This is a genomic window from Acinetobacter sp. R933-2, from assembly GCF_030325485.1.
Taxonomy (GTDB): Bacteria; Pseudomonadota; Gammaproteobacteria; order Pseudomonadales; family Moraxellaceae; genus Acinetobacter; species Acinetobacter sichuanensis.
Genome location: NZ_JACAIJ010000005.1, coordinates 173,014 through 268,547, shown reverse-complemented (window position 1 = coordinate 268,547; position 95,534 = coordinate 173,014). Strand labels below are relative to the sequence as shown.

Sequence of the window (95,534 nt, the reverse complement as noted above, 5' to 3'; positions counted from 1 at the left end):
GTGGGGTTACCCATGTGAGAGTAAGTCATCGCCAGCTTTTAAATCTAAAAGCCCCCTCAAAGCGAGGGGGCTTTTTTATGGGGGAAGGAAAGATAGTTTTAGTCTTACTTATATAAAAATAGTAAAGCATCTTCATGATACTTTGATATTTTTTAATATAAAGGTTTTAAGTAATTTCATATTTGATTATAATTAATTTAAATAAAATCTGTTTTTTTAGATTATAGAGATGAGTATGATTGATATAAACCTCAAACAAACAGAACAATTGAAAATGTTAATTAGTGATACATTTCAAGAGTTTTATTATCATTATAAAAGTAGTGGTATATATGCATTCGTTGTAGAGCTTAATAAAAATTTTGATATAGAATCATTTTTAATTTCAACACAATCTAGTATTTTTGATCATACTGAAAATAAGCAACAATATCTTTTGGAAGATGATAAGTGGAATATAAATAAATGGAAATTTAAAAAAGAAATTTATTATGATTTACAGTTTAATTCTTCTATAAATAATATTTATCAAAATAGCTTAATGAGCCAAATTTATGATACGGATTTTTATGAACAAGATTTAGATGAAAAACGAGAATGGATTATTACGACTTTTCAACAAGCTATTGTGTTTTTGATGAATGTTTATAATTTAAAAGATGATTCTATTATTTTTCTACTTAAGTCGACTGTAGATAATCACTTATTAACTGAGCAAGCTGTTCATTTAAATCAAGCTTCTTCTTTATTATTTGAATGTATTGCGAATATTAAAATAGCTGAAAGAAATGAAGTAATTCAGACCGCTAAATTATCACAATTAGATAAAGACTTATTGATTGATTTGGCTCAAGTCGTCAAAAATATAGAACCTTATGATTCTTTATCGGTTGCTTATCAAGCATATTTATTTACTTTAGAAGGTAGTTTTCAGGATTTAAGCTCTCACATTCAAAATTTAGTGAATCATATTGCAGCACTTGAAGGACAAGAATTTGCATTAGATCGCAAAGAAATTTTAGATCGAATTAATCAATTTTATCGTATATAACTTGATTTAATATCAAATTATTTTAATGTTATATTATTCAACTAAATACTTAATTTTATAAATGATTCATGATCAGCATTTTAATCTTTATTTTTGATATAAAGATATTCTAAGGCACTGAATTTTTTATAGAACAAAGATCATAATTTTGTCATTTTAATGTTGTAATGTTCTTTTTATTGGTGTTTTTTTGTTCTATTGCGTTGCGTTTTAATATTTATAGCTGAACAGGCTTTACGCCCTTCATTTTTTTTACGACAATATACGGCAGTTTTGAATTTTTATTCATTCTCTTATTTTTTTATATTTATTGGACTTTGATCTATGACAACCCCGCTGAATGAACGTCGTATTGCCAATGCAATTCGTGTACTCGCAATGGATGCTGTGCAAAAAGCAAACTCTGGACATCCAGGTGCGCCAATGGGGATGGCGGATATCGCAGATGTGGTGTGGCGTGAGTTTTTAAATCACAACCCAACAAATCCACAATGGGCGAACCGTGACCGCTTTGTACTTTCAAATGGTCATGGCTCAATGCTTCAATATGCATTATTACATTTGACAGGTTATGATCTTTCAATCGAAGATTTAAAATCATTCCGTCAATTGCATTCAAAAACACCGGGTCACCCAGAGCTAGGTTATGCGCCTGGAATTGAAACCACGACAGGTCCTTTAGGTCAGGGTATTGCCAATGCGGTTGGCTTTGCGCTTGCTGAAAAAACGCTTGCTGCACAGTTCAACAAAGAAGACATTAAAGTTGTTGATCACTTCACTTACTGTTTCCTTGGTGATGGTTGCTTAATGGAAGGTATTTCCCATGAAGCATGTTCACTTGCAGGAACTTTAGGTTTAGGCAAACTCATTACCTATTATGATGACAATGGCATCTCAATTGATGGTGAAGTAGAAGGCTGGTTCTCTGATGATACAGAGCAACGCTTCCTGGCTTATGGCTGGCAAGTGCTTCGTGTAGATGGTCATGATGCTGATGCAATCCGTGCGGCAACTGTTGAAGCACAAGCAGAAACAGCAAAACCAACATTGATCATTTGTAAAACTGTGATTGGTTTAGGTTCACCAAACAAACAAGGTAAAGAAGATTGCCACGGTGCGCCACTCGGTAATGATGAAATTGCATTAACTCGTGAAGCGTTGGGTTGGACAGAAGGTCCATTTGAAATTCCTGCTGATGTTTATACAGCTTGGGATGCTAAAGCCAAAGGCACTGCATCTGAATCTGCATGGGATGAAGTTTTTGCAGCTTATGCAGCAAAATACCCAACTGAAGCAGCTGAATTAAAACGTCGTTTAAATGGTGATTTACCTGCGGACTTTGTTGCTCAAGCAGATGCATATATCGCTGAAGTAAATGCAAAAGCTGAAACCATTGCTACACGTAAAGCAAGCCAAAATGCGATTCAAGCATTTGCTCCACAACTTCCTGAAATTTTGGGCGGTTCTGCTGACTTAGCAGGTTCTAACCTGACGCTTTGGAAAGGTGCCAAAGGTGTTGAGTCTGATGCTGCAGGTAATTATGTACATTACGGTGTACGTGAGTTTGGTATGACAGCCATTGCCAATGGTGTAGCACTTCATGGCGGTTTCATTCCTTATGTTGCGACATTCCTTATGTTTATGGAATATGCACGTAATGCAGTACGTATGTCTGCATTGATGAAACAACGTGTAATTCATGTTTATACTCATGACTCAATCGGTTTGGGTGAAGATGGTCCTACACATCAGCCAATCGAACAAATTGCATCTTTACGTGGTACACCAAACTTAAACACTTGGCGTCCATGTGACACTGTAGAAGCGTCTATTTCATGGAAATCTGCATTGTTACGTAGCGAAGGTCCTACAGCACTTATTTTCTCTCGTCAAAACTTACCATTCCAAACCCGTACAGCAGAACAAATTGCTGATGTGGCTAAAGGTGGTTATGTGTTGGCGAAAGAAAAAGGTGAATTGAAAGCGATTATCATTGCAACAGGTTCAGAAGTTTCATTGGCAATGGAAGCATATGCACAACTTGAAGGTGTGCGTGTAGTGTCTATGCCATGTGCTGAAGAATTTGTGAAACAAGATGCGGCATACCGTGAAGCTGTTCTTCCTGCAAACATTCGTGCACGTGTAGCAGTTGAAGCTGCGCATGTAGACTACTGGTGGAAATTTGTTGGCTTGGACGGCAAAGTGATCGGTATGACCACTTATGGTGAGTCTGCACCTGCTAAAGAATTATTCCAGCACTTTGGTATTACCACTGAAGCTGTTGTAAATGCAGTTAAAGAATTAACAGCTTAATGTTTTAATTTAACTCTTTAAAGACGCTCCAATTGGAGCGTTTTTTATTTTATGAATTGTTTGTAAATTGATCAAATTTTACTGGTAGTTTTTATTAAAAGGTATATAGTGTCCTGCGTCATTTCGTTTTCATGAGATATGGTGATCTAAATACCATAAGTGAGGAAAATATGAGTCTTTATGAACAAATTAGCGATGAAATTGTGCTAATGGATGCGGGTGAGCAAAAATGGATTGGTCAAGATTTACCGCTTGAATCAATGGTTGCTGTAGAATTGTTATTGCAAGATTTAGCAGATGACAAGCAAATCAAAATCCGTCGCAAAAACCATGAAAAGCAAACAGGTTTAAAGCAAATCGATCGAATTCTGGTTGAAAAGTTGTAAGTTGAAATTGGTAAATATAAAGCTCCGAAATGGGGCTTTAGTTTTTTCCGATATAGATTCGGAATAGTTTAAATTAAAATTTTTAAAATAGTATTTTAGAGAATGAACGACTTAAATTGGTTTCTAAGCGTATTAGAAAGATTAAATTTAGATAAAAATAGCTGTAACTTCAAGGCACTAGAATTTCTATTTCATTTGAAAGATAAAGTTGCATATATCAATCCCTGTATTTTTTAAAATGAATCTCCATTGCACCCAAGCCGAGTGCAATGAAATATTCATCTTTAAGATGAAAAATGTTAATCGTGATTTACAATATGATTTTGCTGAAACATGGCTTGTAGATCGGAGCCTGAAGGGGCTTGATAAATTTTCAAACCAAACTCAGGTAAGATTGCCATCAGATGATCAAAAATATCAGATTGAATCATCTCGTAATCTCCCCAAATTGTGGTATTGGCAAAAGTGTAAATTTCCAATGGTAAACCTTCGCTGGTTGGTTGCATTTGTCTGACCATAACTGTTTGAGTTTGAGAAATACCTGAATGCTGCTTTAAATAAGCGGTAACATAAGCACGAAAAGTTCCTATATTCGTTAAGCGACGTTGGTTGAATGTTGCATCATTTAAAAACTGTTGATTAAACTCTTTTAATTCGCTCTGTTTTTTATCTAAATAGGTATTTAATAATAAAAAAGCATTTAGTTTTTTCTGCTCCTGTGCACTTAGGAAATGCACACTATTTTGATCTATAAAAATAGAGCGTTTAATACGCCTAGCACCTAACTGTTTCATTCCTCGCCAATTTTTAAAAGTATCAGTGACGAGCTTGTTGGTTGGAATAGTGGTAAATGTTTTATCAAAATTTTGTACAGTAATCGTATGTAATGACATATCAATAACATCACCATCTGCATTGAGAGAAGGCATTTCAATCCAATCGCCAATACGTACCATATCATAAGAAGAAATTTGTACCGATGCGACAACTGACAAAATCGTATTTTGAAAAACGAGCATAAGTACAGCCGCCATTGCACCAAAGCCTGCAAGTAAACTAAAGACATCTTTCTTTAAAAATGTACCTAAAATTAATAAACCGCAAACAATATAAATAATTAATTTAACAAGTTGTAAATAACCTTTGATGGGTTTATTACGTGATTTAGGAGTATTTTGATAAAATAAATTAAAAATACTGAGACATTCACTAATTGCTAATGCGATTGTCAGAAAAATAAATGCTTGAGAAAGCATTTGAATAACAGTAATAACTTTAACAGATAAATGAGGAACAGTTAAAATTCCATTAATAATAATAATCGCAGGAACAATATTTGCGATACGGCGAATGACACTATGTTCTGATAGAATTTCACTATGAGCAAATTTTAATTTAGAAATCAGTTGACGAATACCTCGTACAACGATTTGTTTCGCAATAAAATTAGCAAGTAATGCAAACAAGATCAGAATACTCAAGGATGTCAACATTTCTAACCAAGGATATTGATCTGACCAATCTTGGATGTTTTGGATAAAAGTAAACTTTTCCAAAATTAAAACCTCTATTAAATTGCGAGTGAAATATTTTATTGATTTATAATGACAATATGTTTTTGGGTAACGATTTAGCTACATTTAAGATAAAGTTTTTCACCACAAACAAACGATTTATATTGTTGATGATTATTTTTTTATTTTATTTAGCCTAAAAATTTTTAATTTAAATCATGCAATATATAAGCTTGGAAAAATAGAATAAAGATTTATACCTACAGTATCTTATGTTAACTTAAACTGAATTGATTTATGTTTTAATGAAATGAAAAAATGAATAAAAAAGGTTCTTCTATTACCAGAGTGCTTGATATTCTTGAAGCAATTTCGACTGCGAAACATCCACCTACGCCTTTAGACTTAGCGGTTGAATTGGATATTCCTAAACCGAGTATTCATCGTTTATTACAAACCTTAGAAAGCCAAGGTTTTGTGAAATATGATGCTTATGGCGGCTATGTGATTGGTGATCGCACTTATAAATTGCTGATCAGCTCATGGGAGCAAGAACCACGTAAAATGGAACGCATGGCAATTTTACAGAAACTTTCTGATCAAATTGGAGAAACCTGTGGTATTGCAATTTTAAATGATAACCAAATGCTTTATACCGACCGAGTACAAACCAATTGGCCCTTACAAGTTTATTTACCTGTAGGTTCAACTGTGCCGTTATGGTGTACTTCAAGTGGTAAACTCTTTTTAAGTTTTTTAGCTGTTGAGCGACAAAAGAAAATTTTAGAACTTTTGCCGATTTGCTCACTCACAAAAAATACCATTGTTGAGCCTCATTTACTCGCACAAAATTTAAAACAAATTTTTGAGCAGCAATTGGGAACAGATGATGAGGAATTTATTGCAGGAATGGTGGCTTGTTCAGTGCCTATTTTAAAAGATGATGCAATTATTGCCTGTTTGTATACGCATGCGCCGACTATACGTAAATCACTACAGGATTTATTAAACTTCGAACCTTTATTGCGTCAAGCAGCACAGGATTTGGAGCAACTGATCAACATCAAATAAACCATCAGATTTAACAAGAAAAACCGCAATGGTTATTGCGGTTTTTTTCATCGTGAAAGAGATTAAATTTAGTTTAAAGTTGGCATGGCAAATTGTGCACCTTCACGGACATTTGCTGTTGGCCAACGCTGAGTAATGGTTTTACGACGTGTATAAAAACGTGCACCATCTGGACCATACGCAGATAAATCACCAAATAATGAACGTTTCCAACCGCCAAAACTATGGTAAGCCACAGGCACTGGTAGTGGAATGTTAATACCAACCATCCCTACTTTGATATGATCACTAAAATAGCGTGCTGCTTCACCATCACGGGTATAAATACAGGTGCCATTACCATATTCATGCGCATTGATTAAATCCATTGCCTCTTGCATGCTATTTACACGTACCACTTGTAATACAGGACCAAAAATTTCTTCTTTATAGCTGGTCATTTCAGGTTGAACTTGATCAATGAGTGTTGCACCCACATAAAAACCATTTTCATAGCCAGCAGGAGCAGCTTTTCGACCATCAACGACAATCTTGGCACCTTGCTGTTCTGCACTGTCGATGTAACCAACGACTTTGGTTTTATGTTGTGCTGTAATCACAGCACCAAAATCATTATTTTTATCTGAAAAATGCCCATATTTTAGAGATTGCATTGCTTCAGATAATTTTTCAATCATTTCATCAGCGATTTGATCACCGACAGCAACAGCGACAGAGAGCGCCATACAGCGTTCACCTGATGAGCCAAAGGCAGCACCAAGAAGTGAACTCACAACGTTATCTAAATCTGCATCTGGCATGACAATGGCATGATTTTTTGCTCCGCCCAAAGCTTGGCAACGCTTACCTTGTGATGTTGCTGTACTATAAATATATTCGGCAATTGGCGTTGAACCTACAAAACTCACAGCTTCTACACGTGGGTCATGGAGTAAAGTATCAACCGCTTCTTTATCGCCATTCACAACATTTAATACACCATCGGGTAAGCCTGCTTCTTTTAAAAGTTGTGCAATAAATAAGGTTGATGAAGGATCACGTTCTGAAGGTTTTAACACAAAAGTATTGCCACAGACGATTGCCATAGGGAACATCCAGAGTGGCACCATCACAGGGAAATTAAATGGCGTAATTCCTGCAACGACACCGAGTGGTTGGAATTCACTCCAAGAATCAATAGAAGGTCCAACATTTTTACTAAATTCACCTTTTAAAAACTCGGGTGCACCACAAGCATATTCGACATTTTCAATACCTCGTTGTAATTCACCTGCGGCATCATGCACAATTTTACCGTGTTCTTCACCAATGAGCTGGCAAATTTTATCAGCATTTTTTTCAAGTAATTCTTTGAATTTAAACATAACACGTGCACGTTTAATGACAGGTGTATTACGCCATTCAGGAAAAGCAGCTTCTGCGGCAGCAATCGCTTGTTCAACCGTGACTTTACTTGCAATTGCAACTTCTTTGCCCTGTATCCCTTCTGATGGATGATAAACTGCTTGAGTGCGTGTATGGTCGTAATTGATAGCACCATTGATAAAATGTCCGATCATATCCATGATAAATTTCCTCTGAAAAAACTGTTAAATCATTGAGTTGTTATAAAAGTGTGGTGTATTTAATGCATTTAAAAAGTTTAGTTATGACCAAAGTTGTTGGTATAACTGCACCATTTCACTGACGCTTGGAACACGTGGATTGTTGTTTGGAGAACCTGAAGCTAAAGCTTGTTCAGCCATTGTTTGCACAACTTGATCAAAATCAGCTTTTTGTACACCAAACTCAGCCAATGTGGGAACTTGCAAATCGCGATTAATTTCGATTAAAGCTTGAACCAATTTTTCATTGGCACTGTCATCTGGGTCATCAATATGTGCAACACCCATTGCTTTAGCACAATCTGCATAACGTTCAGGTGCTGCTTGAATTGAATAAGCTGTAATGCTCGGTAAAAGCATAGCGTTTGAAAGCCCGTGTGGAACGTGGAAAAACGCACCAATCGGACGACTCATCCCATGTACCAACGCTACAGAAGCATTGGAAAATGCAATGCCTGCAAGGGTAGAGCCAAGCATCATTTTTTCACGAACTTGCTCATTATCAGGTTGGTGATACGCTTTTTGTAAATTTGGAGCGATGAGCTTCATCGCTGCAAGTGCTTGGGCATCACTATATAAGCTGGCTTTTTTGCTCACATAAGCTTCAATTGCATGTGTTAAAGCATCTATACCTGTATCTGCCGTAGTACGTGCAGGCAATGACATGGTCAGCTCATAGTCCACAATGGCTGCGACAGGTAAAAATCCAATTCCTGCACACAGCATTTTTTCACTTGTGGCATCATCAGTAATAATCGTGAAACGAGTGCATTCAGAGCCTGTACCTGCTGTCGTTGGAATGGCAATGATCGGTAAACCTGTTTCATTGACTTGGCGGGGAAATTTATAGTCACGAATATTGCCACCAAACTTTCCTAAGATACTGATCGCTTTTGCACTATCAATCGGACTACCGCCACCAACAGCAATAATGGCATCATATTGATGTGTTTTGACATGTTCAACGCCTGCTTCAATAGAACTCGAAGTCGGTTCTGGAATGGTTTGGTCAAAAAAATCAGAATCAATACCAGCATTATTCAAAATATCTTGAATTTTAGTGATATAACCTAAAGACACCATCACTTTATCAGTAATAATTAAGGGCTTTTTACAACCCAGCGCCCCCAAAATATCAGGCAGTTTGCTGCGTGAATTTTTACCAATTTCCATCATACGAGGGAGTTGAATACTATGCGACATAAAATTTCCTTGTCATTTATCATTTTTAAATTATTGAGTTAAAAAGAACCAAACATTGTGCCAAGCGTAATTACGCCTATTAATGCGATTAATGGAATAATCACAGCAATAATGAACATGTCATAGTAAGATTGTTTATGTGTTAAACCACATAAAGCGATGATCGTAATAACAGCACCATTATGAGGAAGTGAGTCAAGTGCACCTGATGCCATGGAAGCGACCCGATGCATGAGCTCTGGAGAAATGGAAAATTGTTGCGCTAAATTCATATAAGTTTCACCCATTGTATTGAGTGCAATACTTAAACCACCAGAAGCCGAGCCTGTGATACCAGCCAGCACGTTAATGACAATCGCTTCGGAAATAAGCGGGTTATTGGGTGCAAGTCCGACTAAAAAATCACGCAAAATAATAAATCCCGCCAATGAAGCAATGACAGAACCATAACCAACTTCAGAGGCAGTATTGAAAATAGGCAAAAATGATGAAGACACGCCTTGTTGTAAAGAATCTTTTAAATCTGCAATGTATTTCCAATTTAAAACAATGATCGTGAGGCAAGCAAGAATCAGTGCGCAAATGATTGCCCATAAACCAACAACAGAACTGAGAGAAGTATTCCCAAATTTATCCGTTGCTAAATAAGCAGTATCTAGATTTGGTAAAATAAGTTTAGTTAAAACAAGGTTAGTAATGATAACGACAAAAATCGGAGTCATGGCGATCATTAAACTCGGACTTTCGCCTTGCGTTAATTCCTTTGAATAATGATGACTTTCAACATGTTGACCATAACCTTCTTGGTTTAAATGTGCTGAATTAACACGTTTATTGAGCCACCACATACCTGAAAATAAAATAAAAATAGAGGCTAGAATTCCTAAACCTGGTGCTGCATATAAGTCTGTATTAAAAAATGGCATTGGAATCGCATTTTGAATTGCAGGTGTGCCAGGAAGTGCTGTCATGGTAAATGTAAGAGCACCTAATACAATGGCTGCTGGAATCAGACGTTTCGGAATACCTAATTCTTTAAATAATGCAGCTGCGATCGGAAATACTGCAAAACCAACCACAAATAAGGACACACCGCCATAAGTTAAGATTGCACAAGATAATACAATCGATAACATGGCACGTTTATGCCCTAATTTTTCAACAAAAAAATTCGCAATTGTTTTTGCTGAACCTGAGTCATCCATTAATTTACCAAATACTGCTCCCAACAAAAATAAAGGGAAATATTTGATGATGTAACCGCCTAGACCTGTCATAAAAATTTGAGAATAAAAACCTAATACTTCGTGACTGAGTCCACTCCAAAGTACAGCAAAAAGTGCCAATAGTGGTGCAAGTATGATGACACTGTAGCCTCGATACGCTAAATACATCAGCAATATCAAAGACAGGATTATTCCGATAAGCCCGATCATTGTTTTACGTCCTGTTTTTATAATATCCATATAATGATACATTTCGTATCATTATTAATTTATATAGCGTAATTTTACATAAGTCAACAGCAACGATTGACAACACTTCTAGGTATTAAAAAATATCCAAAAATTATGTTAAGAAAGAAAATATAACAGCGCATGAAGTGATTAATTAGAATATATTATATTGAAAAATATGAATTAATTTTTATTTTAAAGATTGGGTATGATGTACTTAATCAGTTGAAGCTTGTTGAATATTTTTCTTAAAATGAACACTTTTGATTGTTTTGAAGCATAAGAGAGGAAAATAATCTCAATTTATATTTTTTGGATAATAAAAAACCGAGTGCTTAGACTCGGTTTTTTTATATTGAAACAATAATTATTTTTCTACAAATGCGCGTTCGATCACGTAGTCACCTAACACACCCATTTTTGGTGATTCTTTAAGACCATGTTGGTCAAGTAAAGCTGCAACATCATCAAGGAAAGCAGGGCTACCACATAACATTGCACGGTCAGTTTCAGGGTTGAAACGTGGTAAACCAATTTTTTCAAATAGTTGACCTGATTCAATTGCAGTGGTTACACGACCTTGCGTATGGAAGTCTTCACGTGTCACAGTTGGGTAATACACTAATTTTTCACGAATACCTAATTCTTGGAAAAACTCGTGATTTGGAAGTTCATCTAAGATTAGATCTTGATAAGCTAGTTCTGAAATAAAACGTGTGCCGTGAACAACAATGATTTTTTCAAAGCGTTCATAAGTTTCAGGGTCACGAATCGTTGACAAAAACGGTGCAAGACCTGTGCCTGAAGAAAGAAGATATAAATTTTTACCCGGATTTAAATCATCAAGAACTAATGTTCCTGTTGGTTTTTTTGAAATAAGGATATCATCACCGACTTTTACTTTTTGTAAAATTGAAGTTAAAGGACCATCTGGTACTTTAATAGAGAAAAACTCTAACTCTTCTTCGTAGTTAGCACTTGCAATAGAATAAGCACGCATTAAAGGCTTACCATTGACTTCAAGTCCAATCATCACAAATTGACCATTTTTAAAACGTAAAGTGGTATCACGTGTCGTTTTAAAACTGAATAATGTGTCATTCCAGTGGTGTACGTGAGTAATCTTTTCGACGTTGAAAGCAGCCATTAAAGGTCTCAATAAATTATCAAATTAGAACAGCTTACTATTCTAATCTAAAATCATTCTCGATAAACTGAATATATTTAATTGAGCTTATCAGAAAAAGTGATTATGACTGAGTTGACTTTGCCTATTATTGGTTATATGCATTCTCCTTACAAGGAAAAATTTGGTATTCCACGCCAACCCAATTTGGTACAAGTTGAATCTTATATCGAGATGCTTGCACCTTATAATGATCTTTTAGCCTTTGAAGGAATTGAAGAATTTAGTCATTTATGGTTGGTTTGGCAATTTCATAAAAATAAAAATATAGAAGAAAATCATAAATTTAGATCACAAGTTCGTCCACCTCGTTTAGGAGGAAACAAAAAAATAGGCGTGTTTGCAACACGCAGTATGTATCGTCCTGCACCTATAGGTTTGTCAGTGGTACAACTTAAAAAAGTGGAAAAAGTAGGAAAATCGGTACGTATTTATTTAACGGGAAGTGACCTATTAGAAGGCACACCAATCATTGATATCAAGCCTTATATTCAATATTCAGATGCTCTGATGAATGCGACGAGTGGTTATGCACAACAAGAGCCGATCAGAAAAAAAGTTGTTTGGTCTGAAAATGTACAATTAACTTTAGAAAATTTATTTAAAACTCAGAAAATTACAACACAAACGCAATATGAACTTGAACAAGTGCTGTCTTTAGACCCACGTCCAGCCTATCAAGAAGATGAATCACGTGTGTATAAAATGAAATTTTCTAATTTAGATGTGAGCTTTAAGGTCAGCCAAATAGACATTGAAATTATTGAGGTGCAAGTCTTAGCCTGATTTTTTTACACAAGATTTCATTAGAAACTTATAGAAATAAAATATTGAGATCTTGTGTAAATGGTTGCATGTCTAAGCGACCAATCGCACCTAGATCTAAACAATATAAAGTCAAATCATTTTCGATATTGGAAATGAAATATCCCTGATCACCTTCTTGTCCAATCATTAAATAATGAGGCTCATGAACTTGGATTTGGTAGGTTTTATTACGTTCAATGAGGTCAAAAGCATTATAAAAACAAATAAAAACATCTTCTTCATTCTCTTTACATTCAACTTCAAAAATAGCTTGGTCTTGAATAATATGAATTAGAATTTTTTGATAATATAAGGGGAGCGTATATTTCCAATAATCTTCAATTTTTTTAATATGACTTAATATAACATGATGCATATTTAACCTTCAGTGTTTGTGTGATTTAACCGATGATCTCATGATTTAAAACATTTATTGGATTATGAACCAAAAACTGCCAATAGATTGAAGCTCTATTTAATTATCAAATATTTTAGGCTTCTTTCTAGATGACTTAATTCAAAGAAGCCTTTTTAGCGTTAAATTATTTTAAAACTTCAAAGTCGGCATATTCATAAATTTTTTCAGCATTTATTTCATAAATTGCATCTAGAAATGCCACATTAAAACTGCCTACAGATTGCGTTTTTTCAAAAGCGAGTTTACCTGCAATAGCAAAATGGATATGTGCTGCTAATGCTGCTAATGTGGGCGTTGTAACAGCACCATAGGCTGCAATTAAGGCACCTAAAGCACAACCTGTTGCAGTCACTTTGGGTTGTAAATAACTGCCACCATTGACTTTAATGGTGATGTCTAATTCTTTTGATAAAATAAAATCAGACACACCTGAGATTGCAACACATTCGGTACATTCTAAAAGTGTTAAGGCGGTTTGATAAACATCATCACTTGCAAGCGTACTATCTACACCTTTGGATTGTACTTGATTTCCTGCTAGCGTACTGATTTCTGAAGCATTACCGCGAATAATCGTGGGTTTTAATAAAACAAGTTGATCGACCATTTCGCTACGCCACTTTAAAAATGCACCATAACCGACAGGGTCAAGTACCCAAGGCATTGCTTTGATTTGAGCAGTTTGGGCAGCAATTTTCATTGCTTGCATTTGTTCTGTTGTTGGCGTACCAAGATTTATACTTAGGGCTGAGGCGATATTTGCAAAACTTTCAGCTTCAAAAGGGTTGTCAATCATGGCAGGAGAAGCTCCTGCGGCAAGTAGAACATTTGCAACATAATTAGCTGCAACACTATTGGTAATACAGTGAACCAAGGGTTGTTGTGTATGTAGTAATGTCCAAGCTTCGATCACTTTTTCAAGTAAAGTTTCTGTTTGAATGGATTGTGCAGAAATATTTTCAAGCTGATTCATATTCAGTCCTTACTGAGTAAAGTAATGGTCTTGGTGTTTACAACGATTACAAAATGTCGAAATTGAGTTATTGGCATCATATTCGATACTTAATTCTGTAGAGCCACAGTGCATACAATTAAATTTTGAAAAAAACTCCATACGCGGTTTGATATTATGCCAAATATGCTGAATCGTTTGAGCAATATAATTTTCATCTAATTTAATAAATTGGAATAAAAATATTTCACTCATACGACTGAATTTTAAATCGAATGGGCGAGGTAAAGTCGAAATTTCAAATTTTCTTTCAATCGATGTTCGACGATATTCTTCAAGGGTTTTACGGAGTTTGTTGGTATTATTAAAATCTGTATTTTGAAGATCAAGCGCATTATTTTGTTGGTGTAAATAATCTAATGCAGTTTGAATCATATAATAAATTTGACCTAAGGATAGGTAGTTTAATAAATAATCGCAATAATCCTTAAATTTTTTATTTCCTGAAAATTTAACACCTAATCTTTTACAATAATATTGAGTAAATTCAACAATTTCATTATAAAAAATAATGAATAGCGTATTTTTTACTTCCTCAGCTTGTTGAAATGGTGCGCCATATTTAAAATCTTCAAAAAACCATTGTCTTAATCTTTGATAAATTGTGTATAGTGATGGTTCTAAAAAGCGGTCAACTCGAACATCAAGATAATAGCTATTGTCATCATCTTTTAAAGTGACCATTCTTCTTTTACTAATCACATGATATTTTTCAAGCCGATAGAGAATCGTATTTTGTAGAGAATAAGTCGAGGCTAATTTTTCCCATTTTAATTTTTCAAAATTAATAAACTCATGCTCAAAATAATCATTATGTATGGTTTTTTCTAAAACAGAGAGCAAAAATAATTTATCAATTAAATATAAACTTGAAAGTGGACGTATATTTAAAACCTTTTTATGGTTTGGACTAGCTTCATCTTTAGGTGAAAGTAAGTTTTGAGAACAGTTTTGACAGGTACACTGCATCGCATCTGATTCAGATATTTTATGTTCACAATGTGTGCACTCAAAATATTCTAAAGGAACATCATTGAGTTCAGCTGAAACGAGAAACATAGAGGCTTTACAAAGAGGACAAAAACTACTTTCATCATGTTCTTTTTGTAGAATTAGGAGCGCCATAATTAATCTAAATGCTAAAGTTGACATGAGTATAAAATTTTATGTCATAGAATGCTAATTTTCACTTTGAGTATGGAGAAACGTTGAATGGTCAAAAAATTCAAAAACTATTTTTTATAATATGGGTTTTAGAAAGCGGGTTAGAAACGTTAAAAAATGCGTGTTATGTTCATTGAAGATAAGTGGTTTTGATGGCTATTTTTTGGTTGAAAAATCACATTTATAAATGAATAAGTATCAACTAAAAGCCTCACGTTGATATAAGGCTTTTAATTGATTTAAACTTATTTTGCAGCTTCTTCAGTTGCTACAACTGCACTAGCAGAAGCTTCTGACACAACGACAGTTTCTTGAGCAACAGCTTCAGTCGCAGCAGGTGTTTCTGCTTGATTTTCAGCAGCAATAGCAATTGCACATTGTGTAGAAATGAGAGCAGCAAGACAAAGCTTGGATACAGTTTTCATGTATAATCCTTAAAAAAATAAGTTTAAAACGAGAGTCCGAACTTTAAAGAAGAAAATATGTTTAATGTGTTGTGATATGTGATTTTTATGTAAGTAAAATACATGAAAATTAACATAATATTTGATGTTTAACGCATTTTTAAAAATTTATGTGATATGTATAAAGTATAAGCAAAGCGTACCAGAGTGAACAGTTATAAATTGACAATGTGTAAATGGCTTAAAATAAACAGCAATCACAGACTGTTGAGCACTTATTGAAAGTTATTAAATAAAAGTGACATAAAGCACAATGGTTTATTCACTTTTTAGTCATGAAAATGAAATATATCTGAAATAAACTGAGTGCTATTAAATCACCCGTTGTGGAAAAATGTGATGAAATTAAATCTTGCACTTGCTGTACTTCTTATTGCTCCTTTAACTTTAGTTGCTTGCTCAAAACAAGAAAAAGCACCTGCTGCTGAGCAAGGTTCAAGTTCTGCCGCGGTTGCACCTGAAGCGACTTCAGAAAAAGTAACGCCAGAACAACAAGCAGCGATTGATGCATTGGATCAACCTGTATTAGATGAAAAAAATACAGATGTTCCTGCTGAGAAAGCCAATGCACCAGCAGATGCGGCAACACCTGAAGTAGCTGAAGAACCTGCAAAAGCTCAATAATTTAAATCGCTTTGTTGTTATTTGTTAAAAGTCCCTGCATTTGCAGGGCTTTTTTTTGAAATAGTCAATATTGTTGCTGAATTGAAACAAATCACAGGGTAGAATATGCCACATTACCTGGGAGGATATTATGGCTCTTATTTCATTGCGCCAGCTCTTGGATCATGCCGGTGAACACAATTACGGCGTTCCAGCGTTTAACGTAAACAACTTAGAACAAATGCGTGCAATCATGTTAGCCGCAGATGAAACAAATTCACCTGTAATCGTGCAAGCTTCGGCAGGTGCGCGTAAATATGCAGGTGCTCCATTCTTACGTCACCTTATTTTGGCAGCGATTGAAGAATGGCCACATATTCCAGTGGTAATGCATCAAGATCATGGTACAGACCCTGATGTATGTCAGCGTTCAATTCAATTAGGCTTTTCATCAGTGATGATGGATGGTTCTTTGGGTGCAGATGGCAAAACACCAACATCTTATGAATATAATGTTGATGTCACTCGTCGTACAGTTCAAATGGCACATGCATGTGGTGTTTCTGTTGAGGGTGAAATTGGTTGTTTGGGTAGCCTTGAAACAGGTATGGCGGGTGAAGAAGATGGCGTAGGCGCAGAAGGCGTACTTGACCATTCACAACTTCTCACTTCTGTTGAAGAAGCGCGTAGTTTTGTTGCCGATACGAATGTTGATGCGCTTGCAATTGCTGTAGGTACTTCACACGGTGCGTACAAATTTACACGTCCACCTACAGGCGACATTTTGGCAATTGACCGTATTAAAGAAATTCATGCGGCACTTCCAAATACACACCTTGTGATGCACGGTTCAAGTTCTGTGCCACAAGAATGGTTGGCTGTGATTAATCAATATGGCGGCGACATCAAAGAAACTTATGGTGTTCCTGTTGAGCAATTGGTTGAAGCGATCAAACACGGTGTACGTAAAATCAACATTGATACAGATTTACGTTTAGCATCTACAGGCGCAATGCGTCGCATGATGGCTGAGCAACCAAGTGAATTTGACCCACGTAAATTCTTTGCAAAAACTGTAGATGCGATGAAACAAATCTGTGTAGATCGTTATACAGCATTTGGTACAGCAGGTAATGCAGATAAAATTCGTCCAATTTCTTTAGAGAAAATGGTTGAACGTTATAAATAATTGTTATTAGATTATTTATAAAATAAAAGCCCACATTTTGTGGGCTTTTTCTTGAACTAAAAAATGGAATAAAAGGATCGTAATGGAGCTTATTTTTTCAGCAGCCTTGTGTAGTGTACTGGTTTCGATCCTGCTTAAAATTGCAAAAAACAAAGGTTATGATACCTTGCAAATGATTGCATGGAATTATGTAATAGCCAGTATTTTAAGTTATTTTTGGTTTAAACCTGATCTTGCTCATATTTCAATTTTGAATACACCATGGTGGCTGATTATTGTTTTAGGCGTGGTTTTACCCAGTATTTTTTTATGTCTAGCAAAATCTTTGCAAACAGCAGGTATTCTCAAAACTGAACTTGCTCAGCGTTTATCCGTAGTTTTGTCTTTATTAGCAGCTTATTTTTTATTTCAAGAACAGTTTAATACCTTGAAAATGGTGGGTACGGTTCTAGGAATAGTTGCAGTACTTTTTATTGTTCTTTCACAAAAACAATCAGTTGAGCATACCGTTGAACAACAAGGCATTTTCTTTTTATTGAGTGTGTGGATTGGTTATGCGCTGGTTGATATTTTATTAAAATATACAACGAGTTTGGGATTACAATTTGCTGTGACATTAAACTTAATGTTTATTGCGGCGTTTATTTTTACGACTGTTTATTTGGTACTTAAAAAAACACAATGGCAAAGTAAAAATGTGGTGGCTGGTCTTGCTTTAGGGCTATTAAATTTTGCCAATATTGCACTGTATGTTAAGGCACATATATTGTTAAAGGATTCTCCAGCTATTGTTTTTGCAGGTATGAATATTTTGGTGGTGTTATTGGGTGTTGCTGCTGGACTGATTATTTTTAAAGAAAAATTGAAATTATTCAATTTAGTAGGATTATTTTTAGGATTAATTGGCGTGATATGTTTGGCTTTGGCGATCTAAGCTTTATGTTTTTCAAAGGTCGATTCAAATATTAATTTGGTTATAAAGTCATTAAAACATCATATTTTGATCATAAAAGTTTAAGAAATAGAGTGGAAAATAGGCGAGAGCTTTCTTTGTAGTGGTGTATGTGCCATGAATCAAGACCTATTTTCTACGCTATATGCTTCACTTTATCAAAACTAAGTACAACTTATTGCCATGCGTGAAGAACATGAACCAGACTTGATGAAAGTCTGTCAAGATGGTCGCTTATGGGAATTACATTATACGTCTGTGCCTCATTATTTAGAAATGGGAATATATATTCGTAAAGCTTTAGCGCAAAAATCTGAAGGTACACGTATTCCTTTTGTGGTCATGGATCAACATACAGGGCAGATTGTAGGTACAACCAGTTTTCGAGATTTTGATTGGGATGTGTGCCGAGTAGAAATAGGTTATACGTGGTATGCACAATCTGTGCAACGTAGCCATATTAATACGCAGTGCAAATTTCTTTTGTTGCAACATGCTTTTGAAGTTTTACAACTCAATTCAGTTATTTTACGTACAGATATTTTGAACCTAAAAAGCCAAAAAGCGATTGAACGAATTGGAGCAAAACGTGATGGGGTTTTACGTCAGGATGCTTTAAGAAAAGATGGTTCAATTCGAGATACGGTGATTTATAGTATTGTGAAAGATGAATGGAAAGAGATTCAACAACATCTTACAAATTTAGTTACTGGTTAATTGCTATCAATTTTACCTATTTCAAGACCTACGTGGACGTAGGTCTTGAGTTTTAAAAGTTATTTATAGTAGGTTTCAATAGCTTTTTGTATAGTGTCAGCAGCAATTTTATTAAACTGATAGCATTGATTATTTTTGCTAAAAATAGTGGTTTCCTCAAAGCTATCATCATTTGCAAAGTGATATCGTCCTTCGCCAGCACCAGTTTTTCCCTTGTAAGAATATTCTATCGCGGCAGGAAGGTAGTTCTCGGATGTATCATTCAAGTACATCCAAGAATGATTTAACCAATTGCCATAAATTTTAGCTTGAGGGTATGTTGTGCTATTGGTGTAAAAATTTGATGTTTTGAAGTCAGATTCCCAATAATTAGGACTAAAGGTTAAAAAGTCTTGATTAGTACTCACATAATCTGAACATATATATTTTGCCCCTTCAGGGAATTTCACATGAGCATTAAAAAGTCGATCCAGTTTTGGATTGGTATCATAGATCCCAAGTATATTTTCTGTGAGTTCAAGTCCTGATAAATCATCTATTGAATATTTGACTTTAAAATCAAGTTTTCTTTGTGTATCAGCAGGAAGGCTATAATGTAAATAATAGATTTCATTCCAGTTGGTTGTTTCTATTTTATTTATAAATGCGACAAACTCTTCTGTTATAAGGCTTGATTTTTCTGAAGGTGGAATATAGATATTCTCTGTGAGAAAACCATTAGTATTAATTTGAGGAGTCCTAATATCACTCGGATTTGTAATGTTTTTTTCACTTACAAATACTTTATCTTTATCAATTCTTCGTGTAACACGTGAAATATCAATATCACCATTATTTTGATAAAAATAAGAAAATGAATCCGTACCTTCAAATACACTAGTCGTTGGAGTCGTTGGAGTCGTTGGAGTCGTTGGAGTCGTTGGAGTCGTTGGAGTCGTTGGAGTCGTTGGAGTCGAAGAGCTATCATTGCTACTTCCACCCCCACAACCTGTCATGAATATAGATAACGTGAGCAATGTAAGTGAGTATTTTTTCATTATATTTTATTCCTAATCTTGGAATTTTTTGGGTTTTAGAACTTAAAAGCTTAAATGTTTTAATAAATAAAGTAAATAATATTGTAAGTTTAAATTAATAATAGGGCGGTTTTGTTACACAAATAAAATTTAAGTTGAACCGACCTAGCTCGCGTTATTTCAGCACACATTAGTTTAATATCGTGTGTGAGGTAAAAAGGCATTAAAATCAATTACTGATCACAACATAAGTAGAAATAAAAAAGATATTCTATTTATTTATATTCTGAGTATTCAACAATAAAATGCTTCTCTAAAACTTTCAATCAACTCAGGCGGTACGCGAGTTGTTTGAGCATTAGTACGCATAAAAAGTTCACCTTTATAATAAAGTGGTCGATCAGCTTTATTACATTTAAACACTAAAATAGTTTTTCCATGAATTTGAATATCTTCAAGTGTAGAATAAATATTGGAAATTTTGTGACTTTCATGCGCGAGTTTGTCAATCAAACTACGTTTCATCAAGTCTAACGAGTTATTAAAAAAATCTTGCATTTCTTGTTCTATTCCCACAATTTTTAAATCATCAGAAACCCCAATAAATACATAACCATTTCGTGTATTCATAAAGGCAAAACAAGCTTTTGCCCATTTATCAGACTTGCGGTTAGTTAATAAGTCTGTAGTACGTTCCTTAAATTCAACGCGTTGATTTTCTCCAAGATGAATTAAGTTGAGATAATAATCAATATGGGGCTTTTGCTGATAATGTTGCAAGGTCGTTTTAATCTTTTCTAAGGATGTATAAGCGACTACGGTTTCAAGATTGTGAATATTTTGCCATTGGTAAATCAGTTTGATTTTATGCTCTATAGAAACATCTGAGTCTGCTAAAAAATCAAAACTCTGATTTAAAATCTTTAAAATTTCACTATAAATTTCATGGCTATGGATCGGGATTGAAATTTTATTAAAAGTTTCTTTTATTCGTATAATTTTTTTTTGAAACTCAAAAGGCTCTTGATAAAAACTTAAATATTTAAACTCATTTAAAATATGTTCATAGGGGCGATGGAAAGAAGCAGGAAAAAGTTGTTTAGGAGGAGTGTCGATATATTTTTCTATTTTTTGAAAATAATGTTTCAGTGTGGAATATTTTAAAGATTGGTAAATATTAATTTCAAATTTTTCAGAAAGCTCTTTGGTAGTATAGGACTGAAAAAATAATAACGTTTGGATTTCTTTATAGCTATTGGGGTAGTCGTGCCAATGGGTTTCTAAAAACTCATTAAAGTTTTTAAATTTATTGGTGATATATGTGTTTAAATCCATCACACACCTTTTCCTTGACTGTATGGTGTTTTGTATTTTCAACAAATATGTCAACAGACTATTTATATCACCTTATGTATAAGTGATTTATATTTAGAAATAAAGATACGGTGTTATTTGATGCACTAAAATTGTTAGAAAATATACCAAATATTTCAGTTTGGTGAAATAAAAATACAAGGGGTTAAAGTCAGGCGATAATCAATCATATAAGCGATACACTCCACTAAAACGCTCACAACCTTTTTGCTCTGTTTTAATCGTTAAAATAGCTTTTTGAAAATCAAGTCGATATTTACAATCATGTTCATTATCTAGAATCTCATTTTTTTTATCAGGCGTGGTATAAGATAATAAAGAAATAATCTGTTTATCTTTGTGATTATTTGGGTTTCGATAAGCCAAGCCTTCAATTTTAATACGATCTTTGGTGAGTTGATGTACTTGAATGTGAACAGGTTGTTTGGATATTTCCCCTTGTTCATATTTGATAAAATGTTGCGTTAAACTTTGATTCATCGAGGTATAAAAATTTAAATCTTCTAAACGAATATCAAATTGTTGTTGAAAGCATTCACTTGATTTACATTGTTGTAAACGATTTAACCAAAGGCGGTTACTATCATAAAGTAAGCGAATAGGCGCATCAGTGATAAGGTATGCTGTTAAATATTTTTCATTTAATTCTGTGCGTAAACTTTCAAATTGACTTGAGCATATTTTCTTTAAGACAGTAGTGTTTTGCTGTTGACAGTCAATAGGCAAAGCGTGCGCCACTGAAGTAAGGGCACAGCTTAAAATAAAACCAGATAAAAGGTTTTGAATAGGATTAAATTCTGTATTCAACAGCATGATCGCTTATACTTTCACAATGTTTGCATCCGTACTATACGAATTCGAAAGTACGAATACAAGATTTTTAAAAATTAAACATCGCATAAAGGAACTGAAAATGATCATACCGATTCGTATTGGGCAAGGAATGGATGTGCATGCCTTTGAAGAAGGTGATTTTGTGACTTTAGCAGGGATTCAAATTCCGCATACACAAGGTTTAAAAGCACATTCTGATGGGGATGTTGTTCTGCATGCGCTCAGTGATGCATTACTTGGTGCTTTAGCCTTAGGAGATATTGGTCAGCATTTTCCAGATACAGATCCAGAGTTTAAAGGTGCCGATAGTCGTAAACTTTTAAAACATGTGTATCAACTTATTTTAGATCGTGGTTATGTACTCAATAATGCTGATATTACTGTGGCATGCGAGCGTCCAAAATTAGCAAAACATAATTTAGCAATGCGTCAAAGTATTGCAGATGTATTGGATGTTGATGTTACTCAGATTAGCATTAAAGCAACGACGACTGAAAAGTTAGGTTTTACAGGTCGTCAGGAAGGAATTTTATCGACTGCGACAGTGTTGATTAGTCATCACAGTAAATAATGTTAAAAATTGCTGAAATAGAGATTGATGCTTTATTTCAGCAAAATGTGCAGATTAATGTTGCCAAAAACCCGCAATGATTTGATGCGTGTGTTTATGTTGAAATAAATATAATGCGCCATAAGCAAAAATATATGAACCTTGTAAGGTTGAATCTAAATAATAATCTTCATCGATTTGCAAATAAAACTGATAATCTTTTTGGAGATGTTCAAAATAACAGGCAGTATCTTGGATTAATTTTGGCTGTTCTGAATAAGTAATAAAGTTAAATTTGGACTGATGGACATGTTGAAAAGGGCTTAAATAGCTTTTACATAGATCAGGAAGGTAGAAAGCAACGGCATTTCCTTCAGGTGAGGCATCATGTTCAAAAACTTCAATCGCAATATCAGGGAAAATTTGCTGATCAATACGAGTATTAAAATCGTTATGTACAAAGATACTTAAATATTTTTCAGGATTTTCTTTTTTCTGAATGGTTAAATAGAAGCGATAATCTTCAAAGGTAGATAATTTGTCGGTCAGAATTGCTGGAGGACAACCACCAATCCAACCGATTGCATCAGTTGGATGGTCATCGTAAATTTTTGAGATGAAATTCATTAAGCAAAATGGTCAGCATTCATCAAAGAATGTTGCAAATCCAAAGTCGATTTACGACCTTGCAATTGTAAGCTGACAGCATGAATTAATCCTGTCCAAGTTTCATTGGGTTCCCAAATTTCATGCATCAACTCTTGAGCTGTAGGCATGTCCATATCCATAAAATATTGACGATATAAATATATTAAGCTGCTGACACGCATATTTTTAGCACAATGTACCCAAACCATTTTTTCTTGTACAAGGTGTGCAAGCATGTCTAAAACAAATAAGCATTGATCATCGGCTGGCGTATCCCAAGAGATCGGGATTTGAATATAATTTAACCCAAGTTCAGCACAAATTTTATCTTCATGTTCGAGATGTGGATTTGCATCTGTAAATGCCAGATTAATAATTGTATCAACACCGTATTCTTTAATCTGTTTCAACTGTTCAGCAGTAGGTTGTCCTGAAGTGAGTAGGCGTTCATGGACAAACTGAAAGTCTGCGATTTGACTGAGTTCTTGTTCAAGTTCGTTCATAGCATTCTTACAGGTATACAAAAAAATATAATGACATCATAAACAAAAAACGCCATCTATGTAGATGACGTTTTTAGATTAATTAACGATTTGGCAATATTTCTTTTAAAGCCGCATCCATTTCAAGTAAGGTTTTTTCTGTTGTTTCCCAGTCAATACAACCATCTGTGACAGATTTACCGTATTCAAGGTCACATAGATTTGCAGGAATATCTTGACGTCCACCTTTAAGATGACTTTCAACCATAATACCTACAATTGACTTATTACCATCTAAAATTTGCTCTGTGATATTTTTCAATACCAAAGGTTGTAAGTATGGGTCTTTATTTGAGTTAGCATGACTGGCATCAATCATGATTTTGTTGCTCACTTTGGCTTTAGCAAGCGCATTTTCAGCTTCCGCAACAGAACCAGCATCATAGTTTGGTTTACCATTACCACCACGTAATACAACGTGTGCATAAGGGTTACCTTTGGTGCGAATAACAGAAACTTGTCCTTCGTTATTTAAACCTAAGAAACTATGACCATGTTTTACAGATTGCATTGCATTGGTTGCAACGGTTAAGCCACCATCTGTACCATTTTTAAAGCCAACTGGTGAAGATAGACCAGATGACATTTCACGGTGGGTTTGGCTTTCAGTAGTACGCGCACCAATTGCAGACCAAGAAATCAGGTCTTGATAATATTGTGGTGAGTTTGGATCAAGTGCTTCAGTTGCACAAGGCAAACCTTTTTCATTGAGCTCAACTAAAAGCTGACGACCTAGGCGTAAACCTTTTTCAATATTGAATGAATCATTCATATCAGGGTCGTTAATTAGACCTTTCCAACCTACAGTTGTACGTGGTTTTTCAAAATAAACTCGCATAATGATATAGAGTGTATCTTTGACTTTTTCACTCAGTACTTTTAAGCGATCAGCATATTCATGAGCTGCTTTTGTATCATGAATTGAACATGGACCAATGACGACAAATAGACGTTTGTCATTGCCATCTAAAATATTGCGAACAGTTTCACGACCATGAAGTACAGTTTGATAAGCAGTTGCTGTTAATGGTAATTCTGCTTTTAATTCTGCTGGAGTAACAAGTGTTTGAATGCTTTGGACATTCACATCATCAATATCTGATTGAGTAATAGGATTAGACTGTTGTGTATTCATTGCCGTCACTGGGGTATTAGATCATACAAAAAGTATTTTTAGTAATTTGAATATAACATGAATTGATTCAAGTTTTGTTCAAATAAATCATTAAAACTTTAGCATCAATACATAATTATTAGTTATGTATAAGTGGATAATATTAAACTTGATATCGTTGGTCAATCTGAATCAACATTGCAGTTTGTGGTTTTTCTACAGGTTTGCTTTTTACAGGATTGATAATAAAGTTGACACCAAGCGCAAATAAGGTGATTCCTAAAATTTTACGAATGAGTTTTTCAGGCATACGAGAACTGATCAGTGTACCCACAATAATCGCTGGAATTGAACCCACTAGTAACCATCCAAGTAAATGGAAATCGACATTACCTGAAGTCATATGTGCAAAGCCTGCAACAGACGTTAATAACACTGCATGTACAACGTCAGAACCAATAATTCGGATCATGGGTAGATTTGGAAACATTAAAATTAATGCCATAATGCCAAATGCGCCTGCACCTACAGATGACAAGGTAACAAAGACACCCAGTACAACTCCCATGATGATCACATAGAGCTTTTTACCTTCAATATTAAAAGCTTGCTCTGATAAATTCCCTTTTTTTTCTACACGTATTTTGTCAAAAAAGCGCTCAATCTGTGCTCTAAACATAATTGAAAGCCCAGTGAGTGTGAGCATAAAGCCCAAAACCATTGTTAACACTGTTTTATAATGTGTAGAGTTACTTAGATAGTTATCTAAAACCCAATGTGTAATAAATGATGCAGGAATACTGCCAAGTGCTAGCCACAAAACAATGGGCCAGACGATATTGAGTTTTTTTGCATGCACCAAAGAACCACAAAATTTTGAAATAGCGGCATAAAGCAGGTCTGTTCCAATGGCAATGTGAGGCTCAATTCTAAATAGACTAATAAGAATAGGGGTCATTAATGAGCCACCACCCACACCAGTAATACCAACACAAAAACCAACGAGTACGCCAGCTAAAATAAACTCAACAGGACCAACCATGACTGAATTGCCAAATATCAAAAAACTGGCATATCTTATGACTTTTTAATATAAGTCGTTGTCTTGATTGTTGATTTACTTATTCTAAAAAATGCTAAAGTAAAAACGAACTATGAGATTAATCAACAATATTAGAATTCTGTTCAATCACACTTGTTAAATTTGCTAATATAAAACGTGATTGGCTTTATATTTTATTTCAATAAGGATTTTATCTTGCAAAATCGAAAACTTAAAATTGGAATCGTGGTGGGTGAGGTATCAGGCGATACGCTTGGGGCTAAGCTTATTCGTAGTTTTCGTGAGCAAGGCATAGATGTTGAGTTTGAGGGGATTGGCGGTCCTCAAATGATTGCAGAAGGCTTTAATAGTTATTATCCAATGGATATTTTGTCTGTGATGGGCATTGTTGAAGTTTTAAAAGATATTAAAAAATTATTTGCTGTACGTGATGGATTAGTAGAAAAGTGGAGTGAAAATCCTGTTGATATTTTTATTGGCGTCGATGCGCCAGACTTTAATTTACGTCTTTCAAAAAGTTTAAAGCAAAAAAATCTACCGATTAAAACGGTTCAGTATGTCAGTCCTTCGGTATGGGCATGGCGACAAAGTCGTGTTTATGGCATTAAAGCCAGCATCGATTTGGTGTTATGCCTATTTCCATTTGAAAAAACATTTTTTAAGAAATTTGATGTCCCTGCGGCTTTTGTTGGTCATCCTTTAGCGAGTGAATTGCCTTTACAAAATCCAATTTTAGACGCAAAGCAAGAGCTTGGTTTAGACCTAAGCGAAAAACATATTGCGTTACTACCTGGTAGTCGTCGTGGTGAAATCGAGCGCTTAGGTCCTTTGGTTTTAGATGCGGCAAAAATCATTCATGCTAAATATCCAGAATATCAATTTGTGATTCCTGCTATCAATGATTTACGTAAGCAACAAATTGAAGAACTGTTAAAAAGCTATCCAAAATCACTTATAGATCAAATTCATTTACTTGAAAATAAAGATAAAGAATCAAAAATAGGTCGACAAGTCATGAATGCCGCCAATATTGTTGCATTGGCTTCAGGTACAGCAACTTTGGAAGCTTTACTTTTACATCGTCCCATGGTGACGTTTTATAAGTTAAATTGGTTGACTTATTTTATTGCTAAATTAATGGTAAAAATTCAGTATTATTCATTGCCAAATATTATTGCAGGAAAAAAAGTGATTCAGGAATTGATCCAATCTGATGCGACACCTGAAAACTTGGCGGCTGAAATTGAAAAATTAATGAATCAGGAAACAGCGCAGATTCAAGCGATGCAGTTGATTACCATGCATAAACAGCTTTTATCTGATAATAGTGAAGATCCTGTACAGGCGGTTTTACGCTTTCTCTAAGATTAATGATAAAATATTATGGTAAATAACTGATTTAGATCATATTTTATTGAGGTTTTTATTTGAATGTTGTTATACTGCTATGTTTGAAAAGCCTAAGCAAATCATGAAGATTCTTAGGTATAGTATTGATTTAAATAGATATAGAGCATGACGAAAAAAGTAGTTTTATCTTTAATGAGTAGTGTGATGATTTTAACAGGGTGCCAAACCTCGTTATTAGGACAGAAAAAACCACAAGCAGATTTTGTATATACAAATCAACAGAAATGTGAAGATCCAGTGCAGTTAAAAGTCGGGCAAACATTCAGGTTTAATGCCGCAGAAAATGTGACTACAGGCTATTATTGGGCACTGACTTCGTTTGATGATACTTTGTTAAAAGTAGAGCAGTCCTATGTATCAGATTATGCTAAACCTAATATGGTTGGAGTCGGTGGTACAAAATCTTTTATATTTACCGCTTTAAAATCAGGTCAGACAGAGATTGAGTTGCATCATGGGCGTGGTGGAAGTCGTTATGACAGTGTATCTTGGCAATGTAAAATTCAGATTTCTGATGCTATTCAATGATTCAATTTGATTAGACATAAAAAAATGGACATTACAGTCCATTTTTTTATGTTGGTAAGAGTTTTTAAACACGAATACTGATTTCATAACCCGTATATTTACGAATATTGATCACGCCTGTATCCATAATCAGATATTGACCTTTAATGCCTTGAAGCTTGCCGCGGATAATCGGAGTTTTATCCAGATTATGTGACTTAATCTTTTCAGGATATAGATCTACAGGATAGACAAATTCACGTGGTAACTCATTGTCCAATAATTCAATGCCTTCATTAAATTCAAGATTTTGTGCAAATTCATCACGAATAGTTTGAATTTTTGGTGCAAATTCTTCAATCAATTCATTTTTAATTTCAACTAGATTAATTGGATCAGCTTCACCTTTGAGTAACTTGCGCCAATCTGTTTTATCTGCAACCTGAGTTCCAAACATCACTTCAAGCTGACCAGAAAGACGACGTGAACCTACTTTCATGATTGGTAAGGCTTGAGTCGCACCTTGATCGAGCCAGCGTGTTGGCATTTGCCCAAGACGAGTAATCCCCACTTTTAAGGCACTCGAATTGGCTAAATAAACAATGTGTGGCTGAAAACAAACTTCATGGGCAAAACTGTCTTCACGGCATGTTCCCAAGTGATAATGACAAGTTTCTGGCTTCATGATACACATATCACAAGATGCTTTAGTCTTCATGCATTTAAAGCAATGCCCTTGAGAATAAGACTTCGGCGTTTTAGATCCACAAGAAACACAGTAAATATTACCTGTTGCTTCGATTTCGATCTCTTGCCCTAAAACAAAAGGGAGATCAATTTCTGTACGATCTAATATAAATTTATATTCAACATTTGCCTTATGTGTTTGCTGATCAGTTACACTAAGGTCTTTAAGACCTGCATGCATTTTATGACAAATGCCTTGTAGTTCCATGTTTCGTTACTCACTTCAATAAAGGTGCAGTTATGGCTCAGCAAAATGTCATTACTTCTATGCTAGACGATTTATCGCATGAACAGCCTATTCAAACTGCAGTGTGTATTGGGCAAAATTTAGCGCAATACAATACAAATCATTCAATTCAATGGACGTATTTTAACGTATCTGATTTTTTAAATCTGCCTTTTACACAGCGATATGATTTAGGTTTTGTATTCTTTGATACAGATCAAATGCTAGATGTATCAGATCAACATAAATCACAATTATTAGTGAAGTTACGTGATTTGTTAGCAAAGCGCATCGTTGTTGCTTGTAAACTTAAAGATGAACAATTATTAAGAGCTTTAGGTTTTACTCAGCTGATTGATAAAACTGCTCATGAAAATGACTTCGCGTTGTGGCAATTTAATATTTTGACTTATAAACATGTACCAGATTGGTTTAATTCTAAGTTTTGGGCAAATCCTGAAAACTGGAATAAATTTCGTTGGTAATTTAAAAAAATTATAAAAGTATGATCAAATATGAAAGCTGAACTTTTGTATTTGGTCATCATTTTCAACTTAGTTTTAATCTTAATATTCTAAATCCAATCATTTTATCTTTAAAACCATCATGATTAAAAAATGAAAATGGCAATCCATGCCATGCAGAAAGTCATTCTAAAAATCTTGCAAAAACATAACAATTGTTTTTTGGCAATTCACCAAAAGCACAGTATTCTAAATTAGACTTCATAATAGTAATTAGGAAAAATGATGACTAATTTAAGCAATATTGTAGAAATTTTAGCGAAACAAGCATTAGGTGGTGGACAGCAGCAATCTCAACAAGGGGGACTTGGTGGGATTTTAGGTTCAGTACTTGGCAGTTTAGGTGGACAGCAACAACAGCAGTCTCAACAAAGCGGCTTAGGAGGCGTTCTAGGTTCAGTTTTAGGTGGGTTAACAGGTGGGCAGCAACAAGCGCCACAAACTCAGCAGAGTGGTTTTAATGCACAATCTTTATTAATTGCAGTTGTACCATTGGTATTGGCATGGATTCAAAAAAATGGTGGTTTACAAGGTGCTTTAGATCAACTTAAAGGACAAGGTTTAACGAGCCAAGTTGACGATTGGGTTTCGACGGGTGAAGGTGCAAATGCAAGTTTAAACCAACAACAAGTACAAAATTTATTTGATCAAAATGATGTAGAACAGGTTGCGCAACAAGCACAAGTACCTACACAAGATGTATATAGTGCAATTTCTTCTGTATTGCCTGAAATTATTGATTCACTGACACCACAAGCAGGTCAAACTGATCATAATGAAGCCAATAATGATATTCAAAATGTTCTAAATCTAGTGTCAGGATTCTTAAAATAATTTATATAAAGTTATATTTTTAAGCTAAATCAAAGTGTTATTTTTTATTTTAACACTTTGATTTTAAATGAAAAGGTGTAATGTGTGGCTTAAAAATGGAATGACACACAATATTTATAAATGAAAAATATAAAAGTTATAGGAGGTACTTATCAATAAAACCTTAAGTTTTTACACGCTTTTCAACGACTCCTAAATCAAAAGTATTTCTTAAAAAATCGGCAATACAGTACTGCATCTCATCGTACACGTTTGACTGTAAACGTGAATTATTTTTAGATCATTGGCGTTATTGAAACTCGATTTATAGCTTAAGAAATATCAAGTCACACAACATCAGAAATAAGACAGTCAAAACTCAAATACAGGGCTACATTTTATCCATACCGTATAGAAGACATCTATATGCAAAATAAGGAAATCCTATGAGTGATACACATGTTTACCATCCCCATGAAAAACGAAATCGTGTTATGTCGATTGTGGGAGCAGCGTCAGGTAATCTCGTTGAATGGTTTGATTTTTATATCTATGCCGCATTTGCTGTTTACTTTACCCATGCTTTAACTGCACCAGACATGAGCGATTCTGCAAAAGCAATCTATGTCTGGGGTGTCTTTGCTGCCAGTTTTTTTATGCGTCCTATAGGAAGTTGGTTGTTTGGTCGCATTGGAGATAAATATGGACGTAAAAAATCCATGGTCATTTCCATCACCTTAATGGCGATTAGTTCATTTTTATTTGCGTGTTTACCAAGTTATGACCAAGTGGGTATGGCAGCGCCATTTTTATTGTTGGCTGTACGTCTGTTGCAAGGTTTATCTGTAGGTGGCGAATATGGCACAGTTGCTACTTATATGAGTGAAGTTGCACTGAAAGGGCAACGTGGTTTTTATTCTTCTTTTCAATATGTCACTTTAGCAGGTGGGCAATTATTGGCAAGTTTATTGGGTGTCATTATGTTGGCATTAATGACCAAAGAAGAACTTATGAACGGTGGTTGGCGTATTCCTTTTGTGATTGGTGGTGTGGTTGCGATTTTATCCTTTTTTGCTCGTCGTCATTTAAAAGAGACATTGTCGAAAGATGACAGTCAAAGAGAGGGTTCTGGTACATTAGCAGAATTGTTGAAAAATAATTTAAGAACCTTCTTATTGGTGGTTGGCTATACTTCGGCAGGCTCTTTAAGTTTTTATGTGATTACAGTTTATTCAAAAACTTATATTACGAGTCTTGGTTTTGAGGATAGAATTGTTGGTTATATGATGACCATTGCATTGTTTGTCTTTATGTGTGCTCAGCCATTTTTTGGCATGTTGGCAGACCGTATAGGACGACGTGCTTCCATGATGATTTTTAGCGTGAGTTGTGCGGTATTTATCTATCCTGTCATGGTGATCTTAATGCCAAGTTTTAGTGGTTCACCTGTTATGGTGACATTATTACTGATTTTTTTAATGTTATTACTGAGTTTTTATACGTCAATCAGTGGCTTAGTCAAAGCTGAAATGTTTCCATCGCATATTCGTGCTTTAGGTGTGGGTTTTGCTTATGCTGTTGGAAATGCTATTTTTGGTGGTTCAGCGCCCGCAGTTGCATTGAAGTTTAAAGATTTGGGGCATGAAAATACATTTTTTGTTTATGTGGTTGTCATGCTTATTATCTGTTTATTTTGTAGTATGCAATTACCAAAACAGCCAAAATATCTACATCATGATGTTTAAGTTTAATGATGTTTAAATTTATTTGAATGAGAAAAAACCGAATTCAGTTGTTCGGTTTTTTTATATTTAAAATGATCAAAATGTTTTTAGCATCCAAATTTCACAAGCATGGCTGTGTCCAGTATTTCCTTTCGGTGTAGGTAAATGTTGAAAACCTAATTTTTCGTAGAGTTGGACTGCTTGATGTAGTTGTTTTGTGGTTTCTAAATAACACGCATAAAAACCTTGTTGTTGTGTAAAAGAAAAAGCGTGTTCTAAGATTTTTTTAGCAAAACCAAAACCACGTACTTCAGGAAGAAAATACATTTTTTGGATTTCTAAGATAGATTCATCACCTTTTAAAGGGGCTAAACCACCACCTCCAAAAATCTGCCCAGATTCATTTTCAATGACCCAGTATTGACTATTTGCAGCAGAATAAACTGTAAAAAGTTGATCTAACACTGGATCTGCAACAGCAAAACCTGATTCGGGAGCTAAACCAAATTCTTTGGAAACTTCACGTATAATTTGAGCGAGTTGGGCATTATCTTGAGGTTGTATTTTGCGTAATGAGTACATAATTTTATGAGATAAATAAAATAAAAAGATGGATTTTTATAATACGATCTCTCGTATAAATCCACCTTTTTACACTATAAAGGTCAGTTCAAAAGAACTATTTCAATTCACTTGATGATTTTCCAAGTTCACGACGAGCAATAATTAATTGTTGAATTTGCTGTGTGCCTTCAAAAATATCTAAAATTTTAGAATCACGTGCCCATTTTTCTAAAAGTTCATCTTCGTTATAACCCACACTTGCAGCAAGTTCGACACATTTTAAGGTGATTTCATTGCCTATACGTCCAGCTTTTGCTTTTGCGATAGAAGCTTCACGTGAATTTGGTTTTTTATTGTCTGCCATCCATGCTGCTTTAAGCATCAGCAAACGAGCTGCTTCCCATTCAGCTTCCATACGATAAATTTGTGCTGCAATATTAGAAGATTGTAAATAAGGTGTCGTATAGTCAGCATCAAGTTGATCTTGAAATATTTCTTTTATACGTTCTAAAGAAGCTTTTGCACAACCAATTGCCATTGCGGCAACGAGAGGGCGCGTATTATCAAAAGTTTCCATCACTCCAGCAAAACCTTTGGCAACATCAATTTCAGCATTACCCAGTAAGTTCGTCGCAGGAACACGACAGTCAATGAAGCTAATGGCTGCTGTGTCAGAGGCTTTGATGCCCAGTTTGTGTTCAAGGCGTTCAACTTTCATACCTACTGTTCCTTTCGGTACAACAAAAGACTTAATTGCAGCACGACCGAGCTTTTTGTCTAAAGTTGCCCAAACAACGACAGAATCTGCACGTTCACCAGAGGTCACAAAAATCTTTTCACCATTTAAAATATAGTCATCACCATCTTTGGTTGCAGTTGTACGAATGGCAGCAGAGTCAGAACCACAGCCTGGTTCTGTGATCGCCATCGCTGCCCAAGTCCCTTTAAAGCGTTCAAGTTGTTCATCGTTAGCAACAGCCGCAATCGCAGAATTGCCTAAACCTTGACGTGGCATAGATAATAATAAACCTGTATCGCCATAGCACATTTCAATAATGCCTAGTGCAGTGGACATATTGGTACCATTTTTATTGCTATTGTCCTGATCACCACGTTTATTAATGGCTGCACCTGCATTTAAACCATCACCGCCATCATTCATGCCATCAAGTAAAGATGCAAGCATATCTAACTCTTTTGGATAGGCATGTTCTGCTTTATCATATTTACGAGAAATAGGGCGTAAGACGTTCAATGCAGTTTCATGTGCTTGATCAATCAACATTTTAAATTTTTTAGGATTTTGTAAATTCATGATGATTTTCCTGAGTTATTGTTGATTAAGCATGTAAGCCAGACTGTAAAATTGCGGTAGCACGTAAGTCGCGATACCAACGCTCAACAGGATGCTCTTTGGTAAAACCATGACCACCTAAAATTTGTACACCATTTGTCCCAATTTGCATGGACTTTTCAGCACATAAAAGACGTGCTAAATAAGCTTCACGGTGAAATGGTTTTCCTGCTTCTGCAAGGCTAGCCGCGTTGAGAACCAGCATACGCATTGCATCAATTTCAATCGCCATATCTGCAATCATAAAAGCGACGCTTTGACGGTGTGAAATTGGCTCACCAAAAGCTGTACGTTCATTGGCATATTGCACACAATAGCTTTTTACTGCCTCACACGTGCCGACAGCTAAAGCGCACCACATTAAATTACCCAAATCTAAAAAGGCAGTGTAATTAAAGTCATCATCACCTAAACGTAAGGCAGGAGTTTTATTAAAGTTTAATGTGACGGTTTCACTGCCTTTCAAACCCATAGCAGGAGTTTTTTTGTAACTTATGCTGGCATCACGTTTAACAATAAAAACATCTGGTTGACCTTTGAAGTCAGCACTCACAATGAAAATTTCAGCAGTTTCGCCCAATAAAACCAGTGTTTTTTCTCCATCAATGGTAAATTGCCCATTTTGAGATAGCGCTTTAGTTTTTAAACGATAAGGATTAAAAGCAGGTGTTGCTTCTTGTACTGCAAAAGTTGCTTGAAGAGATGGATCTTCTGCAAAAGCAGGTAAATAAGTAGATTGAGTTTGTGCTGAACCCCAAAGTGTAATGGCGTTGATTGTACTGAAAGTAGAAAGTAAGCCCGCAGCCAATGAAAAATCACCTTTGGCTAAGCTTTCTGCAATTAACACATTACTTAAAATATTTTGTTCAGTCGCAACACCACCTAAAGCTTCTGGCAAAGCATAATAATTAATCCCCAAGTCAAGGCTATGTTGCCATAATTCTTGTGGAAATTTTTCATTTTGATCAGCTTGGTGAGCAAGGGGATAAAGGACTTCAGATGCAAACTGTGACATTGCATCGACAGTCATTTGCTGTTCTTCAGTTAAATTTAAGTCAAATAAACTTTTATTTTGTGTAGGTAAGCGCTGTTTATTGACTTCAGGGCTTGATTTAAACGCTTTTTGTGAAGCTGAGAGCGTTTTAAATCCAACTTTAGACCCCTGATACAATGATTTTTCAACAAATTTACGAAGTTTTAATTGGTCTAATAATTCGCTTCCCGCAATTTTTGTAATGAGATTTAAGCCCAAGCCTTGAGCTTTATTTACCATGTTGGTCATTTGAATACCTAGTTTTTTGTGGTGGTATACAAACTATCCTGACATGCCATTTTATAAAAAACTATGTCAAAGCTGACGAAGTAGAGTGAAGTAGATAAGTGGAAATAGATAAAAATATTTTAATTTAAGTATTTGTATTTTATTATTATTTTATTTTTATAAAAACCAACAAATGTTGGGTATTGACTAAAATGACATTTTTGAAAAATTTGCCATTTTAGTCGTCTAGCCCGATTTTATATAAAAGGAGTGATCATTTTACGGACATTGGTCTTCGCCTCTATGACTGTCATAAAGGTATAAGCACCAATAAATTTACGGCTAATAAACATAAATTCTTTAGGTGGAACACTGAAATAACGCGATGCCATAGATTTAGAGGCTTGCTGCATTACACGACTATGTAATAAGCTTTTTTTCCAATCATAACGATTATGTTCATCCATAACGCCTTTAGGTAAATCATGATTATTGATAGGCGAACTAAATGCTTCTGTCGCCAATAAAAATACTTTTGCCAGATCAGGTTTAATACTTGCAGGCATGCCATCAAAAAACTCATAACCAGTCATAGCATCAACCATTGCATTTGCATCATGGTTGTAACCTGCTTTGATCAGATTGCGTGCAACTTGCAGAAGTTGAGCATCAAACTGACGAATTGCACCGAAGTCCAGTAAAATAATTTTATCTTTAATATCTTCGCCGTTGCCCAAACGTACTAAATAATTACCAAAATTTGGATCAGTTTGCATTTCACCCCATTCAAAGATTTCACGCACGGCAATTTCTAAAGAAGCTTCACCTAAAGCATTACGACGCTCTTGTGGTAAAGACAACATCACAGGGCTGTTAATCGGTACACCGCGTTCAAAAGTCATACATAAAACGCGGTCTGTGCAGTAGTCATTAATGATTTGAGGTACAGCATAACGTGCATCGTTTTGTAGTCGCTCAGCAAAACGGCGTGTGGTTGCCGCTTCAACATGATAATCAACTTCTCGATGCATCATGTCACGTACTTCATCAAACCATTGATCAAATTCACGAGTTTGCGGCACCATTCGTGTGAGTTTGAGCATGTTTTTAAATAAGCTCATATCTGAATCAATCGCTTCAGCCACACCAGGATATTGGATTTTTAAAACAAGTTCTAAGCCATCAGATTTACGAGTAGCGCGGTGAACTTGTGCTAAAGATGCAGTACCAATCGGTTCATGATCAATAGTTAAGTCATCGAGTTTTGAACCTAGCTGACTCACTAATTGTTCTTTTATTGCAGGCCAAGCCAAAGCAACAGTTTGATTATTTAAGGTATTTAAAGCTTGTGTGATTTCTTCAGGTAGAAAATGTTCACCATATAGCGCCATCATTTGTCCAATTTTGACAATTGAACCTTTAAGCTTGCCTATTTCAGAAACTAAATATTCAGCTTGCTCTTTCATTGCTTTCTTACGTTTCTTTTCTTTTGCTTCTTCACTTGAAAAGATTGAACTTGCACTTGAAGCAGCCCAACGAGATCCTGCTAACAAAGAGGCTTTGGCAATTGATAAGCGTCTGTCCATGGAAGATGTTTTTAACTGTTTAAGCTTATCGTTCTGATCTGACATGAAGATTAAATCCTTAAAGTAAGCGATTGAGCATACAACATAGTGTGCAACATATTACATGCTATCCACGTATTAAAATAGTTTTACCTGACCAATATTGTATGTTTTCAATACAATATATGTGATATTAAACACCGCATGTAAATTCAAACTTTATATTTACATACGATATTGGATTTTGAGTGTTTCATGTTGCATTAAACGTACCTTATTCTCGTGAATATATTGCGTGATCATACTTTGGATGGCACTGTGACTAAAACCTAAAGCATAACCTTTAATGATGATAATACTCGGTAAACTAAAGAAAAAGTATTTTACATCTTCTAGAGTTGGCGCATTAAATACACCATGTTCAGCTAAAATATTCTGTAAAAATAACTTTTCTAATTGGACAGAATCTGTCTCTGTATCGTTCCAGAAATTCTGACGCATTGCCATTAGGTTATTGTGTTTATAACTCATTTAAACTTGCCAAGCCGATGATTTATATTTATAGATGGAGGAAAAATTGCTAAAAATCAAGTTTAAATTTGAGCCTATTGTCATATAAATGCAAATTATTCGTGTTAAAACAAAGAAAAGTTAAAGGTATTTTCTTGATGAGCGAATTAAATTTAAAAACATTAAATGACATGATTGAAGATTTTAAAAAAGCAGGTAAAAACCCAGATAAATTAGAAATTGGTTATAAAACCTATACTCGTTTAATTGGGCAAGATAAATTTTTTGATCAAGTAACGAAATCTGATGATAGTTTAACGCGTTTTTATCGAGGGATAAAAATTAAGCTAGTCGCTGAAAAACATTTTTTAGCTGTAAAATAGTTTTTCATAGGTATGATCTTAGACATTCCTATTTCTGATCTATTCTAATTTTGCTTTGCAATTTTTTCCAAGTATTTTAAGATGTGTTTTTGATTCAATAATAAATATTTTAAAATACAGTTCTTTGGGGGCAATGATGAAATTAGCTGTTTGGGGATGGGGCGTTGGTATATTGCTCGGTGCAATGTCTGTGAGTCATGCAATGGGATATAGCGCAGAATATTTGAATTGTATGAGCCAAACACAAGATTCAACCGCGCAGGCTGCACTGTGTATGAAGGCGGAACTTAAACAACAAACGAAACGTTATGAATATTTTGCCGATATTCATGTTAAAGCTTTGGCTAAAGAAAAACGTAAAGAACAAGAAAAAGTCAATAAAAACTGGCTCACTTTCCGTGATGAACAATGTTTAATAAACAATGTAAAACTTTCTGTTGGACATGCAAGTAAATATTATTTTTGTGCAATGAAAAAAACACAAGCTCAGGCAGATCTGCTAGAAAAACAAGCATACAAATATCGCTGATTTTTATACATCGCTTGATAAAGCATTATAAATGTAAACAAAACAAGGTATCATTAAGCAGTTTTTAATATTTTGACCTTGGAGAGACCTTAAGTGGATCGACCGACTATTAGCGCTGAACACTTACAAGAAGCTGCTGAAAACCTCGTAACAATTCGTGATTTTATTCGTTTTGGGGTGACAGCATTACGTCAATATGATGCACATTTAGGTCAGGGTACAGAAGATTATTTTGCAGAAAGCTCGGCATTGGTTTTACAAACCATGTCGCTAGAGTGGAATGCGGACGCTGAAATTTTAGATGCTAAATTATTACCAAGCGAAAAGGCTGAATTTTTAAGCTTATTAGAACGTCGTATTAATGAAAAAGTACCGACTTCTTACTTGTTGAATTTAGCTTATTTTGATGGCAAACCTTACTATGTCGATGAGCGTGTACTTATTCCACGTTCACCGATTGCTGAATTGATTCAAAATCGTTTTGCACCATATTGTTTGGATGAAAATGGTCAAGCTCGTGAAGGCGTCAACAATTTACCTGAAAATGCTCATCCGAAAACGCCACAACGTATTTTAGATATGTGTACAGGTTCAGGTTGTATTGCTATTGCATTGGCGTATGCATTCCCAGACTCAGAAGTTGATGCGACGGATATTTCTAAAGAAGCTTTAGAAGTAGCTTCAATTAATACTGAACATCATAATAAGCAATACCAAGTTGCACTGCTTGAGTCAGACTTATTTGCTAAAATTCCTGCTGAAAATCAATATGATTTGATCGTGTCTAATCCGCCTTATGTAGATGCGGAAGATATGGCTGATCTTCCTGAAGAGTTTCACCATGAGCCAGAACTTGCGCTTGCAGCAGGTCAAGATGGTTTAGATTTAGTTCGTAAAATGTTGGCTCAGGCGGCTGATTACTTAACGGAAGATGGTTTAATTGTCATTGAAGTAGGTAACTCTGAATGGGCAATGAAACAAAACTTTAATACGATTGATTTTTATTGGTTACAGTTCCAAAAAGGCGGTTCAGGTATTTTTGCTTTAACAGCTGAACAATGTCGTACTTTCCGTGATTTATTTATTCAATCCATTCAAGCTTAAGGAGTCATGAGCGTGGCAGGTAATAGTATTGGACAACTTTTCCGTGTAACGACTTGTGGTGAATCTCACGGCGTAGGTTTGATGGCGATTGTAGATGGTGTGCCACCAGGCTTAGAACTTTCTGCTGAAGACTTACAAAAAGATTTAGACCGCCGCAAACCTGGAACGTCTAAGTTTGCGACCCAACGTAAAGAACCTGATGAAGTAGAAATCATTTCAGGGGTTTTTGAAGGTAAAACGACAGGTACACCAATTGGTTTACTCATTCGTAATACTGACCAAAAATCGAAAGACTACGGCAATATTGCCCAAACTTTCCGTCCTGGTCATGCAGATTATACCTATACCCATAAATACGGTTTCCGTGATTATCGTGGTGGTGGTCGTTCAAGCGCGCGTGAAACTGCTATGCGCGTTGCAGCAGGTGCAATTGCCAAGAAATTCCTTGCTGAGAAATTCGGTATTTTGGTTCGTGGGCATGTGACTCAGATTGGTACTGAAGTTGCTGAAAAACTGGATTGGAATGAAGTCCCAAACAACCCATTTTTCTGTGGTGATGTAGATGCTGTGCCACGTTTCGAAGCGTTAGTGACTTCTTTACGTGAACAAGGCACAAGTTGCGGTGCAAAGCTTGAAATCCTTGCTGAAAATGTTCCTGTGGGTTGGGGCGAGCCTGTATTTGATCGTTTAGATGCAGATATTGCGCATGCTATGATGGGAATCAACGCGGTCAAAGGTGTTGAAATTGGCGATGGTTTTGCTGTAGCTGGTCAGTTTGGTCATGAAAGCCGTGATGAATTAACCACTGATGGCTTCCTTGCAAATCATGCAGGTGGAATTTTAGGTGGGATTTCTTCAGGTCAAACGATACGTGTTGCTATTGCTTTAAAACCAACAGCATCAATTACAACATCGGGTAAAACCATTAATATAGATCGTGAAGATACAGATGTATTGACCAAAGGTCGTCATGATCCTTGTGTGGGTGTACGTGCGACACCAATTGCTGAAGCGATGTTAGCCATTGTTTTGATGGATCACTTCATGCGTCATCGTGCACAAAATGCTGATGTGGTCGCACCATTTAAACCGATTGAACCTAAATAAGCGGAAATAAAGCGTTTAAATCAAAGCCAGATTATGATCTGGCTTTTTTATGGAGAGAAAAATGGATTTATTTGATTTATCAATGGAAATGATTAATGAGCTTTATGGCGAGCTTGAACAATCGTACTTTATGGAAGGTGGTATTCGTCTTGAACTTGTATATCAATGTTGTGATTTATCTATTGAACATGGTATCGCTGTAAAAACATTGTTGATGGAAAATTTAGTTACGTCTGCTATGGCATTATTTAGGATTCAGTTTGAGTCAGTAGTACGTGCATATTGGTTGCTTATGGTGGCATCAAATCAAGATGTTTTGAAATTGAAAATCAGTTCGATTGATGACTTATTTAAAAATCATAAAATACCAATGGTTTCAGCAATGATAGAGGCATTAAGTCAGGTTAAGGAAATTTCACATATTATTGAGCAATTTAGACAATTTAAATTTTACTCAATGAATCATCTCAATAATATTGTACATTCAGGTGCGCATTCAATTATTCGCAGGAAAGCGGGGCTTACTGAGCAACAAACTGAGATTCTAATTAGACAAACAAATAATTTTACGACAATGGCTGCACAGATTTTATTAAGGCATGCAGCAAAAGAAAAATACATTCATCATTTACATGAAAAATATCGACCATGTTTTCATATGGAGGAAGATGTGTCAATAGAAGAAAAAATGCGTATAGATGCACGCTATAAATAAAAAAACCAGACCTTGAGTCTGGTTTTTTATTTCAATCTATAAATAACTTATTGAGGCAGTTGACCTGTATAACCTTTTAAGAACGTTAAATATGCAGAAGATTGCTGACCATCTGCTTTTAATATAGAACGCTCAATATCACCTTGATCTGTAATAAGTTTAAGTGAAATTTCTTTACCATTGCGGAAAGAATTTAAGAAGCTTACAGGAACAATAATCGAGTTTGAAGAAATTTGTTCATTGTATTGAGTCGCATTAATTGTTGAATAAGTATAAGGTTGCCCATCCACTAAAAACTCAAATTGTTTAATATCATATTTTGTTGGGTTATTAATTTCAGCGACAATTTTAAAACCATCACGTTTTTCATCATTCCAACGCATTGCAAGTTCAGGGCAAATCTCGCCAGTCTCACAAATTAATGGTCCTTTAGTCACAACTCGTTCAGGATAAGAACCTGCACAACCTGTGAATAATGCAACTGTAGCCACTAAAGCCAATTGAAGTTTCATAAATTTACCCGTCTTCATATGATTGTTATATCTCTGTAGAGAATATGTTAAATTTAACGCTTTCATGCTGAAAAGTGAACAATTCTCAGCAAATTTGCCGTTTTAAATTGTATTAAAGTTCGCATATTTGTTATTGAATAAGATTAAGAATTTCTTTTGCAACAAATTCAGTTAATTGTTGCAATTTACTTTCAGGACTTCCATTTATCAGATACTGAAAATGATATTTTTGATTAAAAGCATAAATGCAGATAAAAAAAGTACCAACAGGCTTTGCTATAGACTCACTGCCTCCGTGTTTTAATAGTCCAGTACAACCGATGATGAGATCTGCTTGCTCAAATAAAACTTTACCTTGCACCGCCATTGCGGTGGTAACTTCTATAGATTCTGCACTATATTTTTCGATAAGTAGTGGATCTATATGTAATATTTTAACTTTAATGGAAGGGTCATAACTGACCAAGCCACCCAATAAAATATTTGCACCACGATCTTTATAAATGGAAAACTGTGCAGTTAAATGTCCTGAACTTGCACTTTCAATAAAGGCTATTTTTAGATTTTTGGATTGAAGCTCAGCACAACATTTTGTTAAATACATAAGATTTTACTTTTATTTCAATTATTGAAATATAAAAATAGATGAATGAGAGAACGTTATCATGAATTGGGGGCTGTGAGTATCATAATCGAGCTATGAATAAATTGTGAATTTTACAGTGAATGATCATTTTAAAATTTTGAAGCAACTATGTGTAAATGATCATTCGCGGAAATAGTAAACAATTTACGCTATAAAGTCCTTTATTGTTCTTCAAAAGCTGTTATAACTAAAAATAAAGGGCATGAAAATAGGGAGTAGCTTATGAAAACCACCGTTAAATATGTAGTTTTGAAGAGTAAAGATTATCAGCTTGGTACGCCACTATTTGAAGAAAATTTAGAAGCAGGTAGCCAATACTTTGATCAAATTCCGAATATCATTCAATATCAGCATCATGACTTTAAAGTAAAATCTAAAGAATTAACACGGAAGCAAATTTTTGATGATTTTGAAGAAACACAAACGATTCTGGTGAAGGTTATCGCAATCAATTAAGATTTGTATATTTTATATCAGCCAAAAGCCTGCAAAAGCAGGCTTTTATCACGACAAGTTTTTATTCTTTAACAATTAAAACAGGTAATGTTGTTTGTCCTAATACATCTTGAGCAAAACTACCGAGGAAGAATTTTTTAAAGCCTCGACGACCATGTGAACCCATAACAATTAAGTCAATATTCAACTTTTCAGCGGTTTCAATAATTGTTTCTGATGAAACATAACCTTTGACCACTTGGGTTTGAATGCTGATTCCTTCTGCTGTTGCAAGTTGTGTGACGTGATCAAGAGCTTTGAGTGCATTTTTATTGGCTTCTTCTAAATATTCTTTCATCATTGACGCATTATAATAAAAATCTGCGCCTGAAAATGGATCTTCTGCGACTAAACTAATAGCAGTGAGTTGGCAATTAAATGCTTTTGCGATAGAAATTGCTTGTTGTGCAGCAGAATAGGAAATTTGAGAACCATCTACTGGAACTAAAATATGTTGGTAAGCCATTTAAATTTCTCCGTTATCGTTATTTCTTGATTTATTAAATAATTAACACATAAATTAAAGCACGCCAATCCTGTATTTACACTTTTAAAAATTAATTTAAAATTAATGTGAAACAGCATGCAAATTGTAAAGTAAAAGAGAAAATATTCTATTGTTTAACGATCAAAACAGGAACAAAACTTTCACCTAATACTTCTTGGGCTACGCTGCCTAAAACAAATTTCTTTAATCCTTTACGCCCATGAGAACCCATAATAATTAAGTCCGCACCAATTTCATTTAAGGTATTTAAAATCCCTGTAGCAGGTGACACCTCACGTACAATTTTAGTGTTAACCTGTTGTATACCATGAGCTAAAAGTGTTTCTTTTACTTCATTGATACGCGCTTGTGCATTTTGTTCAGCAGCAAGTACATATTCAGTAATTGAAGGTGCAATTTGATAAAAATCCACACCGATCATAGGATCAAGTGCTAATACACTAATCACCGTAATTTTAGAGCCAAATTTGAGGGCAATTTCTTCAGCATGTTGTAATGCTGCATAAGAAATAGGGGATTCATCCATTGGGACAAGAATATGTTCATATGACATGGTGACTCTCCTAAAGTATCAGATAAATTTTTCAAAAAATGAGTGAATAATAAATATACTCATCCTAGTTATAGCTTAAAATGAAAGCATATTCATTATGATTTTTCACAAAAATCAGAATTGATCTTTTTGTTATATTTTGCTTTTTATTGATTTGTTTTTTTTATTCGTATGATGATTTTATTTGTGTGATATATTTGGCATTAATATAAAAAATGTATGTTAAAAATAGTGAGAAGAATATGATTTTTGATCGAATTAATAATAAGGCATTTAGAGTAAAGTTTCGTTTAAGTAATCGTTCTTAAATTTGATTCTAAACAAATTTGATTACGACCTTTTTCTTTTGCTTGATATAAAGCATGATCTGCACGATTAATTAATTGTTGAAATGGTAAGGCATAAGGAAGTTTTTCAAAACTTAGACCAATACTGACACTAATATAAATTTGTTCACCATTATCCAAAGCTGTAGGGGTGGATTGAATAATTTCACGTATTCTTTCTGCGATTATAATACTCTGATTTAAATTGACATTTTTCAATAAAATAGCAAATTCTTCACCACCTAATCGACCGAATAAATCGTCTTCTCTTAAAATATTTTTTATTCTTTGTGTAAAGGTTTTAAGTACGATATCACCATTATAATGACCATGTTGATCATTAATCTTTTTAAAATGATCAAGATCTAATAATAAAACCGTAATGGTTTTTTCGGTTTGTATTTTTGTGGTTGAACCAACAACATCTTCACTTTGCTCATAGAAAAATCGTCGATTCATAACTGTTGTTAAACTATCATGATTTGCAAGATATAAAATCTGCTGATAAAGTTTTTGACGGTTTAAACTAATAATTGCCAATGTAAGTGGTCCAAGAGCTAACATAAATAAACCCATTCGGATTGAAATAGAGGTCGCTAAAAAAGCATTAGACGATTGATGAATGTAAAATTCGCTTAAGGTATTATTAAGCAACATGCAAACGACACAATTAATTAATGCAATAAAAAACAAATTATAAGTTAATGATGCCCAAACCAATGCAGCAATGGGGAACATGAGTGCCCCTGGACCGATAAAAAAATGCGTTAAACTGACCGAAATAATGACAGCAATAAGAGGAAGAAAAATCTGAAATGGCAGTCCTTTGAGTTTGATATTTTGTATCACATCATGGAAGGTTTGTTTGTCAGGTATTGCCAATAAAATAGGTAAAAATGCAATCATATTTAAAATTTCACCTGACCACCACATTCCAAAATCAATCCAGACACGCTCAAGGGTCATAAATGTATTATCGATATAAGGTAATGTGAGTGCAGCAAAAGCAGGGCTTGCTAGACAGCCTCCAATCGAGCATAAAATAAATAAATATAAAAAAGTCAGTCCCTTATTGTATTCTTTATAGTTGAGTCTAAATAAGGTAATTAAGGATAAAGAAACCAAAGGGTTCAATAAATTTGCAATGGTCAGTAACAGGGTAATGAGAAATGTATTGCCAGTGAGTAGATCTGCAAGCATAAAAGCAGTAAATGCGCCTGTCCAACCTCCTAAATTATTCAGCGATTTAAAGCGAAGAAATAAGCCTAAAAGTGCGGCATTTGCAGGCCAGCAAATCGAAAGGAAAAATAAAGGGCGTGCCAAAATACCAAATAAGGCGCAAATGAAGACGATGCTTGCAACAATCAGAAAAGCATTAACTTGTTGTTTGACACTATGTTGAAATGTTTGAGTAAATACAGACAATTCAGGACCCTATAATATCAAAAGTGTATAGCTACACATTTATTTTATGGAATTGTTAAGTTTGAATAAAGTATTTCATAGAAATCTTAATTTTCCTATACATATTCAATATTTTGTTGTAGCAAAACACATTTTTTTTGAGGTTGAACTAAATGAAGAATTTTTTTTAAAAGATTGTTCATATATGGTTATTTTTACATGCATTATTAGCAAAATATGTTAGTTTAAATGTAAATAAATTGTGGTACGCTTTCGGATATGAAGAAAACATTATTATTAATTCCTTTATTGATTTGCACATCAAATTTTACTTTTGCTGAGACGAATTCAACAGCACCTGTTGCCGCAAGTCAAGTGATTACTCCCTTAGCTGCAAATACAATTCGTATTTCAACGCGTCCTGAGATTTTAGGATTATGGGGAATGGAAATTCCAAATAATAAAAAATGTGTAGAGTATTACAATTTTCGTGGTGGCAATGAAGTCGTGGTCAATAGCGGTAAAGAATGGTCAATCGGTTTATTTGATTATCAACCGTCTCAAGATAATACAAAAGAAAAGCTACCTGCTTTAATTATGCAGATTAAATATGAAAATAATCAGGTAGATTGCTCTGGTTATCAAGAAAATCAGGCGGGTGAGGTTTCTCAGTATTTTGTACGTTGGAAAAATGAAAATACCATTAAGTTCTGTGCATCTGAAAAAGAAGATAAATGCTTTGCAACCTTAAATCGTGTTTTACCTTAACAAAGAGCAATAAAAAACCTCTTGAATTCAAGAGGTTTTTTATTTACTTACTCAAAAGTTAAGCATCATTTTCATGACCTTGTACTTGTTTAAGTAAATGTTTTTCAAGGTAATGAATGTCCATTGCTTGTTCACAAAACTTTTTATCTTGTAAGATTAAGTCTTTATGTAAAGGAATATTGGTTTTAATTCCAGTCAGAATAATCTCATCAAGTGCTTGTTTCATGCGTGCAATTGCGGTATCACGATCTTTACCATGAGAAATGAGTTTTGCAATCATTGAATCATAATAAGGTGGAATGTTATATCCTTGATAGATATGAGAATCTAAGCGGATACCTGCACCACCTGGTGCATAGAAGCTTTCAATTTTACCTGGTGATGGTAAAAATGATGAAGGATCTTCTGCATTAATACGACATTCAATAGCATGACCTTGTACATGAATATCTTCTTGTTGAAGATTTAGACCAAGACCTGCTGCAATGCGTAATTGTTGTTCAATAATATCAATGCCTGTCACCATTTCAGAAACTGGATGCTCTACTTGAACACGAGTATTCATTTCAATAAAGAAGAACTCACCATCTTCAAATAAAAACTCGAAAGTACCCGCACCACGATATTGCATAAGTTTACATGCAGTGACACAAGCTTCAAGAATATGGGCACGTGCTTCTTCAGGTAAACCTGGTGCTGGTGCTTCTTCAAGCACTTTTTGATGACGACGTTGTAAAGAACAGTCGCGGTCATACAGATGTACAGCGTGACCATTACCATCAGCTAAAATTTGCACTTCAACATGACGTGGCTTTTGTAAAAAGCGTTCCATGTAAACGGTATCATCACCAAACCACATTTCAGCATCACGCTGAGCAGCTTGAACAGATTCGAGTAGGGTATCTACACGCTCTACAATACGCATACCACGACCACCACCGCCAGATGCTGCTTTTACGATGAGTGGAAAACCAATTTCTTTCGCTTCAGCAAGCGCATTATTTGGTGTCACTGCATGAGCAGAACCTGGTACGGTTGGAACACCTGCTTTACGCATTGCCATAATTGCAGAAACTTTATTCCCCATTAGGCGAATATGTTCGGGACGAGGTCCAATGAAAATGAACCCAGAACTTTCAACGATTTCAGCAAATTCAGCATTTTCAGACAAGAATCCATAACCAGGATGGATTGCATCTGCGCCTGTAATCTCTGCGGCAGTAATAATCGCAGGGATATTTAAGTAGCTTTCACTACTCGCACCAGGACCAATACATACAGCTTCATCTACAAAACGTAAATGCATCAAGTCTTTGTCAGCATCAGAGTAGATACCAACGGTTTTGATTCCTAAAGTTTTACAAGCACGAGTGATGCGAAGCGCAATCTCACCTCGGTTTGCAATTAAAACTTTTTGCAACATATCAACCCCCTAGCGATTACGCGCGGTAGCGGAATAAAGGTTGACCGAATTGGATTACATCACCGTTTTTCACTAAAATTTCTTCAATCACACCACTTTGAGTTGCTTCAATTGGGTTCATGATTTTCATTGCTTCAATGATCCCTAAGGTTTCACCTGCAGAAATCGTTTGACCCACATTAACAAAAGGTGCTTCACCTGGATTTGGTGCAGCATAGAAAACGCCAACCATTGGAGAAGTTTCTACAGCACCACGAGCAGCAGCTTTGACAACTGGTGCATCAATGGTAGGTGCTGCTGCAACAGGCATAACACCACCAGCAACAACAGGATTACGACGCGTCAATGCAATCGATTGATCTCCTTCCTTAACCTCAATCGCTTGAAGGTCAGATTCGATCATCAAATCGATGAGCTTTTTGATTTTGCGAATATCCATGGATTCGTATTCCTAATGTTATGAATGAGTTGAAGATTGAATTTTTTCGATTGCAAAGTCCAAAGCAAAGGAATAGCCTTTTGCTCCAAGACCGCAAATCACGCCAACGGCTTTATCTGATAAATATGAATGATGTCTAAATGCTTCGCGAGCATGAACATTTGATAGGTGGACTTCAATAAAAGGAATTGCGACACCTAATAATGCATCACGTACTGCAACAGAAGTGTGAGTGAGTGCAGCAGGATTAATAATAATAAACTGCACACCATCTTGCTGTGCTTGATGGATACGATCTACAACCGCACCTTCCCAATTACTTTGGAAAGTATCTAGTGTTATATTGAGCTTTTGTGCTTGAGCGATGAGCTGCTGATTAATATCTTCTAAAGTAAGGTGACCATAGACTTCTGGTTCGCGCTTTCCTAGCAAGTTTAAGTTTGGTCCGTGAATGACCAAAATGGTCGAACTCATTGAGCCTGCTCCAATTTAAAAGTTGCAAAAAATCTTTGCAAGATCGCTGCAAAGTTTGCGTATTATGGCATATTTTTCTACATCTATTTTATAAATTGTTTTAATTGGTGCAGAAGTCACATACCGACTATGCGCTATATATTGAGAATTTTGCTGCTAAATAACAATGTTAAAATATGACAAATTTTCTATTTTTTAAAGTTGATCTAGTTTAAACCGAATTGACCAAAACTGTTGATTTGATTTATGTAACTATAACCTAGAGCGACGGTTTTTTTTTAAGTTTTATAGATCAGTTCTGGGTTTTAAAAATTTAATCAAGTTAAACTTTTGATTTATTTTCGAAAAATATAAAAAATTTAATTTCTAGCGAGATGAGAAAGTATAAGTCTAAAAAATGTATTTTGTCATCATTTTTAGGTGTTACAGTTTTGTGTATTTATTGGTACTGATCTATTTTTATTTCTCTAAATATTTAATTTTTATTTATTTTGTTGAAATTCGATTTAAAGTTATCTAATGCATACGGCTCATCAAAGTTGAATGAATTGAAAAATAGTCATGATTTGTGAGGAGCATGAAATTTCAATAATTTTGTTGTTGATCTTATTGATTTGAAGAAAATAATAAAATTTAGAATAGGCTGTTTGAAATCAATGACAAAGTATATGGATACTAGAGCAGGGTTTTTAAAAGTTCATGCTGAAATGCATTGCGTGTAAATTCAGCATGACATTGACCGAATTGCTCAATCTGTGTATGACAAATGAACAGTCAATCAGACCAAGAGAAATTATAGGATTGGCAAAACTTCCATATCATGCAGGATTACATTTCTTTCTATGATAAAAATGTTGAGCAAGATAAAAATTAAGCCTATTTTTTGTACTTTATTTGCTGAATAAAATGTCAATAAAATAAAATGATGTAAAGAAATAATAACGTTTGGCAAGATTGGGTAACCAAAGTAATTATGTCATTTAAAAGTCATCAACATTTGAAGGGCTTATATTTTAAGCTTTACATTGTCTGAAAATGACACATCTATTGGCTTGTTCAAAGAGAAAAAAGTTTTAAAGTAGATTTTGTCGTTGTTCATACGGCATTCCCCAAATTGCAAAGGAAGATGATGAAAATGGCTAATCAACAAAACCAATCGAACCAACAAAATGATCAACAGCAACAACAATCTAATCAACCGAATCAACAAAATGGTCAACAGCAACAACAATCTAATCAGCCAAACCAACAAAATGATCAGAAACAACAGCAGCAGCAATCTGATCAGCAACGTCAGCAAAATGATCAACAGAAACATAATCAACAGCAATAACTGTTCAATATAGTCATTAAATGATGCAAAGCCCCGAATGTTCGGGGTTTTGCTATTTTTATTTCATCAAGTTGCATTGTGCATTTAGAATGAAATGCATAAAATTTGAAATCTAACTGAACGATGTAGAATATTTATGTTGCAAGATTTTATTGAAGAACAAAAATTGGTATGTGAAGAATTTGATTCTCGTTATATCAAAGTAAATGAAACAGATGTGATTGCGATTGCCAAACATACTTTAAACCAAGAACCGATTGTAGGTTTGCGTAAGGCACCTGATGAAAATCAAGTGGCATGGTTTATTTATGGTGGAGAATTAGCTGCTGAGCAAGATGATTTTGAACTGGTTACCGTAAAGGAGCTTGAAGAAATATTTCCAGATGCGATTCCATATTTAGCTTTAGAGCAGGGCTTTCGCTTTATGATCGACGCTGATGACTATGAGGATGTATGGAAAGCCGATGCATTTTAAATCTATAAATAAAATAAAATATTGGGGAATGATTTTTTTGTGCTGTGGATTGAGTCATTCAAATCTAAGTTTTGCACAAGATTATCAGAAACTGACACAAGCAGAATATGACGAGCGCATTGCTTATTATACTCAAGAGGTCAATGCTACAAAAAAAATATTAGATGAGTCTGATCAAGTCGATGCAGCAACACAAAAGAAAGCTTTTTGTAGCAGAATGAATGCATATCAACAGATTGCAGACATTTCAAAAAATAATGCACAGTTAAATACAGCGAGCATTATGTTGATGATCTCTAATCAGTTTTTAGAGCGTCAAAAACAGTCACTCACTGACTCAGGGATGACCGAAAAAGTATTTTGTGCTGCTGTAGTAAATAAAATGTCAGAAAATGACATAAAAATGGCTGAAAATGATAAGTAGATCAAAGTTTTTTTAGGGATAATAACCGCATTAAAACAAAGCGATAAAGATTTTCCCTGGTCTTGTTGTGCCGTGTTTTAATCATCACTGTTCAAGTTGATGACTTTAAACCCGCTCTTAAAGGCGGGTTTTTTCATGCTACTCTAAAATAAGAAAGGAAGCCGAAACTTCCTTTACGTTATATTTTTATTCAGTAACTTCAACCGTTAAGCCATACGTATAAATTTCACTTTGTGGTTTTTTACGATTGTCTTCATCTGCTTCTGGATAAGCTGTTGTAATGAGGTAAATGCCTGCTTTTTCAAACTTAATTTCAAACTCACCTTTAGCATTTGTTTTGACATGTGGTTGTTCACGTTGAGCATTTGTTTCATAGCTGCTTGCACCTTTAAAGATGTCAATTTCTTGATTTGCAACAGCTTTACCATTAAATAAAATTTGCCCTTTTAATGCTTCACCTGAAAATAGTTCATTTGGGTGTGTTAATAATTTAACTTCAAAACCTTTGTTTGTGACTGTAGGAATTGGTGATGGTTTTCCTTTAGTGACATAACTCTCAGCAATAATATTATTTTTTACTTCTAAAATTTGTGCATTTTCAGGAACTTTATCTGCAGAAATAACGCGAGGAATTTGAGCAGTTTTTTGTTCTATTGGTGCTTTAGTTTCCGTAGCTGCTGGTTTTTGTTCATTGTTTGGCATTGGGGCACGTACAGGACGAACACGTAACCATCGTCCATCAACCAGTGCATATTTGCCAATATTTCCTTGAGCATCTTGAGTGCGAATACGATAAGTACCGTCAGCGTTTAAATCAAATTCACCAATATTAAAACGTTTAAGTGAAGCTGCTGCATTGATTTGCGTTTGTTGACCATCTGGTGCAGTTACGACATAGCTGGTTTTAAAGTTATTACTTGGAATAAAAAATTTCTCAACAGTGATTGCACTTTGAAAAGTAATATTTTGCGCAGCTTTGCTATCAAAGAGTTCTGGTAATAAAAATGGGCTAGCAGTGTGAGCGGATACCATGATTGGTAAAGCAGAAAGAAGTGCAATTTTGAACAAATGTTTCATGGTTTAAGTTCCATAAATTAAATAGTTTGTAAATTTGCACTAATGTACTTGATAACAAATATCATTATCAATATTATTTGTGAAAATATTTTTTGGAGTTTCAGTATGTTGAACATTGCTGCAAAAAGAACCATGACTCAATCTTTGGCATTCAAACTTTCACCATTAGTGATGGCTTTAACGCTGATTTCTCCAATAACAGCACAAGCAAATTCTGATGTTCATTTAGAAAGTCAGTCAGACCAAGTAAATCAGCAACGCTATCAATTTCATCGTGATCATGTTTTAGGTACATCTTTAGATGTTATTGTGATGGGAAGTTCTAAACAAGATGCACAAAAAGCATTTACAGCAATCGAGAATGAAGTTGCCCGTTTAGATAAAATTTTATCGACATGGCGTGATGATAGTGAGATTAGCCAATTAAATAAAAATAAGAGTATTCAAGCTTCATCTGAATTATTTGAAGTCATTGCAGCCTGTGAGCAAATCCGTCATCAAAGCTGTGGTGCTTTTGATGCTCGTTTAGGACAGCTTATTGCCTTATGGGAAAAAAGTCATGGTGTTGTGGAGCTAGATGCAGCAACCAGAAAACAAGTATTGGCGCAGTTAACTGAACACAGTGTAAAGCTTGATGAAAAAAGTCAGCATATTGAAATTGATGAAAATGTAAAATTTGCTCCTGATGCTTATGCAAAAGGTTATATTATTGACCGTGCTTTAGTGGCTGCACAGCAAGCTGTACCTTCAATACAAGGAATTTTAGTTGATATTGGTGGAGATTTAAGAGTTTGGGGTGAAGCACCACAAAAAGATGCTTGGAATATTGGTGTACAAACAGCTTGTAATCATTTTGATAATACTGCACCTGATCAGTTTCTAAAATTAAATGATCAAGCAGTGGCTTTTAGTGGAAAAGGTTACCGTAATTTAGCAGGACAGTCTCATTTATTAGACCCAAAAACAGGTCTAGCTTTGCAACATGTAGAACAATGTGTTGTGGTTGGAACATGTGCGGCAGACAGTGATGCATTGGCAACAGCTTTGGCAGCAATGTCACCACAACAAGGCTTAGAACTCATTGAAGCATTGGTCGGCTATGAAGCCCAAGTGGTTGCAGCAAGTGGTCAAATATATCAAAGTAGTGGTTGGTCAAACTTAACTCAAAGTGCTAATCATCAACTTGATTTTGTCAATGTTGCGACAGGTGCAAGCGCAAAATGGCCTGCGGGCTATCAAGCTGTGATTGATTTGGTGATTCCTAAACTTGAAGTGGAAAAATATAGAGCACCTTATGTTTCTGTCTGGGTAACGGATGAGAATAAAAAAATTGTGCGTACACTTGCTGTTTGGGGCAAAGATGACAAATGGATTAACTCAAATTATGTATGGTGGCGTCGTTATGGACGTCAAATGACCAATTTAGATGCCGTTGCTAAACCATCACGTCAACCAGGACAGTATAAATTAGCTTGGGATGGTAAAGATGATACTGGACGTGCTGTAGCTGCTGGACAATATCAGATCCATATTGAAACTTCACGTGAACATGGTGAGCATTCATATCAAACTTTTGATTTAGATGTAAAAGCAAAATCAAGTCAACAGACTTTAGCTGCACAAAAAGAAATTGGAGCACTCAAACTCAATTTTCAAAAAGTGAACTAAGCGATATAAGTTATTGATAAAGAGATATTCAACGTGTATCAAAAACGTGATTTTTACCGCCATGCACGCTATGTGCATGGGTGGTTATCAGCATTTGCCTTTTTAGTCTTAATTTTCTTTTCAATTACAGGCATTTTTTTGAATCATCCTGAATGGTTTGAGCCAGCCAAAAAAGAAAATACCAGTACGATTTCATTACCTGATGAGTTATTAGCTGAGATTAAAGCCAAAGAAAACCCAAGTGATTTAATTTTAAACTATATTCGCCAGCAACAAGCGGATGCTTTGATTGGACGTTATCAGAGCAGTGAAGTCTTAGATGGTGAAATTATGATTCATCTGGAAAGCCCCGCAGGTTCATCTGATGTTTGGGTGACTTTGGATACTGCCGAAATGGAAATCAGTAGTAAACCTGCTTCCACCATTTCATTGATCAATGATTTACATCGAGGAAAAAACTCGGGTACTGCATGGCGTTGGCTCATCGATATTAGTGCTGTTTTGATTACTATTTTATCGTTAGCAGGTTTTATTTTATTTTTGAGTATCAAAACACGTTTAATTACACATTTAGTCTTAATTGCTTCAAGTATTGTGTTGTTCATGTGGTTGATTTGGGCTGCAATTTAAGGTTGATAAAATGACACAAGCTGTAGAAGGCGTATTGCTGTGTTTGGCAATTTTGTTGGTTATTGTATTGTTTATAATCGTTTTATTGATTTGGAAAAACAAAAAACAAAAAAACTTTTCTCATCAATCTGATTATCTAATTGTTTATGCGAGTCAATCAGGACATGCTGAAAATTTAGCAAAACAAACACAACAGCAACTGCAACAAGCAGGTTATTCAACTTATTTATTGAATATTCAAGATATCACAGTTTCGGATTTGCAAAAAAGTTCACAATCTTTATGGATTGTCAGTACCTATGGTGAGGGTGATTTACCTGATACAGCACGTCAGTTTTATCGGAAGGTGATGCAATCGGCTGTAGATTTGTCGCAGCATCATTATGCAATTTTGGCTTTGGGAGATCGACACTATAAACATTTTTGTAGATTTGGCACGGTGTTGCAGGACTGGTTACAACAGCAACAAGCGCATGCTTTATTTGAAATGATTTGTGTTAATCAGTTGCAACAGTCAGATTTACAACAATGGCAAATACAGTTGCAAACTTTGTTAAAAACGCAGTTAGCTGATTTAAATATTGAACGTAAATGGTCAACATTAAAGTTGACTTCTCGTCAGTTGTTAAATCAGGGAAGTCAAGGTAATCCACTGTTTAAGTTGGAATTTTCATATACTGAAAATATGTCGTGGCAAGCTGGCGATCTGGTGGAAATTCAATGTCATAATGCTATAGATGTGCAAGATTATCCTATTCGTGAGTATTCAATTGCGAGTTTAGTCAAGCAGAATAGACTTGAATTGGTGGTGCGACAGGAAGTTCATGAGCAAGGTTTGGGCTTAGGTTCAGGCTTATTGACACACAGTTTGCAAATAGGGGAGTCTATTTCTGCTTGTATACGGCAAAACTCTGCGTTTCATTTAAACTTAGACTTTCCAGCCGCAATTTTTATTGGAAATGGCTCTGGTATTGCTGGTTTATTAGCTCATATTCGACAACAAGCATTGTTAAATAGACAACATAACTGGTTGATTTATGGTGAGCGTCAAGCACAGTTTGATACGGTTTATGATGAGCAGATTCAGGCGTGGCAGCAGCAAGGTGTCTTAACTGAAGTGGATCGGGTTTTTTCACGCGATGGTCAAGCACAAAAATATGTGCAAGACTGCCTTTATGCGAAGTCTGAGTTACTCAAGCAATGGCTGAATGATGGAGCTGCAATTTATGTATGCGGTAGTATGCAAGGAATGGCACAGCAAGTTGACCAAGCTTTATTAGAGATTTTAGGCAAAGTTGAATACGAAAAGTTATATGAACAAAAACGTTATTTAAGAGATGTTTATTGAGCATTTAATTTTTTATTTAACATCAAGCAAAAACAAAAAACCGATGAATATTCATCGGTTTTTTTATCTATTATGCGAGTTCGTGTTTGATGGAAAATCTTCAACGAAGAAATTTAAGGATTAAAATTTCTTTTCAACACTAAGCATGACAGATGGAATTGCTTGGTTATTACGTGCTTGATAGATTGCACCTGTATTTTGGTCAGTTAATTTTTCTTTATAATCTGTGCTTAATAGATTTCGTCCTGTGAGCGTGGTTGCCCAACCTTGTTGAAAACGTTTAGTAAGGCTAACATCAACATTAAAGCGTGCATTACTTGTGCGGTCATAGGCTTGGTTTTCTAAAGCACGTGTAAACTCAGGAACATAGTTTAGGTTAATACTGCTTGCTAGTTGCCAAGGTTGGTAGTTGTATGAAATGCCTGTGCTTGCAGTATAAGGTGCGACATCACTCACAAGGCGTTCATGGTGTTGTTCATCTTCCACTTTGGCACGTACCGTTGAAAGTTGACCATTGAGCATAAATGAATGCCCTTGCTCAGTTTGCTTCAGTGCATATCGTCCTGTAATTTCTACACCATAGGTTGTGGCATTATTTTGGTTGTAAGGACGCTCTACATAACGATCACCTTCAAGTTGAATCGATTTTTCGATGTAGTCATCAATATCACGTTGAAATGCAGTAATATTCATACCACCAGCAGCCGTGTTATAGCCTAATGTTGTTTCATAAGCCGTAACTTTTTCAGGTTTTAGATTAGGATTACCGCCACGATCAGGATTATTTAATGAACCTGCATCAGCATCTGTCGAAAGTGTTACAGTTGGAGTCAGTCGGTTACTGTTTGGACTTCTAAATGCTTGGCTAATATTGGTTTGTAATGACCATTCTTTAGTGAAATCAAAGCGATGGGCTAGAACAGGGCTAAAATGTTGGTCAGTATATTCAACTAAACCTGAACGATCTAACCATTCTTGGCGCGCGCCTAAGGTTAAAGTTTGACGATCTGTAAATCGCCAACTGCCTTCTGCATAAAGTGCATAGCGTTTTTCATCTAAAGCATCTGTCATATTGCTTTCGAGTTCACTTGCACGTGTGTCTAAACCAAACTTAATTTGTTTTTTAGCATCAAATTTACGTACACCATCGTAGGCAAAACCATATTCATTGATGGTTTCATCAATATAACTGTTATTTTGTAAAGCGCGCGTTGACTCAGTTTCATCTTGTTTTTCAACAGAAAAACGAACTTTGTCTGAGTCTCCTTGGTCTTTACGCTCATAACGAGTATTGAAACGTATGCTTTCATTTTCATCATTTTGAATCTGGTCGCCACGTGTGCCATCACTTTCATTTTTACGATAGAAAATTTCGCCAACTACTTTCTGTTTACTGTCAATCTCATATTCTACGCGTGGAGCAAACATGGTTGAACGCTGTTCTATGACACGCTTTTGTTCACGTGTTTGATTTGCTGTTTGTGTTTGGGTGATACGTGTTGCATCTGTCCACATTTGATTGGCAGAAAAGCTATATAGCCATGATTGATCACGACCATCCATTTGTAATGAAAGGTTTTTTCTATCTTCATCATTTTGCCCAGCTTTTGCGAGTGAGTAACCTGCACGAACAGTTCCTCCAATAGGCGCATTTTTTAAAGGTTCTTTTAAAATGATATTAATAACTGCGCCTGAAGCGACAGAACCATAAGCCACACTAGGTTGTTTGGTAATTTCTATTTTTTCTATCATGTCGGGTGTAAGTGTATCGACAATCGACATACCACCACGTGGTCCACCTTGTACTGGTTCACCATTGACCAGAAAAATAGGTGCAGCACCACCGCGAAAACGCATACCTGATGCACCGCCGCCGCCACGTGGACCTTGACCAGGTACAGGCATTTGGAAACCTGCGGCACGGCGTAAAGTATCATTGACAGATTGATCCCCATACTTGAGCATTTCTTCACGTGTCACGGTCGTTTTTGCTATTGCGCTAATATCAGGATCTTTAGCTATTGCTTTGGCTTGAAAAGATAAAGTATCTAAAGTTTGAATGGGGTCTGTTGTTGAGGGCTGCTCAGGAGGAGTTGAATCTGCCCAACTTGGAGCACTGATGCATAACAGTGCAAAACTTAAGCCGCTGAGTTTCCATTTTTGTAATGTGCGATATTGTGTGTAAAGCATGAAAACACGTTCCATTTATGTAATTTTGCGTAGCTTAACTTAAAATTATGTAGAAACTTTGTGGGAAAAAGGTTTTTTGAAAATAAATCTATAATAAGCTTTGTGTTTGTTTTTATTATATTTAATTTCATTGCTTTAAAAATACCAGCAAATATGACATTTGCTGGATATCTTGTTATTGAGCGCGTTTTAAAAGCTAAAAAATATTTACCACATTAAGTCATCAGGAATAACATATGCTGCGTATGGATCTTCCTCATCTGTGGTTTGTTCATGATTTTCAGCATTATTCACAAGAATAAAACCTGTCATTTTGTCATTAATACGCTCAGCAAGTGCTTTAGGTAAGAAAGCATAACTGGTATTTTCTTTTGCGATGACTAAACTACCTGCAACTAAGGCATTATAAATTTGTTGGTTGATATAGACTTTTTTAATTTTACTTTCATCAATAAATTGATAAGTCATATCACCGTCAGTATCTTTGATTTTATGCTGAGCAATCATTTGTATAATTGCTGCAACTAAAGCTTTTTCATCTAAAATACGTTGTTTTTCTTGGTTTAATGCTTGGTCTTTTGCAATTTTTTCTTGCTTATCTTGTTCAATTTTTGCTTTGATTTGGGCATCATCATTTTGCCCTGTACGATGCTCATGTTGTGCCTGTTTAGACAATTTTTTTGCCTTTTTGTTATCGACTAAGCCCGCTTTTAATAACTGAGCTGCTAAAGCATTTTTAACCATGTGAACAACCTACTATCACTTGACAAGATAATGAATACGAAAATAAATTAACCAATAAATGCAACTTAAGCTAAAACTTAGCAGTGCAGGAATTAGAAAGGTATCTAATTTTAAATAAGGATATGCAGCTGTGGCAATTACTCCTCCAAAGATAAAGCCAAATAAAATCAATAAATGTAAAATGACGCGTTTTTTTTCGACTTGCAGCCCACGGAATAAATAACCTAAGGCAAGCCCTAAATCTGTTAAGACACCAGACAAATGAGTGGTTCGAATAATCGCACCTTGATAATGACTGACCATCGCATTTTGAATCCCCATTGCTGCACATGCCCAAAGTAAGCCATAACGAGGATAATTGGCAATAAAACACCAACTCAATACAATAAACAAAGTCATCAAACTCAGAGGTAAGCCATAACGACGACCTACTTTAAAATGACTATTTCCTAGAATAAACCCACTATAACTAGAGCCAAGTACATAGCTTAAAATAATTAAAATGAGGAAAATAATACTGGAAATATCACCTTTAAAAAGGCTAATGGCAAGCATACTCGCATTTCCAGTCATATGTGAAACAGACTGATGTAACAGCGTAATTAAGCCTATAACATTGATCATACCTGCATTGAGTGCAAGTAAAAAAGCACCAAGTTGCACCCAAAGCGGAAGTTGTTGAAGTGGCATGTCACAAACTGAATCAAATAAAATTTAATTCAGTCAGTATAGAAGGTGATTATTTTTTAGCAAGGTCTACGGCAGCAGTAAATAGGACGTCAGTAGATGAGTTTAACGCAGTCTCAGTTGAATCTTGAAGTACACTGATGACCATACCAATGGCAACAACTTGCATTGCAACTTCACTTGGAATACCAAACAAGCCACAAGCTACAGGAATTAACAATAAAGAACCACCCGCAACGCCAGAAGCACCACATGCAGTCACCACAGAGACTACAGATAAAATAATCATTGTGGTCATATCCACATGAATATTCAACGTATTTACAGCAGCTAAAGTTAAGACCGTAATCGTCACTGCAGCACCTGCCATATTAATGGTTGCACCCAATGGAATAGCAACGCCTGCGGTCGCTTCATCAACGCCTAAGCGTTTAGCTAAGTCTAAATTTACAGGAATATTCGCAGCAGAACTACGTGTAAAAAATGCAGTAATTCCACTTTCTTTTAGACATTTAAACACTAAAGGATATGGATTACGGCGCATCACCAAAGCGACTAAAATTGGATTAATGACCAAAGCAACAAAAGCCATCGTCGCAACCAATACAATAATTACATGTGCATAGTTCTCTAGTGTTTCTAAACCTGCTTGTGCAAAAGTTGCAACCACTAAACCAAAAATACCAACAGGAGCGAAACTGATCACAATACGAATAATGACATTGATGGCATCTGCAACGTCAGTAATCACACGTTTGGTTGTTTCTGAGCTATGACGTAAAGCAGCACCCAAACCAACAGCCCAAGCCAAAATGCCAATAAAATTTGCTTCATGTAAAGCGGTGACTGGATTACTAATAAAACTTAAAAGTAAATTTTTTAAAACTTCCGTAACACTACCCGGAGGTTGTAAAGCGATATCAGTTGCACTGGTAAACATTAAAGTACTTGGAAAGGCGAGGCTAGCAAAAATTGCACTTAATGCTGCGAAGACCATACCTACCACATACATCATTAAAATAGGTCTAAGTTGATGATTGCTTTGACCAACTTTAAAGTTAGCAATAGATGCCATCACCAAAACAAACACTAAAATCGGCGCAACAGATTTTAATGCTTTAATAAAAACATCCCCAAAAATACTGACATAAGCCGCAGTATTTGGGAAAAGATATGCAACAATAAAACCAAGTATTATGGCAATAAGAATACGTGTGACTAAACTTAAACGTGCTAGGGCAGCGAACATATTGAAACCTGAGTTGCCTTAAACTGGGCTAAAATTGATAAACAAGCGGACTATTTTATACCTAAAAGCTCTAACAAAATGAAACATTTTCACATAAAAAATAAGATATTAAAAAATATACGAATTTTTCTAAAATTAAGAATTCCATTTGTGTTAAACTTATCCTGATAATACAATATCATACAGAACAAAAGGTTTGAGCATCAAGTTCATGCATCGCTTGATAGTGTGTTAAGTAAATATTTCCACTTAATTCCTCTAAAAGTTTAGAGCTTTTAAGACGATCTATGACAGGACCTTTGATTTCTGAAAAGTGTAATTGAATTTTCAATTTAGACAGTTCAGCATTAATGTCTTCTAAAGCCTCTAAAGCACTGAGGTCAATATTACTTACACTTGAGCAGTTCATGACAACATGATGTAAATGTTCATTTTTACTGACCTCAGCAATCACAAATTCTTTTAAAGTATTGGCATTTAAGAAGCTTAAATTTTCATCAATTCGAATAGAAATGATATTGGCACTGGTTAATACATCATGCCGAGAAATATTTCTAAAATGCTGTGTGCCTTCAACTAAACCAATGACAGCAATATGAGGGCGGCTAATACGCCAAAGCAATAACATAAAGGTTGAAATAATACCAATGATTAAACCTGTTGAGATATCAATGCAAAGTACACCGAAGAAGGTCACCCACATCGCAATACCATCTGCTTTAGAATAACGCCAAGCTTCAAGGAAAGGTTTAAAATCTACCAGTTTCCAAATAGATACGATAATGGTTGCCGCTAATACCGCTAAAGGTAATTCTTTAAAAATACCTGTTAGGTACAAACTGACAATCACAATAAAAATAGATGACAACACCCCAGCCATTGGTGTTTTTGCACCTGCATCGGCATTGACGACGGTACGTGATAAGCTACCCGTAACAGGAAAAGATGCGCTAAACCCAGCACTTAAATTGGCTAAACCCAATGCAACAAGTTCTTGATTACTATTTAATTCACTTCTTTTTTGAAATGCAGTTGCCTGTGCAATAGAAATAGATTCTACAAAACTGACCATCGTGATCATGGCTGCACCGGGAAGGAGTTGTATCACTAAATCCCAAGACCAAAATGGCATGGCAAGGGGTGGAAAACCTGATGGAATTTCGCCTACAGTTTTAATACCGAATTGTTCGATATGTAAAAAATGAACAAAAGCAATGGAGAAAAATACCAAAAGTAAAGGAATCGCTTTATTTAAAAAATTGAGTGTATTTTTATTTAGTTTTGAAAAAAGTGCAGTAAGTATTTTAGGTGCATAAATTAACAATAAAATAGAAAGTCCACCAAATGCTAAACTAGGTAGATGAATTAAGCGAATATACTCAATCGTAGAGCTAATAAATTCAAGGATATTTCCAGATTTTAATGGAAGGTTCACTAAAAATTTAAATTGGCTTAAGGCAATTAAGACTGCTGATGCAATAATAAAGCTTTTAATCACAGGATGACTGATTAAACGAATCAAAAAACCAAAACGGAAAATACCAAACAGTGTTGAAAGTATACCGACCAAAACTGCTAATAAGCAGGCAGCTTGAATATAAACAGGTGATCCCACCTCATATAAGGGCTGTAAAGTTGCAAATGTCATCATCGAAATGAGCGCAACAGGACCAATGGATAAGGTCGGACTTCCACCCACTAAAGCATAAATAATCATGGGAAGAATACTGGCATACAATCCCATAATTGGAGGTAACCCCGCGACCATAGCATATGCCATACCTTGAGGTACAAGCATGGCAATCACAATCAGAGCAGCCAGTAAATCTGCTCTAAAAGCTGTAGGGGTATAGTGCTGAAGCCATTGCCATGCAGGGAGAATGTTACTCAATTTAGACTGAGACTTGGTAGGCATAAAACGCTCTATATCACATTTATGTATATATTATGCAGAAAAAATGCTAAGAATTACAGTCTAAATTTTATTGAATAGGGCTAGACGTTTTTCAAAACGTATTGAACATATCATGACCACGATCAAAATAATGTGTATTTAAATAAAAGCTGAGTTGAGTATATTGCCCATCAAAGTCTAAAGATGCGGGCAATACAAATCATACAAAGTATTTAGGACAAGGCTAAGCTTTGGATCTTTAATAGAATAATAAATTTGTTTACCATCACGGCGTGTGGTGACAACATCGCTTTTACGTAACATCATTAATTGTTGTGAGAGCGTAGGTTGTGTAATTTTGGTTTGCTCTTCAATTTGTGAAACATTGAGTTCTTGTTGCACCAAATGACACAAAATCAGTAAACGGTCAGTATTGGCTAACGATTTGAGTAATGAAACCACATCTGTGGCTGATGCGCGCATGGCATCAATTTGAAAACTCTGATTCATAAAGATCAGAAACTCCTAATATTACTGAGTTTGAATATTCTATGCACATATTCATGTTTAAAACGTGAATAGTGTGTTTGTAATCCACTGATGATGCATCCTAACATGAATATTTTAATATTTAATTCTTCTTAATCCTAAGTTTTTTTTATAAGGCTTATTATTTTTATCTAATTCAAATATTTAGATATAAATATAAGAAAATAAGCTAAAATTTTTGCTGTATTATTGTGCAATAAATAAAGCGTTTAAGACCTTAAGTTGATATTTAAAATAAAAAATTATTGTCATATTGATAAGTTCTGCATTGAAATATAGATATGAGACAGATCATTTTAAGTTTAAAATCATGACCGTGGATTTGACAAATTTTTGTCTTATTAAATGCTTTTATTTAAAAATAAGTGAATGATAGAAATTAGAAAAATATGTTGATTAAGTCAAGAATTTTATGTTTTACATTATTTGTAAGCGTGATTTCATTTGATGTCATGCTCATCATACATCCTGAGCCATTGATTGATAAAATTTATTTGCAAGCGATTCGAGGGCAGGCACAAGCACAATTTGAGTTGGCTGATCAAATTGAAACGGCTGATCGAAATGATATCAATCTCAATGATCAACAATCGTCATTTAAAAAAATGTTAAATTGGGTCATACAACCGTTTATATATGCTGAATCCAAAGCAGAAGATGGTTTTGATCAATTTTTCCAACCTATTCAGATCAGTCAAGCAGAAGCTTTACAGTGGTATAAAAAGGCAGCCAATCAAGACCATACTCAGGCACAAATTCGTTTAGCAACCTATTATTATAACAATGGACAAGGTCCTGATTTTCAAAGTGCTTATCATTGGATTTGGCGTTTAGCTCAAAAAAATGATGCCTTTGCACAGGCACAATTAGGTTGGATGTATGTACAAGGTGCAGGTGTTGAAAAGGATTATCAAATAGCACATTACTGGTTTTTAAAGTCAGCTTTACAGGGGAATCATCAGGCAGCACCATTTTTAGCATGGATGTATTTCCACGCCCAAGGTGTCCGAGGAAGTAATACAGAAGCTTTTAAATGGTATAAAAAATCGGCTGAAGCAGGTGATCCTGAAGCACAAATGTTTATGGTGGTGATGTATAAATTTGGTATTGGTACGGCGGTCGATTTAACACAGTCAGCTTATTGGAAGCAAAAAATTATAAATACACAAGATATTGATTTTGAATATTCTTATACAAGAAATGATTATGAGAATAGAATAAAATATTGGGCAAAGAAAAATGATAAACAGCCTAATCCAGATCGGGGTCAGACATTTTATGAAAAATATAATTTAGCTTTAGACTATAAAACGGCAAGTCAGGGCAATGAAAAACGTGCATTTGAAATTTTTAATGAATTATTAAAAAAGAATGAGAGTGCAGGTGTCTTATATCAACTCGCTGAAATGTATGAAAAAGGTTTAGGGACAGCGCAAGATATGAAGAAAGCCATTGAGTTTTATGAAATAGCCGCGACACAAAACGATATTATGGCATTGTTACGTTTAGGTGATCTTTATTTTCAGGGCAATGAATTTGTAGCCCAAAATTATAGCAAGGCTTTATATTGGTATAAAAAAATAGAAGCTTTGGGACAGCCTCATGCTTCTATGAAATTAGGTGAAATGTATATGAATGGCTTGGGCGCTGCACAAGATCCTGAACAGGCTTTTCAATATTATCTTTACTATGCAGACAAAGGTGACCAAAAAGCACTTAAAATCATTGCACATTGTTATGAATATGGTATTGGTACACCTCAAAATTTAAAAAAAGCACAAGAAATCAAAGCTAAGCTTAGAATTTAAGCAATTATGAATATTATTCAGTTTTAAATTTCCTCTCGCTTGACTGTGATATAAGGCAATATTTTTAGTTTTATGGTCTAATATAAGCGCATTCATTTCTGTTAAAATTATTGTGCTTCTTCAACCTTTTTGTACTGTTATTCCAACACTTTCCCATGATTATGCTGAATGGCATCGGGGACGAGAGGATTATGCACTTTGGTATATAGAAATCACTGAACCAAAACTACAGCATTATTTACAAAAATTACGTGAACATTTTTCTCCCTTTTTATTTCAACCAAATATTCGTCAATTTCATATTACGCTTTTTATTTGTGGATTTTTAACAGAATATCAACCTGTTTTAAATGATGATTTTTCACAACAACAATTGAGTCAACAGATAAAAAATTTAACTAAGCAAAAACTCGGTGCATTTAAAATAAAAACAGGCAAAATTCAAAGTTTTGAAAGTGCCTTATTTGTTGAGATTTTAGATGAAAATAATAGCCTAAGTGTTTTTAGGCATCTTTTTGCACAAAATCATGATGAAATTGCCGCATTATACTATGTTCCGCATATTACGCTTGGTCTATATCATTCGGCATTTACTGCCGAACAAATATTTGAGCATATTGAAACACTTGAACAGCAACAATTTGAACTTGATGTTACACATTTAAGCTTTGGTTATTACAAAGCAAAAATTATTCAAGGCAAATTATATGCAGAACAACATATTCATTTAGGTAAATTATGATTCGACTCATTTTAGGTGGTGCGCGTTCAGGAAAAAGTCGTTTGGCTGAAAAAATTGCACAAGAGAGCCAATTTACTGTGAGTTATGTGGCGACAGCCCAAGCTTGGGATGCTGAAATGCAATCACGCATTTTACATCATCAACATCAGCGACCTGCTGATTGGGCTGTTTATGAAGAGCCACTACATTTAGCTGATCTATTAGAAAAAATAGATCAACCTGAGCATGTGATTTTAGTGGATTGTTTAACCTTATGGATGAGCAATTTATTAATGGCGAATGATCAAAGTACGTCATCTGTAGCATCAAATTTACAGGCGATTGAATGTGAAAAGTTGTTTAAGGTTTTACCTCATTTACAAGCCAATATTATTTTAGTGAGTAATGAAACAGGTTTGGGTGTAGTACCCATGGGTGAAATTACTCGAAAATTTGTAGATGAATCAGGTCGTTTACATCAACAACTTGGACAACTCGCAGACACTGTTATTTTTTGTGTGGCAGGTTTTCCAATGTATTTAAAAGGAGAAAAGGAATGAATTGGTGGTTAGATGCATGTCAAAAGCCAAGTGAAGCTGCAAAAACACAGGCAGAACAACGTCAACTGCAACTGACTAAACCAACAGGTTCACTTTCTGAGTTAGAGCATGTTGCGATTCAGCTCGCAAGTTTACAAGGTCAGCAACAGCCACAAATTAACTTTCCTTGGATCACCATTTTTGCGGGCGATCATGGTGTGATGGAAGAAAATATTTCAGCTTATCCGCAGGCAGTGACGCGACAAATGTTGCAAAACTTTGCCACAGGTGGTGCTTGTATCAGTGTTATTGCGAAAGAATATAATGCAAAATTACAAGTCATTGACTGTGGTTCAGTTGGTGAAAATTATGATTATGTAGGTGTTGAGCGTCATTGTATTGCCCAAGGAACAGCAAATTTTGCTAGAACGGTTGCAATGACAGAAGCACAATGTCAAGCAGCCATGCAACTGGGTAAAGAAAGCGTAGAACAAGCTTTATCACAACATGCATCAATTTATGTCGCAGGTGAAATGGGAATAGGTAACACCTGTTCAGCTTCGGCTGTGGCATGTTTTCTTTTAAATGAAACGGCAGAAAAGTTAACAGGTGTAGGTACAGGCATTCGTGCTGAGCAACTTGAACATAAGAAAAATATCATTAATCAGGCTTTGGCTTTACATCAACATGATGTTCATGGCGATGCTTTTAAAGCGTTGTGTGCAGTGGGTGGTTTAGAAATTGCAGCGATGACAGGTGCTTATATTCGCTGTGCGCAAGTGGGCTTGCCGATGGTGGTTGATGGTTTTATTAGTACTGTATCTGCATTGCTTGCAGTTCGCTTAAATCCAAATGTCCGTGAATGGATGTTCTTCGGTCATCAGTCTGCTGAATATGGGCATCAACGTTTACTCGCAGAGTTAAATGCACAGCCTTTATTAAAATTAAATTTACGTTTAGGTGAAGGTAGTGGTGCAGGTGCATCTTTAGGCATCATTAAACTTGCATGTAGTTTGCATAACCACATGGCGACATTTGCTGAAGCGGCTGTTATTGGTGAAAAAGTTTAATTTTTTAATGTGATTTTGATGTAATCAGATTGAAGAAAAGTAGAGAAATTGGATGAAATTGCGGATTGATGTATTAAGGCATGGTGAAAGCACATTGAGTCATACTTTAAGAGGCTCAACAGATGATGTTTTGACAGCACTGGGTCAAATGCAAATGCAAAATACAGTGGATGCCTTTTTAACTCAATCCGCAGCGCCAATAGCTTGGCAGAGTATTTTTAGTTCACCATTGCAACGTTGTCGCTTATTTTCTCAACAATTGAGTGTGCAATATGATAAGCCTTTAATCTTAGAAAAAGATTTACAAGAAATGCATTTTGGCGATTGGGAAGCCAAACCGACCCAATGGATTTATGAAAATTTCCCTGAGCAACTGAGTCAGTTTTGGCAAACTCCGACAGCGTTTACGCCACCCAATGCCGAAAGTATTTGGCAATTTCAAAGTCGAGTTTTAAACGCGATGGATTCTATTCAAATGCAGATGTTAGAAAAGCATTGGCATCAGGTTTTATTGGTGACGCATGGTGGAGTGATTAAACTTTTAAAATGCCTCGCAACACAACAAAGTCTAGACAATATTTTAACGATGTCAGCAGAACTAGGCACTTTACATTCTTTTGAGTTAGACACGACGAAGCAAAAAATCAGTTTATGGTCTACTTGTTCTGAAAATAAGAGCATTTAAAATGACAGCATTTTTGATTGCATTACAGTTTTTAACGACTTTCCCGATTCAGCTCAAAACAATGCCAAGTCAGCAACAAAATGGACAATCTTTGTTGTTTTATCCTGTAATAGGTTTACTCATTGGCGGATTATTATGTGCTGTAGCAATGTTATTACACACTTTACCTCTTATTTTATTGGCATCAATAATCTTATGTCTATGGATTTGGTTGACAGGAGGTTTACATTTAGATGGTTTGGCTGATACCGCCGATGCTTGGGTGGGAGGTTTTGGTGATCAAGCGCGAACTTTAGCCATTATGAAAGATCCAAGCTGTGGACCGATCGGGGTATTAAGCTTAGTCATTATTTGTTTATTAAAATGGTCAGCTATTTATGTATTATTACAAGAAAAACAATTTATAGCTTTAATCATGTTTCCTATTTTAGGTCGTATTGCACCATTAATTTTATTTTTGACTACATCTTATGTACGAAAAAATGGTTTAGGCTCGGCATTAACAGCATTTATTCCGAAAAAAAGTGCAATTTTAATTATTATATTTTTTCTATTATGTACTTTATATTTTAAATGGGTCGGTATTTTGACTGTTCTTAGTTTTTTAACAACATTGTTTTATTTGCGTCAAAAATTTATCCAACGTATTTCAGGAATTACAGGAGATACTGTGGGGGCGAGTATTGAAATCTTAGAAACTGTGACTTTGTTCACTTTTGTGGTTTTGAGTTTTTATCTTTAAATTATTGGCTTAAAATTGATGAAATTTAATGCTAAAAACCAGATTAAATTTTATCTAAGAAAATAAAAAAGAGGTCAATATGCCAATTCAAAATAGTAAAATTTTACAATATAAATTTTTAAATGAGATGTATGGAGATGCTTATTATCCTGCTCATTTAGTTGATGAAATTAAAAATATTTTAGTTGATGTCTGTCAGGAAATTGAAACCAATCAGCCTAAAAACTTAGCTGAATTATATGTTTTAACACATGCTGCAACTGAAAAAATTAATGATTTACAAACAGCATTTGATGAAGCCGAGAGTGAAATTGAAACTGTAGCACGAGAAGCTATAGGGGAAGATTTTTATTTTATTGCAAAAGCCTATGAGTATTATGATGCAGATGGAGAAGAATTAATTTCTCCACGTGATTGGTAGTTAAAAATAAAATAATATTACTGCTATTTATGTTTTTCAGCTTTATTTTAGAATGGGTGTTTGTAGAATATCCATTCTACCTATAATTATTTATAAAAATTTAAAATAAAAAATAAGTATTTGTTTTTGATTTAATTTAAAAAATATTTCATTTTTTTATTAAGTAGGTTTAGTTTTTTTACTAGAATAATTTAGTTTTATTAATGATCAGTATATTAAAATACCTAATTTTAGGGATATATAAGAAGTCTAAAAAATCGTCTAATAATAAATAACTTAAGGCATATTTAAAAGGGCGACATCATGAGGAAGTTTTGTACTCAATGTTTATATGTTGTGCTTTTTATTTCTTGATAGATAGATGCAGTGAAGAAAATGTCTTCAGTGAGTGTCGTGACGTCTATTCTTCAGCCCATAAATTGTTTTAAGTAAGGAGCGCTTATTGCAACAGAAGTTTTTTAATCTTCGTCGTTACAAGAAGGGTGGAGTGGAACTTTTGTAAAAGCGTCAGGTGGAACCAAGTTAAAGACGTTAATTCAAATGAATTTTATAGGAAATGTTTATCAATTAGATGCGGTCAAACAATTCAAGTGCATGACCTCGCTAATGTAGAACAAGAAACAATTCATGTGAAATTAGCAGAACCTGTCCAAAGTACTACGCTTAAAGGGGTTTATTAGGATGTGTTGTACTTGGATGTAACTTTTTAAATATTCGAACTGTGAGACAACAATGAAAATATTACTTAAAAGTGCTGCTGTGACAGCATTGTTATTAGGAAGTGGTCTAACACAGGCTGCAACAACCACCTCAAGTATACCGATGGGCGTAGATGTTCCTAGAAGTTGTACTTTATCCAATGTGAGCGCAGGTATTATTTTACCTGAAGATGGAAGTGAAGCCCAAGGTGCTTTTACACTTACTTGTAATATAGATGGAGGGTTTAATGCCACGTATTCATTTGATTCAAAAAGTAATTCTTCAAAACCAAGAGTTGTAAATGCCAATGGTGTTGGTCTTGAAACGAGTGGGTTTGTAGAGGTGGATGGATGGAATTTATCCTTAGATTCAGGTTCTCAAACACTCTATTTTCTTGCTACTTGGTTAGGTAGACCTGCTACAGCAATAGTGAAAGCAAAATTAAAATCACCTACAACCGCCACAACCCCTGCTGGTGTTTATACCGACACATTCCGTGTCAATGTTATGTATTAATTTAGCTTAATTCCAACTCAATCTAATTGTTTTTTTTAAAGGAATATTTTCATGAAGATTTTATCTAAAATTGCTTTAGCATCAGCAGCATTACTCACAGCGGGTTTTGCACAAGCAGCGACCACATCGGCGTCTATTCCTGTGAGTTTAACGATCACTCCTAAATGTAGCATCAGCGATGTAAGTTCAAATATCGTGATACCTACAGACACCACCAATGGTACAGGTAGTTTTAAAGTGACTTGTAATGCACCTTATAGCATTAAAACAGACACATCCAATACAACCAATGCCCAAACTTTTGTGAAGTCAACGACAAACCCAAACTTTACGCTGAATACTAAAATTACAGTCGACCGTAATGGTGATGTGGTGCCTGTAAACGTAGGTACACCGTTGTCTCAACCGGGTTTAACGGTAGATACATATAATGTGAATGCAGCGTTAGTTGCGGCAGTGACGACCACGACCCCAGCAGGTATTTATAACGATGTATTAAATATTAGTGTCGATTACTAAATTATTCACTGAATGAGGCTCATACTTTAGATTCAGTATTAATGATAGTAATTATAAAATGGTGGTGTTCTTACAGTTATGATTGTTTTAACACCACCTATATAATCCATATTTTATGTGAAAAAGTAGTCAATTAAATATATTGATATGATTTAATTTATTTTTTGTAAAATACAAAGCTCGCTTATAAATGTTGAATATAAATTTAGAAGACTTAACTTCTATATACAGTTAATCATTAAAATTAAAAAATATTTTTTATTTATCGCTGGTTATTTTTATTTTAGAAAATATTTATAAATAATTTATTTTATTTGCGATTGTTTACAGTATTTATGGAAGATTAAAATAAAAAAATAAGTATTTGTTTTTTATTTAATTTAAAGTTTATTTCATTTTTTTGTTAAGTGAGTTTAGTTTTTTTACTAGAATAATTTAGTTTTATTAATGATCAGTATATTAAAATACCTAATTTTAGGGATATATAAGAAGTCTAAAAAAGCGTCTAATAATAAATAACTTAAGGCATATTTAAAGGGCGACATCATGAGGAAGTTTTGTACTCAATGTTTGTATGTTGTGCTTTTTATTTCTTCATGGGCAAGTGCTGCAAACCAAACGTCCTCAGTGAGTGTCGTGGCGTCTATTCCTGTAAGTTGCCAGTTTTCAAATGTTAGCCCACAAATTGTTTTAAGTGAAGAAGCGCTTGTTGCAACAGGAATTTTTAACCTCCAATGTAATCAGAAATTTGAGCTACAACTGAGCACAAAGTCATTACAAGAAGGGGGGAATGGAACTTTTGTAAAAGCGTCAGGTGGAATGAAGTTAAAGACGTTAATTCAAATGAATTTTATAGGAAATGTTTATCAATTAGATGCGGTCAAAAAAATTCAAGTGGATGACCCCACTAGTGTAGAACAAGGAACAATTCATGTGAAATTAGCAGAACCTGTCCAAAGCACTACGCCTAAAGGGGTTTATCAGGATGTGCTGTATTTGGATGTAACTTTTTAAATATTCGAACTGTGAGACAACAATGAAAATATTACTTAAAAGTGCTGCTGTGACAGCATTGTTATTAGGAAGTGGTCTAACACAGGCTGCAACAACCACCTCAAGTATACCGATGGGCGTAGATGTCCCTAAAAGTTGTACATTTTCAAATGTAAGTGCAGGCATTATTTTACCTGAAGATGGAAGTGAAGCGCAGGGTGCTTTTTCTCTCCTTTGTAATACTGGGAGTTTCAGTACAGTTTTTTCAATGGATTCTAAAGCGGCACATGGTCAGTTTCAAGTGACTAATCCGAATGGAGTGGGTCTACCAATCGAAGGTGCTGTGAGTATTTTTAATTATGATTATCGTTTAGATGACAGCATTGTTTACGGCGGATTTATAGGGCAAGTATTAGATTACATTGTAAAAGCAAAATTAAAATCACCTACAACAGCCACAACCCCTGCTGGTGTTTATACCGACACATTCCGTGTCAATGTTACGTATTAATCTAGCTTAATTTCAACTCAATCTAATTGTTTTTTTAAAGGAATATTTTCATGAAGATTTTATCTAAAATTGCTTTAGCATCAGTAGCATTACTCACAGCAAGTTTTGCACAAGCAGCGACCACATCGGCATCTATTCCTGTGAGTTTAACGATCACTCCTAAGTGTAGCATCAGCGATGTAAGTTCAAATATCGTGATACCTACAGACACCACCAATGGTACAGGTAGTTTTAAAGTGACTTGTAATGCACCTTATAGCATTAAAACAGACACATCCAATACAACCAATGCCCAAACTTTTGTGAAGTCAACGACAAACCCAAACTTTACTTTGAATACCAAAATTACAGTCGACCGTAATGGTGATGTGGTTCCTGTAAACGTAGGTACACCGTTGTCTCAACCGGGTTTAACGGTAGATACTTATAATGTGAATGCAGCGTTAGTTGCGGCAGTGACAACCACTACCCCAGCAGGTATTTATAACGATGTATTAAATATTAGTGTTGATTACTAAATTATTCACTGAATGAGGCTCATATCATGAAGAAAATAATATTCGCATTATCGGCATGTGTTCTTTCTACACCAATATTTGCAGCAACGACAACCTCATCTATTCCGATGAGTGTTGAAATTGCAAAACAGTGTAGTTTTTCCAATGTCGCAACCGCAATCATTTTAAAAGAAGATGGTTCAGCAACAACAGCAGGTTATAGCGTCACTTGTAATACGCCATATAGCATTTTTACCGACAATGCGAAATGGAATGGTGGTTGGAACTCATATATTTCCAATGCACAAGGTGAGCAGTTGAAAACGGGTGTCAGTACAACAGCACTGCAAGATGGCGTACTTTTACCATTACATGCTGGTCCAAGACTGAATCGACCGGGATATTCTGTGGATGATTATGTGATTAGTTTTGCTGTAGCAGATCCAATTACGCCAACAACACGTGCAGGTGTTTATACCGATACCTATTTAGTAGATGTTGAATACTAATCAAGTTGTACATTTTAAGTTTGCATAAAAGATAAGCGATTTATCTTTTATGCCTCTATTTTTTAATTGATAAAACTCATTTGAGTTTGGGGGTGTCTAAATATGCACATTTTAAAATATAAAAAAGCATGGTTATTAAGTTTGTTTTTTGTTCAGTCTATGGCACATGCAGATTTAACGATTTCCCCAGTTCAACTCTATATTACAGGTGAACGTCAACAGCGCAGTACGACCGCAAATTTAACCACAATGGGAGAAAAGTCAGATCGTACTTATGAACTGAGTGTTTTTCGTTGGACGCAAGATGAAGAAGGTAATGAAGTTTTAACACCCGATACAGATTTGGTGGTAAATCCTAAAGCATTGATTTTAAAGCCTGATAGTAAAAAAGTCATTCGTTTTGGCTTTAGACAACCTATTGATGCGATGAATTTGAAGCAAGAAGGAACATGGCGCGTTAAGTTTACAGAAATACCATCACCTTTACAAAAAACAGGGATGAATATTGCGCTGAATTTTAGTGTACCCGTATTTGTAGGTTCTGGTTTTAAGTCTGATCTGACATTCCGTTTTGGAAAAGACCAGCACAATAATACAACTTTAATTGCTAAAAATAACGGAACAGCTCATTTTCAAATTACAAAATTTAGTCTGCAAGATGCGACAGGGAAGAAACTTACCGAAGTCGATATGATGAAATATATATTGCCAAATCATCAAGTGACGATTCCTTTAAAAGGTTATACGCATACTTCTGGTCAAGCCGTTAAATTTGTAATGGAAAAAGAAACTGAAAAAGATCCCGTAATTTTTGCTATTGCGGAGTAGATGTTATGGGCAAAAGAAAATATAAACTCGTCTTCCTTGCAGTAATGGTTTTATTACACACTGAGCAAGCTAAGGCAGAAGTATTGCCTTTGCCAATAACGCAGCAAGATCAACAAGATGATGTCATCTTAGGGCTTTGGATTAATGGTGTGGATCAGGGGCAGGACGCTGTATTAATGATCTCTGATCATAAAAAATATATAGAGTGCCCAATATTAAAAAACAGCTTTATGGATTTGAATAAATTTCAACAAATAATGAAATCTGAAATAGCTTATTGTTTATTATCAGAAAATGATATTCAAATTGAACAAGATATCGATGCACAGTTATTAAAAATTAAAATTCCTACACATTATATGCAAAGCCAAAATATTGAAAATTCTGCATTACAAATACCATCATTACCCGGTTTAGGTGGCTTTTTAAACTATAATGTATTTTATCAATCTGGAGATTATTCAGAACAAGCAAATGCAACCACAGATATCGGTATATTTTGGAAAAATACTTTTTTTAATAGTAACCATATTTTTAGAAAAAACTATTTACAAGATGAACAAAACTTTCAAAGCCATACCCGTTTAAATACAAGTCTAACTTTTGAGTTTCCTAAAAAATTTACGACTTTACAATTGGGTGATAATGTCAGTACGCCTACAGGTATTACACAATCTTATTATTTTGGTGGTTTTAGATGGGGAACGAATTATACATCACGTCCAGATTTTGTATATTGGAACACACCTTCTTTTCAGGGGAGTGCTTTAGTACCTTCTACAGTTGATTTAATTATTAATGGAAATAAAGCATATAATACAAAAATAAATCCTGGTGAATTTAATTTAAATAATCATATTAACTTTCGTGGTCTAGGTCAGGCAGAAATGATCGTGGAAGATATTATGGGAAATAAAACAGTACAAAATATTCCGATTTTTGTAAATGAGCGTTTATTGAAAAAAGGGCTGAATGATTATAGTTTATCAGCAGGGAAATTACGTTATAACTTTAGTGAAGACAGTGATGACTATCGCGAATGGTTTGGAAGTGCTTATTTTAGAAGAGGAGTAACAGAAAAAACCACTTTGGGCTCAGTATTAGATGTAAGTAAGGATCTTAAAAGTGTAGGTTTATTATGGAGTCAATATTTATATAAATTAGGATTATTTGAGTTGAATTCTGCTTATAGTGACTCTAAAAAAGGTGAGGGTTATACCGTCAGTACAGAATTTAAAAGAGATACAGAAAAATATAGTGTTGGAATAAAATCACAATATTATAGTGATGATTTTAACATGTTAGGTATGGAAGATAACTTGAATGGGCAAGGGTATTATTTTCCTGAACGTGAAAATTTAGTTTATATCTCTAAATCTAATATTCCAGTTTTAGGGAATTTATCATTAAGCTATGTTGAACAAAAATATAGACCTATTGCAGAACGAGATGATAAAAAAATATTTAGTATTCGCTCAAGCCGAAACTTATTTGAAAACTTAAATATGAGTTTAGGTGTTTCTTATGAAACAGGAAGTGAAAAAGACCATCGAGTTGATTTATCTTTAAGCTATCGTTTTAATGATAAACATTCAGCGTATTATAATCAAACTGATAATGATTCAAGCAATTTAACAATTATAAGAAATACTTCAAATGCAGTAGGTGTAGATTATGCCGTTGGAGCAGGTCGAGTACATGGAGAAAATACAGGCAATATTTCAACACGTATTAAAACTAAAGCAGCAGATTTAGATTTACAATATTTACAAACAGGCGATAGTCAACGCTATAGTGCAAACTTGATGGGTGCTGTTGCTTGGCTTGGAAATAGTTTTGGTCTAAGTAAATTAGTGAATAATGGATTTTCTTTAGTTAAAATTACAGAGAGTCCTAATATTGATGTTTATCGCAATGATTTATTCATTGGTAAAACAAATAAAAATGGTGAAATTTTTATTCATGATTTAATTCCATATACCAATCAGCATTTATCTTTTAATGAAAATCAACTTGAAATTGAAAATAAAGTTGAAACAGCAAGAAAAACGATTATGCCATTGAATAAACGTGGTTATATTGTTGATTTCCCTGTTGTGCATACTCGTGAAGTAAGTTTTAAATTGGTCAATGAAAAAGGAGAGTTATTACCACAAGGCAGTCAAATTATTGTAGATCAAAATCAAGATGATATTTATCCAATTAGCAGTGATTATATTGTGACTTTATATGGTTTAACACATGATATACATATTCTAGATATAAAAGTTTCTGAGAATGAAAGCTGTAAAGCATATTTAGACTTAAAAAATAATGAAAATACGATACAACCACTCACATTAATCTGTAAGTAGGAGATATTGAAATGAGAAATTTTTTTTTAAAAATAGCGCTAACTTGTATATTACTTTTTATATATTCAGATGCTTTTGCAGCATGTACATTTTCAGATACTGGTGCAGGTATGATTCGTATTCAACCTACTACAGGGAGTACTTCAACATTACAGATTAGAGTAAAATGCGATACAGATTTTAATATTCGCTTTAGTAGTCAAAATTTACTTGATTATAGTGGTCAAAGTGTATTAAAAAATGAAACAGCAGGGCGTTATACCAAATTAAAAAATAGTATTTCCGTTCAGTATGATTTATCTGGAAATGCAGGTTCACAATGGCAAGTTGCAAAACAACAGCAAAAAAATAGACAGCATCAATATATTATTATTGCACGTTTGGGAATGGTGAATATTGCTAACTTAGTTGCAGGTGATTATAAAGACCAAATTAATATAGAGGTTGATTATTAATAAGCCAATCAAAAAAAGAATATTAATTGGCTTATTTTGAAAACATTAAACATTAAACATTAAACATTAAACATTAAACATTCAAAATTTAAGCATTTAGCATTAAAATAAAATGTACAAGGCTAGGTCCTAAAACCACCATAAAAACTCCAGAAAGTACCATTGTTAAACTGGCAATAATGCCTTCTTCTTGATGACGCATATAGGCTTTACTTGTGCCAAAACCATGAGCAGCACTTCCTAATGAAGCACCTAAAGCAAAATGTGATTTTAAGCGAATAGCAGCTAAAATAAGATCACCAAATAACATACCAATAACTCCTGTAATCATTGTAAATAAAATTACAAGTTCAATAGAACCACCAATATGATTGACTAGTTCCATAGCAAAAGGAGTTGAAATAGAACGTGCCATTAAACTATAAGTTGTTATTTGGTCAAATTGAAATAACTGTGCTAAATAAAATGCGCTCAGCATGCCCATAAACATACCTATAAAAACTCCCATTGAAATAGAAATGATATGTTGTTTAATCATTTTTCGATATTCATAAATAGGAATTGCAAATGCAACGGTTGCAGGGCTTAATAACCAAACAATCCAATGGTTATCTATCATATAAGTTTCATAAGAAATATGTGTAAAGGCTAAAAATATAATCAATATTACTGGTACTAAAACAGCAGGTGAGAGCAAAAAATAAGGAAATTTACGATATATTTTTTTACTAATAACATATATAGATAATGTCATGATGAGACAAAAAATAGAGATAAAAGACATTAGTTTTTCTCCTGTAAATTTTTATCAGAATGCATTTTGTTTTTTAATATTTTTTTAATGATTTTTTCTAATTTAAAACCTAAATATACACTAAATGCAGTAAACACCATGACACAGGCTGTACCTAAAAATATAACAACAAATAACTTCCAGCCCTGATCTAAAAATAAGGATTGATATTGAGTTAAACCAACTAAACACGGAATAAAAAATAAAACTAATTCACCTAAAATAAAATCTGAACCTACTTTAACCCATTCTAATTTTAGAATACCGCTTATTAAAAAAATCAGTAAAATAAATAAACCCGTGACTGCTGCTGAAATCGGTAGATTCAAAATGTCTTGTACATATTTTCCTAATCCTAAAAAAAGGAAAATTAAACCCAATTGAAAAATAACTTTAAGAAAAAAAGAGCTTTGTGACGAGAATAGGGGTGTACTGGACATGAGGACAGCTTAGTTTCGGATGAGGTTATTATTTTAATGCTTATTTTTATGTTAAATTATGAATAATTAAATATATATTATTCTATTTTCGAATGTTTATGGATCTGAAGAATCTTAAAATTTTTGTTACAGTGGTTGAATCAAAAAGTTTTTCTATCGCAGCCGAGCGTTTATTTTTAACACAGCCCACGATTAGTAAAGCAATTGCAAGTTTAGAAGTTGATTTAGCAACAGCACTTTTTAAAAAAGGCGAAGCAGGTCGTAAGCGTGATGTCCAATTGACTTATACTGGTGAGTTAATTTATCAACATGCACAGACTATTTTAGCTGAACAGCAAAAAATTTATGACACGATTCAACAAGTTCAAAGTCTCAATAAAGGAAAACTAACCATAGGCTTACCTCCTCTCGGGTCTGTTTTACTCAGTTCATTAATTGCGTTATTTCATAAAAAATATCCAGAAATAGAGCTTAAATTTTTAGAGGTTGGAGCGAATGGAGTCGAAGAGGCGATTGCTGCGAAAACGGTAGATGTCGGGATTTTATTGGGTAATTTACGACCAAATTTTTCTGCAATTCCTGTTGCTGATTCAGCGATGTGTTTATTATCTGCAAAAGATTCTGTATGGAAAAATAGAACAAGTGTCGATCTTATTGAATTAAAAGATGAATCCTTTCTGCTATATGCAGATACATTTATGTTAAATAAAGTTATTTTAGATGCAGCAAACACTGTAGGTTTTGAACCTCGTGTTGTTTGTAAAAGTGGTCAATGGGATTTTATTTCAAAAATGGTCGAACTCAATATGGGTTTAGCATTATTACCTAAAATTTATTGTGATCAACTAAATCCAGAACATTTTAATGTTGCATTTTTATGCAATCCAAATTTACACTGGACATTAAGTATGGCTTGGAATACCTCTGTAGCAATGAGTCCTGCAACTCGTGCATGGCTAAATATTGTAGATGAAAATCGTGATAAAATTCACTTTTAATCTACATCAATAAATATGCATAAACAGCATCCGATTCTAAGTCTTTCATAGATTTATACTTGAAGAAAATCTTTAACTAATTTAACCACTTTTTCTGGTTGTTTTAGCCAGACTGAATGTTGATTGCCTTTTAAGCTTGTGGTGAGATCTAATTGCTTAACTTGAGCATCCTTAAAATAACGACTCAAAGCTAAAGTTGAGCGCATAGGTGCAAAATTATCTTGTACAAATTGAATAAATAATGCGGGCTGCTGAGACAAGTTTTCCTCAGAGATAATATGACGATAGTGACCTGTAAAAATTACTTTTGACCAATCACGCATTAAAGTTTTCGCTTCTTTTTTGCCAAAACCAACTTTATCACCTGCTAAATAACCATCTTTTAAAATCATGAGATTGAAAATCGTAGCAGCTTTTAAAATATTAAATTTTCCAGACATATTCCAATATTTTAAACCAATGTTTCCAGTTGCTACACCAATCACATGAATAGTATGGTGTTGAGCAAATAAAGTTGCTAAATGACCACCTAAACTATGCCCAAATAAAACAGGGGTTTTTTTAGATAAATCTTTTGCGATTTTTACCAACTGGGGGATAAAGTAAGCCAATAAATCGGCATAACCAAAATCAAAATCTGAGGACACTTGAGGAGTATTTCGACCACAACCAGGATAATCAGCAGCAATGACATTAAAGCCTTGTTGTATCAAGCTCTGAATAAGTTTTTCATATTTTTGAATGGGAACACCTAAAGCAGGCAGCATGATAATGCTATTTTTATGCTCAGAAATTTGGTAAACATCAACTAAAATAGGATGACTATGAGGAAATTGAATATAATGTTGTAAAAGATTTTGCTGAATCATGGTAAGTCCTCATTGTTATTTATTATTCAAATGAATCATCAACTTTAAACCTAGAGGACTTAGGAAAGCAGTCCTTCCATATGGATGACGTTTAATTTCTTGTTGAATTAACTCTTTAAAACTGACTTTAAAATTATCTTTAGGATAATGATTTAACACATCAAGATAAAATTTTTCAGAAATCAAATTTTGCTGAGTACCTACAACATCATAAGCTGTAGCTTGTTGTAATAATAAAATTTCTTTGGAAATATTATGATCATTTTCATTTAAATACCCATTCATATGCAGACAAATTGCATCAGCTATTCTCTGAGTTTTGTCTTGAGGAAAATCATGTTGCTGACATAATTGTTCGGCACGTAAGGCACTTTCAAAGGTAAAGCATTGGCAATAAGAGAATTCGGCTTGTGATTTTGCTAAACCAACATCATGCATTAAGCTCGAAACAAGAAAAACTTCTTCATCAAATTGCCATTTTTTATATTTTGCAATGGCAACTCCCCAAAAATAACAACGCCAAGAATGTTGGAAAATTATTTTAGACTCGGTTGTTTCTAATTCAAATAAAGCATCTTTGATCAGAGCTGTATCTGGAATTTGAATATTTTTTAGTACTAAGTCTGAATCTTGTGCATAAGTTCCCATTTTTGCATGAATAAAATTTAAACTGGCAGGGAGCATTACTTTTTGAATGAGCTGTAATTTTTCTAAAAAGCTCAATTTACCTTGAGTAAGGTTCATCCACTCTCGATCACCTAGCATAACTCACCAAAAAATCAATTAGAGTAATTACTCTAAAATATAGATGGGATATTTTAAAAATACAAGAGCTTTAATTTTTTAATGAAAATTGCGAGGGTTTTTTGCTGAATTAGAGAAAGGGGGGATCAAAATAAAAGTTTTAATTAGAATGATAAATCAAGTGAATATTATAAAATTTTAATAACATGACCAACGTTTAATCTCCTTCGCCATTTGATTTTAAAATATGAAAATCGTCAATTTAACCCAAACGATGAGCTATTCCATTTAGAGCAGAATCCGTGTATGACTTGTTATATTGACCAAATGGCATGTGAGAAAAGTCGGTTGCATATATTATTTTGACAGAAGATATTCCCAAATAATATAGCCTAAGCCAAATCCTAAGAATGAATAAGCAGTGATGATAAAAAATACAAAACTTGCTTTATTGTTCTTTCTTAAAAAATTCATATCATTGACCTTTTAACAGATTATGTTCATTGTGAATGAAATAAAATAAAAGGAAAGATACAAATTTGATGAAAAAAAATATAACAGAGAAAATTCTCTGTATTAATTTTAAATGAAAAAATCAAAGTAATATCGCTTTTATTTGGTTTAAATTTGGATTTAATCTATTGATTTTTTTGTTAAAAGTTAAATTTTAAAATCTTGTGATAGATTTTGTAATTTTCAATATTTTTGAAAATTAACAGTGATACTCTAAATCTCACAATAATGGTTTGATTAAAAAATAGTTTTAATATTATATAAAATAATATATTATAAAAAAGTATAATGTATTAAGTGACCAATTTTGAGTAATCAATCATGCATGAATATGTAAGCGCGTTTCTTGGTGGAACGCTATTGGGTGTTGCAGTTGTTGGATATCTCTATATCAATGGCAGAATTGCGGGGATCAGTGGTCTGATTGGGCAACTTTTTAATGGAACAGGACTTTTTCAGCGACCTGCAACTTGGTTCTTATTGGGCTTATTTGTTACTCCATTTATTTATGGTCTATTTATTACACCTAAAATTGAAATCTCGGCTTCACCTATCACTATGATTATTGCAGGAATTTTGGTTGGATTTGGTACACGCTTAGGTTCTGGTTGTACCAGTGGGCATGGAATTTGTGGAATGAGCCGTTTGTCTAAGCGTTCTATCGTAGCAACAAGTTTATTTATGTTTTCAGGTTTTGTGACGGTTTATATCATGCGTCATTTACTGGGGAATTAATGATGAAAAATGTCTTTGCTTTTATTTTTGGTGGCTTATTTTCTATTGGTTTGATGTTCTCAGGTATGGCAAACCCTGAAAATGTTCTTAGTTTTCTTGATATTTTTGGAGAATGGAATGCCAGTTTAATGTTTGTAATGTTAGGCGCAATTTTTGTTGCATTTATTCCATTTCAAAAGGCAATTCGTCGTCCTGTGACATTATTTAATGAGAAAATAGAATTACCAACATCAAATAAAATTGATCCACGTTTATGTATAGGTGCTTTAATTTTTGGTATGGGTTGGGGGATTGCAGGGATATGTCCAGCACCTGCTTTTACTTTAATTGGGCTAGGTTACTATCAAGCGATCTACTTTATCGTTGCGATGTTGTTAGGTGTGTGGTTACATCGAAAATTCTTAGGAGCAAAATAATATGTCAAAATTAATAGTGCAAGATTTTTTTGATGAAAAAACCAATACTTTCAGTTATGTAGTTGCAGATCCTCACTCTTTACAATGTGCAATTATTGATAGTGTTCTGAATTATGATGCAGCATCGGCAACGACTCAAACCACACAAGCAGATTTAATGATTGAATATATTCAAAATCATCAATTTACTGTGCAATGGATTTTAGAAACACATGTTCATGCAGACCATTTAACAGCTTCTCAGTATTTAAAACAAAAACTGGGTGGTCAGGTTGCAATGAGTAAGAAAATTAGTGAAGTACAACAAACATTTGCTGAAATTTATCATTTAGATCCACAACAAAAATCTTTTCATCTTGCCTTTGATTATTTATTTGAAGCAGGGGAAAGATTTAAAATTGGTCAAATCGAGGCTTATAGTATTGCGACACCGGGACATACACCAGCATGTCTAAGTTATGTCATACAAGACTGTGTTTTTGTGGGCGATACGCTATTTATGCATGATTATGGTACTGCACGCTGTGACTTTCCGAAAGGTAGTGCATCTCAATTATATGATTCAATTCAAAAAATATTTGAATTACCTGATGATTATCAAATATTTTTATGCCACGATTATTTGCCAAAAACACGTACAACATATCAATATAAAAGTACAGTTAAAGAGCAAAAATTAAAGAATATTCATGTGCATCAAGGTGTTGAAAAAGATCAGTTTGTACAGATGCGTGAACAACGTGATGCAACATTAGGCATGCCACAACTTATTTTACCTGCGATTCAAATTAATATGGTTGCAGGGCATTTTCCTGAGCCAGAAGCGAATGGAATACAGTATTTGAAAATACCCTTTAACTATTTCAAATCTTAGGCTGAGCCAAGATTTGTTTTAAATATTGATCAACAATATTAGGAGATTGAGTCGGCATTGACAGCTAAAATAACGCCAATAATGAATACAGAACAGTAAAGAAAAAACCAAAGCAGCATACGCTTAAAAGCCTTATCTGAAATCGAACTGTCCGCATATTTTGGTGCATTTTTAGCGTCTTGATCTTGGTTCATGATATTGATCTCACTTCAATTTCTTTTAATTAATTATGAGAAAAATGATGAGATATTTATAGATACAATGTGCTTAAAAAAAATTATAACAGCTAAAAGATGAAATCGTTATTCTAGACTGACCCATTTAAAATAGAATTTTGAGTTTACGGATACGTGGTTTAATGTGTTCCCAACTGGTTGAAATCCAACAAATGAATGAACCTAAAGTTACAAAAATGACGCCATGCCAAAATTCTAAAGATAATGTCGTTTTTAAAATAATCATAGAAAATACGGTAGAAAATATAGGGCTAAAATATGAAAGTGTTACTAATATTGTGATATTGCCCTTAATAATTCCAATATTCCAAGCGGCATAACCTAAGGCTGTCGCCAAAGAAACACCTGCTAAATAAGGTGCAACGTCCATATTTAATGGAGGTAATTCTTCGAGTGAATATTTAAATAATAATTTTGCCCATAATACAATTGAAATCATTAAGAAATAAAGTGCGATAGGGTTGTGACCTTGGCTATATTTTTTAGTCACTACACAATAAATTGCCCATAGCAGTGCACCCATAAATGCCAAAATATAACTTATAGGGTTAGACATAAAATGTGCGGAAATTTCTGTCCATGTTAAAGCACCATTGCCTGTTTGAATCAGGACAATACCGCTCATGCTAATGACTAAGCCAAGTACAACAAATATGCTGAATTTTAACTCTTTAAATAAAATTAACATGACCACAGTCAAACTTGGCCATAAATAATTAACCAAGCTAATTTCAATGGCTTGTTGTGCAGTTTTAGCAAGTGCAATTGCATAAGAAAAGCAAAGTTCATAGACTAAAAATAATAAAGATGCGCCAATTAAATATTTTTTAGGAATTTCACTGAGTTTGGGAATCTTGAAAATAGCTAATAAAATCAGTGTGCTAAAGCTATACATTAAGGTCACAGCATAATCTGCACCAAGCAAACTACTGAGATTTTTTAATAAGCCAACGAGAGTTGACCACAGTAAAATAGCGCTAAAACCAATCAGCGTCGCAAGATTTTTTGACATGACAGAGCTTCTGCTTCAACCCATGAAAAATGGGGCGATGGGAGAGAAAATTGACCCAAATATTATAACGCTTTTCTATAAAAATAAGATCAAAATTTAATTATTTTGTGAGCGTATATAATGTGTTTTGCTGTATATGATTTTTGATGACAATAAGGATTTTTTTGACTTCAGCATCAGTTAAATTAATGCCGAAATAAATTTTTTGCTGTTTAGTTTCAATTAATATTTGCCCATCTTCGAGTTTGGGTAAGTTTAAGTTAGCTGTAGGTTGTACCCAAAAATCATATTGGATATTTATAATTTCACTTATATCAATCATTTGCTTTTCCGTATAATTTTTTTGAAAAAATCTTAGCGGGTAAGTTTTTTCTAAAGTCATATGTGTTAAATCTAAACTCACTTTTTCTTTGCCATATAATAACCATAAGCATTCAGTCAGTGTTTTATACGTTAGCACACAAGCAAAACTATTCCATATTAATAGAATGAAAATACTATCTGTATCATTAACTAAAGAGGTAAATAATGAACTTATTCCTATAAATAAAAATACTAGACATGTAATAACAAATGGGATCATTAAATGTTTAAAAACGCTTTTTGTGATTTTTAAGTGAATACAAACTGTAGTCGCATTTTGTTTTATATCAATATCATTATATGTTTGATACATGAAATTCATTGACTAAGCTCTTTCTAAATGCAAATGATGAGATTCAAACCATTGATTAATATTTAAAATAATAGAATTAGCCTCATCTTCAGAGAGATTAATACCAAAGGAGTGTTTTAGGTTATATTTGGCTCTAAAGTGAATATTACCTTTACTTGGGCTTGGCAGATTTACGCCACGCCAAGGATTTTCCCAAGCTTGATAATGTAATTTTTTAAAGTCTATTAAGTTAATTTTATATTCTGAGATTTGATTAAATGGTAGATATTTTTTAAAAACTAAATAATCTGAATTAAAAATGAGTTCTTCATGTGTGTTTTTGAGCCAAGCAATAAAATAAAAGTTGAGTCCAATCATTAATGTTGAAACTAATAACCATAATATGAGTGGAATTTGTTCATTAAAATGATGAGGTTGTAATTGTGTAGAAGCAATCGCAACACTGATAAAAAACCAAAAAATCATAAATAAGCGTATAAATAAAATGGAAGATTTAAAGCGACTACCATTCATATAAATATTAATGCTCAACTGGGTATTCGATTTTTGTATGGAAACTTGGTTACTCATGAAAATTTAAATAGCTTAAGCTTATTAATATTAAAAAATTAATGTAAAAATTGATTGTATAAAACTAACATAATATATAAGTAAGATACAGATTTTATTTTAATAATAAAGTGTTTATAAAAAAACCAGTACTTAAAGTACTGGTTTAAAAAGAAATTTTAAAAATAAGTAATTATCTCAGTTTAGAAAGCCAATCTCCCAAACTTTGTACGAGTTGTACTAAAATTAATAATACAATCACAGTTAAAATAACCACGCTAGTATCAAAACGTTGATAACCATAAGAAATTGCCAAATCGCCAATACCACCTGCACCCACGGCACCTGCCATTGCTGTTGCACCAATTAAACTAATGGTTGCTGTTGTTAAATTTAAAATTAAAGAACTTCGTGCTTCAGGAATAATAAATTTAAAAATAATTTGCCAAGGAGAAGCGCCCATTGCTTGAGCAGATTCAACGATTCCTTCATTGACTTCTAAAAGTGAAGTTTCAATTAAACGACCGATATAAGGACCAACATAAATAGTCAGCGGCACGATTGCTGCCCAAGTACCGATCGATGTGCCGACGATCATTTTGGTCAGAGGAATAACAGCAATTAATAAAATAATAAAAGGCAGGGAGCGCAAAGCATTAACTATTGGATTAAGCACATGATAAATCACTTTATTGGGTAAAATTCCATTAGGACGTGTTAACAATAAAATGATCGCTTGAATGAAGCCCCAAATACCTCCAAATAGCATGGCAAAAAAGACCATATGCATAGTTTCTTGCATTGCTGTAACAAACTGGTCTATAGATAATGAGCTCTGCCAATAGGGAGCAGTGATTTCAGTTAACCATTGAACAATGAAATCTCTCATTCTGCTACTCCTGCTTGAGATACTTTAACACCTTGTAAAGCAAGGAATTGAACAGCTTGTTGAATGACAATTGGGTCACCCAATAACTGTACAAACATTTGCCCAATAACTGATCCATTAATTTCAGTCATATTGGCAAATAAAATATTAAGACTAATATCAAATTGTTGAATTAGTTTTTGAATCACGGTTTCTTGTGCAGAAGTGCCCAAAAATTGCAGATTATAAATACTGTTATGATTTTTATTTTCAAGATTATTCAAAATATTGACAGGTAATTGTTGCTGTAAAACAGTTTGAATAAAATTGCGAGTGGTTGGCTGTTTGGGACGGCTAAAAATATCAATTGTTGAGCCAGTTTCAATAACTTTACCATACTCCATGACGGCGACATAATCACAAATAGACTCGATAACATCCATTTCATGTGTCACCATAACTATGGTAATACCTTGTTCTTTATTAATTTTTTTCAATAAAGATAAAACAGATTTGGTTGTTTGTGGGTCTAAAGCTGAAGTTGCCTCATCACAAAGTAAAATTTTTGGATGATTGGCAAGCGCACGAGCAATACCGACACGCTGTTTTTGCCCACCTGAAAGTTCATCAGGAAAAGCATTACGTTTATGTTTTAAATCAATAAAATCGAGTAATTCATTGAGACGTTTTTCACGTTCATTTTTAGAAAAACCTAAAAGCTTCATAGGCATTTCAATATTGGCAGCAACCGTTTTAGTTTCAAGTAAATTAAAATGCTGGAAAATCATACCAATATTTGCACGTTCTTGACGCAAAGCACGTGCATCTAGGGCTGTATAGTCTTTTTGATTGATAATGACTTGACCTTGCGTTGGGCGCTCCAAAAGGTTAATCATACGAATTAAGGTACTTTTTCCTGCACCACTATAACCAATAATGCCAAAAATACTGCCATTAGGGATTTGTAAATTGATATCATCTAATGCACGTACAGTTTGACCTTTAAGTACATAGTGTTTAGAAATATTTTTAAATTCAATCATGTTGTCAAAAACTATACAAAAAATGAAAAACAGGCAAAATCATTTTGCCTGTTTTATGGAAAGCAGAATAGGGGTTATTTGTTTTCTGTAAGATAAGTTACAGGTTTATTTACATCAATTTTAGTACCACCAAAATGCTCTTGGACATATTTTCCTACTGCAGCAACATGGTAAAGTTCACCTACTTTTTTCAAGAGAGGATCATCTTTACGTGATTCTGCTACAGCAAGAATATTCACGTTCATTTTTGTGCTTTGATCAATCGGTTCATAATAAATTGAATCTTTTAATACATTCAATCCACCTTCCATTGCTAAAGTATTGCCTAAAATAATTGCATCAACTTCGTCTTTAGCACGCACTGCAGTTGCCATTTGGATCGGCTTAATGACAATTTTTTTACTATTTTCAACAATATCAGCAGGTGTACCTTTGACACTGTCAAAACCTGATTTTAATTTAACTAAACCTGCTGATTGTAATAATAATAAGGCACGAGATTCATTAGCCCCATCATTTGGAATTGCAATAGTTGCACCTTGAGCAAAGTCTTCAACTTTTTTTACTTTACTTGAGTAAATGCCCATAGGTTCTAAATATGTAGTTGAAATTGGTGCAATTTTATCTTTATTAGACTCATTAAATGCAACTAAATAAGCATAAGATTGAAAGGCATTGATATCAATTTCTTTATTGGCAACGGCTGTATTCATTGATACATAATCAGTGAAATTTTTAACCTCAAGTTTGATTCCTGCTTGTTTAGTTTCAGGCAATGTTGCGATATAACGCCAAATATCAGCATCTGAACCTGTGGATGCCATAACAACAGTTTGTTCTTTCCCTGAGTCGCTTGGAGCTGCTTCTGTTTTTGGTGCCTCTTGTTTACCACATGCTGCTAGAGAAAGGACAGATGCACTGAGTAAAATGCCAAACAATTTGTTCATGTTCAAATCCTGAGTAATAAAATGTATTTAAATCACTACACTTTTAAATTAAAATTTTCAAGTACCCAATACAGCTTAAAACAAATTTTCGTCTTCTCTAAGGTTTTGATATGACAAACAAAAAATTTTAAATTTGCAATTGGTTCTAGCAATTTACGATGTAAATTTAAGCTTTAATGACCTGAGCATAAAACATAAATTACATAATATTCACTAAATTTTTATTTATCATACCAATAAATTTAACTTATACATAGTCACTCACGATAAACAAAGTTCTTAGGAAAAATCCTTATAAAATAATCAATTGTCTAAAAAAACAAATAAAACAAAAACTTTAGTTGAATAGAGTAGAGGATTAGATTACTTTTTGTCCTTATTCTTTAATATAAGATATTATGAAAATTATATGATAAAAGTTCATAAGTGTTCTAAAAGCTATCTTTTTAAAAAGAGTAATATATGTTTGAAGTTTTTAGTAATAATGAAAAAATATAGAATATTTATATCGTGAATTTAATATGAAGAAATGGCAAGATTATTGCTGAATGAGAAAGTCACAACTCAACTTAAAATATCGCCATTCTTGTTTACATTTTTTTCTAAAGAGTTGGTAAATTTTTTCCATAAAGGATTCATTTTTCATCAGTGCAACGGGTAAATGATAGATATTGTCGAAATCTTGTTGTATGGCGAGTAGAGAAATGCGAGCATCTTCACGTAAAAACAAAGGTAAATCAGGATAAATTTCTAAATATTGCATTTTATACAAGACCCATTCTAAGTTTGCATAACTTGAATCAATCGTAAGCTGTTCTACAACGGATTTTGCGGAGTGATTCAGACAATAATTTTTAATCTCATGGTCTTGTTGCATTTTTTTAGGCAAATACTGCCAAATATCGGGATCCTTTTGAATAGCTTGAAAAATTTTAGCTTGGTTAGTGAGGCATTTTTTTGGCATAAATTCAATTATTCGAGGTAATTGAGTGTAGATATATTCACATATTTCTAAGTTTTTTTGATATTTTAAAGCTAAGTTTTTATAAATATTTGGATTTCCTTTTAAAGCAGCCCAAATGATTTCTTTATTATTCTGAAACTGATCTGGTAGAGCACTAAACATATCAGGACACTGTTTGACCGCAATGAAAGCCAACTTTTTATCCTGTTTATATTGTTCTTCTAAGTCGAGATAGACATTACCATCACTTTTTAAGGCTATTTCAAGCAATGTTCTTGTTTTAAATTGTGTGGAAATTTGAGTGAAAAGAGCACCTTTATTCTGTAAGGCAATTTTTAAATATTTGGGATAATGTTGGAGTTCAGGATGAAGAGTGCTAAGAATAGAAGGGCACTTATAAAGTGCAGTTCGGATAATAAGATCATTACACTGAAATTTTTGATCTAAAAAATAGAAATACTTAGGATTAATTTCAACTAATTTCCTTGCAATTTCATCGTTCATTTTTCCTTGATAGTTGCTTATAGAACTAATGCCTAATTTTGCAGCTTTATATAAGTTTTTAGTCGTATGAAATTTTTGTGGCGCATAGAAAATAAAATCCCCTTTTTCTTGTAACTTTTCAAGAAAGATCATCCTACGATTTGCACCAATATGCTTTGCTGGCATTTCAAGTTTTACATTGAAAGCTAGACGAATATATTTATTTTTACAGCGAAATTTCTTCGGTAAAAATTGAAAAATATCTGAATTTTTGGCTAAAACTTTTTTGATAAATTTGGGAGATTTCTGAAATTTTTGCGGTATCTTTGTAAAATTTTTAGCATTGAATAAAACATAAAGCTGACAAAATATTTCATTATTGAATAATTGTGTTTGCTCACTAAAATCTAAAGGAAATGTACCTAACATTGTTGCAAAAGCTACATAAGGGTTAGCCTGTTGTTTTGGATTAAGATGTTCATAATTATATGAATAATAAGTATTAAAAAAATATGCACTTGTATTGTTAAATGCAAATTGTGGTGAAAAAAAGTCAAGATTATGTCCCGAGTAAGCAATTGCAAGAGCAATGTCATGATCTAAGTATCTAAATTTTCTAGGAATGCTAAAAAAGCTCGTTTTGCCTAATAAACTATGACAAAAAGTATAACCTTTATATGCTTTTAAATATTGAGGCGTGGCATAAAGAGAAGCACAATTAAAAACAAAATTTTCATCTTGTTTAAGTTTTTCATCAACATAGACAAAAAAGTCACCTGTACTTTCTTGTGCGCATTGTTCAATAAAGGCTTTATTGTCTTTTAGATGTTTGGGGGCGTTAAGAAAGTGGTCAGGTTCATTGAGTAAACGAGAAAAATTAAATTGATGATCAAACATATAATGGTTGAAATTTATTATTAGTTCATCATTATGCCTGATTTAAATTTGTATCTAAAAAAACGATCATTAAAATAAAAACAAACTGTTTTACCTATGTTTAAAATTATCTTACTATAAGCTCAATGAATAAATTTACTCCCTTGGAGATTGTTAGCATGTTAGATACAAATACTTCTGCTCAATTAAAAACACTTTTAGAACGCCTTGAAAGCCCGATTGAAATTGTCGCTTCTTTAAATGATTCTGATAAATCTGACAAAATCAAAGAACTTGTGACTGAAGTTGCTGCTCTTTCAGATCAAGTAACTGCTCGTTTTGATGGTCAAAATGACCGTAAACCAAGCTTTGGGATCGCAAAAGTTGGTGAACAACCACGTGTATTCTTCGCTGGCTTACCAATGGGGCATGAATTCACTTCATTGATTCTTGCACTTTTACAAGTGTCTGGTTATGCACCTAAAGTTTCTGATGAAGTTTTGGCACAAATTAAAAGTTTAAATCTGACTGCAAACTTTGATGTATTTGTCTCTTTAAGCTGTCACAACTGTCCAGATGTGGTTCAGGCATTGAACCTGATTGCGATTAATAATCCTGGCACTACAGCCACCATGATTGACGGTGCATTCTTCCAGGATGAAGTTGAAGAGCGAAAAATTTTGGCTGTACCTATGGTATTTCAAAATGGTGAACATATCGGTCAGGGTCGTATGACGCTGGAAGAAATTGTGGCCAAACTGGATACGGGATCGGCAGCTAAAGATGCTGAAAAACTCAATGCCAAAGATGCTTTTGATGTATTGGTGATTGGTGGTGGTCCTGCCGGTGCAACTTCTGCGGTCTATGCTGCACGTAAAGGCATTCGTACTGGGATTGTTTCTGAACGCTTTGGTGGTCAGGTTATGGATACCATGGACATTGAAAACTTTATTTCAGTGCAAAAAACCCAGGGTCCCAAGTTCGGTGCAGATATGGAAGCGCATGTTCGTGAGTATGGCGTGGACATCATGAACTTACAAAAAGTTAAAAACATTGTAGGTGCTGATCAAACAAGCAATGGTTTGGTTGAAATTGAACTTGAAAATGGTGCAAAACTTGAATCGAAAACCGTAATCCTGTCTACAGGTGCACGCTGGAGAGAAATGAATGTACCGGGTGAGAAAGAGTATAAAACACGCGGTGTTGCATACTGCCCGCACTGTGATGGTCCATTGTTCAAAGGTAAACGTGTTGCTGTGATTGGCGGAGGTAACTCAGGAATCGAAGCGGCGATTGATCTTGCAGGTATTGTAGAGCATGTAACCGTGGTTGAGTTTGATACCAAACTGCGTGCTGACCAAGTGTTACAGGACAAATTAAACAGCTTGCCAAATACCACAGTGATCATGAATGCGCTTTCAACTGAAGTGATCGGTGATGGTTCACAAGTCACAGCATTGAAATATAAAGATCGTGCGACGGATGAAGAGCACATTGTTGAACTTGCAGGAATCTTTGTACAAATTGGCTTATTGCCAAATACAGATTTCCTAAAAGAAACAGCAGTGGAACTCTCCAGCCGCAACGAAATTGTAGTCAATGACCGCAACGAAACCAATGTCAAAGGTGTATTTGCTGCGGGTGACTGTACCACTGTGCCATATAAGCAAATCATCATTGCTGCGGGTGAAGGTGCCAAAGCCTCGTTATCTGCCTTTGATTATATTATTCGTTCTGGGCAGTAATTGGAAAAGCAGCCAAAGTTAGTATTTATAGACTTTGGCTGATCAGACTTAGATTTCCTCTTGATAGGAATTGAGTACCTAACAGCTCAATTCCTTTTTTTATGTCGAATAAAATTTAGATTTTAAATAAATTGAAAGCCACATGTTCCCCAAATTTCCCCAATAACATGTGGCTTTCGTTTCCCCTACAATTTTTTTGTTTTTAACTTAATGAAATTGCTATTCACAATTTCTTTATTATTTGTGGTTGTTTTTTATTCTTTTATTTATTCCATAAATTAAGACCATGAAACTTTTCTAAGAGTTGTGCCTGTGTTTCACGATATTCTGGATGTGGTTTTATGCATTCAATGGGGCAAACTGCAATACATGTTTGATGCTCATAGAAACCGACGCATTCTGTACAACGCTCAACATCAATTTCATAAATTTTTTCACCTTCAAAAATCGCTTGATTAGGACATTCTGGTACACACATGTCACAATTGGTACATTCATCAGTAATACATAAAGCCATAACTAACTCGCCTTATAAGCTAAAGAAGCAGCAGAAATATCAGTATTTGAATGAGGTAAATTGCGAATAAGTAAAGCAAAATTCATATCTACCTCCGCAGGTGTTGGAATATTCACAATATGCCCTGAACCTTTAGCAGCAGTAATTGCATTGCCTTTCTGGTCATACATCTCAGTGAGTTCAAAAGTGATATTGCCTGAGGTTGTCATCAACTCTAATGAGTCACCCACAACAAAACGATTTTTCACATCAATTTTCAAGTAATTTTCATGTCGTTCCAGTATTTCACCAACAAATTGTTGATGCTCAAAACATGATGAACCTGTTGCATAATTTTGATATTCAGAATGTATGTGACGACGTAAAAAGCCTTCGGTATAACCACGATTTGCTAAGCCTTCAAGTTGTGTCATCAATGCAGAATCAAAGGTTTTACCTACCATTGCATCATCAATTGCTTGACGATAAATTTGTGCAGTACGTGCGCAATAAAAATAAGACTTGGTACGACCTTCAATTTTTAAAGAATGGATTCCCATTTGAGTTAAATGCTCTACATGCTGTACAGCACGTAGGTCTTTGGAATTCATAAAGTATGTGCCATGTTCATCTTCTTCTGCGGCAAACATATCTTCATGATTTCGTTGTAATAAAACTGGTTCGCCAAATTTATTTTGATTTTGGGCGTGTTGCTCGTCGGCATCTTTATAGGTGCAGCAGCTTGATGTTGTCTCCAATTGTTGAACTGGAATAACATCCCCAAGTACATCTTCTGCTGCTTCGTGAACTTTATAATCCCAGCGACAAGCATTGGTGCAAGCGCCTTGATTGGCATCACGTTTATTCATATAGCCTGAAAGTAAGCAACGACCAGAATAAGCCATGCAAAGTGCACCATGTACGAAAACCTCAAGTTCCATATCAGGGACATTTTGCTTAATTTCTTTAATTTCTTCGAGTGATAATTCACGTGATAAAATCACACGAGTTAAGCCCATTTTTTTCCAAAACTGAACTGTTGCCCAATTTACAGCATTGGCTTGAACTGATAAATGAATAGGCATATCAGGAAAATGCTCACGGACTAGCATAATTAATCCTGCATCTGACATAATCAAAGCATCAGGTTGCATCGTAATAATGGGTGTTAAATCTCGAATAAAATTTTTAAGTTTAGCGTTATGTGGCTGAATATTCACAACAACATAAAATTTTTTAGCTAAAGCATGGGCTTCTTCAATGCCTGTTTTTAAATGCTCATGAGTAAATTCATTATTACGAACACGCAAGCTATAACGCGGTTGACCTGCATAAACTGCATCTGCACCATAAGCGAAGGCATAACGCATATTTTTTAGCGAGCCTGCTGGAGAGAGAAGTTCTGTTACGTAAGAAATGGTCATGAAATAAAAGGCATAAAAAAATTATGGGTTTTATTGTAGACAGATAAAAAAATGATTCAACCTAGTAAATTAGTAGGAATTTCAATAATTTTCAGCCTCAAGCTGTTTTAAAATTTCACAATGATGAATACTTTGTGAATTAGGGCAAGATGCTCTTAGTTGAATCAGTTGTGATTGAAATTTTATTAATTCATCAATTTTATCAGTAACTTGTTGAATATGATCTTCAATCATAACATTGACTTTTTCACAGCTTTGATTTGGATTTTGTTCAAGTTCGATTAAGGTTTGGATTTCTGATAATGAAATATCAAGTGCTCGACAACGTTTAATAAAGATTAATCGTTTGATGCTATTTTCATCATAATAGCGATAATTATTCGCTGCACGAAAGCTGGGTTGAAGCAATTTTCTCTTTTCATAAAAGCGGATGGTATCGGAACTTAAGCCAGTTTTTAGGGCTAAATCTTTAATTAAATAATGTGTCTTCATTGTGCTTGACCTTGGAGTTACTTCATAGTTTTGAATAAGAATAATACATCATGAGGACTTTGAAAATGGCATGTACTTGTAGTCATGAACCTGCACCTAAACAACCCAATAGCAAGTTTCGTACAGCACTTTGGATTGCGTTGGTGATTAATCTTGCTATGTTTTTTGTCGAGTTAATTGGTGGTGCATATGCACATTCTTCTGCGTTATGGGCAGACTCACTCGATTTTTTTGGTGATGCCGTAAATTATGCCATTTCTTTGGCTGTTTTAGGTGCAAGTTTATATTGGCGTGCTACTGTTGCATTGGCTAAAGGTATTGTGATGGCAACTTTTGGTTTAGTGGTAATTGTTAAAGTCATTT

General features: G+C 34.4%; 104 protein-coding genes (1 of these 104 running past the window's edge). 51 read left to right on the top strand and 53 right to left on the bottom strand.

Annotated features, from left to right (window positions below):
• The 4 genes from HX005_RS08245 to HX005_RS08230 form a co-directional block, all read left to right on the top strand.
• The coding region (locus tag HX005_RS08245; protein ID WP_286376983.1) for a hypothetical protein at window positions 1–196 on the top strand (196 nt) is incomplete at its 5' end.
• Between the two features lie 39 nt (window positions 197–235).
• On the top strand, window positions 236–1,051 hold the full coding sequence (locus tag HX005_RS08240; RefSeq protein WP_286376982.1) for a hypothetical protein: 816 nt from the start codon (window positions 236–238) through the stop codon (window positions 1,049–1,051).
• 324 nt (window positions 1,052–1,375) lie between these two features.
• A complete protein-coding gene (tkt, locus tag HX005_RS08235; protein WP_286376981.1) occupies window positions 1,376–3,364 on the top strand; it encodes a transketolase in 1,989 nt (662 codons plus the stop codon).
• 170 nt (window positions 3,365–3,534) lie between these two features.
• Window positions 3,535–3,750: a hypothetical protein gene (locus tag HX005_RS08230; RefSeq protein WP_107009034.1), complete on the top strand. Its 216-nt coding sequence runs from the start codon at window positions 3,535–3,537 to the stop codon at window positions 3,748–3,750.
• Window positions 3,751–4,049: 299 nt separating this feature from the next.
• Here HX005_RS08230 and HX005_RS08225 read toward each other — a convergent pair whose 3' ends face one another.
• Entirely contained in the window at window positions 4,050–5,306 is a 1,257-nt protein-coding gene (locus tag HX005_RS08225; RefSeq protein ID WP_286376980.1) for a mechanosensitive ion channel family protein, read from the bottom strand.
• 276 nt (window positions 5,307–5,582) lie between these two features.
• Here HX005_RS08225 and HX005_RS08220 point away from each other — a divergent pair, with 276 nt between their 5' ends.
• Window positions 5,583–6,335, top strand: a complete 753-nt coding sequence (locus tag HX005_RS08220; protein ID WP_286376979.1) for an IclR family transcriptional regulator — start codon at window positions 5,583–5,585, stop codon at window positions 6,333–6,335.
• 68 nt (window positions 6,336–6,403) lie between these two features.
• Here HX005_RS08220 and HX005_RS08215 read toward each other — a convergent pair whose 3' ends face one another.
• From HX005_RS08215 to HX005_RS08200, 4 genes are all read right to left on the bottom strand, one after another.
• Window positions 6,404–7,900: a CoA-acylating methylmalonate-semialdehyde dehydrogenase gene (locus HX005_RS08215; RefSeq protein ID WP_286376978.1), complete on the bottom strand. Its 1,497-nt coding sequence runs from the start codon at window positions 7,898–7,900 to the stop codon at window positions 6,404–6,406.
• A gap of 81 nt (window positions 7,901–7,981) precedes the next feature.
• Window positions 7,982–9,142 (bottom strand): iron-containing alcohol dehydrogenase, encoded by a 1,161-nt coding sequence (locus HX005_RS08210; RefSeq protein ID WP_286376977.1) that lies wholly within the window; start codon window positions 9,140–9,142, stop codon window positions 7,982–7,984.
• A 38-nt stretch (window positions 9,143–9,180) separates the two neighbouring features.
• A complete protein-coding gene (locus tag HX005_RS08205) occupies window positions 9,181–10,578 on the bottom strand; it encodes a GntP family permease (protein ID WP_286376989.1) in 1,398 nt (465 codons plus the stop codon).
• A 388-nt stretch (window positions 10,579–10,966) separates the two neighbouring features.
• The gene (locus HX005_RS08200; RefSeq protein WP_107009029.1) at window positions 10,967–11,746 is read right to left on the bottom strand and encodes a ferredoxin--NADP reductase; all 780 of its coding nucleotides are present in this window, start codon (window positions 11,744–11,746) and stop codon (window positions 10,967–10,969) included.
• A 105-nt stretch (window positions 11,747–11,851) separates the two neighbouring features.
• Here HX005_RS08200 and tsaA point away from each other — a divergent pair, with 105 nt between their 5' ends.
• Entirely contained in the window at window positions 11,852–12,571 is a 720-nt protein-coding gene (gene tsaA / locus HX005_RS08195; RefSeq protein WP_286376976.1) for a tRNA (N6-threonylcarbamoyladenosine(37)-N6)-methyltransferase TrmO, read from the top strand.
• A gap of 28 nt (window positions 12,572–12,599) precedes the next feature.
• Here tsaA and HX005_RS08190 read toward each other — a convergent pair whose 3' ends face one another.
• The 4 genes from HX005_RS08190 to HX005_RS08175 form a co-directional block, all read right to left on the bottom strand.
• Complete coding sequence (locus HX005_RS08190; RefSeq protein ID WP_286376975.1) at window positions 12,600–12,968, bottom strand: hypothetical protein; 369 nt, start codon at window positions 12,966–12,968, stop codon at window positions 12,600–12,602.
• Window positions 12,969–13,134: 166 nt separating this feature from the next.
• The gene (gene thiM / locus HX005_RS08185; RefSeq protein ID WP_286376974.1) at window positions 13,135–13,983 is read right to left on the bottom strand and encodes a hydroxyethylthiazole kinase; all 849 of its coding nucleotides are present in this window, start codon (window positions 13,981–13,983) and stop codon (window positions 13,135–13,137) included.
• Between the two features lie 9 nt (window positions 13,984–13,992).
• Entirely contained in the window at window positions 13,993–15,147 is a 1,155-nt protein-coding gene (locus tag HX005_RS08180; protein WP_286376973.1) for a hypothetical protein, read from the bottom strand.
• Between the two features lie 284 nt (window positions 15,148–15,431).
• Window positions 15,432–15,611 carry a hypothetical protein gene (locus tag HX005_RS08175; RefSeq protein ID WP_107009025.1) on the bottom strand — a complete coding sequence of 60 codons (180 nt, stop codon included), beginning with the start codon at window positions 15,609–15,611 and terminating at the stop codon, window positions 15,432–15,434.
• 378 nt (window positions 15,612–15,989) lie between these two features.
• Here HX005_RS08175 and HX005_RS08170 point away from each other — a divergent pair, with 378 nt between their 5' ends.
• The 4 genes from HX005_RS08170 (at window position 15,990) to HX005_RS08155 (ending at window position 19,111) form a co-directional block, all read left to right on the top strand.
• Window positions 15,990–16,274 (top strand): hypothetical protein, encoded by a 285-nt coding sequence (locus tag HX005_RS08170; protein WP_286376972.1) that lies wholly within the window; start codon window positions 15,990–15,992, stop codon window positions 16,272–16,274.
• Between the two features lie 130 nt (window positions 16,275–16,404).
• Window positions 16,405–17,442 (top strand): class II fructose-bisphosphate aldolase, encoded by a 1,038-nt coding sequence (gene fba / locus HX005_RS08165; RefSeq protein WP_107009023.1) that lies wholly within the window; start codon window positions 16,405–16,407, stop codon window positions 17,440–17,442.
• Between the two features lie 82 nt (window positions 17,443–17,524).
• Window positions 17,525–18,376, top strand: a complete 852-nt coding sequence (locus HX005_RS08160; protein ID WP_286376971.1) for an EamA family transporter — start codon at window positions 17,525–17,527, stop codon at window positions 18,374–18,376.
• Between the two features lie 201 nt (window positions 18,377–18,577).
• On the top strand, window positions 18,578–19,111 hold the full coding sequence (locus tag HX005_RS08155) for a GNAT family N-acetyltransferase (RefSeq protein WP_286376970.1): 534 nt from the start codon (window positions 18,578–18,580) through the stop codon (window positions 19,109–19,111).
• A 59-nt stretch (window positions 19,112–19,170) separates the two neighbouring features.
• On the opposite strand, the gene HX005_RS08150 is transcribed toward HX005_RS08155, so the two are convergent.
• From HX005_RS08150 to HX005_RS08140, 3 genes are all read right to left on the bottom strand, one after another.
• Window positions 19,171–20,148: a hypothetical protein gene (locus HX005_RS08150; RefSeq protein WP_286376969.1), complete on the bottom strand. Its 978-nt coding sequence runs from the start codon at window positions 20,146–20,148 to the stop codon at window positions 19,171–19,173.
• Between the two features lie 273 nt (window positions 20,149–20,421).
• Entirely contained in the window at window positions 20,422–21,462 is a 1,041-nt protein-coding gene (locus tag HX005_RS08145) for an AlbA family DNA-binding domain-containing protein (protein WP_286376968.1), read from the bottom strand.
• A gap of 201 nt (window positions 21,463–21,663) precedes the next feature.
• Window positions 21,664–22,314, bottom strand: a complete 651-nt coding sequence (locus HX005_RS08140; protein ID WP_286376967.1) for an A1S_1983 family putative colistin resistance protein — start codon at window positions 22,312–22,314, stop codon at window positions 21,664–21,666.
• A 100-nt stretch (window positions 22,315–22,414) separates the two neighbouring features.
• Here HX005_RS08140 and ispF point away from each other — a divergent pair, with 100 nt between their 5' ends.
• The gene (gene ispF / locus HX005_RS08135; protein ID WP_107009017.1) at window positions 22,415–22,906 is read left to right on the top strand and encodes a 2-C-methyl-D-erythritol 2,4-cyclodiphosphate synthase; all 492 of its coding nucleotides are present in this window, start codon (window positions 22,415–22,417) and stop codon (window positions 22,904–22,906) included.
• A gap of 54 nt (window positions 22,907–22,960) precedes the next feature.
• Here the strand turns inward: ispF and HX005_RS08130 are convergent, their stop codons facing one another.
• The 4 genes from HX005_RS08130 to HX005_RS08115 all read right to left on the bottom strand — a co-directional run bounded on the left by HX005_RS08130 (window position 22,961) and on the right by HX005_RS08115 (window position 26,231).
• Window positions 22,961–23,512, bottom strand: a complete 552-nt coding sequence (locus HX005_RS08130) for a hypothetical protein (RefSeq protein WP_286376966.1) — start codon at window positions 23,510–23,512, stop codon at window positions 22,961–22,963.
• A complete protein-coding gene (locus tag HX005_RS08125; protein ID WP_286376965.1) occupies window positions 23,512–24,036 on the bottom strand; it encodes a protein tyrosine phosphatase family protein in 525 nt (174 codons plus the stop codon). The genes HX005_RS08130 and HX005_RS08125 overlap by 1 nt, the downstream gene beginning before the upstream one ends.
• Window positions 24,037–24,118: 82 nt before the next feature.
• The gene (locus HX005_RS08120; protein WP_286376964.1) at window positions 24,119–25,210 is read right to left on the bottom strand and encodes a 3-deoxy-7-phosphoheptulonate synthase; all 1,092 of its coding nucleotides are present in this window, start codon (window positions 25,208–25,210) and stop codon (window positions 24,119–24,121) included.
• Between the two features lie 142 nt (window positions 25,211–25,352).
• On the bottom strand, window positions 25,353–26,231 hold the full coding sequence (locus HX005_RS08115) for a sulfite exporter TauE/SafE family protein (protein ID WP_107009013.1): 879 nt from the start codon (window positions 26,229–26,231) through the stop codon (window positions 25,353–25,355).
• A 216-nt stretch (window positions 26,232–26,447) separates the two neighbouring features.
• Between HX005_RS08115 and lpxB the strand changes: the two genes are divergently transcribed.
• Together lpxB and HX005_RS08105 are read left to right on the top strand one after the other, a co-directional pair.
• Window positions 26,448–27,617: a lipid-A-disaccharide synthase gene (gene lpxB, locus HX005_RS08110; protein ID WP_286376963.1), complete on the top strand. Its 1,170-nt coding sequence runs from the start codon at window positions 26,448–26,450 to the stop codon at window positions 27,615–27,617.
• Between the two features lie 150 nt (window positions 27,618–27,767).
• The gene (locus HX005_RS08105) at window positions 27,768–28,190 is read left to right on the top strand and encodes a protease inhibitor I42 family protein (RefSeq protein ID WP_286376962.1); all 423 of its coding nucleotides are present in this window, start codon (window positions 27,768–27,770) and stop codon (window positions 28,188–28,190) included.
• Window positions 28,191–28,254: 64 nt separating this feature from the next.
• Here the strand turns inward: HX005_RS08105 and HX005_RS08100 are convergent, their stop codons facing one another.
• Entirely contained in the window at window positions 28,255–29,124 is an 870-nt protein-coding gene (locus HX005_RS08100) for a DUF2797 domain-containing protein (RefSeq protein ID WP_286376961.1), read from the bottom strand.
• Between the two features lie 32 nt (window positions 29,125–29,156).
• Here HX005_RS08100 and HX005_RS08095 point away from each other — a divergent pair, with 32 nt between their 5' ends.
• From HX005_RS08095 to HX005_RS08085, 3 genes are all read left to right on the top strand, one after another.
• The gene (locus HX005_RS08095; protein ID WP_107009007.1) at window positions 29,157–29,627 is read left to right on the top strand and encodes a DUF6231 family protein; all 471 of its coding nucleotides are present in this window, start codon (window positions 29,157–29,159) and stop codon (window positions 29,625–29,627) included.
• 264 nt (window positions 29,628–29,891) lie between these two features.
• The gene (locus HX005_RS08090) at window positions 29,892–30,500 is read left to right on the top strand and encodes a YidB family protein (RefSeq protein ID WP_286376960.1); all 609 of its coding nucleotides are present in this window, start codon (window positions 29,892–29,894) and stop codon (window positions 30,498–30,500) included.
• 425 nt (window positions 30,501–30,925) lie between these two features.
• Window positions 30,926–32,224, top strand: a complete 1,299-nt coding sequence (locus HX005_RS08085; RefSeq protein WP_286376959.1) for an MFS transporter — start codon at window positions 30,926–30,928, stop codon at window positions 32,222–32,224.
• Window positions 32,225–32,299: 75 nt separating this feature from the next.
• Here the strand turns inward: HX005_RS08085 and HX005_RS08080 are convergent, their stop codons facing one another.
• From HX005_RS08080 to HX005_RS08060, 5 genes are all read right to left on the bottom strand, one after another.
• Complete coding sequence (locus HX005_RS08080; RefSeq protein ID WP_286376958.1) at window positions 32,300–32,785, bottom strand: GNAT family N-acetyltransferase; 486 nt, start codon at window positions 32,783–32,785, stop codon at window positions 32,300–32,302.
• Window positions 32,786–32,882: 97 nt separating this feature from the next.
• Window positions 32,883–34,082 carry an acyl-CoA dehydrogenase family protein gene (locus tag HX005_RS08075; protein WP_286376957.1) on the bottom strand — a complete coding sequence of 400 codons (1,200 nt, stop codon included), beginning with the start codon at window positions 34,080–34,082 and terminating at the stop codon, window positions 32,883–32,885.
• A 25-nt stretch (window positions 34,083–34,107) separates the two neighbouring features.
• Window positions 34,108–35,394: an acyl-CoA dehydrogenase family protein gene (locus tag HX005_RS08070; RefSeq protein ID WP_286376988.1), complete on the bottom strand. Its 1,287-nt coding sequence runs from the start codon at window positions 35,392–35,394 to the stop codon at window positions 34,108–34,110.
• 245 nt (window positions 35,395–35,639) lie between these two features.
• Complete coding sequence (locus tag HX005_RS08065; RefSeq protein WP_286376956.1) at window positions 35,640–37,013, bottom strand: ABC1 kinase family protein; 1,374 nt, start codon at window positions 37,011–37,013, stop codon at window positions 35,640–35,642.
• 159 nt (window positions 37,014–37,172) lie between these two features.
• A complete protein-coding gene (locus HX005_RS08060; RefSeq protein WP_107009000.1) occupies window positions 37,173–37,478 on the bottom strand; it encodes a hypothetical protein in 306 nt (101 codons plus the stop codon).
• A gap of 101 nt (window positions 37,479–37,579) precedes the next feature.
• On the opposite strand from HX005_RS08060, the gene HX005_RS08055 reads away from it, so the two are divergent.
• The 5 genes from HX005_RS08055 (at window position 37,580) to HX005_RS08035 (ending at window position 41,295) form a co-directional block, all read left to right on the top strand.
• Window positions 37,580–37,840 carry a hypothetical protein gene (locus HX005_RS08055; protein ID WP_286376955.1) on the top strand — a complete coding sequence of 87 codons (261 nt, stop codon included), beginning with the start codon at window positions 37,580–37,582 and terminating at the stop codon, window positions 37,838–37,840.
• Between the two features lie 136 nt (window positions 37,841–37,976).
• Window positions 37,977–38,369, top strand: a complete 393-nt coding sequence (locus HX005_RS08050) for a hypothetical protein (protein WP_107008999.1) — start codon at window positions 37,977–37,979, stop codon at window positions 38,367–38,369.
• A 93-nt stretch (window positions 38,370–38,462) separates the two neighbouring features.
• Window positions 38,463–39,473, top strand: a complete 1,011-nt coding sequence (prmB, locus tag HX005_RS08045) for a 50S ribosomal protein L3 N(5)-glutamine methyltransferase (protein WP_286376954.1) — start codon at window positions 38,463–38,465, stop codon at window positions 39,471–39,473.
• Window positions 39,474–39,485: 12 nt separating this feature from the next.
• Window positions 39,486–40,580, top strand: coding sequence for a chorismate synthase (aroC, locus tag HX005_RS08040; RefSeq protein WP_286376953.1), 1,095 nt, complete (start codon window positions 39,486–39,488; stop codon window positions 40,578–40,580).
• A gap of 61 nt (window positions 40,581–40,641) precedes the next feature.
• Window positions 40,642–41,295, top strand: coding sequence for a DUF6988 family protein (locus HX005_RS08035; RefSeq protein WP_286376952.1), 654 nt, complete (start codon window positions 40,642–40,644; stop codon window positions 41,293–41,295).
• A gap of 47 nt (window positions 41,296–41,342) precedes the next feature.
• Here the strand turns inward: HX005_RS08035 and HX005_RS08030 are convergent, their stop codons facing one another.
• Together HX005_RS08030 and HX005_RS08025 are read right to left on the bottom strand one after the other, a co-directional pair.
• On the bottom strand, window positions 41,343–41,807 hold the full coding sequence (locus HX005_RS08030) for a hypothetical protein (protein ID WP_107008996.1): 465 nt from the start codon (window positions 41,805–41,807) through the stop codon (window positions 41,343–41,345).
• A gap of 130 nt (window positions 41,808–41,937) precedes the next feature.
• Entirely contained in the window at window positions 41,938–42,411 is a 474-nt protein-coding gene (locus tag HX005_RS08025; RefSeq protein ID WP_107008995.1) for a CinA family protein, read from the bottom strand.
• 264 nt (window positions 42,412–42,675) lie between these two features.
• Here HX005_RS08025 and HX005_RS08020 point away from each other — a divergent pair, with 264 nt between their 5' ends.
• A complete protein-coding gene (locus HX005_RS08020) occupies window positions 42,676–42,909 on the top strand; it encodes a hypothetical protein (protein ID WP_286376951.1) in 234 nt (77 codons plus the stop codon).
• Between the two features lie 61 nt (window positions 42,910–42,970).
• Here HX005_RS08020 and HX005_RS08015 read toward each other — a convergent pair whose 3' ends face one another.
• The 3 genes from HX005_RS08015 to HX005_RS08005 all read right to left on the bottom strand — a co-directional run bounded on the left by HX005_RS08015 (window position 42,971) and on the right by HX005_RS08005 (window position 45,760).
• Window positions 42,971–43,414 carry a universal stress protein gene (locus tag HX005_RS08015; protein ID WP_107008993.1) on the bottom strand — a complete coding sequence of 148 codons (444 nt, stop codon included), beginning with the start codon at window positions 43,412–43,414 and terminating at the stop codon, window positions 42,971–42,973.
• A 148-nt stretch (window positions 43,415–43,562) separates the two neighbouring features.
• Entirely contained in the window at window positions 43,563–44,009 is a 447-nt protein-coding gene (locus HX005_RS08010) for a universal stress protein (protein WP_286376950.1), read from the bottom strand.
• Window positions 44,010–44,299: 290 nt separating this feature from the next.
• Complete coding sequence (locus tag HX005_RS08005; protein ID WP_286376949.1) at window positions 44,300–45,760, bottom strand: sensor domain-containing diguanylate cyclase; 1,461 nt, start codon at window positions 45,758–45,760, stop codon at window positions 44,300–44,302.
• 258 nt (window positions 45,761–46,018) lie between these two features.
• Between HX005_RS08005 and HX005_RS08000 the strand changes: the two genes are divergently transcribed.
• Window positions 46,019–46,507: a hypothetical protein gene (locus HX005_RS08000; RefSeq protein WP_286376948.1), complete on the top strand. Its 489-nt coding sequence runs from the start codon at window positions 46,019–46,021 to the stop codon at window positions 46,505–46,507.
• Between the two features lie 58 nt (window positions 46,508–46,565).
• Here HX005_RS08000 and accC read toward each other — a convergent pair whose 3' ends face one another.
• The 3 genes from accC to aroQ are packed head-to-tail and all read right to left on the bottom strand — an operon-like array spanning window position 46,566 to window position 48,843.
• Window positions 46,566–47,930, bottom strand: a complete 1,365-nt coding sequence (gene accC, locus HX005_RS07995) for an acetyl-CoA carboxylase biotin carboxylase subunit (protein ID WP_107008989.1) — start codon at window positions 47,928–47,930, stop codon at window positions 46,566–46,568.
• Window positions 47,931–47,946: 16 nt separating this feature from the next.
• The gene (gene accB / locus HX005_RS07990; RefSeq protein WP_107008988.1) at window positions 47,947–48,369 is read right to left on the bottom strand and encodes an acetyl-CoA carboxylase biotin carboxyl carrier protein; all 423 of its coding nucleotides are present in this window, start codon (window positions 48,367–48,369) and stop codon (window positions 47,947–47,949) included.
• Window positions 48,370–48,387: 18 nt separating this feature from the next.
• Window positions 48,388–48,843: a type II 3-dehydroquinate dehydratase gene (gene aroQ, locus HX005_RS07985; protein WP_286376947.1), complete on the bottom strand. Its 456-nt coding sequence runs from the start codon at window positions 48,841–48,843 to the stop codon at window positions 48,388–48,390.
• A 1,135-nt stretch (window positions 48,844–49,978) separates the two neighbouring features.
• On the opposite strand from aroQ, the gene HX005_RS07980 reads away from it, so the two are divergent.
• The 3 genes from HX005_RS07980 to HX005_RS07970 all read left to right on the top strand — a co-directional run bounded on the left by HX005_RS07980 (window position 49,979) and on the right by HX005_RS07970 (window position 51,075).
• Window positions 49,979–50,176 carry a hypothetical protein gene (locus tag HX005_RS07980; RefSeq protein ID WP_286376946.1) on the top strand — a complete coding sequence of 66 codons (198 nt, stop codon included), beginning with the start codon at window positions 49,979–49,981 and terminating at the stop codon, window positions 50,174–50,176.
• Between the two features lie 136 nt (window positions 50,177–50,312).
• Complete coding sequence (locus tag HX005_RS07975; protein WP_107008986.1) at window positions 50,313–50,651, top strand: immunity protein Imm33 domain-containing protein; 339 nt, start codon at window positions 50,313–50,315, stop codon at window positions 50,649–50,651.
• Between the two features lie 49 nt (window positions 50,652–50,700).
• Window positions 50,701–51,075, top strand: coding sequence for a hypothetical protein (locus HX005_RS07970; RefSeq protein WP_286376945.1), 375 nt, complete (start codon window positions 50,701–50,703; stop codon window positions 51,073–51,075).
• Between the two features lie 186 nt (window positions 51,076–51,261).
• On the opposite strand, the gene HX005_RS07965 is transcribed toward HX005_RS07970, so the two are convergent.
• Complete coding sequence (locus tag HX005_RS07965) at window positions 51,262–52,152, bottom strand: DUF4198 domain-containing protein (RefSeq protein WP_286376944.1); 891 nt, start codon at window positions 52,150–52,152, stop codon at window positions 51,262–51,264.
• 105 nt (window positions 52,153–52,257) lie between these two features.
• Here HX005_RS07965 and HX005_RS07960 point away from each other — a divergent pair, with 105 nt between their 5' ends.
• Genes HX005_RS07960 through HX005_RS07950 form a run of 3 tightly spaced genes read left to right on the top strand, consistent with a single transcriptional unit; the run spans window position 52,258 to window position 55,798 of the window.
• Complete coding sequence (locus tag HX005_RS07960) at window positions 52,258–53,820, top strand: DUF2271 domain-containing protein (protein WP_286376943.1); 1,563 nt, start codon at window positions 52,258–52,260, stop codon at window positions 53,818–53,820.
• Window positions 53,821–53,853: 33 nt separating this feature from the next.
• Complete coding sequence (locus HX005_RS07955) at window positions 53,854–54,450, top strand: PepSY-associated TM helix domain-containing protein (RefSeq protein ID WP_286376942.1); 597 nt, start codon at window positions 53,854–53,856, stop codon at window positions 54,448–54,450.
• Window positions 54,451–54,460: 10 nt separating this feature from the next.
• Entirely contained in the window at window positions 54,461–55,798 is a 1,338-nt protein-coding gene (locus HX005_RS07950; RefSeq protein ID WP_286376941.1) for a sulfite reductase subunit alpha, read from the top strand.
• A 120-nt stretch (window positions 55,799–55,918) separates the two neighbouring features.
• On the opposite strand, the gene HX005_RS07945 is transcribed toward HX005_RS07950, so the two are convergent.
• From HX005_RS07945 to HX005_RS07920, 6 genes are all read right to left on the bottom strand, one after another.
• A complete protein-coding gene (locus HX005_RS07945) occupies window positions 55,919–57,988 on the bottom strand; it encodes a TonB-dependent receptor plug domain-containing protein (protein ID WP_286376940.1) in 2,070 nt (689 codons plus the stop codon).
• A 207-nt stretch (window positions 57,989–58,195) separates the two neighbouring features.
• Window positions 58,196–58,732, bottom strand: coding sequence for a DUF2058 domain-containing protein (locus HX005_RS07940; RefSeq protein ID WP_286376939.1), 537 nt, complete (start codon window positions 58,730–58,732; stop codon window positions 58,196–58,198).
• A 15-nt stretch (window positions 58,733–58,747) separates the two neighbouring features.
• Complete coding sequence (locus tag HX005_RS07935) at window positions 58,748–59,422, bottom strand: YoaK family protein (protein ID WP_107008979.1); 675 nt, start codon at window positions 59,420–59,422, stop codon at window positions 58,748–58,750.
• Between the two features lie 49 nt (window positions 59,423–59,471).
• Window positions 59,472–60,668, bottom strand: a complete 1,197-nt coding sequence (gene sstT / locus HX005_RS07930) for a serine/threonine transporter SstT (protein ID WP_286376938.1) — start codon at window positions 60,666–60,668, stop codon at window positions 59,472–59,474.
• Window positions 60,669–60,846: 178 nt separating this feature from the next.
• Window positions 60,847–62,583, bottom strand: coding sequence for a SulP family inorganic anion transporter (locus tag HX005_RS07925; RefSeq protein WP_286376937.1), 1,737 nt, complete (start codon window positions 62,581–62,583; stop codon window positions 60,847–60,849).
• 177 nt (window positions 62,584–62,760) lie between these two features.
• Complete coding sequence (locus HX005_RS07920) at window positions 62,761–63,072, bottom strand: ArsR/SmtB family transcription factor (RefSeq protein ID WP_107008976.1); 312 nt, start codon at window positions 63,070–63,072, stop codon at window positions 62,761–62,763.
• Between the two features lie 428 nt (window positions 63,073–63,500).
• Here HX005_RS07920 and HX005_RS07915 point away from each other — a divergent pair, with 428 nt between their 5' ends.
• The 16 genes from HX005_RS07915 (at window position 63,501) to HX005_RS07840 (ending at window position 76,978) form a co-directional block, all read left to right on the top strand.
• The gene (locus HX005_RS07915) at window positions 63,501–64,919 is read left to right on the top strand and encodes a tetratricopeptide repeat protein (RefSeq protein ID WP_286376936.1); all 1,419 of its coding nucleotides are present in this window, start codon (window positions 63,501–63,503) and stop codon (window positions 64,917–64,919) included.
• 112 nt (window positions 64,920–65,031) lie between these two features.
• A complete protein-coding gene (locus HX005_RS07910) occupies window positions 65,032–65,661 on the top strand; it encodes a 2'-5' RNA ligase family protein (protein ID WP_286376935.1) in 630 nt (209 codons plus the stop codon).
• Window positions 65,658–66,200 (top strand): bifunctional adenosylcobinamide kinase/adenosylcobinamide-phosphate guanylyltransferase, encoded by a 543-nt coding sequence (cobU, locus tag HX005_RS07905; RefSeq protein ID WP_286376934.1) that lies wholly within the window; start codon window positions 65,658–65,660, stop codon window positions 66,198–66,200. Before HX005_RS07910 ends, cobU begins: the two co-directional genes overlap by 4 nt.
• Complete coding sequence (gene cobT, locus HX005_RS07900) at window positions 66,197–67,249, top strand: nicotinate-nucleotide--dimethylbenzimidazole phosphoribosyltransferase (protein ID WP_286376933.1); 1,053 nt, start codon at window positions 66,197–66,199, stop codon at window positions 67,247–67,249. The genes cobU and cobT overlap by 4 nt, the downstream gene beginning before the upstream one ends.
• Before the next feature lie 52 nt (window positions 67,250–67,301).
• Window positions 67,302–67,934 (top strand): histidine phosphatase family protein, encoded by a 633-nt coding sequence (locus tag HX005_RS07895; protein ID WP_286376932.1) that lies wholly within the window; start codon window positions 67,302–67,304, stop codon window positions 67,932–67,934.
• 1 nt (window position 67,935) lies between these two features.
• Window positions 67,936–68,676: an adenosylcobinamide-GDP ribazoletransferase gene (locus HX005_RS07890; RefSeq protein WP_286376931.1), complete on the top strand. Its 741-nt coding sequence runs from the start codon at window positions 67,936–67,938 to the stop codon at window positions 68,674–68,676.
• A gap of 79 nt (window positions 68,677–68,755) precedes the next feature.
• Window positions 68,756–69,097 carry a DUF5713 family protein gene (locus tag HX005_RS07885; RefSeq protein WP_286376930.1) on the top strand — a complete coding sequence of 114 codons (342 nt, stop codon included), beginning with the start codon at window positions 68,756–68,758 and terminating at the stop codon, window positions 69,095–69,097.
• A gap of 732 nt (window positions 69,098–69,829) precedes the next feature.
• Complete coding sequence (locus tag HX005_RS07880; RefSeq protein WP_286376929.1) at window positions 69,830–70,312, top strand: hypothetical protein; 483 nt, start codon at window positions 69,830–69,832, stop codon at window positions 70,310–70,312.
• A 51-nt stretch (window positions 70,313–70,363) separates the two neighbouring features.
• Window positions 70,364–70,831 (top strand): hypothetical protein, encoded by a 468-nt coding sequence (locus tag HX005_RS07875; protein WP_286376928.1) that lies wholly within the window; start codon window positions 70,364–70,366, stop codon window positions 70,829–70,831.
• Window positions 70,832–71,377: 546 nt separating this feature from the next.
• A complete protein-coding gene (locus HX005_RS07870; protein WP_286376927.1) occupies window positions 71,378–71,845 on the top strand; it encodes a hypothetical protein in 468 nt (155 codons plus the stop codon).
• Window positions 71,846–71,867: 22 nt separating this feature from the next.
• Window positions 71,868–72,335 (top strand): hypothetical protein, encoded by a 468-nt coding sequence (locus tag HX005_RS07865; RefSeq protein ID WP_286376926.1) that lies wholly within the window; start codon window positions 71,868–71,870, stop codon window positions 72,333–72,335.
• Window positions 72,336–72,385: 50 nt separating this feature from the next.
• On the top strand, window positions 72,386–72,853 hold the full coding sequence (locus HX005_RS07860) for a Csu type fimbrial protein (RefSeq protein WP_286376925.1): 468 nt from the start codon (window positions 72,386–72,388) through the stop codon (window positions 72,851–72,853).
• Between the two features lie 26 nt (window positions 72,854–72,879).
• Entirely contained in the window at window positions 72,880–73,341 is a 462-nt protein-coding gene (locus HX005_RS07855) for a hypothetical protein (RefSeq protein ID WP_286376924.1), read from the top strand.
• 102 nt (window positions 73,342–73,443) lie between these two features.
• Complete coding sequence (locus HX005_RS07850; RefSeq protein WP_107010188.1) at window positions 73,444–74,169, top strand: fimbrial biogenesis chaperone; 726 nt, start codon at window positions 73,444–73,446, stop codon at window positions 74,167–74,169.
• Between the two features lie 5 nt (window positions 74,170–74,174).
• On the top strand, window positions 74,175–76,523 hold the full coding sequence (locus HX005_RS07845; RefSeq protein ID WP_286376923.1) for a fimbria/pilus outer membrane usher protein: 2,349 nt from the start codon (window positions 74,175–74,177) through the stop codon (window positions 76,521–76,523).
• Window positions 76,524–76,534: 11 nt separating this feature from the next.
• Window positions 76,535–76,978 (top strand): CYTH domain-containing protein, encoded by a 444-nt coding sequence (locus tag HX005_RS07840; RefSeq protein WP_286376922.1) that lies wholly within the window; start codon window positions 76,535–76,537, stop codon window positions 76,976–76,978.
• Window positions 76,979–77,066: 88 nt separating this feature from the next.
• Here the strand turns inward: HX005_RS07840 and HX005_RS07835 are convergent, their stop codons facing one another.
• Both HX005_RS07835 and HX005_RS07830 read right to left on the bottom strand, forming a co-directional pair.
• Window positions 77,067–77,762 (bottom strand): LrgB family protein, encoded by a 696-nt coding sequence (locus HX005_RS07835; RefSeq protein WP_286376921.1) that lies wholly within the window; start codon window positions 77,760–77,762, stop codon window positions 77,067–77,069.
• Window positions 77,762–78,211 (bottom strand): CidA/LrgA family protein, encoded by a 450-nt coding sequence (locus HX005_RS07830; protein WP_286376920.1) that lies wholly within the window; start codon window positions 78,209–78,211, stop codon window positions 77,762–77,764. Before HX005_RS07830 ends, HX005_RS07835 begins: the two co-directional genes overlap by 1 nt.
• Before the next feature lie 98 nt (window positions 78,212–78,309).
• Here HX005_RS07830 and HX005_RS07825 point away from each other — a divergent pair, with 98 nt between their 5' ends.
• Window positions 78,310–79,209 carry a LysR family transcriptional regulator gene (locus tag HX005_RS07825; RefSeq protein WP_107008638.1) on the top strand — a complete coding sequence of 300 codons (900 nt, stop codon included), beginning with the start codon at window positions 78,310–78,312 and terminating at the stop codon, window positions 79,207–79,209.
• A gap of 53 nt (window positions 79,210–79,262) precedes the next feature.
• Here the strand turns inward: HX005_RS07825 and HX005_RS07820 are convergent, their stop codons facing one another.
• The 3 genes from HX005_RS07820 to HX005_RS07810 all read right to left on the bottom strand — a co-directional run bounded on the left by HX005_RS07820 (window position 79,263) and on the right by HX005_RS07810 (window position 81,296).
• Window positions 79,263–80,078 carry an alpha/beta fold hydrolase gene (locus HX005_RS07820; protein ID WP_286376919.1) on the bottom strand — a complete coding sequence of 272 codons (816 nt, stop codon included), beginning with the start codon at window positions 80,076–80,078 and terminating at the stop codon, window positions 79,263–79,265.
• Window positions 80,079–80,093: 15 nt separating this feature from the next.
• Window positions 80,094–80,843 carry an HD domain-containing protein gene (locus HX005_RS07815; RefSeq protein WP_286376918.1) on the bottom strand — a complete coding sequence of 250 codons (750 nt, stop codon included), beginning with the start codon at window positions 80,841–80,843 and terminating at the stop codon, window positions 80,094–80,096.
• A 336-nt stretch (window positions 80,844–81,179) separates the two neighbouring features.
• The gene (locus HX005_RS07810; RefSeq protein ID WP_107008641.1) at window positions 81,180–81,296 is read right to left on the bottom strand and encodes a hypothetical protein; all 117 of its coding nucleotides are present in this window, start codon (window positions 81,294–81,296) and stop codon (window positions 81,180–81,182) included.
• 360 nt (window positions 81,297–81,656) lie between these two features.
• Between HX005_RS07810 and HX005_RS07805 the strand changes: the two genes are divergently transcribed.
• Genes HX005_RS07805 through HX005_RS07795 form a run of 3 tightly spaced genes read left to right on the top strand, consistent with a single transcriptional unit; the run spans window position 81,657 to window position 83,360 of the window.
• Window positions 81,657–82,070, top strand: a complete 414-nt coding sequence (locus tag HX005_RS07805; RefSeq protein WP_286376917.1) for a YeeE/YedE family protein — start codon at window positions 81,657–81,659, stop codon at window positions 82,068–82,070.
• 2 nt (window positions 82,071–82,072) lie between these two features.
• Complete coding sequence (locus HX005_RS07800; RefSeq protein WP_107008708.1) at window positions 82,073–82,486, top strand: DUF6691 family protein; 414 nt, start codon at window positions 82,073–82,075, stop codon at window positions 82,484–82,486.
• 1 nt (window position 82,487) lies between these two features.
• Window positions 82,488–83,360: an MBL fold metallo-hydrolase gene (locus HX005_RS07795; protein ID WP_286376916.1), complete on the top strand. Its 873-nt coding sequence runs from the start codon at window positions 82,488–82,490 to the stop codon at window positions 83,358–83,360.
• A 38-nt stretch (window positions 83,361–83,398) separates the two neighbouring features.
• On the opposite strand, the gene HX005_RS07790 is transcribed toward HX005_RS07795, so the two are convergent.
• The 8 genes from HX005_RS07790 to HX005_RS07755 form a co-directional block, all read right to left on the bottom strand.
• Window positions 83,399–83,554 (bottom strand): hypothetical protein, encoded by a 156-nt coding sequence (locus HX005_RS07790; protein WP_171405126.1) that lies wholly within the window; start codon window positions 83,552–83,554, stop codon window positions 83,399–83,401.
• 127 nt (window positions 83,555–83,681) lie between these two features.
• Window positions 83,682–84,608, bottom strand: coding sequence for an aromatic amino acid DMT transporter YddG (yddG, locus tag HX005_RS07785; RefSeq protein ID WP_286376915.1), 927 nt, complete (start codon window positions 84,606–84,608; stop codon window positions 83,682–83,684).
• 100 nt (window positions 84,609–84,708) lie between these two features.
• Window positions 84,709–85,284 carry a hypothetical protein gene (locus HX005_RS07780; protein ID WP_286376914.1) on the bottom strand — a complete coding sequence of 192 codons (576 nt, stop codon included), beginning with the start codon at window positions 85,282–85,284 and terminating at the stop codon, window positions 84,709–84,711.
• A 12-nt stretch (window positions 85,285–85,296) separates the two neighbouring features.
• Window positions 85,297–85,854: a hypothetical protein gene (locus HX005_RS07775; RefSeq protein ID WP_286376913.1), complete on the bottom strand. Its 558-nt coding sequence runs from the start codon at window positions 85,852–85,854 to the stop codon at window positions 85,297–85,299.
• A gap of 172 nt (window positions 85,855–86,026) precedes the next feature.
• On the bottom strand, window positions 86,027–86,722 hold the full coding sequence (locus HX005_RS07770) for a methionine ABC transporter permease (RefSeq protein WP_286376912.1): 696 nt from the start codon (window positions 86,720–86,722) through the stop codon (window positions 86,027–86,029).
• Entirely contained in the window at window positions 86,719–87,744 is a 1,026-nt protein-coding gene (locus HX005_RS07765; RefSeq protein ID WP_286376911.1) for a methionine ABC transporter ATP-binding protein, read from the bottom strand. Before HX005_RS07765 ends, HX005_RS07770 begins: the two co-directional genes overlap by 4 nt.
• A 74-nt stretch (window positions 87,745–87,818) precedes the next feature.
• A complete protein-coding gene (locus HX005_RS07760; RefSeq protein WP_286376910.1) occupies window positions 87,819–88,691 on the bottom strand; it encodes a MetQ/NlpA family ABC transporter substrate-binding protein in 873 nt (290 codons plus the stop codon).
• A gap of 538 nt (window positions 88,692–89,229) precedes the next feature.
• Complete coding sequence (locus HX005_RS07755; protein WP_286376909.1) at window positions 89,230–91,035, bottom strand: DUF4116 domain-containing protein; 1,806 nt, start codon at window positions 91,033–91,035, stop codon at window positions 89,230–89,232.
• Window positions 91,036–91,193: 158 nt separating this feature from the next.
• Between HX005_RS07755 and ahpF the strand changes: the two genes are divergently transcribed.
• Window positions 91,194–92,759 (top strand): alkyl hydroperoxide reductase subunit F, encoded by a 1,566-nt coding sequence (ahpF, locus tag HX005_RS07750; RefSeq protein ID WP_286376908.1) that lies wholly within the window; start codon window positions 91,194–91,196, stop codon window positions 92,757–92,759.
• 262 nt (window positions 92,760–93,021) lie between these two features.
• On the opposite strand, the gene HX005_RS07745 is transcribed toward ahpF, so the two are convergent.
• From HX005_RS07745 to HX005_RS07735, 3 genes are all read right to left on the bottom strand, one after another.
• Window positions 93,022–93,276, bottom strand: coding sequence for a YfhL family 4Fe-4S dicluster ferredoxin (locus HX005_RS07745; RefSeq protein WP_107008652.1), 255 nt, complete (start codon window positions 93,274–93,276; stop codon window positions 93,022–93,024).
• Between the two features lie 2 nt (window positions 93,277–93,278).
• Window positions 93,279–94,679 carry a prephenate-dependent tRNA uridine(34) hydroxylase TrhP gene (gene trhP, locus HX005_RS07740; protein WP_286376907.1) on the bottom strand — a complete coding sequence of 467 codons (1,401 nt, stop codon included), beginning with the start codon at window positions 94,677–94,679 and terminating at the stop codon, window positions 93,279–93,281.
• Between the two features lie 81 nt (window positions 94,680–94,760).
• The gene (locus tag HX005_RS07735) at window positions 94,761–95,171 is read right to left on the bottom strand and encodes a Cd(II)/Pb(II)-responsive transcriptional regulator (RefSeq protein ID WP_286376906.1); all 411 of its coding nucleotides are present in this window, start codon (window positions 95,169–95,171) and stop codon (window positions 94,761–94,763) included.
• 65 nt (window positions 95,172–95,236) lie between these two features.
• Here HX005_RS07735 and HX005_RS07730 point away from each other — a divergent pair, with 65 nt between their 5' ends.
• Window positions 95,237–95,534 carry the 5' end (the start) of a cation efflux transmembrane domain-containing protein gene (locus HX005_RS07730; RefSeq protein WP_286376905.1) on the top strand. Its footprint extends 329 nt past the window's final position, so only the first 298 of its 627 coding nucleotides appear in the window; it begins with the start codon at window positions 95,237–95,239; its stop codon lies off the right edge, out of view.

Bases quoted from the DNA above. Each gene is read 5' to 3' on its own strand.
- HX005_RS07975 (WP_107008986.1), top strand. From the start codon at position 50,313: ATGTTGCAAGATTTTATTGAAGAACAAAAATTGGTATGTGAAGAATTT.
- HX005_RS08140 (WP_286376967.1), bottom strand. From the start codon at position 22,314: ATGCTGTTGAATACAGAATTTAATCCTATTCAAAACCTTTTATCTGGT.
- HX005_RS07875 (WP_286376928.1), top strand. From the start codon at position 70,364: ATGAAGATTTTATCTAAAATTGCTTTAGCATCAGCAGCATTACTCACA.
- HX005_RS07760 (WP_286376910.1), bottom strand. From the start codon at position 88,691: ATGAACAAATTGTTTGGCATTTTACTCAGTGCATCTGTCCTTTCTCTA.
- HX005_RS08115 (WP_107009013.1), bottom strand. From the start codon at position 26,231: ATGGTTGGTCCTGTTGAGTTTATTTTAGCTGGCGTACTCGTTGGTTTT.
- tsaA (WP_286376976.1), top strand. From the start codon at position 11,852: ATGACTGAGTTGACTTTGCCTATTATTGGTTATATGCATTCTCCTTAC.
- HX005_RS08080 (WP_286376958.1), bottom strand. From the start codon at position 32,785: ATGTACTCATTACGCAAAATACAACCTCAAGATAATGCCCAACTCGCT.
- HX005_RS07960 (WP_286376943.1), top strand. From the start codon at position 52,258: ATGTTGAACATTGCTGCAAAAAGAACCATGACTCAATCTTTGGCATTC.
- HX005_RS07735 (WP_286376906.1), bottom strand. From the start codon at position 95,171: ATGAAGACACATTATTTAATTAAAGATTTAGCCCTAAAAACTGGCTTA.
- HX005_RS08100 (WP_286376961.1), bottom strand. From the start codon at position 29,124: ATGGAACTACAAGGCATTTGTCATAAAATGCATGCAGGTCTTAAAGAC.
- HX005_RS08000 (WP_286376948.1), top strand. From the start codon at position 46,019: ATGAAGAAAACATTATTATTAATTCCTTTATTGATTTGCACATCAAAT.
- HX005_RS07870 (WP_286376927.1), top strand. From the start codon at position 71,378: ATGAGGAAGTTTTGTACTCAATGTTTGTATGTTGTGCTTTTTATTTCT.
- HX005_RS08050 (WP_107008999.1), top strand. From the start codon at position 37,977: ATGAAATTAGCTGTTTGGGGATGGGGCGTTGGTATATTGCTCGGTGCA.
- HX005_RS08200 (WP_107009029.1), bottom strand. From the start codon at position 11,746: ATGGCTGCTTTCAACGTCGAAAAGATTACTCACGTACACCACTGGAAT.
- HX005_RS07920 (WP_107008976.1), bottom strand. From the start codon at position 63,072: ATGAATCAGAGTTTTCAAATTGATGCCATGCGCGCATCAGCCACAGAT.
- HX005_RS07820 (WP_286376919.1), bottom strand. From the start codon at position 80,078: ATGATTCAGCAAAATCTTTTACAACATTATATTCAATTTCCTCATAGT.
- HX005_RS08230 (WP_107009034.1), top strand. From the start codon at position 3,535: ATGAGTCTTTATGAACAAATTAGCGATGAAATTGTGCTAATGGATGCG.
- HX005_RS07765 (WP_286376911.1), bottom strand. From the start codon at position 87,744: ATGATTGAATTTAAAAATATTTCTAAACACTATGTACTTAAAGGTCAA.
- HX005_RS07980 (WP_286376946.1), top strand. From the start codon at position 49,979: ATGGCTAATCAACAAAACCAATCGAACCAACAAAATGATCAACAGCAA.
- HX005_RS07830 (WP_286376920.1), bottom strand. From the start codon at position 78,211: ATGTCCAGTACACCCCTATTCTCGTCACAAAGCTCTTTTTTTCTTAAA.
- HX005_RS08070 (WP_286376988.1), bottom strand. From the start codon at position 35,394: ATGGTAAATAAAGCTCAAGGCTTGGGCTTAAATCTCATTACAAAAATT.
- HX005_RS07810 (WP_107008641.1), bottom strand. From the start codon at position 81,296: ATGAATTTTTTAAGAAAGAACAATAAAGCAAGTTTTGTATTTTTTATC.
- HX005_RS08065 (WP_286376956.1), bottom strand. From the start codon at position 37,013: ATGTCAGATCAGAACGATAAGCTTAAACAGTTAAAAACATCTTCCATG.
- HX005_RS07755 (WP_286376909.1), bottom strand. From the start codon at position 91,035: ATGTTTGATCATCAATTTAATTTTTCTCGTTTACTCAATGAACCTGAC.
- HX005_RS08160 (WP_286376971.1), top strand. From the start codon at position 17,525: ATGGAGCTTATTTTTTCAGCAGCCTTGTGTAGTGTACTGGTTTCGATC.
- accC (WP_107008989.1), bottom strand. From the start codon at position 47,930: ATGTTGCAAAAAGTTTTAATTGCAAACCGAGGTGAGATTGCGCTTCGC.
- HX005_RS08060 (WP_107009000.1), bottom strand. From the start codon at position 37,478: ATGAGTTATAAACACAATAACCTAATGGCAATGCGTCAGAATTTCTGG.
- HX005_RS07865 (WP_286376926.1), top strand. From the start codon at position 71,868: ATGAAAATATTACTTAAAAGTGCTGCTGTGACAGCATTGTTATTAGGA.
- HX005_RS07850 (WP_107010188.1), top strand. From the start codon at position 73,444: ATGCACATTTTAAAATATAAAAAAGCATGGTTATTAAGTTTGTTTTTT.
- HX005_RS08030 (WP_107008996.1), bottom strand. From the start codon at position 41,807: ATGAAACTTCAATTGGCTTTAGTGGCTACAGTTGCATTATTCACAGGT.
- HX005_RS07880 (WP_286376929.1), top strand. From the start codon at position 69,830: ATGAAAATATTACTTAAAAGTGCTGCTGTGACAGCATTGTTATTAGGA.
- HX005_RS08150 (WP_286376969.1), bottom strand. From the start codon at position 20,148: ATGAAAAAATACTCACTTACATTGCTCACGTTATCTATATTCATGACA.
- HX005_RS07950 (WP_286376941.1), top strand. From the start codon at position 54,461: ATGACACAAGCTGTAGAAGGCGTATTGCTGTGTTTGGCAATTTTGTTG.
- HX005_RS07835 (WP_286376921.1), bottom strand. From the start codon at position 77,762: ATGTCTTTTATCTCTATTTTTTGTCTCATCATGACATTATCTATATAT.
- cobU (WP_286376934.1), top strand. From the start codon at position 65,658: ATGATTCGACTCATTTTAGGTGGTGCGCGTTCAGGAAAAAGTCGTTTG.
- HX005_RS07885 (WP_286376930.1), top strand. From the start codon at position 68,756: ATGCCAATTCAAAATAGTAAAATTTTACAATATAAATTTTTAAATGAG.
- HX005_RS08105 (WP_286376962.1), top strand. From the start codon at position 27,768: ATGACGAAAAAAGTAGTTTTATCTTTAATGAGTAGTGTGATGATTTTA.
- HX005_RS08205 (WP_286376989.1), bottom strand. From the start codon at position 10,578: ATGATCGGGCTTATCGGAATAATCCTGTCTTTGATATTGCTGATGTAT.
- tkt (WP_286376981.1), top strand. From the start codon at position 1,376: ATGACAACCCCGCTGAATGAACGTCGTATTGCCAATGCAATTCGTGTA.
- HX005_RS07790 (WP_171405126.1), bottom strand. From the start codon at position 83,554: ATGAACCAAGATCAAGACGCTAAAAATGCACCAAAATATGCGGACAGT.
- HX005_RS08130 (WP_286376966.1), bottom strand. From the start codon at position 23,512: ATGAATTTCATCTCAAAAATTTACGATGACCATCCAACTGATGCAATC.
- HX005_RS08020 (WP_286376951.1), top strand. From the start codon at position 42,676: ATGAAAACCACCGTTAAATATGTAGTTTTGAAGAGTAAAGATTATCAG.
- HX005_RS08210 (WP_286376977.1), bottom strand. From the start codon at position 9,142: ATGTCGCATAGTATTCAACTCCCTCGTATGATGGAAATTGGTAAAAAT.
- HX005_RS08220 (WP_286376979.1), top strand. From the start codon at position 5,583: ATGAATAAAAAAGGTTCTTCTATTACCAGAGTGCTTGATATTCTTGAA.
- fba (WP_107009023.1), top strand. From the start codon at position 16,405: ATGGCTCTTATTTCATTGCGCCAGCTCTTGGATCATGCCGGTGAACAC.
- HX005_RS07925 (WP_286376937.1), bottom strand. From the start codon at position 62,583: ATGCCTACCAAGTCTCAGTCTAAATTGAGTAACATTCTCCCTGCATGG.
- HX005_RS07915 (WP_286376936.1), top strand. From the start codon at position 63,501: ATGTTGATTAAGTCAAGAATTTTATGTTTTACATTATTTGTAAGCGTG.
- HX005_RS07945 (WP_286376940.1), bottom strand. From the start codon at position 57,988: ATGCTTTACACACAATATCGCACATTACAAAAATGGAAACTCAGCGGC.
- HX005_RS08125 (WP_286376965.1), bottom strand. From the start codon at position 24,036: ATGAACGAACTTGAACAAGAACTCAGTCAAATCGCAGACTTTCAGTTT.
- HX005_RS07855 (WP_286376924.1), top strand. From the start codon at position 72,880: ATGAAGAAAATAATATTCGCATTATCGGCATGTGTTCTTTCTACACCA.
- HX005_RS07795 (WP_286376916.1), top strand. From the start codon at position 82,488: ATGTCAAAATTAATAGTGCAAGATTTTTTTGATGAAAAAACCAATACT.
- HX005_RS08175 (WP_107009025.1), bottom strand. From the start codon at position 15,611: ATGAAAACTGTATCCAAGCTTTGTCTTGCTGCTCTCATTTCTACACAA.
- HX005_RS07895 (WP_286376932.1), top strand. From the start codon at position 67,302: ATGAAATTGCGGATTGATGTATTAAGGCATGGTGAAAGCACATTGAGT.
- HX005_RS08120 (WP_286376964.1), bottom strand. From the start codon at position 25,210: ATGAATACACAACAGTCTAATCCTATTACTCAATCAGATATTGATGAT.
- HX005_RS07860 (WP_286376925.1), top strand. From the start codon at position 72,386: ATGAAGATTTTATCTAAAATTGCTTTAGCATCAGTAGCATTACTCACA.
- HX005_RS07845 (WP_286376923.1), top strand. From the start codon at position 74,175: ATGGGCAAAAGAAAATATAAACTCGTCTTCCTTGCAGTAATGGTTTTA.
- HX005_RS08075 (WP_286376957.1), bottom strand. From the start codon at position 34,082: ATGAATTTACAAAATCCTAAAAAATTTAAAATGTTGATTGATCAAGCA.
- HX005_RS08215 (WP_286376978.1), bottom strand. From the start codon at position 7,900: ATGGATATGATCGGACATTTTATCAATGGTGCTATCAATTACGACCAT.
- HX005_RS08190 (WP_286376975.1), bottom strand. From the start codon at position 12,968: ATGCATCATGTTATATTAAGTCATATTAAAAAAATTGAAGATTATTGG.
- HX005_RS07770 (WP_286376912.1), bottom strand. From the start codon at position 86,722: ATGAGAGATTTCATTGTTCAATGGTTAACTGAAATCACTGCTCCCTAT.
- HX005_RS08090 (WP_286376960.1), top strand. From the start codon at position 29,892: ATGACTAATTTAAGCAATATTGTAGAAATTTTAGCGAAACAAGCATTA.
- HX005_RS07965 (WP_286376944.1), bottom strand. From the start codon at position 52,152: ATGAAACATTTGTTCAAAATTGCACTTCTTTCTGCTTTACCAATCATG.
- accB (WP_107008988.1), bottom strand. From the start codon at position 48,369: ATGGATATTCGCAAAATCAAAAAGCTCATCGATTTGATGATCGAATCT.
- HX005_RS07775 (WP_286376913.1), bottom strand. From the start codon at position 85,854: ATGAGTAACCAAGTTTCCATACAAAAATCGAATACCCAGTTGAGCATT.
- HX005_RS08015 (WP_107008993.1), bottom strand. From the start codon at position 43,414: ATGGCTTACCAACATATTTTAGTTCCAGTAGATGGTTCTCAAATTTCC.
- HX005_RS07805 (WP_286376917.1), top strand. From the start codon at position 81,657: ATGCATGAATATGTAAGCGCGTTTCTTGGTGGAACGCTATTGGGTGTT.
- cobT (WP_286376933.1), top strand. From the start codon at position 66,197: ATGAATTGGTGGTTAGATGCATGTCAAAAGCCAAGTGAAGCTGCAAAA.
- HX005_RS07815 (WP_286376918.1), bottom strand. From the start codon at position 80,843: ATGCTAGGTGATCGAGAGTGGATGAACCTTACTCAAGGTAAATTGAGC.
- HX005_RS08180 (WP_286376973.1), bottom strand. From the start codon at position 15,147: ATGGCGCTCCTAATTCTACAAAAAGAACATGATGAAAGTAGTTTTTGT.
- HX005_RS07840 (WP_286376922.1), top strand. From the start codon at position 76,535: ATGAGAAATTTTTTTTTAAAAATAGCGCTAACTTGTATATTACTTTTT.
- thiM (WP_286376974.1), bottom strand. From the start codon at position 13,983: ATGAATCAGCTTGAAAATATTTCTGCACAATCCATTCAAACAGAAACT.
- HX005_RS07745 (WP_107008652.1), bottom strand. From the start codon at position 93,276: ATGGCTTTATGTATTACTGATGAATGTACCAATTGTGACATGTGTGTA.
- HX005_RS08145 (WP_286376968.1), bottom strand. From the start codon at position 21,462: ATGGATTTAAACACATATATCACCAATAAATTTAAAAACTTTAATGAG.
- trhP (WP_286376907.1), bottom strand. From the start codon at position 94,679: ATGACCATTTCTTACGTAACAGAACTTCTCTCTCCAGCAGGCTCGCTA.
- HX005_RS08035 (WP_286376952.1), top strand. From the start codon at position 40,642: ATGGATTTATTTGATTTATCAATGGAAATGATTAATGAGCTTTATGGC.
- HX005_RS08085 (WP_286376959.1), top strand. From the start codon at position 30,926: ATGAGTGATACACATGTTTACCATCCCCATGAAAAACGAAATCGTGTT.
- HX005_RS07935 (WP_107008979.1), bottom strand. From the start codon at position 59,422: ATGCCACTTCAACAACTTCCGCTTTGGGTGCAACTTGGTGCTTTTTTA.
- aroQ (WP_286376947.1), bottom strand. From the start codon at position 48,843: ATGAGTTCGACCATTTTGGTCATTCACGGACCAAACTTAAACTTGCTA.
- HX005_RS07780 (WP_286376914.1), bottom strand. From the start codon at position 85,284: ATGTATCAAACATATAATGATATTGATATAAAACAAAATGCGACTACA.
- sstT (WP_286376938.1), bottom strand. From the start codon at position 60,668: ATGTTCGCTGCCCTAGCACGTTTAAGTTTAGTCACACGTATTCTTATT.
- yddG (WP_286376915.1), bottom strand. From the start codon at position 84,608: ATGTCAAAAAATCTTGCGACGCTGATTGGTTTTAGCGCTATTTTACTG.
- HX005_RS07890 (WP_286376931.1), top strand. From the start codon at position 67,936: ATGACAGCATTTTTGATTGCATTACAGTTTTTAACGACTTTCCCGATT.
- HX005_RS08170 (WP_286376972.1), top strand. From the start codon at position 15,990: ATGAAATTAAATCTTGCACTTGCTGTACTTCTTATTGCTCCTTTAACT.
- HX005_RS08155 (WP_286376970.1), top strand. From the start codon at position 18,578: ATGCGTGAAGAACATGAACCAGACTTGATGAAAGTCTGTCAAGATGGT.
- HX005_RS08010 (WP_286376950.1), bottom strand. From the start codon at position 44,009: ATGTCATATGAACATATTCTTGTCCCAATGGATGAATCCCCTATTTCT.
- HX005_RS08025 (WP_107008995.1), bottom strand. From the start codon at position 42,411: ATGTATTTAACAAAATGTTGTGCTGAGCTTCAATCCAAAAATCTAAAA.
- ispF (WP_107009017.1), top strand. From the start codon at position 22,415: ATGATCATACCGATTCGTATTGGGCAAGGAATGGATGTGCATGCCTTT.
- HX005_RS08240 (WP_286376982.1), top strand. From the start codon at position 236: ATGATTGATATAAACCTCAAACAAACAGAACAATTGAAAATGTTAATT.
- HX005_RS07800 (WP_107008708.1), top strand. From the start codon at position 82,073: ATGAAAAATGTCTTTGCTTTTATTTTTGGTGGCTTATTTTCTATTGGT.
- HX005_RS07940 (WP_286376939.1), bottom strand. From the start codon at position 58,732: ATGGTTAAAAATGCTTTAGCAGCTCAGTTATTAAAAGCGGGCTTAGTC.
- HX005_RS08095 (WP_107009007.1), top strand. From the start codon at position 29,157: ATGGCTCAGCAAAATGTCATTACTTCTATGCTAGACGATTTATCGCAT.
- ahpF (WP_286376908.1), top strand. From the start codon at position 91,194: ATGTTAGATACAAATACTTCTGCTCAATTAAAAACACTTTTAGAACGC.
- HX005_RS07825 (WP_107008638.1), top strand. From the start codon at position 78,310: ATGGATCTGAAGAATCTTAAAATTTTTGTTACAGTGGTTGAATCAAAA.